General features: G+C 36.0%; 94 protein-coding genes, 3 tRNA genes, 1 pseudogene and 1 riboswitch (2 of these 99 running past the window's edge). Of the genes and pseudogenes, 41 read left to right on the forward strand and 57 right to left on the reverse strand.

The features are described from left to right. Nucleotides 1-500, forward strand: partial view of a magnesium chelatase gene (locus tag LOK78_RS11680; protein ID WP_232635024.1) — the 3' end only. It extends 967 nt beyond the left edge of the window; the window shows 500 of its 1467 coding nt (coding positions 968-1467); its start codon lies off the left edge, out of view; its stop codon occupies nucleotides 498-500. Here the strand turns inward: LOK78_RS11680 and LOK78_RS11685 are convergent. Genes LOK78_RS11685 through LOK78_RS11695 form a run of 3 tightly spaced genes read right to left on the reverse strand, consistent with a single transcriptional unit; the run spans nucleotide 497 to nucleotide 4944 of the window. After that, nucleotides 497-1075 (reverse strand): YdeI/OmpD-associated family protein, encoded by a 579-nt coding sequence (locus LOK78_RS11685; RefSeq protein ID WP_232635025.1) that lies wholly within the window; start codon nucleotides 1073-1075, stop codon nucleotides 497-499. The genes LOK78_RS11680 and LOK78_RS11685 overlap by 4 nt on opposite strands. 2 nt (nucleotides 1076-1077) lie before the next feature. Beyond that, nucleotides 1078-2712 (reverse strand): M1 family metallopeptidase, encoded by a 1635-nt coding sequence (locus LOK78_RS11690; RefSeq protein ID WP_232635026.1) that lies wholly within the window; start codon nucleotides 2710-2712, stop codon nucleotides 1078-1080. A gap of 21 nt (nucleotides 2713-2733) precedes the next feature. Then, complete coding sequence (locus tag LOK78_RS11695; protein WP_232635027.1) at nucleotides 2734-4944, reverse strand: bifunctional alpha,alpha-trehalose-phosphate synthase (UDP-forming)/trehalose-phosphatase; 2211 nt, start codon at nucleotides 4942-4944, stop codon at nucleotides 2734-2736. A gap of 80 nt (nucleotides 4945-5024) precedes the next feature. Between LOK78_RS11695 and LOK78_RS11700 the strand changes: the two genes are divergently transcribed. The 3 genes and pseudogenes from LOK78_RS11700 (at nucleotide 5025) to LOK78_RS16765 (ending at nucleotide 9345) form a co-directional block, all read left to right on the forward strand. Next, nucleotides 5025-6827: a glycoside hydrolase family 15 protein gene (locus LOK78_RS11700; protein WP_053971762.1), complete on the forward strand. Its 1803-nt coding sequence runs from the start codon at nucleotides 5025-5027 to the stop codon at nucleotides 6825-6827. An 88-nt stretch (nucleotides 6828-6915) separates the two neighbouring features. Beyond that, nucleotides 6916-8973, forward strand: a pseudogene (locus tag LOK78_RS16860) (glycoside hydrolase family 95 protein); the annotation flags it as partial. A gap of 6 nt (nucleotides 8974-8979) precedes the next feature. Further along, nucleotides 8980-9345, forward strand: coding sequence for a glycoside hydrolase family 95-like protein (locus LOK78_RS16765; protein WP_336246335.1), 366 nt, complete (start codon nucleotides 8980-8982; stop codon nucleotides 9343-9345). A 94-nt stretch (nucleotides 9346-9439) separates the two neighbouring features. Here LOK78_RS16765 and LOK78_RS11710 read toward each other — a convergent pair whose 3' ends face one another. The 6 genes from LOK78_RS11710 to LOK78_RS11735 form a co-directional block, all read right to left on the reverse strand. Next, on the reverse strand, nucleotides 9440-11242 hold the full coding sequence (locus LOK78_RS11710) for an acyl-CoA dehydrogenase FadE (protein WP_232635028.1): 1803 nt from the start codon (nucleotides 11240-11242) through the stop codon (nucleotides 9440-9442). Nucleotides 11243-11290: 48 nt separating this feature from the next. Continuing rightward, on the reverse strand, nucleotides 11291-11641 hold the full coding sequence (locus LOK78_RS11715) for a four helix bundle protein (RefSeq protein ID WP_232635029.1): 351 nt from the start codon (nucleotides 11639-11641) through the stop codon (nucleotides 11291-11293). Nucleotides 11642-11692: 51 nt separating this feature from the next. Next, complete coding sequence (locus tag LOK78_RS11720; protein ID WP_232635030.1) at nucleotides 11693-12883, reverse strand: acetyl-CoA C-acyltransferase; 1191 nt, start codon at nucleotides 12881-12883, stop codon at nucleotides 11693-11695. 85 nt (nucleotides 12884-12968) lie between these two features. Continuing rightward, nucleotides 12969-15377, reverse strand: coding sequence for a 3-hydroxyacyl-CoA dehydrogenase/enoyl-CoA hydratase family protein (locus LOK78_RS11725; protein WP_232635031.1), 2409 nt, complete (start codon nucleotides 15375-15377; stop codon nucleotides 12969-12971). Between the two features lie 10 nt (nucleotides 15378-15387). Next, the gene (locus tag LOK78_RS11730; protein WP_232635032.1) at nucleotides 15388-15831 is read right to left on the reverse strand and encodes a MarR family winged helix-turn-helix transcriptional regulator; all 444 of its coding nucleotides are present in this window, start codon (nucleotides 15829-15831) and stop codon (nucleotides 15388-15390) included. Between the two features lie 218 nt (nucleotides 15832-16049). Then, the gene (locus tag LOK78_RS11735) at nucleotides 16050-17102 is read right to left on the reverse strand and encodes a hypothetical protein (RefSeq protein ID WP_232635033.1); all 1053 of its coding nucleotides are present in this window, start codon (nucleotides 17100-17102) and stop codon (nucleotides 16050-16052) included. A 376-nt stretch (nucleotides 17103-17478) separates the two neighbouring features. On the opposite strand from LOK78_RS11735, the gene LOK78_RS11740 reads away from it, so the two are divergent. Both LOK78_RS11740 and LOK78_RS11745 read left to right on the forward strand, forming a co-directional pair. Beyond that, nucleotides 17479-21540 carry a RemA C-terminal-like gliding motility protein gene (locus LOK78_RS11740; protein WP_232635034.1) on the forward strand — a complete coding sequence of 1354 codons (4062 nt, stop codon included), beginning with the start codon at nucleotides 17479-17481 and terminating at the stop codon, nucleotides 21538-21540. A 322-nt stretch (nucleotides 21541-21862) separates the two neighbouring features. After that, complete coding sequence (locus tag LOK78_RS11745) at nucleotides 21863-24280, forward strand: T9SS type A sorting domain-containing protein (protein ID WP_232635035.1); 2418 nt, start codon at nucleotides 21863-21865, stop codon at nucleotides 24278-24280. Nucleotides 24281-24368: 88 nt separating this feature from the next. Here LOK78_RS11745 and LOK78_RS11750 read toward each other — a convergent pair whose 3' ends face one another. Continuing rightward, on the reverse strand, nucleotides 24369-26138 hold the full coding sequence (locus LOK78_RS11750) for an AMP-dependent synthetase/ligase (RefSeq protein ID WP_232394854.1): 1770 nt from the start codon (nucleotides 26136-26138) through the stop codon (nucleotides 24369-24371). 242 nt (nucleotides 26139-26380) lie between these two features. Between LOK78_RS11750 and LOK78_RS11755 the strand changes: the two genes are divergently transcribed. Further along, nucleotides 26381-26455, forward strand: a tRNA-Pro gene (locus LOK78_RS11755). Between the two features lie 207 nt (nucleotides 26456-26662). On the opposite strand, the gene LOK78_RS11760 is transcribed toward LOK78_RS11755, so the two are convergent. The 8 genes from LOK78_RS11760 to LOK78_RS11795 form a co-directional block, all read right to left on the reverse strand. Continuing rightward, nucleotides 26663-28444, reverse strand: a complete 1782-nt coding sequence (locus tag LOK78_RS11760) for a DUF8693 domain-containing protein (protein WP_232635036.1) — start codon at nucleotides 28442-28444, stop codon at nucleotides 26663-26665. Nucleotides 28445-28594: 150 nt separating this feature from the next. After that, the gene (locus LOK78_RS11765) at nucleotides 28595-31057 is read right to left on the reverse strand and encodes a phage tail-like protein (RefSeq protein WP_232635037.1); all 2463 of its coding nucleotides are present in this window, start codon (nucleotides 31055-31057) and stop codon (nucleotides 28595-28597) included. Nucleotides 31058-31209: 152 nt separating this feature from the next. Then, complete coding sequence (locus tag LOK78_RS16770) at nucleotides 31210-32883, reverse strand: helix-turn-helix transcriptional regulator (protein ID WP_232635038.1); 1674 nt, start codon at nucleotides 32881-32883, stop codon at nucleotides 31210-31212. A 184-nt stretch (nucleotides 32884-33067) separates the two neighbouring features. Further along, nucleotides 33068-36730, reverse strand: coding sequence for a phosphoribosylformylglycinamidine synthase (gene purL / locus LOK78_RS11775; RefSeq protein ID WP_232635039.1), 3663 nt, complete (start codon nucleotides 36728-36730; stop codon nucleotides 33068-33070). Nucleotides 36731-36832: 102 nt separating this feature from the next. Further along, nucleotides 36833-37693 carry a fructosamine kinase family protein gene (locus tag LOK78_RS11780; protein WP_232635040.1) on the reverse strand — a complete coding sequence of 287 codons (861 nt, stop codon included), beginning with the start codon at nucleotides 37691-37693 and terminating at the stop codon, nucleotides 36833-36835. Between the two features lie 66 nt (nucleotides 37694-37759). Then, nucleotides 37760-39646 carry an endonuclease gene (locus tag LOK78_RS11785; protein ID WP_232635041.1) on the reverse strand — a complete coding sequence of 629 codons (1887 nt, stop codon included), beginning with the start codon at nucleotides 39644-39646 and terminating at the stop codon, nucleotides 37760-37762. Nucleotides 39647-39651: 5 nt separating this feature from the next. Next, the gene (locus LOK78_RS11790; RefSeq protein ID WP_232635042.1) at nucleotides 39652-40866 is read right to left on the reverse strand and encodes an RsmB/NOP family class I SAM-dependent RNA methyltransferase; all 1215 of its coding nucleotides are present in this window, start codon (nucleotides 40864-40866) and stop codon (nucleotides 39652-39654) included. A 98-nt stretch (nucleotides 40867-40964) separates the two neighbouring features. Next, complete coding sequence (locus LOK78_RS11795) at nucleotides 40965-41102, reverse strand: hypothetical protein (protein WP_232635043.1); 138 nt, start codon at nucleotides 41100-41102, stop codon at nucleotides 40965-40967. A gap of 149 nt (nucleotides 41103-41251) precedes the next feature. Here LOK78_RS11795 and LOK78_RS11800 point away from each other — a divergent pair, with 149 nt between their 5' ends. Continuing rightward, a complete protein-coding gene (locus LOK78_RS11800) occupies nucleotides 41252-42301 on the forward strand; it encodes a WD40/YVTN/BNR-like repeat-containing protein (protein ID WP_232635044.1) in 1050 nt (349 codons plus the stop codon). 26 nt (nucleotides 42302-42327) lie between these two features. Here LOK78_RS11800 and LOK78_RS11805 read toward each other — a convergent pair whose 3' ends face one another. From LOK78_RS11805 to LOK78_RS11835, 7 genes are all read right to left on the reverse strand, one after another. Beyond that, on the reverse strand, nucleotides 42328-42765 hold the full coding sequence (locus LOK78_RS11805) for a hypothetical protein (protein WP_157492123.1): 438 nt from the start codon (nucleotides 42763-42765) through the stop codon (nucleotides 42328-42330). Nucleotide 42766: 1 nt separating this feature from the next. Beyond that, nucleotides 42767-43267, reverse strand: coding sequence for a hypothetical protein (locus tag LOK78_RS11810; protein ID WP_232394845.1), 501 nt, complete (start codon nucleotides 43265-43267; stop codon nucleotides 42767-42769). A 33-nt stretch (nucleotides 43268-43300) separates the two neighbouring features. After that, nucleotides 43301-43840, reverse strand: coding sequence for an RNA polymerase sigma factor (locus LOK78_RS11815; RefSeq protein WP_232394844.1), 540 nt, complete (start codon nucleotides 43838-43840; stop codon nucleotides 43301-43303). Between the two features lie 293 nt (nucleotides 43841-44133). Continuing rightward, nucleotides 44134-45960, reverse strand: coding sequence for an ABC transporter ATP-binding protein (locus LOK78_RS11820; RefSeq protein ID WP_232635045.1), 1827 nt, complete (start codon nucleotides 45958-45960; stop codon nucleotides 44134-44136). 4 nt (nucleotides 45961-45964) lie between these two features. Further along, on the reverse strand, nucleotides 45965-47692 hold the full coding sequence (locus tag LOK78_RS11825; protein ID WP_232635046.1) for a phospho-sugar mutase: 1728 nt from the start codon (nucleotides 47690-47692) through the stop codon (nucleotides 45965-45967). A gap of 68 nt (nucleotides 47693-47760) precedes the next feature. Next, on the reverse strand, nucleotides 47761-48711 hold the full coding sequence (locus LOK78_RS11830; RefSeq protein WP_232394841.1) for a glycosyltransferase family 2 protein: 951 nt from the start codon (nucleotides 48709-48711) through the stop codon (nucleotides 47761-47763). A gap of 41 nt (nucleotides 48712-48752) precedes the next feature. Next, a complete protein-coding gene (locus LOK78_RS11835) occupies nucleotides 48753-49283 on the reverse strand; it encodes a DUF4199 domain-containing protein (RefSeq protein ID WP_053971785.1) in 531 nt (176 codons plus the stop codon). 159 nt (nucleotides 49284-49442) lie between these two features. Between LOK78_RS11835 and LOK78_RS11840 the strand changes: the two genes are divergently transcribed. The 3 genes from LOK78_RS11840 (at nucleotide 49443) to LOK78_RS11850 (ending at nucleotide 52015) form a co-directional block, all read left to right on the forward strand. Then, nucleotides 49443-49694 (forward strand): type B 50S ribosomal protein L31, encoded by a 252-nt coding sequence (locus LOK78_RS11840; RefSeq protein WP_053971786.1) that lies wholly within the window; start codon nucleotides 49443-49445, stop codon nucleotides 49692-49694. Between the two features lie 77 nt (nucleotides 49695-49771). Beyond that, nucleotides 49772-50947 carry a GlmU family protein gene (locus LOK78_RS11845; RefSeq protein WP_232635047.1) on the forward strand — a complete coding sequence of 392 codons (1176 nt, stop codon included), beginning with the start codon at nucleotides 49772-49774 and terminating at the stop codon, nucleotides 50945-50947. A gap of 162 nt (nucleotides 50948-51109) precedes the next feature. Beyond that, nucleotides 51110-52015 (forward strand): TolB family protein, encoded by a 906-nt coding sequence (locus tag LOK78_RS11850; RefSeq protein ID WP_232635048.1) that lies wholly within the window; start codon nucleotides 51110-51112, stop codon nucleotides 52013-52015. On the opposite strand, the gene LOK78_RS11855 is transcribed toward LOK78_RS11850, so the two are convergent. After that, nucleotides 52005-53642, reverse strand: a complete 1638-nt coding sequence (locus LOK78_RS11855; RefSeq protein WP_232635049.1) for an ABC transporter substrate-binding protein — start codon at nucleotides 53640-53642, stop codon at nucleotides 52005-52007. The genes LOK78_RS11850 and LOK78_RS11855 overlap by 11 nt on opposite strands. Before the next feature lie 75 nt (nucleotides 53643-53717). Between LOK78_RS11855 and mtaB the strand changes: the two genes are divergently transcribed. Both mtaB and LOK78_RS11865 read left to right on the forward strand, forming a co-directional pair. Continuing rightward, nucleotides 53718-55046, forward strand: coding sequence for a tRNA (N(6)-L-threonylcarbamoyladenosine(37)-C(2))-methylthiotransferase MtaB (mtaB, locus tag LOK78_RS11860; RefSeq protein WP_232635050.1), 1329 nt, complete (start codon nucleotides 53718-53720; stop codon nucleotides 55044-55046). A gap of 97 nt (nucleotides 55047-55143) precedes the next feature. Then, on the forward strand, nucleotides 55144-55644 hold the full coding sequence (locus LOK78_RS11865) for a hypothetical protein (protein WP_232635051.1): 501 nt from the start codon (nucleotides 55144-55146) through the stop codon (nucleotides 55642-55644). 66 nt (nucleotides 55645-55710) lie between these two features. Here LOK78_RS11865 and LOK78_RS11870 read toward each other — a convergent pair whose 3' ends face one another. Continuing rightward, nucleotides 55711-56007: an N-acetyltransferase gene (locus LOK78_RS11870; protein WP_197276725.1), complete on the reverse strand. Its 297-nt coding sequence runs from the start codon at nucleotides 56005-56007 to the stop codon at nucleotides 55711-55713. A gap of 118 nt (nucleotides 56008-56125) precedes the next feature. On the opposite strand from LOK78_RS11870, the gene LOK78_RS11875 reads away from it, so the two are divergent. From LOK78_RS11875 to cls, 3 genes are read left to right on the forward strand one after another with little or no spacing between them, the layout of a single operon-like run. Next, nucleotides 56126-56788, forward strand: coding sequence for an alpha/beta hydrolase (locus tag LOK78_RS11875; protein ID WP_232394835.1), 663 nt, complete (start codon nucleotides 56126-56128; stop codon nucleotides 56786-56788). 53 nt (nucleotides 56789-56841) lie between these two features. After that, on the forward strand, nucleotides 56842-57765 hold the full coding sequence (locus LOK78_RS11880) for a lytic transglycosylase domain-containing protein (protein ID WP_232394834.1): 924 nt from the start codon (nucleotides 56842-56844) through the stop codon (nucleotides 57763-57765). Nucleotides 57766-57774: 9 nt separating this feature from the next. Continuing rightward, entirely contained in the window at nucleotides 57775-59235 is a 1461-nt protein-coding gene (cls, locus tag LOK78_RS11885) for a cardiolipin synthase (RefSeq protein ID WP_166960601.1), read from the forward strand. A 1-nt stretch (nucleotide 59236) separates the two neighbouring features. Here cls and LOK78_RS11890 read toward each other — a convergent pair whose 3' ends face one another. After that, entirely contained in the window at nucleotides 59237-59809 is a 573-nt protein-coding gene (locus tag LOK78_RS11890) for a hypothetical protein (protein WP_053971795.1), read from the reverse strand. 246 nt (nucleotides 59810-60055) lie between these two features. On the opposite strand from LOK78_RS11890, the gene rpmH reads away from it, so the two are divergent. Together rpmH and carB are read left to right on the forward strand one after the other, a co-directional pair. Beyond that, a complete protein-coding gene (gene rpmH / locus LOK78_RS11895; RefSeq protein ID WP_082316571.1) occupies nucleotides 60056-60214 on the forward strand; it encodes a 50S ribosomal protein L34 in 159 nt (52 codons plus the stop codon). Nucleotides 60215-60324: 110 nt separating this feature from the next. Beyond that, nucleotides 60325-63177 carry a carbamoyl-phosphate synthase large subunit gene (gene carB / locus LOK78_RS11900; protein WP_053971796.1) on the forward strand — a complete coding sequence of 951 codons (2853 nt, stop codon included), beginning with the start codon at nucleotides 60325-60327 and terminating at the stop codon, nucleotides 63175-63177. A 22-nt stretch (nucleotides 63178-63199) separates the two neighbouring features. Here carB and LOK78_RS11905 read toward each other — a convergent pair whose 3' ends face one another. From LOK78_RS11905 to LOK78_RS11950, 10 genes are all read right to left on the reverse strand, one after another. After that, nucleotides 63200-65083 (reverse strand): BamA/TamA family outer membrane protein, encoded by a 1884-nt coding sequence (locus tag LOK78_RS11905; protein WP_232635052.1) that lies wholly within the window; start codon nucleotides 65081-65083, stop codon nucleotides 63200-63202. 17 nt (nucleotides 65084-65100) lie between these two features. After that, on the reverse strand, nucleotides 65101-65829 hold the full coding sequence (locus tag LOK78_RS11910) for a DUF3307 domain-containing protein (protein ID WP_232635053.1): 729 nt from the start codon (nucleotides 65827-65829) through the stop codon (nucleotides 65101-65103). Further along, entirely contained in the window at nucleotides 65826-66443 is a 618-nt protein-coding gene (locus LOK78_RS11915) for a SatD family protein (RefSeq protein ID WP_232635054.1), read from the reverse strand. The genes LOK78_RS11910 and LOK78_RS11915 overlap by 4 nt, the downstream gene beginning before the upstream one ends. Nucleotides 66444-66535: 92 nt before the next feature. Further along, on the reverse strand, nucleotides 66536-67090 hold the full coding sequence (locus LOK78_RS11920) for an acyl-CoA thioesterase (protein WP_166960619.1): 555 nt from the start codon (nucleotides 67088-67090) through the stop codon (nucleotides 66536-66538). Then, nucleotides 67083-68402 (reverse strand): DNA recombination protein RmuC, encoded by a 1320-nt coding sequence (locus tag LOK78_RS11925; RefSeq protein ID WP_232635055.1) that lies wholly within the window; start codon nucleotides 68400-68402, stop codon nucleotides 67083-67085. The genes LOK78_RS11920 and LOK78_RS11925 overlap by 8 nt, the downstream gene beginning before the upstream one ends. A 76-nt stretch (nucleotides 68403-68478) precedes the next feature. Beyond that, on the reverse strand, nucleotides 68479-70206 hold the full coding sequence (locus tag LOK78_RS11930) for a tetratricopeptide repeat protein (protein ID WP_232635056.1): 1728 nt from the start codon (nucleotides 70204-70206) through the stop codon (nucleotides 68479-68481). Nucleotides 70207-70320: 114 nt separating this feature from the next. Further along, nucleotides 70321-71115, reverse strand: a complete 795-nt coding sequence (locus LOK78_RS11935) for an ABC transporter ATP-binding protein (protein WP_232635057.1) — start codon at nucleotides 71113-71115, stop codon at nucleotides 70321-70323. Beyond that, nucleotides 71112-71747 (reverse strand): hypothetical protein, encoded by a 636-nt coding sequence (locus LOK78_RS11940; protein WP_232635058.1) that lies wholly within the window; start codon nucleotides 71745-71747, stop codon nucleotides 71112-71114. Before LOK78_RS11940 ends, LOK78_RS11935 begins: the two co-directional genes overlap by 4 nt. 16 nt (nucleotides 71748-71763) lie before the next feature. Continuing rightward, a complete protein-coding gene (locus tag LOK78_RS11945) occupies nucleotides 71764-72792 on the reverse strand; it encodes a FecCD family ABC transporter permease (protein ID WP_232635059.1) in 1029 nt (342 codons plus the stop codon). Nucleotide 72793: 1 nt separating this feature from the next. Next, nucleotides 72794-73966 carry an ABC transporter substrate-binding protein gene (locus LOK78_RS11950; protein WP_232635060.1) on the reverse strand — a complete coding sequence of 391 codons (1173 nt, stop codon included), beginning with the start codon at nucleotides 73964-73966 and terminating at the stop codon, nucleotides 72794-72796. Between the two features lie 161 nt (nucleotides 73967-74127). Then, nucleotides 74128-74313: riboswitch (cobalamin riboswitch) on the forward strand. A gap of 32 nt (nucleotides 74314-74345) precedes the next feature. On the opposite strand from LOK78_RS11950, the gene LOK78_RS11955 reads away from it, so the two are divergent. Both LOK78_RS11955 and LOK78_RS11960 read left to right on the forward strand, forming a co-directional pair. Next, entirely contained in the window at nucleotides 74346-76181 is a 1836-nt protein-coding gene (locus LOK78_RS11955) for a TonB-dependent receptor plug domain-containing protein (protein WP_232635061.1), read from the forward strand. Between the two features lie 3 nt (nucleotides 76182-76184). Beyond that, nucleotides 76185-77261, forward strand: coding sequence for a YncE family protein (locus LOK78_RS11960; protein WP_232635062.1), 1077 nt, complete (start codon nucleotides 76185-76187; stop codon nucleotides 77259-77261). A gap of 49 nt (nucleotides 77262-77310) precedes the next feature. Here the strand turns inward: LOK78_RS11960 and LOK78_RS11965 are convergent, their stop codons facing one another. Next, complete coding sequence (locus LOK78_RS11965) at nucleotides 77311-78723, reverse strand: GFO_1087 family putative carboxy terminal peptidase (protein WP_232635063.1); 1413 nt, start codon at nucleotides 78721-78723, stop codon at nucleotides 77311-77313. 131 nt (nucleotides 78724-78854) lie between these two features. On the opposite strand from LOK78_RS11965, the gene LOK78_RS11970 reads away from it, so the two are divergent. From LOK78_RS11970 to LOK78_RS11985, 4 genes are read left to right on the forward strand one after another with little or no spacing between them, the layout of a single operon-like run. Beyond that, a complete protein-coding gene (locus LOK78_RS11970) occupies nucleotides 78855-79364 on the forward strand; it encodes a GFO_1088 family ECF-type sigma factor (RefSeq protein WP_053971809.1) in 510 nt (169 codons plus the stop codon). Then, on the forward strand, nucleotides 79351-79830 hold the full coding sequence (locus LOK78_RS11975; protein ID WP_232635064.1) for a PG0215 family putative anti-sigma factor: 480 nt from the start codon (nucleotides 79351-79353) through the stop codon (nucleotides 79828-79830). Before LOK78_RS11970 ends, LOK78_RS11975 begins: the two co-directional genes overlap by 14 nt. A gap of 42 nt (nucleotides 79831-79872) precedes the next feature. Next, nucleotides 79873-80442, forward strand: coding sequence for a GFO_1090 family protein (locus LOK78_RS11980; protein ID WP_166960649.1), 570 nt, complete (start codon nucleotides 79873-79875; stop codon nucleotides 80440-80442). A 5-nt stretch (nucleotides 80443-80447) separates the two neighbouring features. Continuing rightward, the gene (locus LOK78_RS11985) at nucleotides 80448-80990 is read left to right on the forward strand and encodes a GFO_1091 family lipoprotein (protein ID WP_232394819.1); all 543 of its coding nucleotides are present in this window, start codon (nucleotides 80448-80450) and stop codon (nucleotides 80988-80990) included. A gap of 257 nt (nucleotides 80991-81247) precedes the next feature. On the opposite strand, the gene purB is transcribed toward LOK78_RS11985, so the two are convergent. Beyond that, nucleotides 81248-82588, reverse strand: coding sequence for an adenylosuccinate lyase (gene purB / locus LOK78_RS11990; RefSeq protein WP_232635065.1), 1341 nt, complete (start codon nucleotides 82586-82588; stop codon nucleotides 81248-81250). Nucleotides 82589-82706: 118 nt separating this feature from the next. Here purB and LOK78_RS11995 point away from each other — a divergent pair, with 118 nt between their 5' ends. Next, nucleotides 82707-83687 (forward strand): DUF1028 domain-containing protein, encoded by a 981-nt coding sequence (locus LOK78_RS11995; RefSeq protein WP_232635066.1) that lies wholly within the window; start codon nucleotides 82707-82709, stop codon nucleotides 83685-83687. Here LOK78_RS11995 and LOK78_RS12000 read toward each other — a convergent pair. Next, a complete protein-coding gene (locus tag LOK78_RS12000; RefSeq protein ID WP_232635067.1) occupies nucleotides 83674-84240 on the reverse strand; it encodes a HEAT-like fold family protein in 567 nt (188 codons plus the stop codon). The genes LOK78_RS11995 and LOK78_RS12000 overlap by 14 nt on opposite strands. Nucleotides 84241-84276: 36 nt before the next feature. Between LOK78_RS12000 and LOK78_RS12005 the strand changes: the two genes are divergently transcribed. The 4 genes from LOK78_RS12005 to LOK78_RS12020 all read left to right on the forward strand — a co-directional run bounded on the left by LOK78_RS12005 (nucleotide 84277) and on the right by LOK78_RS12020 (nucleotide 89277). Continuing rightward, nucleotides 84277-84750: a heme-binding domain-containing protein gene (locus tag LOK78_RS12005; RefSeq protein ID WP_166960661.1), complete on the forward strand. Its 474-nt coding sequence runs from the start codon at nucleotides 84277-84279 to the stop codon at nucleotides 84748-84750. A gap of 7 nt (nucleotides 84751-84757) precedes the next feature. Continuing rightward, nucleotides 84758-85999 (forward strand): glycosyltransferase family 4 protein, encoded by a 1242-nt coding sequence (locus tag LOK78_RS12010; protein ID WP_232635068.1) that lies wholly within the window; start codon nucleotides 84758-84760, stop codon nucleotides 85997-85999. 64 nt (nucleotides 86000-86063) lie between these two features. After that, entirely contained in the window at nucleotides 86064-86687 is a 624-nt protein-coding gene (locus LOK78_RS12015) for a hypothetical protein (protein ID WP_232635069.1), read from the forward strand. A gap of 109 nt (nucleotides 86688-86796) precedes the next feature. Next, the gene (locus LOK78_RS12020; RefSeq protein WP_232635070.1) at nucleotides 86797-89277 is read left to right on the forward strand and encodes an FIDD domain-containing protein; all 2481 of its coding nucleotides are present in this window, start codon (nucleotides 86797-86799) and stop codon (nucleotides 89275-89277) included. Nucleotides 89278-89338: 61 nt separating this feature from the next. On the opposite strand, the gene LOK78_RS12025 is transcribed toward LOK78_RS12020, so the two are convergent. Then, nucleotides 89339-89575, reverse strand: a complete 237-nt coding sequence (locus LOK78_RS12025; RefSeq protein WP_232635071.1) for a hypothetical protein — start codon at nucleotides 89573-89575, stop codon at nucleotides 89339-89341. Next, nucleotides 89562-90023, reverse strand: a complete 462-nt coding sequence (locus tag LOK78_RS12030; RefSeq protein ID WP_232635072.1) for an SRPBCC family protein — start codon at nucleotides 90021-90023, stop codon at nucleotides 89562-89564. The genes LOK78_RS12025 and LOK78_RS12030 overlap by 14 nt, the downstream gene beginning before the upstream one ends. A gap of 211 nt (nucleotides 90024-90234) precedes the next feature. Between LOK78_RS12030 and LOK78_RS12035 the strand changes: the two genes are divergently transcribed. From LOK78_RS12035 to LOK78_RS12050, 4 genes are read left to right on the forward strand one after another with little or no spacing between them, the layout of a single operon-like run. Further along, nucleotides 90235-92178, forward strand: a complete 1944-nt coding sequence (locus LOK78_RS12035) for a peptidylprolyl isomerase (protein WP_232635073.1) — start codon at nucleotides 90235-90237, stop codon at nucleotides 92176-92178. Further along, complete coding sequence (locus tag LOK78_RS12040; protein WP_232635074.1) at nucleotides 92179-93033, forward strand: peptidyl-prolyl cis-trans isomerase; 855 nt, start codon at nucleotides 92179-92181, stop codon at nucleotides 93031-93033. Further along, nucleotides 92996-94444 carry a peptidylprolyl isomerase gene (locus LOK78_RS12045; RefSeq protein ID WP_232635075.1) on the forward strand — a complete coding sequence of 483 codons (1449 nt, stop codon included), beginning with the start codon at nucleotides 92996-92998 and terminating at the stop codon, nucleotides 94442-94444. The genes LOK78_RS12040 and LOK78_RS12045 overlap by 38 nt, the downstream gene beginning before the upstream one ends. A gap of 3 nt (nucleotides 94445-94447) precedes the next feature. Next, a complete protein-coding gene (locus LOK78_RS12050) occupies nucleotides 94448-95401 on the forward strand; it encodes an AAA family ATPase (RefSeq protein WP_232394809.1) in 954 nt (317 codons plus the stop codon). Here LOK78_RS12050 and LOK78_RS12055 read toward each other — a convergent pair. After that, the gene (locus tag LOK78_RS12055; RefSeq protein WP_232635076.1) at nucleotides 95398-96003 is read right to left on the reverse strand and encodes an SCO family protein; all 606 of its coding nucleotides are present in this window, start codon (nucleotides 96001-96003) and stop codon (nucleotides 95398-95400) included. The genes LOK78_RS12050 and LOK78_RS12055 overlap by 4 nt on opposite strands. Further along, nucleotides 95996-97153 carry a hypothetical protein gene (locus LOK78_RS12060; RefSeq protein WP_232635077.1) on the reverse strand — a complete coding sequence of 386 codons (1158 nt, stop codon included), beginning with the start codon at nucleotides 97151-97153 and terminating at the stop codon, nucleotides 95996-95998. Before LOK78_RS12060 ends, LOK78_RS12055 begins: the two co-directional genes overlap by 8 nt. Before the next feature lie 36 nt (nucleotides 97154-97189). Between LOK78_RS12060 and LOK78_RS12065 the strand changes: the two genes are divergently transcribed. The 6 genes from LOK78_RS12065 (at nucleotide 97190) to LOK78_RS12090 (ending at nucleotide 106239) form a co-directional block, all read left to right on the forward strand. Further along, nucleotides 97190-98332, forward strand: coding sequence for an acyltransferase family protein (locus LOK78_RS12065; RefSeq protein ID WP_232635078.1), 1143 nt, complete (start codon nucleotides 97190-97192; stop codon nucleotides 98330-98332). Between the two features lie 250 nt (nucleotides 98333-98582). After that, nucleotides 98583-101363 (forward strand): bifunctional aconitate hydratase 2/2-methylisocitrate dehydratase, encoded by a 2781-nt coding sequence (locus LOK78_RS12070; protein WP_232635079.1) that lies wholly within the window; start codon nucleotides 98583-98585, stop codon nucleotides 101361-101363. A gap of 174 nt (nucleotides 101364-101537) precedes the next feature. Further along, complete coding sequence (locus LOK78_RS12075; RefSeq protein ID WP_232635080.1) at nucleotides 101538-103802, forward strand: aconitate hydratase; 2265 nt, start codon at nucleotides 101538-101540, stop codon at nucleotides 103800-103802. Nucleotides 103803-103910: 108 nt separating this feature from the next. Beyond that, a complete protein-coding gene (locus LOK78_RS12080; RefSeq protein ID WP_232635081.1) occupies nucleotides 103911-104591 on the forward strand; it encodes a Crp/Fnr family transcriptional regulator in 681 nt (226 codons plus the stop codon). 62 nt (nucleotides 104592-104653) lie between these two features. Beyond that, the gene (locus LOK78_RS12085) at nucleotides 104654-105601 is read left to right on the forward strand and encodes a hypothetical protein (protein ID WP_232635082.1); all 948 of its coding nucleotides are present in this window, start codon (nucleotides 104654-104656) and stop codon (nucleotides 105599-105601) included. A 74-nt stretch (nucleotides 105602-105675) separates the two neighbouring features. Further along, a complete protein-coding gene (locus LOK78_RS12090; RefSeq protein WP_232635083.1) occupies nucleotides 105676-106239 on the forward strand; it encodes a TlpA family protein disulfide reductase in 564 nt (187 codons plus the stop codon). Here LOK78_RS12090 and LOK78_RS12095 read toward each other — a convergent pair. The 7 genes from LOK78_RS12095 to LOK78_RS12125 form a co-directional block, all read right to left on the reverse strand. Beyond that, nucleotides 106213-106914 (reverse strand): lycopene cyclase domain-containing protein, encoded by a 702-nt coding sequence (locus LOK78_RS12095; protein WP_232635084.1) that lies wholly within the window; start codon nucleotides 106912-106914, stop codon nucleotides 106213-106215. The two genes, LOK78_RS12090 and LOK78_RS12095, sit on opposite strands and share 27 nt — an antisense overlap. Next, a complete protein-coding gene (locus LOK78_RS12100; RefSeq protein ID WP_053971834.1) occupies nucleotides 106915-107367 on the reverse strand; it encodes a sterol desaturase family protein in 453 nt (150 codons plus the stop codon). A 1-nt stretch (nucleotide 107368) separates the two neighbouring features. Continuing rightward, nucleotides 107369-108208, reverse strand: coding sequence for a phytoene/squalene synthase family protein (locus tag LOK78_RS12105; RefSeq protein ID WP_232635085.1), 840 nt, complete (start codon nucleotides 108206-108208; stop codon nucleotides 107369-107371). Beyond that, a complete protein-coding gene (gene crtID / locus LOK78_RS12110; RefSeq protein ID WP_166960705.1) occupies nucleotides 108192-109673 on the reverse strand; it encodes a bifunctional phytoene desaturase/3,4-desaturase in 1482 nt (493 codons plus the stop codon). Before crtID ends, LOK78_RS12105 begins: the two co-directional genes overlap by 17 nt. Before the next feature lie 44 nt (nucleotides 109674-109717). Then, complete coding sequence (locus LOK78_RS12115) at nucleotides 109718-110614, reverse strand: MerR family transcriptional regulator (protein ID WP_232635086.1); 897 nt, start codon at nucleotides 110612-110614, stop codon at nucleotides 109718-109720. Nucleotides 110615-110682: 68 nt separating this feature from the next. Further along, nucleotides 110683-110767 (reverse strand) — tRNA-Leu (locus LOK78_RS12120). 52 nt (nucleotides 110768-110819) lie between these two features. Continuing rightward, nucleotides 110820-110892, reverse strand: a tRNA-Lys gene (locus tag LOK78_RS12125). A gap of 129 nt (nucleotides 110893-111021) precedes the next feature. Here LOK78_RS12125 and LOK78_RS12130 point away from each other — a divergent pair. Beyond that, complete coding sequence (locus tag LOK78_RS12130) at nucleotides 111022-111540, forward strand: shikimate kinase (RefSeq protein WP_232635087.1); 519 nt, start codon at nucleotides 111022-111024, stop codon at nucleotides 111538-111540. Here the strand turns inward: LOK78_RS12130 and LOK78_RS12135 are convergent. Next, a complete protein-coding gene (locus tag LOK78_RS12135; RefSeq protein ID WP_232635088.1) occupies nucleotides 111532-112035 on the reverse strand; it encodes a phosphoribosyltransferase domain-containing protein in 504 nt (167 codons plus the stop codon). The two genes, LOK78_RS12130 and LOK78_RS12135, sit on opposite strands and share 9 nt — an antisense overlap. Nucleotides 112036-112080: 45 nt before the next feature. After that, nucleotides 112081-112452, reverse strand: coding sequence for an RNA-binding S4 domain-containing protein (locus LOK78_RS12140; RefSeq protein WP_232635089.1), 372 nt, complete (start codon nucleotides 112450-112452; stop codon nucleotides 112081-112083). 77 nt (nucleotides 112453-112529) lie between these two features. Here LOK78_RS12140 and LOK78_RS12145 point away from each other — a divergent pair, with 77 nt between their 5' ends. Then, on the forward strand, nucleotides 112530-113567 hold the full coding sequence (locus LOK78_RS12145) for an FKBP-type peptidyl-prolyl cis-trans isomerase (RefSeq protein ID WP_232394798.1): 1038 nt from the start codon (nucleotides 112530-112532) through the stop codon (nucleotides 113565-113567). 55 nt (nucleotides 113568-113622) lie between these two features. Here LOK78_RS12145 and LOK78_RS12150 read toward each other — a convergent pair whose 3' ends face one another. The 3 genes in view from LOK78_RS12150 to LOK78_RS12160 are tightly spaced (at most 40 nt apart) and all read right to left on the reverse strand, a layout consistent with a single transcriptional unit that may run on beyond the window. After that, nucleotides 113623-114207, reverse strand: a complete 585-nt coding sequence (locus tag LOK78_RS12150; protein ID WP_166960720.1) for a porin family protein — start codon at nucleotides 114205-114207, stop codon at nucleotides 113623-113625. Between the two features lie 40 nt (nucleotides 114208-114247). Continuing rightward, nucleotides 114248-115201, reverse strand: a complete 954-nt coding sequence (locus LOK78_RS12155) for a transketolase family protein (RefSeq protein ID WP_053971842.1) — start codon at nucleotides 115199-115201, stop codon at nucleotides 114248-114250. 17 nt (nucleotides 115202-115218) lie between these two features. Next, a protein-coding gene (locus LOK78_RS12160; RefSeq protein WP_053971843.1) for a transketolase crosses the window boundary here: on the reverse strand, nucleotides 115219-115343 show its final stretch. It continues 721 nt past the right edge of the window; 125 of the gene's 846 nt are visible here — the last part of the coding sequence; its start codon lies off the right edge, out of view; its stop codon occupies nucleotides 115219-115221.

The following is a 115343-nucleotide window of genomic DNA, read 5'->3' on the forward strand; positions in this document are numbered from 1 at the left end:
AAAGGCGTGCTTTAAAAGCGGGTGACGAGCAAACCATGGTTAGGTTAAGTGACTTTGTTGGTATTATTCCATCAATAGTAGGAAAAGTGGAGTTGGTATATGAAGGCGAGCAGGAAGGTGCAGCCTTGGTGGCTTACAACCTGATAGGGGAAGCGATTAAAACTTTGTTCCCAACCTATTTTCCAAAGATTGAGAAACTTAAAAAACAAGATGAGGAAACCCCTTATGATGATGTGGTGTCCTGGTTTTTTAACCAAAAGGACGGGTTTGAAATCCTGGATGACTTTAGAGAGAAGGAATACCGACAGTTACTGGATTCCATATCACCTTTAGATGATTTGATAGGGAAGTACCAACCTGAATTGCCTAAGGAGGAAACTTACTTTGAGAAGGAGTTTATCTTGTGGGCCCTAGTGGAATTTAAGCAACTGAGTAAATTTAGGTTTACCGAAGGGACCCAATTTAAGGATCCGTATGGTAGTTTTATAAGCGGTATTTAATAACTGTCCCCGCGGGACTTTTGGTTGTCCGCACAATATTTGATGATTTCGAGGATGCGTTTTTGTCTGGTGGTGTCGCGTTTGGCGTCATTTAACCAGTACAGATAGCTCTTTCTGTAAGATGGCGCAAACTGATTGTAGTTATCAAAAGCCTGAGGATTTTGGTCGAAAGCTCGCTGTAAATCCTCAGGTATGATGCCATTTTCTACATCGTCTAGGGCTGTCCAACTGCCATTTTCCTTGGCAATTGCAATAGACTGGTGCCCCGATGTGTGAATCAAATCGGCGGCTGCCAATTCATCAATGTATTTTTTGTTCAGGGCGCTCCAAGCACTTTTGGGGTTTCTCCGGGTAAAGTACTGCCGGCGTTTGCCATCGCCCAAACTCTTTACGGTAGAATCGATCCAGCCATAGCAAAGGGCAACCTTTACGGCTTCTTCCCAGCGCATGCTGTCTTTGGGATGGTCTACCTTATAAAATATTAAATAAACACCTGTAAACTCCTCGTGGTTGTCATGCAACCAGTCCCTCCATGCATCATGTGTTTTGAAATAGAGTTCGAGGAGTTTGGACACGGTTATATCTTTTTAGGGATGATATAGAAATTAGGGTCAATGGTTACATCATCCGAAGCAATAAAAGCGGTGCGCCAATCTTGCTTGGGGTAGATCCATTGTTTCTTACCATCATAGGTAATGATTACTGGCATGTCAAAGTTTTCAACCACATTGGTCCATCTAAACTTGATTTGCTGACCTTCCACTTCATATTCTAAAACAGGAATGCGGGTGTCTCTTAAATATTGATTGAAAAACTCAGTAAGGTCATAACCAGTTTTCTCACTTAAATAGTCTTCTACCTGTTTGGTAGTTACCGTTTGGTGGTAGAAATCTTTGTTGAGACCTCTTAAAATTTGACGCCACTTTTCATCGTCTTCAATCAATTGGCGCAAGGTGTGCAACATGTTGGCACCTTTGTAGTACATGTCCCCAGAACCTTCTTTGTTCACATCGTAAAAACCAATGATGGGTTTGTCATTAGAAACAGCTCTACGCGTTCCGATGACATATTCTGAAGCGGCTTTTTTTCCGTAGAAATAATCTAGGAACAGGTTTTCAGAATAGGCTGTAAATCCTTCATGAATCCACATGTCTGCAATGTCTTTGTTGGTAATGTTGTTTGCGAACCACTCATGACCAGACTCGTGGATGATGATGAAGTCAAACTTCAACCCCCAGCCTGTTCCAGACAGGTCACTACCCAAGTAGCCATTTTGATAATGGTTACCATAGGTCACCGAGCTTTGGTGTTCCATTCCTAAATAAGGTACTTCTACCAACTTAAAGCTATCTTCATAGAACGGATAAGGACCGAACCAATGCTCAAACGCTTCCATCATTTGAGGCGCTTGCTTGAACTGTTCTTTGGCCTTGTCTAAGTTGTAGCTAAGTACCCAGTAGTCCATATCTAAAGGACCTTTTTCACCTTGGTATACTTCAGAAAAATGGGTGTAATCTCCTATGTTGACATTGACGCCGTAGTTGTTGATTGGGTTTTTAACTTCCCAATTAAAGGTGGTAGTTGTTGGGTTTTCTACTTTGCTTTTTAAGCGTCCATTCGATACATCTATCAACCCCTTTGGAACCGTAACCGAAATGTCCATGCTGTCTACCTCATCATACATGTGGTCCTTACATGGCCACCAGACGCTGGCGCCCAGACCTTGGCAAGAGGTAGCGATAAAGGGATTGCCGTTTTGGTCTTTTTTCCAAGAGAAACCACCGTCCCAAGGAGCTCTAACAGCTTCTCTTGGTTTTCCGGTGTAGTGAACCACAATTTCTTCGGTATTGCCAACCTTTTGATATCTTTTTAAGTAAACGAAATGGGCGTTGCCGTCATGCTTTACATACAACCTTTGTCCGTTTTGGGTGACTTTGGTTATTTGCATGGGCTCTTGCAAATCGATTTGCATCACGCCATTGCGCTCTAAAATCTTATACCTGATGGTATTGGTACCTTTGATGGTTTTGGTTTCTGGGAAAACCTCAATATCTAAATGGTAATAAGTTAAATCCCACCAAGCCCGTTCTGGGGTAATGGTACCCCTTAAGGTATCTTGGTGTGTAAAATTCTCCTTCTTTTCTAATAGGCCTTGGGAATAGCCACTTAGAACAGACAGGGTCATAAACGTCGTTAAAAGTAAGTGTTTCATTATGTAGTAAGTGTGGGTAATTTAGTTATCCACAAATCTAATTAATAATTCTCTAACACTTTCAGGGTCTTTGACGTAATATTTGGCCTTGGTTTTTTTGAAACCTACTTTAACTGAGTATGAGGACTTTGGAAGATCTTCAAACATGTATTCGTCGGTCCAATCATCACCTATGGCAAACACAAAATCATAAGGTGCTTTGTTAAGCCAGCGTGAAGAAGCACGTCCTTTGTTAACACTACTGCTTTTTATTTCCATAACTTTATTACCGTTTAATACCGCCAAATCCCTATTGGAAATTAAGCTTGTTAACACGGTATTTAGTTCCATAGTCCTGATCTGGGCCAATTCTGGATCGGCTTTTCGGTAGTGCCAAGCTAAGGAGTATTTTTTCTTTTCTATAAAGGTTCCTGGGGTTCTATCTACAAAGGATTCTAGTATGGGCATGATGTTTTCCATCCAGTTTATTTTGATGCGTTCCAGCATTTCCCAATCTTTATTTTTGTCTTTGAGCCACACCCCATGGTCTGTGATGAGGTTGTATGGTTTGTTGCCAAACCAATTTTCAAAAGTTTCTTTGTCACGACCACTAATGATAATGATATCGGTATCGGGTAACTGATTTAATTTGTCCAGTAATTTGATGAGTTGCTCGTCTGGTTTGGCATCTTGTGGGTCGTTCTGAAAACCAGCCAAGGTGCCATCATAATCCAAAAAGAAAGCTCTTTTATTGGCTTTTTTAAAGTCGGCAATCATGGCATCTTGATTGGGTGTATCCATTTTTTTGGCTACAATGACCTCGCCCAGACTTTTAGTGGCATTTAGAGATTTCATGAATTCGCTGGCCCATTTCTCTATACTATACCTTTGAAGTCGCTTTTGAAGAATTTTCATGCGTTTGTTTTGTTCTTCTAAGGGCATTTCAAGTGCAAATTTCAGGGTGTCTGCTATTTGTTCAAAATTATTGGGGTTGATCAATAAGGCTTCATTTAATTCTTTGGAAGCCCCAGCCATTTCACTTAATACCAAAACCCCGTCTTGATTCACTCTGGTAGCTATGTATTCTTTAGCTACGAGGTTCATACCATCACGAATGGGTGTAATAAGGGCCACATTAGATGAGGTATATAAATCGATTAAATTATCAAAAGGCATGGATCTATAGAAATACCAAATAGGTGTCCAACTTACCGTTGCAAATTTACCGTTGATGCGCCCGACCAATTCGTCTGTTTCCCGTTTTAACTTCTGGTATTGCGGCACATCAGACCGCGAAGGTACGGCGAGCATGATGAGTCGAACTTTTTCTTTGAACTGTGGGTATTTGTTGAGGAAATACTCAAAGGCACGGATGCGGTTTGGAATTCCTTTGGTGTAATCCATACGGTCTATGGATAGGATCATTTTTGTGTCTTCTCCTGCCTGGATGTGATCATCTAACCGCTTTTGGAGTTCTGATTTTTCATCCTCACTTTGATTGAGTTGTATGTTGGCCGCATCATAAAATTTGTTGTAATCTATTCCCATGGGGAAGGAGTCTACCTTCACAACCCGGTCATGATAAGATACCTCATTGAACTGGACATCCAAACGTAAAATTCGTTTGACCGAACTTAAAAAATGTCTTTCATAATCATAGGTATGGAATCCTAAGAGGTCTGAACCTAGCATACCGTGTAATAATTCTTCACGCCATGGGAAGGTTCTAAAGATTTCGTAAGAGGGATAGGGGATATGTAAGAAGAAGCCAATGGTTGAGTTTGGTTTCTTGTCTTTGATTAATTTGGGGAGCAATAGTAATTGGTAGTCGTGTACCCAAACATTGTCTCCGTCTTCAATGTGTTCGAGAACAACATCAGCAAACTTTTGATTCACTTTTTTGTAGGCTTCCCATTGCTCACTATCAAACTCTGTATATTCTAAAAAATAATGAAAAAGAGGCCAAAGGGTTTTGTTGCTGAAACCGAAATAAAATTTATCGATATCATCTTGATTTAACGGAACTCGGGCGCATTTGGCATTGGCCAGTTCCTTTTCAACTTCTTGCGTTAAGTCCTCTGTCAATTCTTCTTCTGTTAGGCCAGACCACCCAATCCAAATTCCGTCGCCCTCCTCATGAATTGATTTTAATCCTGTGGCCAAACCACCCACACTGGGCTTGACGTTCAATTGATTATCTTCTAGTTTGATTTGTAAAGGAAGTCGGTTGGAAATGATAATGGTTTTATTCATTGAATGTATATCTTGGTTTAAAGAATAGATTTTCGTTAATTTAAAGAAAAAATAGCTGTTAACCTCATAAAACATAAGAATTGACAAATAATTTAGATTATGGAATTATAGGAAATTGTAGAAGTGCCGCTTTAATTTCAAAAACAGGATCTATCGATTGGTGTTGTTTGCCTGAGTTTGATTCTTCTTCGGTTTTTGCCAAATTATTGGATGACCAGATTGGAGGAAGTTTTGAGCTGGAAGTAGATGATAGTTATAGTATTAGTCAGTACTATTTGGACGGAACCGCCATACTGGTAACTAAATTTAGCAATGGGATAGATGTTTTTGAAGTTCATGACTTCATGCCACGATATTATAAACACAATGGCACTTACAATGCCCCACCAGAAATAGTTAGATATTTTAATAGAGTATCGGGGAAACCCACTTTTAGGGTGAAATACCAACCTAAATTAGAGTATGCCAAGGGAGAAACCAAAACCTATGTCAAAGATGATTTTATAGTGAGTTTGACCTATGGTGAAAAATTTGACACCCTTTTCCTGTATACCAATTTCAACAAGGAGGAAGTTGTTAATGGTGATGAGATATCCTTGATGGAAGATGGTTATTTCTTGATGGGGTATAATGAAAAGATTTTTGAAACGTCTACTGAAAAGATGTTTTTGGAGCATCAAAGGACTAAAGTGTATTGGTTGAATTGGCTTGACGTTACTCCAAAATTTAACCTATATCAAAAAGAAATATTACGAAGTGCTATGACCTTAAAGCTTTTGACTTATGATAAGTCAGGGGCGGTTCTGGCAGCAGCCACCACTTCCTTGCCCGAAACCATAGGAGAAGTAAGGAATTGGGATTATCGATTTTGTTGGATACGAGATGCCTCCATGGTAATTAAGGTGGTTTCCCAATTGGGTCATAAAAATATAGCTAAAAGGTATTTGAAGTTTATTATTGATCTAATACCAGATAAAGATGAGAAGCTTCAAATCATGTACGGAATCAATAAAGAAAAGATTCTAACCGAATACAGTCTGGATCATTTAGATGGTTACCAAGGTTCTAAACCAGTAAGAGTCGGAAACGCTGCTTACAAACAGAAACAAAACGATATCTATGGTATTTTGATGGATGTCATTTACCAGCAATTTGTCAATTTCTCGATGGATATTGAGAACACCGAGGAGTTGTGGACCATCACTAAAGGCATTGTTTGGGTGGTTAATAAACACTGGCGTGAACCAGATAAAGGGATTTGGGAATTTAGAGCAGAAGACAGGCATTTTACTTTTTCAAAAATATTGTGCTGGACTGCAGTGGACAAAGCCATCAAGGTTGCTGAGATTTTAGGCAAATCCAGAAAAATAACGAAGTGGAAGTTGATTGAGTCTGAAATTCGAGAAGACATTATGGCCAATGCTTGGAACAATGAGGTGAAAGCCTTTACGCAATCTTATGGTTCTAAGGATTTGGACGCTTCAGTTTTATTGATGGAATCTTATGGGTTTATTGATGCTAGAGACCCTAAATATGTGAGTACGGTAAATGCTATAGAACGTGAATTAAGTAACGACGGACTTTTATACCGCTATAAAAACCAAGATGATTTTGGACTCCCTTCATCTTCCTTTACGATTTGTACCTTTTGGTTTATCAACAGTTTATTTAAAATAGGAGAGGTGCAGAAGGCTAAAAAGCTGTTTGATAAATTGTTGTCTTATAGCAATCATTTGGGCTTGTTTAGTGAGGATATCGATTTTAAAACTAAGCGCTTGTTGGGTAATTTCCCGCAGGCCTATTCCCATTTGGCACTCATAGAAACAGCCATCAATCTTTCTTCCACCACAGAGGAGGAGCGGATTAAGGAGACGATAGGGTAGTATTTAAAATTGTCCCCATTATTAATAGTTACTTATGAATTATTTAAAACAACTGACGGATAAGTTTCTTTTCATGTCAGTAATAGGGATGTCCTTTTTAGGATGCTCATCAAAAATTGAAGAGGTTAAACCTATTGAGAGCCCTTACAAATTATGGTATCAACAACCAGCAGAAATTTGGGAGGAAGCCCTTCCCATTGGTAATGGAAGACTTGGGGCCATGGTTTTTGGGGGAATTGGCACAGAAACCATACAATTTAATGAGGAAACCGTGTGGGCAGGAGAGCCTGGGAACAATGTGCTTCCAGAAATAAGAGAGTACTTGCCTGAAATACGTCAATTAATTTTTGAAGAGAGGTATGAAGAAGCGTAACAATTAGCAAATACTTATTTGCCAAGACGCGCTACTTCAGACATGAATTATGGGATGTGTTATCAACCTGTGGGGAATCTAAAAATGGTTTTTCCAGATAGTGTTCAAATAGATGATTATTACAGAGATTTGGACATCTCAAAGGCTGTTAGCCATGTTAGGTATAAAGCTGGGGATGTTACCTATACGAGGAAATACATAGCTTCTTTAGGAGATGATATTATGGCTGTGGAAATTTCAGCTGATAAGCCCTCTGCTATATCATGTACCTTGTCAATGAATAGTCCGCATGAGCACCAAGAAGTTGAAGTCAAGAATAAAGAAATTTGGTTGCAAGGAACGAGTAGTGATTATGAAAACAAAAAGGGAAAGGTCGCTTTTACCACCATTGTTAAACCCAAAGTTTATGGTGGTAATTTACAGGCAACGGATAGTTCCTTGGTGATTTCGGGAGCTGATCGACTCGTTGTTTTTTTATCGGTTGGAACGAACTTTAAATCCTATAATGAACTTTCCAATGATCCAGATAATATTGCGAGTACTAAATTAAATGCTGCCTATAAGAAACGGTTTGATGAGCTAGAACAATCCCATGTTAGTACCTATAAAAACTATTTTGATCGTGTAGCGATTGATTTAGGAGAAACCGATTCCATTAAAAACCCAACAGACGTCAGGTTAAAGGATTTTAGTAAGGGCGATGATCCCCAGATGGTAGCCTTATATTACCAATTCGGAAGATATCTTTTAATCTCTAGTTCCCAACCTGGTACACAAGCTGCCAATTTACAAGGAATTTGGAATCATTTGTTACGCCCTTCTTGGGATAGTAAATATACGGTGAACATTAACACAGAAATGAATTATTGGCTTGCTGAACCTACTCATTTGCCTGAGTTGCATGAACCACTGTTCGATTTAATCGAGGATGTTTCCAAAACGGGACAAGAATCTGCAAGGGATATCTATGGCGCTCGAGGTTGGAACATGCATCATAATACTGATTTATGGCGTATTACAGGTGTTGTAGATGGTGGGTATTACGGTTTATGGCCTATGGGTGGCGCTTGGTTGAGTCAGCATATTTGGTATCACTATTTATATAGCGGAGACGAAGCTTTTTTAAAGGAGAAGTATCCTATTTTAGAAGGAGCAGCTTTATTTCTTGAGGATATATTGGTAAAAGAACCAAAAAATGGTTGGCTAGTAGTGAGTCCTTCCATGTCTCCAGAAAATACGCATCACAGTGGCGTTACCATAGCTGGAGGAACCACTTTGGATAACCAATTGGTTTACGATGTATTTAGTAATGTCATTCAGGCTTCTGATGTTTTAGGGGTTGACAAAACCTATGCCGATAGCTTAAGAGAGAAGTTAAAACAATTGGCTCCTATGCAGGTTGGTAAATGGGGGCAATTGCAAGAATGGATGGAGGATTGGGATCGCCCAGGTGATAATCACCGCCATGTTTCACATTTGTATGGCCTGTATCCTTCCAACCAAATATCTGCTTATCACTCACCAGCCTTATTCACGGCTGCCAAGACTTCCTTGGAAGCTAGAGGAGATGAATCTACAGGATGGTCTATGGGGTGGAAAGTGAATCTTTGGGCGCGATTGTTGGATGGCAACCATGCTTATAAACTCATAAAGGACCAATTGACGCCTTCTATTCAAGCAGATGGGACTCAAAAAGGAGGTACTTACCCTAATTTATTTGATGCGCATCCACCTTTCCAAATTGATGGAAACTTTGGATGTACTTCTGGTATTACCGAAATGTTGTTGCAAAGCCATGACGATGCTATTCATTTGTTGCCTGCATTGCCTGATACTTGGGAGGAGGGGCATATTTCTGGTTTAAGAACCCGAGGTGGTTTTGAAGTTGACTTGAAATGGAAGCATGGGAAACTAAACCAAGCCACTATTAAGTCAACCATAGGGGGAACCTGTAGAATCCGATCCTATGTGGCTTTAAAAGGCCAGGGTTTGAAACCAGCAGAAGGAAGTCATCCTAACACCTTGTTACATAGTAGAGCCAATTCATTTCCAGAAGATGTTTTGGTGGAGAATTTGAAAAAGGTCTATGAGTATGATGTACAGACTGAAGAAGGAGATGTTTTAATTCTGGAGGTTATTCAATAAATTTTCAGAAAGTAACTTTTTCAGTGCCACATAAAATAACAAAAGCCAACTCAAAGGAGTTGGCTTTTTACTTGGATTCATCATAAGACTCTTGTTAAAAACAATACTGGTTTTCGCTTTTAACTTTTTCAGCAATCCTATTTCTTAAATCAACCACATTAGGCATGTTGGTGTATTTGGTAAAACGTTTTAAGCCCATAAGCATCATGCGTTGTTCGTCACCTTCTGCAAAGGACACAATACCTTCCTTGGCATTTTTGATGGTAATTTCCACAGCATTATATAGGTATAGTTGTGCCATGGCAATTTGTTCTTTTTGGGAGTCTGCTCCAAATCGTTTGGCATTCTTTTCAGCACGCAAAATACCAGATTCTGCCATATAGATTTCGATAAGAATGTTTGATGCAGCCATCATCAATTGTTGGTGTTGCTCTAAATCGGGTCCGAATTTTTGAACCGCCGCTCCAGCAACCATTAGGAAGACTTTCTTTAAGTTGGCCAATACGGCTTTTTCTTCTGAAAATAATTCAGAGTAATCAGGTGTGTCAAATGACGGAATACCCATCAACTCTTCCTGAACTTTCATGGCTGGACCCAATAAATCTACATGACCTTTCATGGCCTTTTTAACTAACATCCCTACAGAAAGCATGCGGTTAATTTCATTGGTTCCTTCATAAATCCGGGCAATTCTAGCATCTCTCCAAGCGGCTTCCATAGGGGTATCTTCAGAGAATCCCATACCTCCAAAAATTTGGATGCCTTCATCGGCGCAATTTTGAACATCCTCAGAAACGGCCACTTTTAAAATGGAACATTCAATGGCGTATTCTTCAACACCTTTCAATTCGGCTTCCTGATGGGAGTTACCAGCTTGTAAACGTAAGCCAATGCGGTCTTCAATATTTTTAGCAGCTCTGTATGAGGCAGCTTCCCCAACATAGGCATTGGTTGCCATTTCGGCTATTTTGGCTTTGATAGCACCAAAATCTGAAATTGGTGTTTTAAATTGTTTACGCTCGTTAGCATATTGTACCCCAGTTGTAGTGATCCGTCTTTGCGAATCTAAACATGCTGCGGCCAATTTAATACGACCAATGTTCAAAGCATTCATGGCAATTTTAAAGCCTTCACCGCGACCAGCCAACATGTTTTCAACTGGTACTTTAGTATCATTGAAAAAGACCTGTCTGGTAGATGATGCACGTATACCCAGTTTGTGTTCCTCTTCTCCCAAGGTAATACCATTTTCAGGATTGTTTTCTACTATAAACCCGGTGATGTACTTGTCGTCTTCAATTCTTGCAAAGACTATGAACATGTTACAAAAGCCAGCATTGGAGATCCACATTTTTTGTCCGTTAATCAGGTAATGTTTCCCATCCTCGGACAATGTAGCGGTCGTTTTACCAGAATTAGCATCACTTCCGGCACCTGGTTCTGTAAGGCAATAGGCACCAAACCATTCCCCAGTAGCTAATTTGGGTACGTATTTTTGTTTTTGTTCTTCAGTACCATACAAGGTAATCGGCATGGTTCCAATTCCTGTATGGGCTCCAAAGGCCGTACTAAAGGAACCGGTTCCACTAGAGATGTAGTCACAGACTAACATGGTAGATACAAAGCCCATACCCATTCCGCCATATTCCTCTGGGACAGCAACACTTAAAAAGCCCATTTCTCCAGCTTTTTTCATGCATTGCTCAGTAAACGCATAGTCTTTGTTTTCAAAACGGTCTCTGTTTGCAATAATTTCGCGGTCATTGAATTCCTTTACGGATTCTTTCATCATTTGTTGCTCCTCGGTAAAATCTTCAGGAGTGAATACAACTTCACAAAGGGTTTCTTTGACCAAAAATTGGCCGCCTCTTAAAATATCTTTTTCTGTAGTTTCCATAATGTTTTAATTTGAGAGAAGAGAGTATAGAATATAGAGAATAGACTACTAGTTAAGACCATTTTGGAAACCCATGGTCATTCTTTGAAATTCTTCTATTTTCTCTTCAAGTGTGGTTAATGTTTTTTTATTAATATAATTTCTATGGTGAGCAATTAATAGTTGGGTGCTAAGTTCGAAGGACGAACCGAGTGCTATATCCAAATAATTACTAAATGACTTATTACTTTTTGCCGAACCTTCTGCTATATTACTGGGCATAGAAACCGAACTTCGGCTTATTTGAGATGCTAGGGCATAACGCTCGTGCTTAGGAAAATCAACTAAAATATTAGAAATGGTATTTGCAATTTCTAATCCCATCTGCCAAATCTTAAGATTTTTATAGTTGTGTCTCATAAGGTTTAAGAGTCAAGTCTATTTTCTCTATTCTTTTTTCTCTACTCCTCCTTAGGATAGAAATTCAAAAATCCCACAAGCTCCTTGACCTGTTCCCACACACATGGTTACAGCGCCATATTGGCCTTTCATATTTCGTTTTCTCATTTCATCAAGTAATTGAACAGTCAATTTAGCACCAGTACATCCCAATGGATGTCCCAAAGCAATGGCTCCACCATTTACGTTGACGATATCGCTATTTAAGTCAAGTTCTCTTATGACTGCCAACGATTGGGACGCAAAAGCTTCATTTAACTCTATCAAACCTAAATCATCTTGTTTTAGACCTGCTTGTTTTAAGGCTTTTGGAATGGCCTTAACTGGACCAATCCCCATAATTCTAGGTTCCACACCAGCTGCAGCATAATTGACCAAACGAGCAATAGGTTCTAGATTGAGTTCTTTAACCAGTTCTTCGCTCATAATCATCACAAAAGCAGCGCCATCACTCATTTGTGATGAGTTTCCTGCCGTCACACTTCCATTGGCCGCAAATACTGGACGTAATTTTCCTAAAACGTCTAAACTGGTATCGGCTCTTGGGCCTTCATCTTTTGTAACCGTATAATTTTTTGTAGCTTTCTTGCCATTGTCATCTAGGAATACATGTTCCACGTCTATGGGAACAATTTGATCCTGAAACCGGTTCTCAGCCTGTGCTTTTAAAGCTTTTTGGTGTGAATGGTAAGCGAATTCATCCTGGTCTTCACGCGAAACCTTAAATTCATTGGCAACGGCTTCGGCTGTCAGTCCCATTCCCCAATAGTAATCTTCATGGCCAGCTTTAGCGGCTTTATAATCGGGTACGGGTTTGTAACCTCCCATAGGGATGTAACTCATGCTTTCAACACCACCGGCAATAATACAATCGGCCATTCCTGCCTGAATCTTAGCAGTTGCGATTCCAATGGTTTCAATTCCAGATGCGCAGTATCTATTTACGGTCACCCCTGGAACGTCTTCAATTTGTAAGCCCATGAGCGAAATCAAACGTCCCATATTAAGACCCTGTTCTGCTTCTGGCATCGCATTACCAACAATGACATCATCAATGCGGGTTTTATCAAAATTAGGAAGCTTGTCCATCATAAATTGAATGGTTTCTGCCGCCAATTCATCTGGCCTTTTGAATCGGAAAACCCCTCGAGGAGCTTTACCTACGGCCGTTCTATATCCTTTTACTATATATGCTGTTTTCATGTTTTATTTTTTGAGAGAAGAGAGAATAGAAAAGAGAAAATAGACGTCCTCAAAAATCTCTATTCTATGTTCTTTATTCTATTTTCTAATTACGTAAGGGTTTTCCTGTTTTTAACATATGCTGAATACGTTCCAGTGTTTTTCTTTCTGTGCATAAACTCAAGAAGGCTTCACGTTCTATATCCAACAGGTACTGTTCGCTTACAAGTGTCGCTTCAGATAGGTCTCCACCTGCCATAACATAGGCCAATTTGTTGGCTATTTTTTTGTCATGTTCACTGATGTAGTGACCTGCTTCCATAGAATCTGTACCTACTAAAAACATTCCTAAGGCTTGTTTACCCAATACTTTGACATCTGTTCTTTGAATGGGTTTGGTATAGCCTTGGTCAGCCATCAACCTAGCATAAGCCTTGGCTGTGGCAATCTGTCTGTCTTTATTCACAACCACCACATCTTTTCCTTTTTGAAGAACGCCTAAATCAAAGGCTTCATAAGCGGATGTTGATACTTTTGCCATACCAATGGTTAAGAAATATTCTTGGAGCACATTTAATTCCACATCATTCTTTCTAAAGGTATCAGAGGCTCTCAAGGTCATTTCTTTAGAACCACCGCCTCCAGGAATCACTCCGACTCCAAACTCTACCAAACCAATATAAGTTTCGGCTGCTGCTACCACCTTGTCTGCGTGCATAGAAAGCTCACAACCCCCACCTAGAGTCATACCATGTGGTGCTGAAATGGTAGGGATAGAGGAGTAACGCATACGCATCATGGTATCTTGGAAGTACTTGATGGCCATGTTCAACTCATCATATTCTTGTTCTACCGCCATCATGAATATCATACCAATATTGGCACCTACAGAAAAATTAGCTCCTTGGTTTCCAACAACCAATCCATCAAACTCTTTTTCTGCTAGATCAATAGCCTTGTTGATTCCTGCTAGAACATCACCACCAATGGTGTTCATTTTAGATTGGAATTCACAATTAAGGATGCCATCTCCCAAATCTTCAATGACCACACCTGAGTTTTTAAAGACTTCTTTAGATTTTCTGATGTTATCTAAAATGATAAAGGCATCTTGTCCAGGGATTTTGGTTTGTTTTTTGGAAGGGATATCATAATAATAGGTAGCCCCGTTTTGGACACTGTAAAACGATTTGCTACCAGATTCAAGCATCTCATACACCCAAGCATTTGGTTCATAGCCCTCTGCTTTCATAATTTCGATACCTTTTTCTACGCCAATGGCATCCCAGATTTGAAAGGGACCATGTTCCCAACCAAATCCTGCTTTCATGGCATCGTCTATTTTATATAGGTCATCAGATATTTCAGGAATGCGGTTTGATACATACGCAAACATAGCCGCAAAGTTCTTTCTGTAAAACTCCCCAGCTTTATCCTTTCCGCTAACCAATATGGGGAAGCGATTGATAACCTTGTCAACGGTTTTGGTAAGCTCTAAAGTGGCAAACTTAGCCGTTTTTTTAGCTCGGTATTCTAAGGTGTCTAAGTCTAAAGACAAGATGTCGCTGCTTCCGTCTTTGTTTTTTACTTTTTTATAAAAACCCTGACCTGTTTTGCTTCCCAACCAATTGTTGTCCATCATGGTTTGAATAAACCCTGGGAGTTTAAAAAGGTCGTGTGCTTCATCGTTAGGACAGTTTTCATACAACCCATTGGCTACATGCACCAAGGTGTCCAACCCGACTACGTCTACGGTTCTAAAGGTAGCAGACTTAGGACGACCAATGACAGGACCAGTTAATTTATCAACTTCTTCAATAGTGAGTCCCATGTCCTTTACTTGATGGAAAAGACTCATAATTCCAAAAATTCCAATACGATTACCAATAAAAGCTGGTGTATCTTTGGCAATAACTGAGGTTTTTCCTAAGTATTGCTCACCATAACTGTTAAGGAAATCCAATACATCTTGAGATGTTTTTGGTCCAGGAATAATTTCAAATAATTTCAAATATCTCGCTGGATTGAAAAAGTGAGTTCCACAAAAATGCTTTTGGAAATCTTCACTTCGTCCTTCGCTCATGAATTGAATCGGAATCCCAGAGGTGTTAGAAGTTATAAGTGTTCCCTCTTTTCTGTGTTTATCTAGATTTTCAAAGACCTTCTTTTTTATATCCAATCGTTCAACAACCACCTCAATGATCCAGTCTGCTTCAGAAACTTTGGCGATATCATCTTCTAAATTCCCAGTGGTAATTCTACTGGCAAATTTTTGATGGTAAATAGGAGATGGTTTGGATTTCAAGGCTGCTTTTAAGGAGTCATTTACCAAACGGTTTCTTACCATTTTGTGCTCTAAGGTTAAGCCTTTGGCTTTTTCGGCCTCTGTTAACTCTCGAGGCACAATATCTAAAAGTAATACCTCGACCCCAATATTTGCAAAATGACAGGCAATGCCACTTCCCATAATTCCAGAGCCGATTACAGCTACTTTATTAATAATTCGTTTGCTCATTATTTGATTGTTATTTGTCTTGGTTATATATTTTTTTGTTTGAAATCATCTCGTTGATTAATTCGGCCACTTCATAAAAGTGATTTAATTTTTCCTCTAATATGTTGGCCCTTATAGCGTCATTGAATGTGATTACTTTTTCTTTTGAATAGGCTCTTTTTTTTCGGCCAAACTCCGTAAGGTGAATTAATACGCCTCGGCCATCTTCAGGATTTGGTTTTCTTTCTATCAATCCTCGGGTTTCCATTGTTTTTAAAATTCTGGAAAGGCTAGTGGCTTCCATTCCCATTTTGGGACCCAAGGCCGTTGAAGGTGTTCCTTTTTCGGGATCAATGCTCAGTAAAGTGAACCCCGTAGCCATTGTACTTTCAAATTTGGCAGCTTCTTCATTATACATTTTATTGACGGCTAACCAGGTGGTTCTTAGAACATAGTCAATTGTTTTATCTTTCATGGTTGATTTTTAGTCTTCCAAATATAAAAAAATATGCTATGCATGCATAATAAAAAATAATAATTTAACATAAAATAGGCAGATTGATTAGAGGCTTCGCAATTTTATGGGGTGTTAATTGTTAAAACTGCCGTAAAAGATCTTAATGAATACGTAGGGTGAGGGCTCAGTTTTACTAAGAATAACTCAATTGAGGAGTTACCTGTTTTCATTGAATTTTAGTCTTTGTTTTGTTGGTAGGGATAGTCTTCGGAATAGCCTTCTTTTCGAAGTTTTACTCTCAACCTGTAGAAATTGGTCTCGATAGTCCTTAACGAAACACTCAATAAATCAGCTAATTCCTTATGTGCCAAATTGAAAGGTTGTAATGCCGCGTAAAGTTTTTCGGTTTTCGTTAAAAATTCTAAGGATTCCACATTAGTAATGAGCTCCTCATGTTCGTTAACTTGATTTTGTTTGAAATTATTCCAATTGAGAATTTTATCTCCATGATTGGAGAGTATGAAGGGTTTATTTTCAAGTATTAAGATGTTTTCATTCTTGTTATAATCTTTTTGCCATTTGCGCTTGAACCTTGTAATTAAAAATAACCAGTTGGTATAGATGGCTAATGTTATAATTAACAAGGTCATGATAAAATTTGACACCAGTGTTATATAATACATTTGTTTAAACACCTGCAAATTGTTGAAATAAACCAAGATGGCTACAAAAAAGAAGTTGTCTAGAATGTAGTACACAATGAATAGAATACTAAATACCTTTTTGTAAACCCCATCAAAGAGCTCAGGCCCTTTATTGACGTTTATCTTTCTTAAATAGTATAAAAAAAGCAAGAACAGTGTGATATTATAGGTCAACTGCACTGCAGCATTAATGCGCATGTTCTTGTTAGTAGGATAAAAAATGAGATGTTCGGTTTCATCTTGAGCGATTAAAAGATGTAGAATGGCAAAACCGACACCAATCAAAATGAGAAGTCCGAAATACTGAAGTATTTTAATCTTGGGTACCGACTTTCCAAAAAGCGCCGCACAAAACACGGGAGCTAATAGTGCAAAATTTTCATTGATGATCCCATAAAAATCTAAAACTCTTAAAGATTGGTCTGAGAAGTAATAGTCTAAATACAACCACACACCAAGAGAGGAAAAAAATAGAAAAGAAAAGAACGTTAGGAACAACTCAAACGGCTCTTGTTTATTACTTCTTACAATGAAAAGTATAAACCCAATCGCACTTAGAAAAAACGCCAAATGGCTTAAAAACATGATTATAGTAGTTTTGTAGTAGTCTTACAGATCTCCTAAAGTCCCTAAAAATTTACATTTACTTATTGATTTTTTTATCAGCAGGTTTTTGATCCATTTTTAAATAGCAACCAACTGTTAAGAGAAATCAAAACTAAAAAATACGACCGGTTTTCCAAATCCATTCCGATAGACTTTTTATAGTATGAATATCGTGTTTTTTTTCTGATGTCAGTAGAAAAAATAGAAATAAGCACCAAGGAGGAACGGTATCGTGTTGATTAAAAGCCTAATGATTGATAGTAAATTTAAAGCAGTGAAATACCCTTCTTTTTCAACTCTCTCAAATGCAAATTGTGGCAAAAGTCGCAATTTCAAATTCCTTTTTATTTTAGGAATGTTATTTTTTACCAATTTGGGATTTTCCCAAACAACATTGATTGATCCTCTGGGTGATGGAGGTTTTGAAACGGATGTATCCTTTGAACTTAATGGTTGGGTGAACAATAGTTCTCAAACCAATCAGTGGGTTTGTAATGCTGGTGCTAATTTGGGTTTTAGTGGTGTTAGAGCTGCTTACGTATCCAATAATCCTTTAAATGCCACCCCGTCTCACACCTATACAAATAATACTTCAAGTGTTTCTCATATATACCGAGATGTTTCGATACCTGCAGGGGAAACTTTTATTCAGTTGCAATTTGATTGGATCTGTAGGGGGGAGACTGGTTTTGATTATATGCGAGTCTGGTTGGTTCCAGTATCCTTTACTCCTAATAGTGGCACGCAAATAACAGTTGGAAATAGTGGCGGAATAAGTATTGGTCAAACCAATTATGGAGGTCAATCTACATGGAATAGTGAAGCCGTAACCATTCCATCCTCATATGCTGGCACTACCTTTAGGATGGTTTTTGAATGGCGAAATGATAGTTCTATAGGAACCAATCCGCCTGCGGGACTTGATAATATCTCGTTAACTTCAACGGCACCCACACCCCCAGAAAATGATGATTGTGCTAGTGCTGTAGCCGTAAGTGTCAATCCAGATAATTCCTGTGACCTCACAACATCAGGAACGTTAACATTTGCTACAGCATCTGGGGTAAGTAATTGTGCTACAGGAAATCCAAATGACGATGTGTGGTTTAGTTTTGTTGCTACCTCTACTTCACACACCATAAGTCTTATGAATGTTTCTGGTACTTATATGGATTTAGTTCATGCCGTTTATAGCAACTCCTGTGGTTCTTTAAATATGGTTTCTGGAAGTTGCTCCAATCCTAATAATAGTATGGTTACAGGGCTTTCCGTTGGTCAAACATATTTTGTGCAAGTCTATTCTTGGGCAGATTCCAACACCTTAAGTCAACAACCTACCATTATTGATTTTGATATTTGTGTTGGGACACTTCCTTTAAATGATGATCCTTGTAATGCCATAGCATTGGATATTTCTGGTGATTGCATAAGTGCTTATGGTAATACGCTTTTTGCAACAGATTCCAATATCAATAACACTAATTGTAATACATCGGGAGATGATGATGATATCTGGTTTAGTTTTGTAGCTCAAGACACATCCCATTCTATTAATATTGAAAATGTCTCTGGAAATACAAACAGCTTGTTCCATGCCATATACGAAGGTAGTTGTGGTAACCTGACCAGTATGCCACTGTGCTCATTTCCTAACAATAGTACGGCCACCGGATTAACGCCAGGGAACACTTATTATGTTCAAGTGATGACTTCTAGTGCAGGTGATTACCATGCGAGTTTTGAGATATGTACCATTCCATTGGTATCACCTTGCTCAAATACCTCCAATCTTCCAGAATTGTCATGTGGCACTATTGAAACAGTTTCTATAACTGGAGGGACTGGATTTTTTGATAATAATCCTTGTGGGTCTTGGGATCTTGAAGGGCAGGAAGCACTCTACACTTTTACACCTACGGTCACTGCGGAATATAGTATCACCCAGATTTCAACTTCGGGGTCGGGTAGTGATTCCCATATTAACTATTTATTCAAAGAAGCTAGTGATGGGTGTCATGCTAACAATTGGACTTGTTTGGCTCATTTGGATGGTAATGACCAAGGCAGTAATACATTCACACTTACCGAGGGCATAACCTATTACGTACTATTGGACACTGAAACAACTACAAGTAATGATGTCACCTTTCAATTAAGTTGTCCTCCTCAATGTGGTGATAGTTTTTATGATTCTGGTGGGGTTTCAGGAAATTATTCCAACAATGAAAGCCGAAGTGTTACTATTTGCCCAGAAACTGAAGGCTCTAATGTAACGGTTACTTTTACGAGTTTTCAAGTAGAGGGGGCAGGGGCTAATTTTTGTTTCGATAATTTGAGAATTTATGATGGACCTGATGATTCGTTTCCTCAAATAACTCCTGCAAGTTTAGGATTGGGGACAGGAACAGATGGGTTTTGTTATCAATCCCCTACCGATGGGACTGCTAATCTTGTAGGGGAGTCCATTACTGCAACAAATGCTGATGGCTGTCTTACCTTTGTGTTTACTTCCGATATTTCTACAGCATTAAGTGGCTGGGAAGCAGAGGTGAGTTGCTGTGCTGTTTGGAATGGTTCTGTAAGCACCGATTGGAACTTAGCACAGAATTGGTCTCTCAATGAAGTTCCTACTTTGGAAGATTGTATTGTTATCCCTGACCATACAACCACTCCAAATAACCCCATTTTAGAATATCCTTCAAACTCTACTGCATCTCAACCAGGTTATGGACTTAGTCTAACGCTAAAGGATAATGCTTATCTAGAGCTTTATAATTCGGAGTTGATTATCGATAAATGGATCGATGTTCAAGGAAGCGCTGTTTTTAATATTAGAAACAACGCGAGCCTTATTCAAATTGATGACAACAATGAGAATACAGGCAATATATTTGTGCAACGGGCTCCAAATTCCAACTTTACAAGTGTTAATAGTTTGGAATATGTTTATTGGTCAAGTCCTGTTAATGATTTTAATGTGGGAGATGTTTCTCCTGGGACAAGTTCAGCCTTAATTTTTGAATGGAATCCTACCGTACCCGGGTATGGAGTGGGTAATCATGGCTATTGGGAAAATGCCTCAGGTATGATGACTACAGGAAAAGGGTATATCATAAGAGGCCTTTCTGGTACTCCTGAAATAGTTTCCAATAATCTAACTCCGGCTACCGAAATTCCTGTAACTCCCTATACTGTTTTGTTTTCTGGTGAAGCAAATAATGGCGTTATTACAATGCCTATTCAACAGGGAGGCTACCAGGAGTCCGAAGACCCAGGTTATCAAGGAAATAGTTCTTTGGGGACCTTAGCCTATAATGATGATGATAATTGGAATTTAATTGGGAATCCTTATCCTTCGGCTATTTCTTCTGATGCCTTTATGGCTTATAACACTGATATTAATGGTACAGTATACCTTTGGCAGCATGAGTCGTTACCTAGCGCGGATACTGCAGATCCTTTTTATGAAGATTATGCCTATAATTACTCGGAGGACAATTATATAGAATATAATAGTTCAGGTTCCAACCCACCTGGATATGATGATTTGCATATTGCTTCTGGTCAAGGTTTTTTTGTTTTGATGAATCATAGTTCGACTGTTTTAAATTCTACAGTGACGTTCAACAATAGTATGCGGACCTATTCATCAGAATATACAAACAGTACCTTTTTTAAACAGAACCAAACAAATAACAACTATCAAAACCCATACAATACAGAGGAAACCACAACGATGGAACGCCATAGGATTTGGTTGAATCTTTCTAATTCAAATAATGTTGCAGTTTCTTTATTGTTAGGGTATATACAAGGAGCCACAAATGAATTTGACCGTTTGTATGATGGCCTAGAAGTAACCTCTACCGATTTAAGTTTCTACTCTATCAATAACGATGATAAATTGTCAATTCAAGGGCGTTTATTTCCTTTTAATCCTGACGATACCATTCCTCTTGGTATGTATTTACCACAGAACGACATTTATAGTATTGCAATTAACTCTTTAGATGGTCTGTTTATTGAAGAAGATCAAAGCATTTATTTAGAGGACACTTACTTAAATACCATTCACGATTTAAAACAGGCTCCATATAGTTTTTCTGGTAACTCGGGCTTGCTCAATGATAGATTCATTTTAAGATTTACCGAGTACACTTTAACCAACCCAGAATTTAATTTGGAAAGCATAGCAATCATTGCTCCGCAGGGAGAATACATCAAAATAAGTTCAGACCATGAGGTAATTTCAAAAGTGACTGTTTATGATGTTTTAGGTAAGGTAATAATGAATAAAAATAATGTTAATGTAAACCAGCTTATCTTAAATAGAACTGCTGTGACTTCTGGAGTTTATTTTGTGAAAGTTGTTTTGGTAAATGGCTTAGAAAGAAGAAAAAAAGTAAAACTCAAATAAGGTGCAAATTTTACCCTAAGTCATTATAACTGGAAAATATGCAAGTCATCTGATGAAATTTTTAAATGCAGTAAGAAATCCTCTGAATTCCCGCTGTGGCGTGCAGTTTTAGTAGTTTTGCAGTAGTGCTTTTCTTGTCTTTTTCAGCCTCCCAAGGCTATTTTTACTTCAGTGATTGAGACATGCGATTGCCTTATTTGAGAAAATCCTTAATTCCCATATGACGGAGTTTCAAAATGGCATATCACTTTTTCAATTCACAACAAAGACCTTTTAACACAGATCAAAAGAGGTCTATTTTATTAACACTAACATTTTTTTTATGAAAAGATTTACTTTGTTATGTCTGGCTGTACTTGGCTTGACATTTTCTTATTCAATTTATGCCCAAAATCAATGTGAATTTAAACTGGTAATGATAGATTCCTATGGTGATGGATGGAATGGTAATACCATTGATGTTTTGGTTGATGGAGCTGTAGTTTTGGATCATGTTCAGCTTTACGGAAATCAAGGAGGGGGGTATTCCTACGCGGTGTACTTTCCAGTAACTGATGGCTCCCAAATTACAACCGTTTGGAATGGTGGAGGGTATTGGCCAGGAGAAGTATCCTATAAAATCTATGACAATAATAACACGTTGTTGGGGTCTGGTGATTCTGCACATCAAATTAATATTGAGAATTCCTTATGCTATGTGCCGTTAAGTGTTAGTATGGAAGAGTCTTGCTATACAGTTTATAAGGGGTATGTTCCTACGGAATGTGTGGATCTTTCGGTAAATGTTGGAGGAGGTTCGAGTAACTATAATATACTCTGGAGTACAGGAGAGACGACCCAAACCATTTCAGTATGTCCTTCAGAAGCAACAGCTTATTCCGTATCGGTAACTGATGGCAATGAAACCATAAATGAAACAGCCACGGTATTAGTTGTTGATGTGGTTTGTAGCAATAATGTTAACAATGGCAAAGTGCTTGTTTGCCATGTAGACGAAGAAGGTAATTATTCTACTTTATGTGTGTCTGCTAATGCTGTAGAAAATCATTTGGCCCATGGCGATTTACTTGGAGGATGTGATAGCATTACTTGTAACACACCCCCAGCATGTGATATTACTCTTGTTTCACCTTTAAATGAGGCAGTAGATACTTCCATAAACCAAGAAATTTCTTGGACAGCTGCTTCAGGAATAGTTGATGGTTATTATGTATCCATTGGTACCACTTCTGGAGGAACAGATGTTTTGGATGGCTTTGATGTGGGGAATATCCTAAATTATGATGGAGGTAGTTTTGAGTATAACACAACCTATTTTATTACGATCACTCCTTATAATGTTAACGGTACTGCTAACGATTGTATGACATATAGTTTTACCACTATGGAAAATCCATGCTACAGTGCACTGCCAATAGGGTGTGAGGAGACTATCTTGGGAAGTACAGTAGGAGCTCCTATAAATGAAGGGTTGTATTGTGATTATAATGATTTAGGACAATCAGGTGGGGTTTGGTATACTTATCAAACTAACGACCCAAATATCAAAGTAACGGTAGATACTGATGGTTCTGGGTATGACACTCGCCTAGGGCTTTTTAAAGGTAACTGTGATGCCTTGGAGTGTGTGGATGCAGATAATGATGCTGGAGAAGGATTGAACTCGAAAATAAGTTTTGATGCCGAAGTAGGTGTCCTATATTACATTTATGTCACTGGAGATAATTCGGAGGGCGATTACAATCTTAACGTTTCATGTTTAGATACTTCTCCAGTTATGGTATCGTGTGGGACTACTTTAAATAATGAATATTGTTATTCTGACAATGATACAACCATATTTACTTATACTAGTTCAGAAGGGCTTCCCTTGGAATTAGTTGTTAACACTGGATATGTTGAAAACAATTGGGATGAGTTCATAGTCTTGGATTCAGATGGTGTTACTCAATTGTATAATGGCTATGGAAATTATGGGTCTTTGGCTGGATTAACTTTTGTAAGTACCGGTGATACCATATCTGTAATGATTCAATCAGACTCGAGTACAAGTTGTAGTACTCGCGGTTATGTGTCCCTCAATTATGATATTAAATGTTTTGTTCCTTGTGGGTACGAATCTGTAGAAACTTACTGCTATGGAAATAATGAGAACAATCAGTTCTCCTATACAAGTACAGATGGTTCACCTGTGCATGTAGCGTTTATGGCGGGAAGTATTGAAACTTACTACGATGAACTCAGAATTTTAGATTCTGATGGCACTACCGTTCTGTTCAATAGCAATAGTCCATATACAATAAACCTTTCAGAGGTAAGTGTTGAAAGTACAGGGGATACCATATTTTTTGATGTTTCTTCAGATGTTAGTGTGTCTTGTGGAAGTGGATCCCGCACCCAATGGGAATACCTTGTGTCTTGGGGCTGTCCAAACGATCAAATTGCAAGCTCTAGATTTGCAACTCCATTGAAAACTGAATTATTAAATCAGGAGGATTGGTCCTTATACCCTAATCCAACCAACAATGGACAGGTTACCTTACGTTTAGATAAATATATTAATCAATCTTTAGAGATTAAAGTATTGGACGTTACAGGAAAGGTAGTGTATGTCAAAGACATAAATGCTTTGGGAGCTTCAAAATTTGAACTACCGTTAAGTCATATACCCTCAGGAATGTATTTTGTAACTATTACTCATATAGGAGAGGTCTCAACAAAGAAGTTGATAGTTAAATAGACATCTATATTGATGAATTGGTTAAATGAAAAGGGTTCCATTAAATATGGAACCCTTTGTTATTTTATGTAATGGTTTTGATCAAGAATTAATTATAAATCTTATCATAAAGGTCTTTATATAAATTTAAGATAATATCTCTTTTCATTTTCATGGTAGGTGTCAAATGCCCTCCTTTAATGGACCACTCATCTGGGGTAAGTTCAAAGCGTTTAATTTGCTCCCACTTTCCAAATTTGGAATTGCATTTATCTACTTCTTGTTGGATCCTGTCAATGACTTCTTTAGAGGTATAAATGGCATCATTGGTTGGGTCAATGGCTTTCCCTTTGAATTTGATCCATTCTTTGATAAATTCAAAATTAGGTTGAATCAAGGCTGCTGGCATTTTTTGGCCTTCACCTATCACCATGACTTGTTCGATGAATCGAGATTGTTTTAACTCATTTTCCAATAGGGTAGGGATAACATACTTTCCGCCCGAGGTTTTGAACATTTCTTTTTTACGTCCCGTGATTTTCAAGAAACCTTCAGAATCAATTTCTCCTTTGTCTCCCGTATGGAAATACGCACCTGTCATGACAGAAGCTGTTTTTTCAGGATCTTTATAATAGCCTTTCATCACATTAGGACCTTTTATAAGGATTTCACCATCTTCTGCTATTTTGACTTCTACATTACGAATAGGAATTCCCACTGTTCCAACTTTAAACATATGGTCAGCATATTTTCCAACGGCTACTACAGGTGACGTTTCTGTAAGCCCGTAACCTTCCATAACCTGCATACCTGCTGCACAAAATATGCGTATGAGCCTAGGTTGCAAAGGCGCACTACCAGAGACCATAGTGCTTAATTCACCACCTAAAGCCTCTTGCCATTTGCTGAAAACGAGTTTTCGAGCTAAATTAAGTTTGAAGTGATACCAAGATCCGTTCTTTTGATAAGGTTCCCATTGTTCACCAAGACCTACCGCCCAGAAAAATATTTTTTGTTTTAAAGGGGATAATTCTTCAGCCTTGTGAACAATTTTATCGTACACTTTTTCCAGTAGACGCGGCACCACACTCATTAAATGAGGTTTGATCTCTTTTGCATTATCTCCAATTTTATCCAAACCTTCAGCAAAATAAATGGTGGCACCCATATATTGATAAATGTAAATTAAGACACGCTCAAAAATGTGACAAATAGGTAAAAAGCTGAGAACTCTGGTACCTGAACCCGATATAGGTAACCTAGGAACACTATCTAAAGCATTACTTACAATGTTTTTATGGGTTAGCATAACTCCTTTGGGTCTTCCGGTTGTGCCTGATGTATAAATGATGGTTGCCAAGTCATCTTCATGAACTTGATTTTTTCGTTCCTCTACTTCCGGTTGATTAATTGGGTCTTTCCCTAACTCTAGTAGTTCTGAAAAATGTTTGCATCCTTCAATGTGATTGAAAGAGTATACGTCTTTCAGCTTGGTGTTACCTTTTACTTGATTTAATTTGGCTAAAACATCTGCATCAGAAACAAAACAATAGATTGATTCACTATGGTTGAGTACATACTCATAATCTTCAGCTGAAATGGTTGGATAAATAGGTATGTTCTGTGCACCAACTTGCAAAATACCAATATCCATGATGTTCCACTCTGTTCGGTTTGTCGAAGAAATAACAGCTATTTTATCATCTTTTTGAATTCCCAGCTTGAGAAGTGCTCTACTTATTGCATTTGCCTGATCAATATAGGCTTGTGTTGAGGTAGGAGTCCAGACCTCATCATACTTGGTTACAAGCGCCTCTTTTAGGTTGTAAGTCTCTAACTGATAATAAGGAAAATCGAAAAGTCTGGTTATATCTGTCATTTGTTCTATAGAAAAATTGAAGTTCTGCAAATTATGAAATTAATGCATATTTACAAATGTGTTTTATTTTGGCGAATAAATTCTAAAATTAATAATAATGGGAGTGTAAAATTTTTAAGTTAACAAAAGGTTAGTATAAAGGCAGTTAAAACAATTTTTTAAATCAGGATTTTTTTTCGAAAAAAACTTGATAAAAACCATAAAAATGTGACATGAAACTTTATTTTTGTACCCCTATAATTCGGGATGTGGCGCAGTCCGGTTAGCGTACACGGCTGGGGGCCGTGTGGTCGCAGGTTCAAATCCTGTCATCCCGACACTTTAAAGCAAAGGTTAATGTAGAAAGTTTACTTTCTTAAATTAGCCTTTTTGCTTTATATGAAATTAAAGCAACGCTTTAATTTGCAACATAAGCGATGACAAATCGATTCTGTAAATCCTGTCATCCCGACGAAATGAAGTCCAACATGTATAGTGTTGGACTTTTTTTATAAATATTAATTTCTTTGAAAGCATTGGTTTTGCTAATGCCCAACAATAATTTTTTTAGAGACAACGTGTTCAGTATCTAGTACTATGTGTACAATATAGGCTCCAGAACTCAGATCTTTTGTTGAATAATGATATTCTTGGTTTTGTGATAAATCAACGTCATTCAAAATTTCTTTTCCTGTAATATCATATAGAGATACCTGCTGAAGGTTCAAATAATTTGGGTTTTTAATGATGATTTCAGATTTTGATTGATTATGAAAAACTATAATTGAATTTGAAATGGGTTCATCCATGCTCAGTGCTTCTTGAGTGAAAGTAATTTCAAAACGATCGTTATAATTTTCTGCGTTTATCATTAATTCAAGGTTTTGCTCCCTTAAGTTTACATAAGAATCTGTCAACATATCATGTAAATAAATGGGCTGTACCTCATCAAAATTCTGTACATCAAAAATTCGAAAGCGAATGAGTTGTTGGCTATTTGATTTTACTATTAAGGGAATACATAATTCCTGATCAAAATTATATGCTTGAATGCAGTAGGGATCATTATCCCAAGTCCAATAAGCATCTGAACTAAGGACTTCAGGACTTTTTGCTTCCAATCCATAGTCAAATCCATTGCTTGCACTTTCATGGAAATTCATCAATAGTTGTCTTGTATGGGTGTCGTTGAAATCAACATTAATTCGGAATCTTTGATAGTCCTCTGGTACAATAGTCAAACCATTTTCATCATAACTTATTGGGGTGCTATTGGTCAGGTTGGTGTCAGACTCTTGATTTCTAAAAAAGAAACTGATGCCATCAGATTCTTTAACAAAATCCCTGTGGGCATTTTTAAAATAAGCTGCTCCGGTGGTGCCTGTTTTGCCTTCTACCATAAATCCTTGTCCTATGGGGATGTACCTTTTAGCAATTTTGTTGCCTGATCCTGCTGGAAAATTAGTTGGTATGCCATTGCTTAAATAGGTGGTGAAAGCTGCCGGCGTGAAGGAATCTACAAGACCATCAGAAGAAATAGTATAAGAAGCATAGCCACCCACATAATCGCTTAAAAAATGGGAGGTAGCCCCGGGAGCTTGTTCCCAATAGTACAGATATCCTGTTATGGCATTTTGATTGTCAGTATCCCAAATAAAATCTCTTGCGTCTAATGCAGATGGATATGGATTGCCTACCAGTGTTTGTTGTTCAGCTAAAACACTAGTGGAAATTGTTCCGGAATTAGGTTTTCCTCTGAAGTCATACATTTGGTTGTTTCCAGACCCGTTAGTTCCTTTCATTGTAAAACCATAGGCTGTAGCAACATCCCCACTATCACCAACATAATCCCATTCACTGTATGCCGTTCCTGGGTCAAATTTCCATATCCAGTAATTTGAAATTACTAAAGGACTGGAAGTACCATTATAACCAGAGGTAAAGGATGCTGGTGCACTTGTTATAGGAGCGCTCATCACCTCATAAATATTATTATTGGGCCTAAATGGTCTATTACCAACGGAATTAGCTAAAGTATTACCTACAGGTGGACACCAATAGTTATAAGCATATTCATTGACAGTTCCCCATTGGTAGACACTTAAAAGTCCTGTGCCAGAATTGCCAACTGTCCCTGTTCCTTGAAGAAGTTGTGCTTCATCTCTTAGGTAAAAACGTGCCGTTGATTCCTGAATATTTACTTGGTCATTTACAAAAACCACCACGTCTGAGGCATATACATAGGCATTATTTCTTATAGTAAGCTGAGCATACCCGCCAAAATTTAGTAAAACAAAGAGAAAGAGTATGAAGTAGTTGCTTCTCATAAACATGATGTTTTCAATTCATCAATATAATTAGATAGGAAAAGAGGATACATAAGAGAATTTCCTTGGCCTAAGATAAAGACCATTATACTTATGTATCCTTCAATCCCAGTTGGCAGTGTGGTTATTCTGCCATGATTAAAATTGCTATTAATCGGTTTTGGTTGGCTCATTAGAAGCGCTGGTGTTAGTTGTGTTTTGCAATTGTAATTGAACTAGAATGTTTTGAATGCTTTCTTCCATGTTTAGGACCTGAGCTTGTAATTGATCATTTTTCTCCAAAATGAGTGTTTGCGACTCTTTGAGTTTTTTGATCTCTTCTTGTTGAGTGGCAATTTGCTGTTGCTGTTCCTTAATGGCCTGAGTTAATAGAGGAATAAAATCATTATATCGTAAACTTATTCTACCTTGATCATCTTTTGTGAGAAACCCTTGATCATCATATCCTAAATCAAGGAGTACGCGTTCTACTTCTTGAGCAATAAAGCCCATTTCTCGGGTTTGCTTCTCATCATTTTTCCTGATGTAGTCTACAGGTCTTAATTTAGTAATCATATCCAAACCATAGGGTAGATCTCGCACATTTGACTTCCATATGTTATCTGAAGTAATAGACCATGCTACTTGTATACCAGCGTAAGTAATGCTGGTGTTTCCTATACGAACTTGATGAATGCCTGTTGCATTGGGAACTTGTGCATAGCTTCCTATGCCTATATTATTGTTTCCACTGGTTAATTGAGATAACGCTTGCAATCCAATGGCAACATTATTGTTTCCTGCTTGGGCATTATTTAAAGCTTCATGGCCAATAGCCGTATTTCTATTGCCTTCTGTATTAGCATTTAAAGCACTATGACCTACAGCCACATTATTTATGGAGCCTACATTACTTTCTAGAGCAAGGGCTCCTATGGCAACATTGAAATCTCCTGTGGTATTAGAGTTGAGAGCGAGATAACCTAAAGCCGTGTTTTGGTATCCTACTGTATTGTAGCGTAAAGAATTATGTCCTACAGCTGTATTCTCATTTCCACTCGTGTTAGCATTTAAGGCATTTGTTCCAACAGATGTGTTATTATTCCCTATTGAATTGTTTAGCAAACCACCTCTACCTAAACTGGTGTTGTAGCTACCTGTTGTGTTGCTCTCTAAGGTACGAGCACCAACTCCCGTGTTTTGAGTTCCTGTCGTATTATTTTGCAATGCATGAGCACCGGTGGCAGTATTAGCTCCACCAGTTGTGTTCATAAGGGCTTGGTATCCTGTAGCTGTATTATTATTTCCGATTGTATTTAATAGAAGTGCAGATGTACCAACAGCTGTGTTATTAGTTCCTGTAGTATTGGCGTTTAAAGAACTATAGCCTACAGCTACATTGCCATCAACTGTATTATTTTCTAACGAACCAGAACCTACAGCTGTGTTGTTATTATCTGTAATGTTTGAATTTAGCGCATTGTAACCTAAAGCGGTATTATCATTTCCACTCGTGTTAGCATTCAAGGCATTTGTCCCAACCGACGTGTTGTTGCTTCCATCTGAGTTGTTTTGCAAACCACCTCTACCTAAACTGGTGTTGTAACTACCCGATGTGTTGCTCTCTAAGGTACGAGCACCAACTCCAGTGTTCTGGGTACCCGTGGTATTATTCTGTAGTACAAGAGCACCGTTGGCAGTATTAGCTCCACCAGTTGTGTTCATAAGGGCTTGATATCCTGTAGCTGTATTGTTATCTCCGGTTGTATTTAAGAGCAGTGCATTGGTTCCAATAGCAGTGTTTCTTTCGCCACTCGTATTGGCATTTAAGGCACTATAGCCAACAGCTACATTAGCATCTGCTGTGTTGTTTTGTAACGCTTGTGAACCAACAGCTACATTAGTTGTCCCACTTATATTTAGTTGCAAGGTCTGATGGCCCACCGCAACATTATCAATGCCATCCATATTATTATTTAAGGCACCCCTTCCAATAGCTGTATTATAAGAACCTGTAGTATTTTCATATAAAGATATATTACCGACTGCAGTATTGTGAGTACCGGTAGTATTAGCAAATAATGAGAAACGGCCTATGGCTGTATTAGCAATACCCGTCGTGTTGAATTTTAAGGTCCCCACACCTATGGCTGTATTGCTGCTCCCATCAGTATTGGCTTGCAAGGAGTTGTAACCAATCGCTGTATTTTGATTTCCTGTGGTGTTTGCGGCCAAAGAATTAAATCCTATTCCAATATTGCGATTATCTGTACCATCATCAATGGCTCCAGCATTGATTCCTAAAAATATGGAAGATCCATTATTAGTGCCATCACTATCGGATTTACCGTCCAGTAGGTCATTAATTTGTTTGGCTCCGTTAACAGATATCCAATTAGTTGCTGCATTATCCCAATAGTAAAGACCTTTAGAAGGTGACCCGTTTCCTGTGGCAAATACTAACATCCCATCTTGATCTGCTGTAGGATTGGAGGATGGAAAGTTATCAACTCGAGGAATAAGAATACCATCGGTATTTGATGGAGTTGCCGTATTGGATGAGGAAATGTGCAAGGAAGCTTTGGGATCGGTATTTCCTATACCTACCTGGGCAACTATAAAAGAAGAATACATTAGGGTTATAATTGTTACTATATAACCCCTTTTTAATGCATGTAAAACCATCATAATAGTTATGTTTTTTAATGACTTAGAAGGAGATGTATAAAATTGCCAAAATCATCAATGCATATCAATAGACAATGAATAGACAATTGCCGTAAAAGCTATATATTCTTAAGATAATCGGTCAAGTTGTCGCCCTTTGATAGTTCTAGTTTTTTTCGAATTCTATACCTGCTTGTGTTAACCGAGGAGGGTGAGATATTTAAAATAGTAGCAATATCTTTACTTTCAAGATTGATGCGAATCAAGGTGCATAGTTTAATGTCATAATCAGTGAGATCGGGATGACTAATTTTTAGTTTCGAATAGAATTCGGAATTAATGGTTGCAATTTTTTCGTGTAGGTTTTCGGTAAACGTGTTGGCTCTTTTTTTGTCCTCTATGGAGTCCAATAATTCTTTTATAAATAATTCCTTAGAAAAATGACCTTGCCTTTTGTATTTGGTTATGGTGTCGTTAAGGCCTTCTAACCAGCTTACATTTTGTTGTGTGCTTAGAGCAATGTTGGTGAGGTCTTGCTTTTGATTTTCTAAATCTTTGGTGAGTAATTGGTTTCTATAGGAATGTGCAATGGCTTTTTGTTCAGCAATTTCTTTATTTTTTCTAGCCAAAGCCAAATGTTGTTTGTACCGAGAAAATAGAAAGATAAAAATACCAAGTAAAATGAGTAGGGTGCTAATTGTGATCCAAAAGCGTGTGCGATTTATTTGTTCTAGGTTAGCTGTTTTTAAACGTTCATTTTCAATAAGTGTTTGATATTTATTAATAGTTTCTTCTTCTAATATGGTACTCCCGAGTAGTTTGTTCTGATTTTCTTCATGATGTAGGGAGTCTTTTTTAGCATCTAATTTTTTGGATAAATCCAGGGCGAACTGATAATTTTTTTCTTTTTCTGCCAGTTCTCTAGAAGTTTCTAACCAAGCCATTTCGATTTCATTACCAAATCGAAAGTTTTGTATGGTATCTAAAGAAATGGCGATGTTGTTTAAAACCTTTTTGGTTTCAGAAACCTGATTTAACTTTAAATAGGTATTAGACAAGTAGATTCCGGAAAGTAAATGATTTCTTTTCAATCGGTCATTACCCGTCAAGGTAAATACGTTTGCATAGTTGTTCTGGTAATATTCTTTAGCAATAGTATAGTTTCCTTGGTCATATTCAATATGTGCTATGTTCTCATTGAGAACTCCAAAAAATGGATGGTTTGATATGGAAGATGTTACCATGATCTCCTTGGCTTTTTGGAAATACCATAAAGCAGAATCCTTGTTGCTTTCATAATCTAAATACTGCATCCCTAAATTATTAAGGGCAGAAGCAAGTCTTAAAGGTTTCTCATGATTAGAAATTTTTTTTACTAAAACAATCGCCTCTAAATACGTTTGCTTTGCTTTTTGGTATTCTTTTAAAGCATTTTGTGATTTGGCTAATATCACATAGCTTAGACTAGTAAAAGTCGCATTAATGATATGATCAAAGTCACTGTCTAAGGCTATTTCTTTTAAAGCTAATTCTTTCGATTGCTGGTATAAGCCTAAATTAAAAAAACGTTCTGTATGTTGATAAAGAGATCTTACCTTAAATTTTGAATCCTTGGAGGAATCTAGGTTATTTTCATATTGGATAAAATATTTAAAGTAGTTTTCAAAATCCTTATTGTTAAAAGCAATAATTGCTAAAGAATCACTTAACACAGGATTTTTTTCAATACTATTTTGACCTGAAAGGGTTGCTAAATACATGAAAAGGGAGCAGGTGAAAATACATCTTTTCACAAATTGATAGTTTTGAAATGAAAAAAAGTGGTTCAAGGACATACAATATAAAGGCCCTAAATATATTTAAATTCTTACAAATTATTCATGTAATGATCAATAACTTAGGTGATAAATTATGCGGATAAAAAGAAACCCCGATATAAATTTATATCGGGGTTTTTATGATTGTATCTAAATCAATTTAAATTTTCTCAATCCACTCTCTAGCATTCACAAAAGCTTCAACCCAAGGCGAAACCTCGTCTTGTCTGTTGCTAGGGTAGTGTGCCCAGTTCCATTGGAATGTAGAACGCTCAATGTGAGGCATCGTTACTAAGTGACGCCCTGTTGAATCACACATCATAGCAGTGTTGTAATCCGATCCGTTTGGATTGTGTGGATATTCCGCATAAGCGTATTTACCAACAATATTGTATTGGTCTTCAGATTTAGGTAAGTTAAATTTACCTTCACCATGAGAAATCCAAACTCCTAAAGTACTTCCAGCTAAACTTGAAAGCATAACCGAGTTATTTTCCTGAATAGTTACTGAAGTAAATGAACTTTCATGTTTATGAGAATCGTTATGAACCATTTTACCATGAACATCGTGCTCAGGGTTAATCAATTCTAATTCCATCCATAACTGACAACCGTTACAAATACCAACTGAAAGCGTATCTTCACGCTTGAAGAAGTTTTTAATCACTTCATTCGCTTTATCGTTGTATTTAATAGCTCCGGCCCAACCTTTAGCAGAACCTAAAACGTCTGAGTTAGAGAATCCACCAACAGCACCTAAAAACTGAATGTCTTCAAGGGTTTCACGACCAGAAATTAAATCGGTCATGTGTACGTCTTTTACATCAAATCCAGCTAAGTACATCGCATTGGCCATTTCACGCTCGGAGTTACTTCCTTTTTCACGTAAAATCGCTGCTTTTGGTCTCGGCTTACTTGCATCGATTACAGGAAGTTTCCCTGTAAAGTGACTTGGGAAGGTGTACTGTAATGGTTGATTTTTATAGTTGTCGTAACGGTCTTGTGCCAAACCGTTAGCTGTTTGTTTTTGATCTAATAAGAATGATGTTTTGTACCACATATCACGTAAACGAGATACCGTCATGGTGAATACATCTGTTCCGTTGATGATGCTTAACACATCACTTTCTGTTACTTTACCAATGTTGAAGAAGTCAATTTTAGCAGCAGATAAAACAGTTTCGATTGAAGCGTCTTTAGACTGAATTACTAAACCAGCATTTTCAGCAAATAACACTTTAAATGAATCGTTTTCAGCTAAAGCTGTGATATCTAATTCAGCACCTAAATTGTTGTCAGCAAAACATAACTCTAACAACGTCGTGATTAAACCACCAGAAGCCACATCGTGTCCTGCAACAATTTGTCCGTCAAGAATTAATTGTTGAATGGTGTTAAATACGTTTTTAACGTAAGCAGCAGATTGAACATTTGGTGTGTCGTTACCAATTTTGTTAACCACCTGAGCAAATGAACTTCCACCTAATTTAAAGTTATCTTGCGATAAGTTGATGTAATACACATCGCCAGCACCTTTTTGGAATACGGGCTCAACCACCTTATTGATGTCGATACAATTGGCAGCCGCCGAAATAATTACCGTACCAGGAGCAATAACCTCTTCGTTAGGGTATTTTTGCTTCATTGATAAGGAATCTTTTCCAGTAGGCACGTTGATACCTAAATCAATTGCGAATTCTGAAACGGCTTCAACAGCTTCATATAAACGAGCGTCTTCACCTTCATTTTTACAAGGCCACATCCAGTTTGCTGATAAAGACACATTTTGTAATCCGTCTTTTAATGGTGCCCAAATAATGTTTGTTAAAGCTTCAGTAATCGAGTTTCTACTTCCTGCTACCGGATTGATTAATCCAGAAATAGGCGAGTGCCCGATAGAGGTTGCGATACCTTCTTTACCTTTGTAATCTAAGGCCATCACACCAACATTGTTTAATGGAATTTGTAATGGTCCAACACATTGTTGTTTGGCTACTTTTCCACCAACACAACGGTCTACTTTATTGGTTAACCAGTCTTTAGAGGCTACAGCTTCCAATTGTAATAACTGGTCTAAATAATCGTAGAAGTTTTCTTTGTTATAAGCAACATCGGCATAATTGCGAGCTACTTTTTTATCATGCATGTATGTTTTTGGTGAGCTACCAAACATATCATCCATGGCTAAATCCATTGGTTTGTGTCCGTTGGTCTTAGACTCGAAAGTGAAACGGTGATTACCAGTCACGTCTCCAACGGTGTACATTGGTGAACGCTCACGATCGGCAATTTTTTGTAATGTTTCAATATGTTTTTCGGCAATCACTAATCCCATACGTTCCTGAGATTCATTACCGATAATTTCTTTATCAGATAAAGTAGGATCACCTACAGGTAATTTATCTAAATCGATGTGTCCACCGGTTTCTTCAACTAATTCAGATAAACAGTTTAAGTGTCCTCCAGCACCATGATCGTGAATAGAAACAATGTAGTTTTCATCGCTTTCCACCATACCACGAACCGCGTTAGCAGCACGTTTTTGCATTTCAGGATTCGAACGTTGTACGGCGTTTAATTCGATACCTGAAGCGAATTCTCCAGTATCAGCCGATGATACCGCAGCACCACCCATACCAATACGGTAGTTTTCACCACCAAGGATAACTACTTTGTCACCAACTGCAGGTGTTGCTTTTAAGGCTTGGTCGGCTTTACCGTAACCAATACCTCCAGCTTGCATTATCACTTTATCGAAGCCTAATTTTCTGGCATCTTCTTCGTGCTCAAACGTTAAGACCGAACCACAGATTAACGGCTGACCGAATTTGTTACCAAAATCAGATGCTCCGTTAGAAGCCTTAATTAAGATATCCATTGGTGTTTGGTATAACCATTTACGCTCATCCATAGCTTGTTCCCAAGGACGGTTTTCTTCCAAACGCGAATAAGACGTCATATAAACCGCTGTTCCTGCTAAAGGTAATGATCCTTTTCCACCAGCCAAACGGTCACGAATTTCTCCTCCCGATCCTGTAGCAGCTCCGTTAAAAGGCTCTACAGTAGTAGGGAAGTTATGCGTTTCCGCTTTTAATGAAATAACAGATTCGAATTCTTTAGTTTCGTAAAAATCGGGCTTGTCAGCTGTTTTAGGAGCGAACTGCTCAACAACAGGTCCCTTTACAAAAGCCACATTGTCTTTATAAGCGGAAACAATATCGTTAGGATTCGTTTCAGACGTTTTACGAATCATTTTAAATAATGAAGTCGGTTTTTCTTCACCATCAATAACAAATGTTCCGTTGAAAATTTTGTGACGACAGTGCTCACTGTTTACTTGAGAGAAACCGAATACTTCAGAATCGGTTAACGGGCGACCAATTTTTTCAGAAACACCTTCTAAGTAAGCTACTTCTTCATCACTTAAAGAAAGCCCTTCCTGAATGTTGTAAGCCGCAATATCTTCAATATCCAGAATAGGTTCTGGCTTGATATCTATTGTGAATGATTCTTGGTTTAATCCGTTGAATTTTTCTGAAATCATTGGATCATAACCTTTGAAGTCTTCAGAAACAGCTTCGAATTCCTCAATTCGAATGATGTCTGAAATCCCCATGTTTTGAGTGATTTCAACAGCATTGGTACTCCAAGGCGTAATCATGGCCGCACGCGGTCCAACAAAAAAAGCATCCAAAGATGCTTGTTCTATTTTAGGTTGGTTGCCAAATAACCAAACCAACTTGGAGATGGTTTCTGTAGATAATTCTTTTGTTGTTTGAACAGCAAAAACGGTGCTGTTTGCGTTTCCAAAGAAATGAATCATTATATGTCGATTATAGGTGTGTTTTAAAAGGGCAAAAATACGCTTTTATTTTAGATTGATAATGCTCCTTTTTTAAATTTTAATTGGATTATTAACAGCTTTTCAAAAGTATTTTTTGAGAATGGAAACTACCGATCCATGATAGGAGCGACCAAAAAGATTTAAATGAACCAGTAAATAATACAATTGATAAATCTCTATTTTTAATTCTGATTTTGAGGATGCTGCATCACTTTCATAGTAAGCTTCGTAAAAATGTTCTCCAAAACCTCCAAATAATTTGGTCATAGCAATATCTACTTCTTTGTCTCCATAATAAACGGCAGGATCAATAAGGTAGGGAGTGCCATTTTCTGAAATTAAAAAATTACCACTCCATAAGTCGCCATGAAGTAGGGATGGGGTTACATCTTTTAATAAGGGCTCCAGAGTTATACTTATTTGGTTTTCGGGAGGACAGTCACTATTTGTTAATAACCCTTTATTCTTAGCTAATCGTAATTGCGGTAACAACCTTTCTTGAAGATAAAAGTCTTTCCAGTTATGATGCTCTTGATTAGATTGAGGTAAGCTACCGATGAAATTATCAGAATTTAATCCAAATGTCTTTGATGTTGTTTGGTGTAATGCAGCTAATTGTTTTCCCAAGGAGGACATGTCTTTACGAGTGGGTGCTTTTGTTTCAATAAATTCCATGAGTAGAAATGAACGATGTTCAAATTGATCGCAAGCAATAATTCTTGGGGTGGCTATGGTGTTGGTTTTATGAATTGATTCCAAACCTAGTTTTTCGGCTTGAAACATGTACAAAGCTTGAGGGGATTGGTGGCTTTTTAAAAAATAATTATCAGAATCGGTTTCAATTTTAAATGCTTGAGAAATATCACCGCCAGATAAGGCTAGGAATTGTTTTATATCTTTCTGGAGAATGTTTTCAATAAAGAATTTAAAATTTGAATTCATAGTGTAAACGATTAAACAAAAAAGGCTATCAAACAATGATAGCCTTTTTTAATTTATATAAGAGCTTTATTTTTTTACTAATTTTTTGGTAACACTTTGCCCTTCAATGTTGAGTTTTAAAATATAAATACCTTGAGGTAGATTTTGTACCATGATGGTTCCTGTTTTACTAATTCCTTTCAAAACCTGTTTTCCTAGTATGTTATAGATACTATAATCAAAGGTTTTGTTGGTATCGATATTTAGGGTGTTGCCAGAAACAGGATTGGGGTAAATTTTGATGGTGTTTGAAGTAAACTCTGTAGTTCCCAAAGTTTGGGTATGACTTCCTAAATCATCACAAGTATCTTGTGCGTAAGAATCCCATTCATTCAGGTCAAAAGTTGTTGAAGGACCACTTACTGTAGATTTTCTAACCAAAGTGGTATTTTGTGCAAATGTGGAATCGTCTCCCAACGTACCGATGATATCTATCAACACATCATTTTTAAACAAACCAATAGCATCATTCCCATTAAACCCGGTGATTGTGTTATTCAAATCATCATATTCTGAAGAGCATATAGTTGCGCTTCCGTTGGCAATAACATAAACATCTCCTTGGTTTATTTGGGCATTGGCAGGAAAACTATAAGTTGCCGTCCAGCCACTGTTACCATTACTGCTTAATTTCAAGGTGTACATAGAAAGGTCGTCGATAGTGACGCCTGTGAAATTAGCTATTTCAAGGGCTTTATTATTGCCTCCTCCTTCAATATATTCTGAGAAGAATAAATCTTCGCCTCCAGAAGATCCATTATTGGTTGTGGTTTCACAAACTTCATTGCTTCCTACCGATTCATTACCAGCAGCATCTTTGGCTTTTACCGTAAAGCAATAGGTGGTGTTTGGGCTCAAAGAAGTGGCAGTAGCATTTGTTGTGGCATTTGAAAAGGCATAGACGCCATCTATGTAAATATCGTAAACCGTCACAGCAACATTGTCTGTTGACGCGTTCCAGTTTAAATCAACACTGTTGTCAGTAGGATTGCTTGCGGCCAAATTGGATGGGGCAGAAGGAGCTTCTGTATCTGTAGTGTTGTTCCAAATTTGTGCTACAAATTCTGGATGATCGATAAAGGGATTTCGGTTGTTTTGATAGGTAAAAAGCGCATTATTTCTATCAATCTCTTTTTGGGAAACAGGATCGTTGTTATGCCAATTCAATAAAATGGCTAAAAACGGTTCAGCAAAAACATTGTTGTTGCTTCCATCAAACATATCAAAAGCTCCCCAGGCATCTATTTGATCTTCATATCGTGTGGCAAAGTAGAAATAAATACGGGCTATATCCCCTTTAAATTCATCAATAGGTTCAAAAACAGTTCCAGTATATCCAGCAGAAATACCACTGTTTAGATTTCCTCCCAATTTTGACCCGTTCATGGTCGGATTCGATATGCCACTTTGGGACACCAATTGATTGTCGTCAACTACTCCAAAAGGGTAGTTACTTCTGAAACCGTTAACACGACCATCCGTAGGTAATAAATTGTGGCCATCGCTATACATGGGCATTGCGTCGTCAAAAACCGATTTGGGGATGACGTGCTCCTTGTTGTAGCAATCACCTTCAGAAGAATAATTGCCACACTCATTGGTAACAGGAGTAAAATTGTATGGATCTGTTCCAGAAGGGTTTTCAGAATAGACATCTAAAATGGAATTATCATTTTCATAGCTATCATAAACATCCAGGTCATTGTCAGCAATAAAGGCATCCATGGCGCTATAGTCTTGGGCATTATGAAGATATTCAGTATCAAGTCCATCATTCGTATTATTTATGATGGCCTTTAATTGTGATTTCAATTCAAATCCGGTTCCTGTTGCCGAATCATAATATCCAGCCGGTTCTTGGGAGAAACCAAAAAGTGAGATAAGTAAAAATGTAAAAAGGTAAATATGTTTCATTCAAATTATTTTTTTCTTTCTAATAAAGCCATGTAAAACCCATCATAACCAGAGGTGTGAGATAAAATTTTATGGTCTTCAACAAAGGTAAAGTCTTTTCCCAATTCCGATGTTAAGAATCTGTCAACTTGCACTTGATTTTCAGATGGAAGGATAGAACAGGTAGCATAAACCATTTTACCACCTTTTTTGACCAATTTGGAATAATTCTGAAGGATTTCTTGTTGGGTATTTTTAATACGATCCAAAAACTCTGGTTCCAATTTCCACTTGGCATCAGGGTTTCTTCTCAAAACACCTAAACCGGAACACGGTGCATCAATCAAAACGCGATCTGCCTTATCATATAATTTTTTAATGGTTTTGGTAGATTCAATGACTCGGGTTTCAATATTATGGGCGCCATTGCGTTTGGCTCGACGTTTAAGTTCAGCCAATTTGTTACCATAAATATCCATTGAAATGATTTGTCCCTTGTTCTCCATTAAGCTGGCTAAATGTAAACTTTTACCTCCAGCTCCTGCACAAGTATCGACAACGCGCATGCCTGGTTGTGCATCCAATAAATCAGCAACTAGTTGTGAGGAAGCATCTTGTACTTCAAACCAACCATTTTTAAAAGCCTCGGTAGCAAAAACATTGGCTCGTTCTTTTAGTTTTAATGCTAAAGGAAAGCCGGAAATAGTTTCAGTTTCTATGCCTTCGGTCTGAAGTTTAAGTTGTAGGTCTTTGATGTTGGTTTTAAGTGTGTTGACTCTTAAAATCACATCAGCCTGTTCGTTTAAAGCAGCCAATTCTTTGTTCCATGAAGCTTCTCCTAATTCTTTTTCACCTAGAGCATCCAACCAATCGGGAATGGATTCCCTAAATTTTCTAATCTTAGAAAGCTCATCAAATTTACCTTTAATTTTTCGGCTCGGTGTGCCTTCAAAATACTTCCAATCTGGAAGCTTGATACCTCTTAAAGTAGCCCAAACCGCAAACATGCGCCAAAGGTTATCACGATCAAAAGGCTCTTTAACTTCGGCTATTTCAGCATACAAGCGTTTCCATCTCACTATATCATAAGTCGTTTCTGCAATAAAAGAACGATCCCGACTTCCCCAGCGTTTGTCACGCTTTAAGAGTTCTTGTATCACCTTATCGGCATATTCTCCTTCATTAAAAATTTTGGTAAGGCCATCTATAACGGCAAAGCAAAGATTTCGATGTAATCGCATGATAAAAAATTAGGGAGCAAAGGTAATGTTTTTATTGGTTGATATATAATGGAATGCTTATCGAGTTGTATCTAGAAATATTAAGAAAATGCTGAGGATTAAAACAAATAGATGCTCAATTCTTTTTGGGATAAAAAATAAGGTCTCTCTTGGGTTACGGTATGGCTTCGGTATGGATAGAGTATGGATAGAGTATGGATAATGTATGGAAGATGTTTTTTGGTGATTTGTATCATAACCAGCAAAATTGACCGAAAAAAGCAACATGTAACAAAATCCATACTGATGAAGAGAACCGACCTAAGCGATATTTTTAGTTGTTTTTAAGTCTTTTGGGGTATCTTAGGTTCTTGGAAGTTTTCTATTTTTAGACAAAATTTTGAATATGAAAGTTATTGTGTTTATTGGTATACTGTTTGTTTTTGCTGTTGGTTGTCAAGAAAAAAAGAAACCAATCCAGCCTAGGAGTTTCACATCAGTAATTATACAGCCTGTTTTAGAAGATTCCACATTGAGTATTAGATCCATAGATATTATGGACGTAAATAGTGTTGCGTTTGCAGCGAACAATAATACTTATGGTTTGTACAACATCAGTAAAGATAAAGTATTAAGATCTCAGGTAAATCAGGATTCATTATCATTGGAATTCAGAAGTATGGCAAATAATGGTGTTGATGTTTTTATTATGAGTGTGGGAAGTCCGGGATTGCTATTTAAAACGGGAGATGCGGGTAAGATGGAGCTGGTTTATAAAGAAGACGATCCAAAAACCTTTTATGATTCCATGGAGTTCTGGAACACAAATGAAGGGATCGCTATTGGTGATGCCACCGATGATTGTCTAAGTATCATTATCACCAGAGACGGAGGTAACACTTGGACTAAAATACCGTGTGATCTTCTACCGAACGGAATGGCAAATGAAGGCGCCTTTGCGGCAAGTAACACAAACATTGCTATTGTGGGAGACCAAACTTGGGTGGCTACGACTATGGGACGTGTCTATTACTCACCAGATAAAGGACATACTTGGGAGGTTTATGATACTCCTATTGTCAAGGAAAAGGAAACGGAAGGCATTTATTCTATGGATTTTTATGACGCCTTAAACGGTTTGGCCATAGGTGGCGATTATACCCAGCCCGATCAAAATACAGCCAATAAAATACGAACTAAAGATGGTGGTAAAACTTGGGAATTGATTGGTGCAAATGAAGGCCCAGGTTATAGAAGCTGTGTGCAGTATGTACCTAATAGGGAGGGGAAGGAATTAGTGGCCATAGGTTTTAAGGGTATTGATTTCTCCAATGATGGTGGTAGTAGTTGGAATCACTTAAGTGATGAAGGCTTTTATACGATACGTTTTTTAAATGACTCTATAGCCTATGCTGCTGGTAGAGGTAGGATAAGTAAACTGACTTTTAAGGAATAAAAAAAGCAGCTTAAAAGCTGCTTTTTTTAGTTTTGTCCTTGGTGTCTACGTTTCTTGAATTCGTTGAACATTTTATGTCTAAATTCATCTTCGGCCTTTTTAAGTAATAATATTTTATTGGCCGATAAAACACTCTGCAGGTCGTTTACATAAGTTTCAAGAGCGTCATGTTTCTCTTTTTCTAGGGCAATTATTTCCCTGAGACGTTTTTTAGATTCACTTTCTGATAGGGTCTCTATTCCTTCAAAATTACGGGAATCAGACATTTTTTTTCTGAGGGTGTTGAACTTTTCTTCAAAGTCATTATAAATAGGCCAAAACTTTTCAGCTTCTGCCTTAGATAAATTCAACTTCTCGGTGAGGAATGCCACCTTAAGGGTTTTAATTTTTTCCCAATCCATTTTTTGCGCTTGAGTGTAAGCGACTGTCATTAGAAAGAAAATAAAAATTATTAGTCGTTTCATGTTATTGTTCTTCTTGAATAAGGTCTTCAATATCTGTTGCATTTAATAAATAATCCTCCAATTGGTCATCATTGACAACTTGCTCTAAAATAGAGGATGAAAGTTCATCATAATCAGATACCATTGTTTCCCACTGTAATTTATCTTCTTGATTTAAGAGATAGGTTTCCAAGGTTAGGGTATCAATATCCCCGAAAGTAACAGCATTTTTTTGAAAAATGGAAAGGTTCATTAAAATCAATACACTGGCAGCAATACTGATGGTACTAATAATAACTTTTCTATTGAGAAGCGAAATAACTTTAGGGGCTTGTTTGTTTTTATGGGTAGGGACTTGAACTTCAAAATGTTCCAAGTAATTTTCAGGGATTTGAAAACCAGAATCTGAAATCTTTGATTTCAGTTTGGCCAAGTCCATGACTTGCTCTTCAAGTTCTTCAAAATAATTTTGAGGAACTTTAAAAGGACCATTTTGAGTTTTATGTAATTTATTTAATTCCATACCTTATTTTTGACTTCAAATCTTTTTAAAGGTTTAATCTTGAGTTAAATATTCTTCTATTTTTTTAACGGCTATATGGTAAGAGGCTTTTAATGCGCCCTCACTAGTATCTAAAATTTCGGCCATATCCTTGTACTTAATATCCTGAAAATATTTCATGTTAAAAACCAATTGTTGTTTTTCTGGTAATTTGGCTATGGCTTCCTGCAATTGCAGTTGAATGGCATCTCCTTCAAAATACACATCCGACTTCATATTTTGGATGGCCAGAGCAGTTACTTCTTCATTGCTCATTTGAAGTTTTTTTGCTTTTTGATTGATAAATGTAATCGATTCATTTGTCGCAATACGGTACATCCATGAATAAAGCTTACTATCTCCTTTAAAGTTTTTAATATTTTGAAATACTTTGATAAAGGTGTTTTGAAGGACATCATCAGCATCGTCATGTGATTTTACGATATGTCTAATATGCCAGTAGAGACGCTCCTTGTAAAGGGTAACTAATTCCTTAAAGGCAGCATCATTTTGGGATTGCAATGACTTAACTAATTTGATCTCTTCGGTCTCCAAAAAATTCTTTTTAATAAGACCATGGAATGTATCAAAAGTTTAATGAACTAATGCTAAATATTTATTAAAAGTCAATAGGTTGTTAAACAGGTGTTTGCACGAGTAAAAACCGATAAAACGCAAAAAAAATCGATTAAATGTAAATTTTTCTTGGTTATAACGAAATATTGCCTTATGTTTGTTTCACCAACCTACTTAAATGACCGTTAGGCAGCCCCAAGTCTAACTGTTACCATATAAAAAAAAGGATCAGAATTAACTGATCCTTTTTTTATATCATTATAAATTTTCTATTAATCAAAGCTTTGCATGTCCACTAATTTCTTGTAAACACCATTTTTAAGCATCAATTCGGAGTGATTCCCTTGTTCTACAATTTGACCTTTTTCCATGACTACAATAGTATCAGCATTTTGAATAGTTGAAAGCCTATGGGCTATGACAATAGAAGTTCTATTAAGCATCATTTTCTCTAGAGCATCTTGCACCAATCTTTCGCTTTCTGTGTCTAACGCAGAAGTAGCTTCGTCCAAAATCATTATCGGAGGATTTTTAAGTACGGCGCGAGCAATACTTAATCGCTGTCTTTGACCACCAGATAATTTAGCTCCAGAATCCCCAATATTGGTATCGAGTCCCAGAGGAAGGTCTTTAACAAATTCCCAGGCATTGGCAATCTTTAAAGCTTCAATGACTTCTTCATCGGTAGCATCTTCCTTGCCTAAAAGTATATTGTTTTTTACAGAGTCATTGAATAAAATCGAATCCTGTGTGACAAGCCCCATTAAACCTCTCAAAGAATGTTTAGTGATATCTTTAATGTTTTGGTTATCAATTGAAATATTACCTTCCTGAACATCATAAAATCTGGTTACTAAATTGGCAATGGTGCTTTTCCCACTTCCAGATTGACCAACCAAAGCAACACTTTTCCCTTTTTGTACGGTTAAATTAAAATTTTTGAGAACCGCTTCCTTCTCATATTTAAAAGTGATGTTGTTTAAGGATATATTGTCTGTGAATTCTTTCTTAATGGTAGCATTAGGGCTATCCTCCATTGGGTTTTTTGTTTCCAAAATTTCCAAAACCCTTTCGGCCGCGGCATTCCCTCTTTTTACTCCATAACTTGCCTTACTAATGGCTTTAGCGGGTGTAAGTATGTTGTAGGCAAGACCCATAAAGGCAATAAATGTTGAGCCATCCAAAGTTTTGTTGAATACCATATTTCCCCCATACCAAAGTAGCGTAGCAATTGTAACGATACCTAAAAACTCACTAGTAGGTGAAGCTAAATTTTGTCTATGTGCTAACCTGTTGTTATATTTAAAATAGCGGTATGTGGAATCTGTGAATTTTTTAAAGAAATTACTTTCTCCATTGAATCCTTTAATCACTTTGAGGCCTCCCAAAGTTTCATCGATTATAGATAAAAATACACCTTGTTCTTTTTGAACCAAATTGGAGTGTTTTTTCAATTGCTTTCCAATGGCCGAAATAATAATTCCAGATATAGGAATGAAAATGAATACAAATAGAGAAAGCTTGAGACTTAGCATCATCATGAATCCTATCGTAAAAACAATGGTCATAGGTTCTTTTATGATGAGCTCAAGAACAGCTAAAAGAGAATTTTGTACCTCTCCCACATCATTTGTGATTCTCGCCATGATATCTCCTTTTCTTCGATCTGAAAAGAAGGAAATGGGGAGAGCCATGGTTTTTTCATACATTTCATTTCGTATGTCTTTCAAAACACCGTTTCTAAGATATGTTACAAAATAAAGTCCGAGATAATTAAATAAATTTTTTAAAAGGAATAAGGAAATAACAAGGATTATAACTATTAAAAGTGCTTTGGAATTGTCTGAGCCAACCAAATCACTTATTTTGTAGTTCATGTAATCCGTGAAATAATCTTTAATATTCCCTATGCCTGTATATACAGGTTTGACATGTTCCTGTTTAGTTACCTCGGGATTGAAAAGAATATCCAGCATGGGGATTAAGGCCACAAAGGACAATCCGCTGAATAAAGCGTAAAAAATATTACATATGATGTTTAAAAATGCGTATTTTTTGTAAGGTATCGCAAACCGGAGTATTTTCTTAAGGTAATCCATTCACTTAATTCAGGTTCATATCTTTTAGAATAGCGTCGATTTTCGCTTCCAATTTTTGTTCCGCTTTATCAAAATTTGACACTTTGTCCAGTTTTCCGTTGACACTAATATAAAATTTGATCTTTGGTTCTGTCCCACTTGGTCTTAATGCGATTTTACTTCCATCTTCAGTATAATAAATCAATACATTGGATTTTGGAATATCAATAGATGTTTCTTTTCCCGTAGCCATGTCTTTGGAAACCGATAGCTGGTAGTCCTCCACTTTAGTAACAGGGCTGTCATTAACTTCTTTAAGTGGGTTTTCTCGAGCATCTATCATCATTTGTTTGATTTCCTGGGCGCCTTCAATTCCCTTTTTGGTCATGGAAATCAAGCGTTCTTTATAAAATCCATGATCGACATAAAGGGAAAGTAATTTTTCATAGAATGAACCACCCTCAGCCTTAGCTTGAGTAGCTATTTCACAGGCAAGTAGCGTTGAAGTCACAGCATCTTTATCTCTAACAAAATCACCAACCATAAATCCGAAACTTTCTTCACCGCCTCCTACAAAACTTTGGTTAGGGAAATCTTTTATCATTTTGGCAATCCATTTAAAGCCAGTCAATCCTACTTTTAGCTCAACACCATATGCATCTGCGAGCTCTTGCATCATAGGAGTTGAAACAATAGTAGAGCCAATAAATTCTTTGCCAGACAACTTGTCTTGTTCTTTCCATTGGTTTAATAAAAAGTCTGTCATGACAACCATAGTCTGGTTACCATTAAGCAAAACCAATTCATTATTTAAATTTCTCACGGCAACTCCTAAGCGGTCACTGTCTGGATCTGTACCAATAACTATGTCAGCATTGACTTTTTGGGCCAATTCCAAAGCCATTTTTAAGGCAGCAGGCTCCTCGGGGTTTGGCGATGCTACCGTTGGAAAGTCGCCATCAGGGACTTTCTGTTCCTCCACAATATGAACATTTTTATATCCGGCTTGTTTTAAGGTTTCAGGAATGGTTGTGATGGATGTCCCATGCAAGGAAGTGAAAACAATGGTTAAATTGTCTTTAGCCTTTTCTGTTGTGAAATTGGCATTTTCAACAGATGCTTTGATAAAGGCATCGTCCACACCTTTTCCTATATATTGTATTAAATCAGAATTAGATCCAAACCTAATTTCCGAATAATCCAAAGCGTTGATTTCTTCTATAATTTCACCATCTTGGGGAGGGACTAATTGTCCGCCGTCCTGCCAGTAAACCTTGTAACCATTATATTCTGGTGGGTTGTGGGAAGCTGTAAGTACGATACCGCATTGACAGTCTAAATATTTAACTGCAAATGAAAGTTCGGGAGTTGGTCTTAAATCTTCAAATAAAAAAACCTTGATTCCATTAGCAGAAAACACGTCAGCTACTACCTTGGCTAAAGTTTTGCTATTATGTCTGCAATCATAAGCAATAGCTACTTTGATTCCTCCTTGAGGGAATGATTTATGTAGATAATTACTTAAACCTTGTGTGTTTTTACCCAAGGTATATTTGTTGATTCTGTTAGTTCCTAATCCCATGACACCTCGCATGCCACCTGTACCAAATTCCAAATCTTTATAGAAACTTTCTTCCAGCTCCTTAGGATTTGAAGCCATTAAATCTTTGATTTCTTTTTGGGTTTCCTTGTCAAATGATGGGGTTAACCATGTGTTTATTCTGTCAAGTAATTCAGGTTCAAAGTGTGTCATGATTGATTCAATTTATTTTTGTAAAAATAAGAAATTACCTTGGCTTATGGAGTTATAGGATATAAAACCTAAAGTACATTTAATTTTTCCTTAATGAGGTAGCGTTTTTTATCTGGTCGGTTTCTTAAAATGAGTTCTCCTAAAAACCCGGCAACAAAAAACTGAGTCCCAATGACCATTGTGGCCAGTGCCAAATAGAATTGAGGTCTTTGGGTGATGAGTCTTCCCTGCGGATGAAGAAATAATTTATCAATTCCTAAATACAATGAAAACCCAAATCCTATAGCAAACATCAACACCCCTAAAGCACCAAAAAGATGCATGGGACGTCTACCAAATCGAGATAAAAACCAAATAGTGATTAAATCTAAAAAACCATTTATAAATCGATCCATACCAAATTTGGTCTGACCATATTTTCTAGCTTGATGCTGTACTATCTTTTCGCCGATGTTTGAAAAGCCCGCCGTCTTTGCTAAAACGGGAATGTAGCGGTGCATTTCACCACTGACATCAATATTTTTTACAACCGTTTTCTTGTAAGCTTTCAGTCCGCAGTTAAAATCGTGTAATTTTACTCCTGATGTTTTTCTGGCTGCCCAATTGAAAAGCTTGGAAGGAAGGTTTTTTGAAATGACGGAATCATATCTTTTTTTCTTCCATCCCGAAACCATATCATAATGTTGGTTTTGAACCATATCATACAACTCAGGGATTTCTTCTGGATTGTCTTGTAAATCAGCATCCATGGTAATGATGACATCGCCTTGTGCTAATTCAAAACCGGCATGTAAAGCTTGCGATTTTCCAAAATTCTTAAGGAATTGAATGCCTTTAACCTGTGGATTATTGTTAGAAAGCTGATTGATTATGTCCCACGATCTATCAGTACTGCCGTCATCAATAAAAAGGATTTCGTATGAAAAGCGATTGGATTGCATAACGCCTGCAATCCAATCATATAATTCAATTAAAGATTCTTCTTCATTTAAAAGAGGTATGACTACCGATATGTTCATTAAATTTCCTTGATTTTGGAATCCGATTCAAAAATAGAAAATTATTCTTCGTTAGGATTGTTTTTTTTGACGATTAAGGCCACTATGACCCCTATAACACCATAGAATAAAATTCTCCATACATAGGCTTGTAATTGTGCAACCAAGGAGAAATTGTCCTTTTTCTCAGCTTCTACCAAGGCTTCTTGAATGACATCTTGTGGAGCTCCAAATCGTTCCATGGTTTGTTTGGTGAGTAGTAATATTTGCTCATTTAAATATTTGGCCGCATCTGGATCAACAAAGGTGAAAATGACGATGCCCACAATTGAGGAAATGGCTGTTCCAATAGCTATGGTTATAAAATAGGAGCTAAATGCTTCCTTAAAAGTTAGATAGCCACCAGACTTTCTTTTGACTTGAATAGCAGAGAAAGTACTATAGCCTACCGCTAATAAAAAGAGAAGAATACCTAGCCACCATTCTGTAAAAAGATCTAAATTTACAGCGTAAATTAATACGGTTATTACAGACAAAATAAGCCCTAAAACAAGGCCATTATTTATTGAAATAGATTTAAGTGATTTTTCCATTTTATTAGGGATTTAGTTGATTAACGCTAGTTAGTAAACAAAGATAGCAAAACGTTACAGAAAAATTTAAAAATAAAATTTGTAAAAATTATTGCAGATAATATAAAAATACTTAAATTTGCACCTCGAATTTTTGAATAGAAACAAAAGCAGTTAGCGATGAAAAAAGATATACATCCAGAAAATTATAGAGTAGTAGCTTTTAAAGACATGTCTAATGAGGACGTTTTCCTTACGAAATCTACGGCTAGAACAAATGAGACTATTGAAGTTGATGGTGTTGAATATCCTTTAGTTAAAATGGAGATTTCTAGAACATCTCATCCTTACTACACTGGTAAATCTAAATTGGTAGATACTGCAGGACGTATCGATAAATTTAAAAACAAATACGCTAAATTCAAGAAGTAATTTAGTCATACAATATTATCTTAAAAGCCTTTCCATTTGTGAAAGGCTTTTTTTATTTTTACAGAAAGTACTTAGCCATGAACTACATCCTTTTTGACGGGCCGTCACGCAATAAATTATTACCTTTTACTTATACTAGGCCCGTGGCGGATATCCGCGTAGGGATAATGACCATTAGGGAAAAATGGGAGTCTTATTTAGAATGTACTACTACCACGGTTACCGAGGACTACCTTTCAGAAAAATTCCCAATGGTAGAAATGGAAAATAACGTTATGATTAATGCGTCATTTCTTCCAACTCAGGAATTGGTTGAAATGATCAAGAATCTTGAAGAAAACCAAGCGATTTTTAATGATGAAGATGTGATTGCTTTTTTCGCCAAAGAATCACAAGAAGAAATTGATTTTGACACCTACGAAGCTTTTGAATATCAGGAGAATGTTGTAAAGATTGATAATACTTGGGATATCTTTTCAAAAAATGGTTTAGCCATAGTTAATGATTTTGAAATTTTGACTAAGAATAGAAGGTCGCAACCTATTCCTTCTACGGTAAATACTATTGCAGCAGAGAATATTTTTATAGAAGAGGGAGCCAAATTGGAATTCGTGACTTTAAATGCCTCATCTGGGCCTATTTATATAGGAAGAGATGCAGAAATCATGGAAGGCAGCATTATAAGAGGTCCTTTCGCATTATGTACTGGATCTACTGTTAAATTGGGCGCTAAGATTTATGGTCCAACCACGGTTGGGCCTTTCAGTAAAGTAGGCGGAGAGGTGAATAATTCTGTTTTATTTGGATATTCAAATAAGGGGCATGATGGATTTTTGGGTAATTCAGTACTAGGAGAATGGTGTAATTTGGGTGCTGACACTAATAATTCCAATCTTAAAAACAATTATGCAGAAGTTAGGTTATGGGATTATGAAACTGAAAGATTTGCCAAAACAGGACTTCAATTTTGTGGTTTAATGATGGGGGATCATAGCAAATGTGGTATTAATACCATGTTTAATACCGGAACCGTTGTGGGTGTGAGCTCCAATATATTCGGTAGTGGTTTTCCAAGGAATTTTGTTCCTAGTTTTTCATGGGGAGGAAGTAATGGATTTACTTCCTATATGACATCAAAAGCCTTTGAAGTGGCCAAAGTGGTTATGGCAAGGAGGGATGTTGAGTTTACTGATCAAGATGCCGATATTCTTACTCATGTTTTTGAAGAATCTAAAAAGTATCGCAGGGATTAAGTGTTAACATAAATGTTAAAATTCTTATTTTGAACGATGAAAGTTTCTATTTTGTAGATGAATTACAATAATAGAAATCCCTAAAAGCTATTTTTAAAAAATTCCAGAAGTTTAATCGATCCATTTACTTAACATGGTATGCTTTTTGAAAACACTTAACCTATGAAAAAATACATTTCTTTTTTAACACTGTTTCTATTTGTTTTTTCTTATGCACAAAAGGAAACTTATCATATTAAAAATATTAAACTCAATGATGAAAAAAGCCATTATGGAGTAAGTTATTTTAAAGATGGCAAAGTCTTTTTTACTTCTTTTCTTTTAGATGATAAAAACAAAATACGGCTAACCAAGGAGAAGATACCGGTGTTTTCACTTTTTTCTGGAGATATGGATGCAGAAGGAGAAATATCCAATGTAGAACCTTTTAAGTCTTCTGAAATCTATGAGTTTAATTGCTCAAGCGCTTCTTTTAGTCCTGATAAGAAATATATTTATATCACTACCAATTATGTCAATAAAGGGGATGATTATAAAAAAAATAATAAAATTAGAAATTTGCGATTAGAGCGTGGAGAGTATGTGCCTGGTCGCGGTTGGGTTAATTTTAAAACCTTGCCTTTTTGTGATGACGGGTATTCCTATGGTCATCCGGCTGTAAGTCCCGATGGGTCTTATTTGTACTTCACTGCAAACATTCCTGAGGCACGTGGTCCGACAGATGTGTTCCGTGTGAGAATCCTCGGAGGAAATGAATATTCTGAAATAGAAAATATTGGCAGGGAAATCAATTCCAATAGAAAGGATATGTTTCCCTTTGTTAGCAAAGACAACATTCTATACTTTTCCTCAGATAGAGCTGGAGGATACAAAGGTTTAGATGTATATTATTGCCAAATTTTAGAGGATGGCACTTTTTCAAAGCCCAAATTAATGCCTAAGCCCATTAACAGTGCGGAAGATGATTTTGGGTTTATGCTTTTGGATGATGAAAAATCTGGATATTTCTCATCTACTAGGTATGGCGGACAGGGAGAAGATGACATCTACTATTTTACTAAGGATTAACATCCTTTTTAACGGACTTTAAGGTTAATAGATTAATGGGGTTTATTCCTAAGCCATGAATTCCCTTTCTTGAAAAGCGAACTACTTCGTCATAGAAGAGGACAACAACAGGAATATGTTCCATAACGATTTGATCCATTTCAGAATATAGTTGTTGTCTTTTCAAAGGGTCGGACTCTAAATATGCTGCTTCAAATAGGTTATCAAATTCCGTATTTGAATAATGTGCATAGTTGGGGCCATTCGGGGCAAAGTTAGGGCTGTAAAATAGAGATAGATAATTTTCAGCATCAGGATAATCGGCGACCCAACTTGCTCTAAAAAAGTCCAATTTACCATTGGCTTTTGAATCCTTGAGGGTAGAAGGAGGAACTACATCAATAACTATATTTAATCCTGCCTTTTGCACCTCTCTTTGGATATACTCACAGAAACTTAAGTAATTACTTGTGGTGGTTAAGGTAATAGACGGATTTGAAATTCCAGACTGTAATTTAAATTGATCAATCAAGTCTTTAGCCTTTTTGGGATTGTATTCAAAACCAATTTGGTTATTGTAACCGGGTAGACCTCTGGGGATAAAACCTCCATCTGCTGGAATTCCTATTCCATTTCTAAGATAAGTGATCATTTTTTCTCTGTCAAACCCATAATTAATGGCTTTTCGCAACAATTCTGATTGAATTTCAGGAATGTCTGAATCCATGTAGAAAGCGAGATATTCTGTATTTAAATAGGGGCCTTTAATCATGCTTACCCTATCTTGATACGACCTTCTTAGTTTTCCTTCAGTCGTTAAAATCTCATCCTTGTAAGATGCGTCTAAACCAGAAATATAATCTAGGTTACCTTGAGCAAATTGCAAAAATTCACTTTGTTTATCGGGTAAGAAGGTAATCGCAACAGCTTCTAAATATGGAAGTGACCTGCCTCTTGAATCTTTTTCAAAGTAATGAGGGTTTTTCCTAAAGACTAATTTTATATTCTCTTCCCATCTCTTAAATTTAAATGGACCTGTTCCAATTGGATGAGATCTAAATTCAGAACCATAATGTTCTACGATTTCTCTGGGGACGACACTACAATATTTCATGGTTAACAAGCCAAGAAATGCAGGAAACGGTTGGTTCAGTTTAATATGTAAGGTAGAATCATTTAAAGCTTCAAAATAATCTACCTTATTCAAGACCCAACTGCCAGGAGAGGCTAGTTGCTTGTCTAAAAGCCTATTGAAACTATAAACAAAATCTTGAGCCTGTACTAGCCTTGTAGAATCTGTACCAAACAAATCGCTTTTGTGGAAATAAACGTCTTTTCTTAAATGAAATTGGTAACTTTTTCCACTATCGGTAACGATCCAATTTTTGGCTATACAGGGTAGCACTTGTAAACTGTCATTCATTTGTACCAGACCATTAAAGAGTTGGTTCGTGGCCCATATATCAGCCAAATCTTTCGAGAATGCAGGATCTAGGGAGCTGATATTTTTATGTTCATTATATCTAAAAACATCAGAATCCTGGTATGTGTTTTCTTTGCTTTCACAGGAAAGAATGAATAACCAAACGCAACCGACTGATAGATAGAAAACTAAGTTTGTTAAGTTTATTGAAAGGGGTTTTACCATTCTTTATTTTAGTTGTAAATTTGCAGCCATCAAAAATGTAAAGATAAATTTTATTGACCCCATAACAAAAGGGAAATGGAGCAAAAGAAAGTCGCATTTTATACATTGGGTTGTAAGCTGAATTTTTCAGAAACCTCTACTATCGCCAGAAACTTTACTAATGAAGGGTTTGAGCGTGTAGATTTTTCTGAGAAAGCAGATATATATGTTATTAATACCTGCTCTGTTACCGAGAATGCAGATAAACGATTCAAAACGATCGTGAAACAAGCGCAAAAGGCAAATCCCGATGCTTTTGTTGCTGCAGTAGGTTGTTATGCTCAATTAAAACCGCAGGAATTAGCAGATGTGGATGGGGTTGATTTGGTTTTGGGGGCTACCGAGAAATTTAAAATTACGGACTATTTGAATGACCTTTCCAAAAATGATATGGGTGAAGTTCATTCTTGTGAAATTGAGGAAGCCGATTTTTATGTAGGCAGTTATTCCATAGGAGATAGAACAAGAGCTTTTTTAAAGGTTCAAGACGGATGTGATTACAAATGCACCTATTGCACCATTCCATTGGCCAGAGGGATTTCTAGAAGTGACACCATGGACAATGTATTGAAAAATGCTAAAGAGATTTCTGAAAAAGGGATTAAAGAAATTGTCTTGACTGGTGTGAACATTGGAGATTATGGAAAAGGCGAATTTGGAAATAAACGTCATGAGCATACATTTCTAGATTTAGTAACCCAACTGGATCAGGTTGAGGGAATAGAAAGATTGCGTATATCTTCCATTGAACCAAATCTTTTAAAAAATGAAACCATTGACCTTGTTTCTCGATCAAGAGCCTTTGTGCCTCATTTTCACATTCCTTTGCAAAGTGGTAGCAACGATATATTGAAAAAAATGAAGCGCAGGTATTTGCGTGAACTTTATGTAGATAGAGTAGCTAAAGTAAGAGAAGTAATGCCACACGCATGTATTGGGGTGGATGTTATAGTTGGGTTCCCTGGGGAAACGGATGAACACTTTTTAGAAACCTACCATTTCCTAAACGAATTGGATATCTCTTATTTACATGTTTTTACCTATTCGGAGCGGGATAATACAGAGGCCGCAGAAATGGTGGGTGTGGTGCCCAAAAAGGCCAGAAATAAACGAAGTAAAATGCTTCGGGGTCTTTCCGTTAAAAAGAGGAGAGCATTTTATGAAAGTCAATTGGGAACGCAGCGGACAGTTTTGTTTGAAGGCGAGAACAAAGAAGGTTATATACATGGCTTTACTGAAAATTACGTTAAGGTAAAGGCGCCCTGGAACCCAGAATTAGTCAATACATTACATCCGGTGTCACTTACCGAAATTGATGAAGACGGATTGGTAAGGTTTGATTTTGTGAAAGTTGCGGTGTCTTAAGAACGTAATTTCACAGATAATCTAAGAAATTATCCGTTTATCTAATTTTAAAATTGAAAGAGTTTAATTACACTACTTTGGCGGAAATTTCGCCCCAATGAAACACTTTATTGTACTTTTTTTAAGCACATTCCTGGTTTTTAATTGTTCAGAGGATCAATCTTCGGAAGAAGAGAAGGTTAACTATGTCTGGAAATTAACAGAATGGAGTTTAAAGGAGTCTATAGATTTAAACAATGATGGAGAGGCGACAAGCAGCTTTGTTCCAGGCTGTTTAAATGGTTCAAGGATATATTTTTCAGATTCTGAAAACGCTTCGGTTTTTATTTCATCGGATGTTACTTTTTATCAAGATCACGAAAGTCTTGATTATGCTATGTCATGCTCTACCTCTTCAGATAGACCTGCTGTGGAAATTACATATAGTAAAAATGGAGATGAAATAATATTGAATACACCTGATGGTATTTTTAATGGTTATTTTGAAGGCAATGATTTATTGGTAGAGATTCCAGAAGGCTTTGAAGTTTTGGATAATGTTACTTTTGAAACTGTTTTGACGATGGATTTAACATTGAAATTTTCCAAAGAGGAATAAATATGAGTTTTGTATATAAAAAAGGCCAAGATTAATTCTTGGCCTTTTCATTTTCTATTGACAGCGTTATATTCGCACACCAACGGGTAGCATGCTTTTGTACTGTCTATTTCTTCTTATAAATTTGGCTATCTCTGGGCTCGTTGGAACCACACTTAAGTTTCTTTCTTCTATATCTTGTAATACTACTTTAATAAAGTCATTCTGAAACTCATCAGATTCTATATCACTTGGAATTATCAATTTCGTTAAAAAGATTTTCCTTTCCTGTAGAGAATATTCAATTTTCGCTAAGCTATTATCGACTTTTAGCTCATATTGGCGCAAAAAGTCATTATCAATTAGTTCTGCTGCATCAATCATAATCATTAAGTTTTATTCAATGGAATTTGTAAGAAGTGAACACTATTTTCAATAGTTTTGTAACGCAAAGGTACGAAAAAATATTGTTAATAAGAAAAGTGTAAGTGGTTAAAGCCTTATGGATCAAGAGCTAATTCATGTTTATTTTATGCCCGGAATGGCTGCGAAATCTACTATTTTCGAAAAAATAGAACTCCCTAAAGACCAATTTGAAATGCACTTTTTAGAATGGATCATTCCATTAAAAAATGAATCCATTCAAAGTTATGCCAAGAGATTGTGTGAAAATATTGAACATGATAATATTGTTCTGGTGGGTGTTTCCTTTGGTGGGATTATGGTTCAGGAAATGTCAAAAATCATAAAGACCAGAAAGATTATTGTCGTTTCAAGTGTCAAGACTAAATATGAATTGCCAAGACGTATGAGAGCCATGAGAGCACTTAAGGCGTATTGTTTAATTCCCAAAGAATTTCAAGCAAATGTGGATAAGTTGGCCAAATTTGCCTTTGGTAAAACTGCTACCGAACGTATTGATTTATATAGGAAATTTCTATATATAAATGATCCGTCTTATTTAAAATGGGCTATTAAACAAGTGGTATGTTGGGATCAAAATAAACCACTGCCCAATACCATTCACATTCATGGTGATAAGGATTTGGTATTTCCTAAACGATATATTAAGGATTGCGAATGTGTAAAGGGAGGTACGCACATCATGGTTGTCAACAGGTTTAAATGGTTTAATGAACATTTACCAAATCTTATTTTAAGTTAAAGTCCCTCAAAACATTATACTTTTTTTATACTTTTATAAAAAACTGAATTAGCATGAAATGGATTAAGAATTTGTTAGCTTTTGTTGGCTTATTCGCAGTAGTGAGCTTATTTGTTTACGCAATGCAAGATGCCCCTACCGATGAGAATTTTGAGAAGAAATTGGTGAATGATTATAATGTGTATGCGCTTCAAATTCCTGATGATTTGGATTTCGCCAAAGAAGCGATGCCCTTAGAGAATCCAGATATCTATGAAAGGATGGATCGTGAACTTTTAGTCAATACCTATTGGCAATCCAATGGCTTACTGATGTTTAAAAGGGCTAGAAAATATTTCCCCGTGATCGAACCTATTTTGAAAAAACACGGAATTCCAGAAGATTTTAAATATCTAGCTGTTATTGAAAGTGGATTGACCAATGCTGTTTCTCCTGCGGGTGCGCGAGGATTTTGGCAAATTATGAAGGATACAGGTAGAGAGTTAGGGCTTGAGATAAATGATAATGTAGATGAGCGTTATAACCTCGAGTTAGCAACAGAGGCAGCTTGTCAATACCTCAAAAATTCTAAAGAAAGATTAGGAAGTTGGACTTTGGCTGCTGCGGCATACAATGCTGGCGAATTTGGTATAAAGAAGGAGTTGGAAAGACAAAATGTAAAAGATTACTATGATTTATTACTAGGAGAGGAAACAGGAAGGTATGTTTTTAGAATCGTTGCTTTAAAAGAAATCTTAAACCATCCAGATAAGTATGGCTTTAATTTTAGGGAGAAAGACTTGTATAAACCTATACCTACTTACAAGGTGGAGGTAGATACTGCCGTAACCGATTTTACCAAATTTGCAGACGATTATGGTATCAATTATAAAATACTTAAAATCCACAATCCTTGGTTAAGGGAAAAGCACCTTAATAATAAGTCGAATAAACAGTATTTCATTGAGATTCCGAAAACAGGATCTTATGTGAACTAATTCCCATATATGATAGAATATTTTAAGGAGAATCCCTGGCGCATTTTAATACTAATAAACTATATATTAGCTATTTCTGCAGCGTTTTTTATTATTCTTAAAAATATTAATCCAACCAAAACATTATCTTATGTTTTGGTTTTGGTTTTTTTTCCCTTTTTTGGATTATTGGTGTATTATTTCTTTGGTCAAGAATACCGGAAAAGTAAAATTTTTAACCGAAAGAATGTCCTCAATCAGAGTATAGTTAGAAGAATTCAGGATGAATTAAAATTAAATAATCGTGAAAAGCGCGAGTTGAAGGCAATCTTGGAGGATAAGGTTCGGTTGGTGAAGTTGATGTACAAAAATGAACATTCTCCTCTAACCTTGGAGAATAAGGTTCAATTATTAATTAACGGTGAGGCAAAGTTTGAATCTGTTTTAAACGATTTAAAAGAAGCAAAAGATCACATCCATTTAGAGTATTATATCTTTCATGATGATGAAGCTGGAAATCCTGTCATTGATATATTATGTGAAAAGGCAAAACAGGGTATTGAGGTTAGGGTAAGTGTTGATGATGTTGGAAGTAAGTTTAGCAGAAATACAAAAAGGAGATTCAAGGAGTCTGGGGTTCAAGTCAATTATTTTATGCCTGTTTTTTTTCCATCCTTTACTGGGAAAATGAACTATAGAAACCATAGAAAGATTATAATTATTGATGGGAAAATAGGGTATTTGGGAGGAATCAATATCTCAAAGGAATATTTAAATCCCGAGAATAAACCAACCCCATTTTGGAGAGATAGTCACTTGAGGATTGAAGGAGAGGCTGTTAAGCCATTACAAATTCAGTTTTTTATGACTTGGAATTTTGTTTCTTCAGAAAAGGTGAAGTTAGCCGATCGGTATTTTCCTGAAATTTTGGAAGATTATGATGATGTCCCCGTACAAATTGCTGGAAGCGGCCCCGATACAGATTGGGCTAATATTATGGAAGTCATATTCATGGCAATTGTTTCTGCAAGTAAATATGTTTACATCACGACGCCTTATTTCATTCCCAATGATGAAATAATTAAAGCTATTCAAATTGCCTCTAAAAGTGGAGTGAAGGTAAAGCTGTTAATTCCCAAAAATTCCGATTCTTGGACTGCCAAATATGCCTCCAATTCTTATCTGGAGCCGCTTTTGGAATCAGGCGTTGAGATTTACAGGTACTGTAAAGGAATCATTCATGCTAAAACCATTGTGGTTGACGATATTTTTTGCAGTGTAGGGACAGCCAATATGGACTATAGGAGCTTCAATATCAATTTTGAAATCAATGCTTTGATTTATCATGAAGATCAGACCATTATCTTAAAAAATCAATTTATGGAAGATTTAAAAGATAGTGAAGCGGTTGATTATGAAAGATGGTTACAACGACCTAAAATAAACAAACTGAAAGAATCTTTCTGTCGCCTTTTGGCACCTTTACTTTAATTTACCGACGTTTCCCTGGGCGTTGTTGTCTATGTCCTCCAAAATGTTGATTAGGCATTTGGGCACGTTTCATGTTTTCCTTCATCATTTTGATTTGTTCATTCAACATGTTGTGCTTGTCTAGCTTTTGAGCTTCATTCAAAAGAGCTTGAGCTTCTGTTTTTCTTCTTTTAGCAAAAGCAATACCCGCCAAATTTAATTTAGCCATAGCCAAATCATGATCCATTGCGAGACCTAGTGAGATGGCTTTCTTAAAGTATTTTTCAGCATCATTCATATTGCTTTGAGAAACCATAATTCCATGAAGATAATTGTAGTATCCTTGCTGCTTTTTAACTAAAGCGCCCTCTGGGTTCTTTATTTTGTCTAACCATTTTTTGGCACCTTCAAAGTCTTGTTTTCGCAATCTTAAAAATGCTAAAAGAATCATTTCATTCTTAAAATAGAGGAAAATAAAAATCCCAGCTAATAAGATGAACATGATGCCATTACCAATATTTCCTTCAATGAATTGATAAACGGCATAAGCTAATACTAGGACTGCAATAACGAGTTTGAATATTTTATTGAACATAAACTGCTATGAATGATCTTTAAATAATTAATTTTGCTGCAAATTTAATATGTTTAAATTTGAAATCACACCTCAAAAATGGGTTTTTCAAATTTTGTTTGCAAACAAGCAAATATTAAAATTAAAATATTTTTTAAATAAGGTTTGCTAAATAAAAAAGCCTTTGTATATTTGCACGCACTTTTGGATACCCCAAAGGTTTTGATAGTTAATTAGGAATTATTCAGATAATAAAGATACAAGGAAATGAAAAGAACGTTTCAACCATCAAAGAGAAAGAGGAGAAATAAACATGGCTTTAGAGAGCGTATGGCTTCAGCCAATGGTAGAAAAGTACTTGCTCGTAGAAGAGCCAAGGGTAGAAAGAAATTAACTGTATCTTCTGAATCAAGACATAAGAGATAAATGATTAACAATGGTTAATATAAAAAAGGTGTTACTAAGAGTAGCGCCTTTTTTTATGTCTCGTATTCATTCACTATTTTTGCAAAAACAAATAAACTTCATTATAAAAGATGCCTAAAGATTCAAGTATCAAGTCAATTTTAATTATTGGTTCAGGTCCCATCATTATTGGTCAAGCTTGTGAATTTGATTATTCTGGAAGTCAAGCCTTGAGATCTTTGAGAGAGGACGGAATTGAAACCATTCTTATTAATTCAAACCCAGCAACCATCATGACAGACCCATCAATGGCTGATCATGTTTATTTGTTGCCATTGACTACCAAATCCATAGTTCAAATATTAAAGGATCACCCTCAGATTGATGCTGTTTTACCTACAATGGGTGGGCAGACCGCTTTGAATTTATGTATTGAAGCAGACGAAAAGGGTATTTGGAAGGATTTTGGAGTAAAAATCATTGGTGTTGATATCGATGCTATCAACATTACAGAAGACCGTGAGAAATTCCGTGAATTGATGTTGGAAATAGGTGTTGGTATGGCACCTCAAGCAACTGCGACTTCATTTTTAAAAGGTAAAGAAATAGCACAGGAATTTGGATTCCCGTTGTGTATTAGAGCATCTTTTACCCTCGGTGGAGCAGGGGCTTCTATTGTCTATAATGAAGAAGAGTTTGATGAATCATTAACCAGAGGACTGGAAATTTCCCCCATCCACGAAGTTATGATAGATAAGGCCATGATGGGCTGGAAAGAGTATGAGTTAGAGCTACTTCGTGATAAAAATGACAATGTTGTTATTATTTGTACCATAGAAAATATGGATCCTATGGGAATCCATACAGGTGACTCAATTACAGTTGCACCTGCTATGACATTGTCTGACAAGACCTTCCAAAAAATGCGTGATATGGCCATCCTTATGATGCGTAGTATCGGTGATTTTGCAGGAGGATGTAACGTTCAGTTTGCAGTAAGCCCAGATGAGAATGAAGAAATTATTGCTATTGAAATTAATCCTCGGGTTTCTCGTTCATCTGCTTTAGCCAGTAAAGCTACAGGTTATCCAATTGCTAAGATAGCATCTAAGTTGGCTTTGGGTTATACTCTAGATGAGTTAAACAATCAAATTACACAATCGACCTCTGCTTTATTTGAGCCTACATTAGATTATGTTATCGTTAAAATTCCTAGATGGAACTTCGATAAGTTTGAAGGTAGTGACAGAACTCTTGGTCTTCAAATGAAATCTGTGGGAGAAGTGATGGGAATTGGAAGATCCTTCCAAGAAGCACTTCATAAGGCCACACAATCATTAGAAATTAAGAGAAATGGTTTGGGAGCCGATGGTAAGGGGTATAAAAATTATGATCAAATCATCAGTAAATTAACCCATGCTAGTTGGGATCGCGTCTTTGTGATTTATGATGCTATTCAAATGGGTATACCATTGAGTAGAATTCATGAAATCACTAAAATAGACATGTGGTTCTTGAAGCAATATGAGGAATTATATTTCCTAGAAAAGGAAATTTCGCAATATACTATTGAAACTTTAGACAAGGATTTACTTTTAGAGGCAAAACAAAAAGGCTATGGTGACCGTCAGATTGCACATATGCTGAATTGTTTAGAAAGCGAAGTCTACAAGAAGCGTGAGGAACTAGGAATTAATAGGGTTTACAAGTTAGTTGATACTTGTGCTGCAGAGTTTCAAGCGCAGACACCATATTACTACTCTACCTTTGAAAATGAGGTAAAAACTAAAGATGGCAATGTTTTTACAGAAAATGAAAGTGTTGTTACTGATAAGAAGAAAATCATTGTATTAGGTTCTGGGCCGAACAGAATTGGTCAAGGTATCGAGTTTGATTACTGTTGTGTTCATGGGGTGTTAGCCGCAGCTGAGTGTGGTTATGAAACCATTATGATCAACTGTAATCCAGAGACGGTTTCTACAGATTTTGATACCGCCGATAAATTATACTTTGAGCCCGTTTTCTGGGAGCATATTTATGATATTATTAAGCACGAAAAACCAGAAGGTGTTATTGTTCAATTAGGAGGTCAAACAGCTCTCAAATTGGCTGAAAAACTGGATCGTTATGGTGTGAAAATTATTGGAACCAGTTATCAATCATTAGATTTGGCTGAAGATAGAGGAAGCTTCTCAACGTTACTGAAAGAAAATAACATTCCTTATCCAGAATTTGACACGGCGGAAACTGCTGAAGAAGCCTTAAAAGTAGCTGATAAATTGGATTTCCCAATTTTGGTTCGTCCTTCTTATGTATTAGGAGGGCAAGGAATGAAAATTGTCATCAATAAAAAGGAATTGGAAGAGCATGTCGTTGATTTATTGAGAAGTATTCCTAATAATAAACTGCTTTTAGATCACTACTTGGATGGTGCTATTGAGGCTGAGGCTGATGCCATTTGTGATGGTGAAAATGTATATATAATAGGTATCATGGAGCATATTGAGCCATGTGGAATACATTCAGGGGATAGTAATGCAACGCTTCCTCCATTCAACTTAGGAGATCTGGTTTTACAACAAATTAAAGATCATACAAAGAAAATTGCCTTGGCGTTGAATACAGTAGGGTTGATTAATATTCAGTTTGCTATTAAGGATGATATGGTTTATATAATAGAAGCTAATCCTAGAGCATCTAGAACAGTGCCATTTATTGCAAAGGCATATGGAGAGCCTTACGTAAACTTTGCAACCAAAGTAATGCTTGGAGAGAAAAAAGTAACTGATTTTGATTTCAAGCCACACTTAGAAGGATATGCGATAAAACAGCCCGTATTCTCTTTCAACAAGTTCCCTAAGGTTAATAAGAAATTAGGACCAGAAATGAAGAGTACAGGTGAAAGTATCTTATTTATTGATAGTTTAAAGGATGATGAATTCTACAACCTTTACGCTAGAAGAAAAATGTACTTGAGCAAATAAGAAGTAAGTATTCTAAAATAAATCAATTATAATCTACGAGTTTGGGCTTACCAAACTCGTAGTCTATATATTGGAATTCCTGATTGTCAATTGAATTCATCTTGAAGCGATTGTTTCCTGTTCCAGGAATTTGATTGTACCAAGCTAATGACAAATGGAAATTACTAAATATCAAATAATCATTTGTAAATAGGATACCTAATCCAACTTTAGCAAACCCTTTTCCGTTAAATAATTTTTTATCATCCCCATTTATAAGTCCAAAGGAGGCATTCAAAAATGGAGATAATCTAAAGCCTAAAAAAGAATAGGGAGAATAGGACTGTATTTGAATATTGGTAAGCCATTTTTTGGTTCCTCTCACTTCTAAACTATAAAACCCCTCAATACCTACCGGGCTATTGCCATCTAGACCTATTTTATCACCGTAAGCATCTAATCGGTTGTTTCCAAGTATTAGGTCAGACCATATAAAATGTCTGAATTTCCAATCAGACCAGCTCATCAGTTTGGTGTAGTAATGAGCTTTAATAGACAAGGCTGTTTGTTCACTTTTACCATTACTTAGAAATCCACCATATTGCAGGTCTGTTCCCAGATAGCCAAATGAAAAGTAATTACCTGCTGCAATCCGGCCACCCAAATACATGCGGTTTCTGTTATTTTTATTTTGAACGCCAGTTGTAATCCCATAAGATGCCCCGATAGGAACATCTTCAATAATATCATAGTTTTTAATAAATCTATCCTGCACAAAGGACCGCTGTGAAAACCCAACTCCCATGAGCCAAAATTTTTCATCGCTATAGTAATTTAATGGATCTAATTCAGGACCCGGGCTATCTAAGTATTGATTATTATAATATCTTGATGAAACAATAAACTTATTTAATCGGGGATCAAATGGAGTTAGGTTCTTAAATAAATCAAACGCTACTGCTCCCCAATAGTCTTGAAGGTTGTACTTGAATCTTTGGGATGGAATTTCTAGATCATTTGGAATAGAGTCTTGGTAAGTTTTTTGTCCAATATAAACACCTCCAGCCCAACGAGCTAATGGGGAAAAGAAATTTCTTTCCAACGAAATGCTTTTATCATAATGATCATATTCATTGATGTAATACTCAAGATTGAAACTTACAAAGCTTCTTTGGATGTTATAAATGCGATATCTAGTTTGAAACGTATTCCTGTTATTGTCAAAATTTTGTTCATATCGATTATCAAATTCATGTCCCCACCCCATAAAATTTCGCTCCCTTAACCGAACCTCTACTTTAGAATTTGAATAAGAACCACTTGGAATTAAACTCCAAGAATCTAAAGAATATATATACACATCAACACTGTCTGGTGAGGTTTCAATTGGTTGCAGGTCAATTCTAACTCGCCTTATGAATCTTTGGCTTCTCATAAGACGCTCAGATTCCACTATTTTTAGTGAATCTATGGCATCTCCTTCTTTTTGAAGCATGTAATTTTTAAGGACAAATTCCTTGGTTTTTACATGGAGAGCATTTCCTGCTTTTTCCAAAAACTTCTGTGGTTGTACAGTCGTATCTCTTATAGAATGCCCAAATGGATCTTGGCTTATGATATGAATTTTTCTGATGTATTTGCCCTCCATGCTTTTGATTGAAGATTGGTGATCTAACATCATTTTCACTGTTTCTTTGTCTTTTTGAGTTTCTGGATTTCTAACTAAATACTTGTATAAAAGTTTATTGAATTTATTGTCGTCCTTCTTTTCCTCTACAAATTCAATAAGGTTGTCCTTTTTTACTTTGATGGTATCCGTAGTGATTATGGAATCTTTTTTTTGGTTGGGGTTCTGGGAATACAGAAGTGAAACTGAAAGCAGAGTAAGGCAAAGCAGTCCCTTTTTTATGTAGGTAAAAAGATTCATTTCAAAACATATGTTAGTTATGAAAGCACAAAAGGCAACATAAATTTGAAAAAGAGGCCAATTAAGATGGCAATCCCAAAACTAATAAGAGTGCCTATTAAAATATACTCCGTAAGTTTCCTTTCCTTACTTTCTTTGAGATCACCAAACCTAAATACCGATTTGGCGGTAATCAAAAAACCTACAGCCTCCCAATGGTCAGTAATAATAAATACAAAAACCAAAAGCCGTTCTAAAATACCAATGTATTTTCCAGCATCTTGTAAAGATTCATTGCCTTTGGTCAATTTGGGAATGTCCCATTTGCTGAAAATAACCTGCATGATTATGGAAACAGGTTGTGTAAGGAATATTAAACAAGTTAAAATTAAAAGTGAAGAACTACCAATAACTTCTGTGAGTAGGGAACTTTTTAAAATTTCAGGTTTAACTATTATAAATCCAACAACTATAACTGCTATATGAAGAAGCTGATCCATGAAGAACCATTTCCTTTTGTTCTTTTTCTTTTGAAAAGAGAGTTTTAAGGCATCAATGATGCCATGAGAGAATGCGATGGAGAGTAACAAAAGCCAAAGAGTTAAATCCCAGGTAATAAGGAATAAAAGTATAAGATGAATGGCAATATGAAGATATAAATATCTGGATTTGAGCTTATGTTTCTCTTTGTCTTTTACCCATTTTTTAGGCTGTAAAATAAAATCACCTATGATATGAGCTAACAGTAGTTTTATTAACAGAATCATGAGTTTAATTTACTTATTTTTTTCCGATACATTTGATCGATTTCTAAAACTTCTTCCAAATTGGCGCGTTTCATGCGTTTGCTTACGGCATCTTGGCTAATGCCAATGATTTCTGCTAGTTCTTTTTGAATTTTATTCTTGTTTTCCAAATAGAGTTTGACAATTTCCGCAGAATTGGGTGTCCAATGATCCATCGTCAATGAAATCAATTTAAAGTATAAGTTGAGTTCTTGATCCAATTCTAAATCTGAGGTCTTGATTTTTAGGTTTAATTTATCACGTTTAAGAGTTTCTAATGTTTCGCCTGAAAATTGAAATGCTTCACCATTAGATTCCGTTACGGTTTGACCTTCAAATGACTTTTCTCCTATGCCAATAGACAATCTTACATCTAAATCCTTAATAGACTTGATGCATGCCTTTATATAAACAGCATGCTCAAAGCATTGGAAATAATCCTTGATTTCGAGTTGAAAACTATCTCCTCTATAAACTTCCCAGGTAGCCTCATTCAAAGTTATTTGCTGTAAAGCAGCTCGCAGGGGGGATAACCAAATACTAGGGTCTTGCAGTTTGGTTGAATTGACGATATCTCCTGTTATGACTCCAATCATCCTACATTCCTTTTTTGTGGAATAATCAAATATATTCCTTTTTTATGGAATAATCAAATATATTCCTTTATTTAGGAATGTGGTTCGGGAGTTTAGCCCTTCAAATCGATCTTAATATTATAGCCTTTAAGATGATCTAAGTAATTGTTTAAAGAGAAAGATTCGCTGTTAAATTCTTCAGTACGATGTTTTTTCGTTTCTTTTCTTTTTATGGCTTTTAAGAATCTTTTGATTTCATTTTCATCATTCAATATGAGTCCTGGAACCTTTATGGTGTTGCCGTGATCATCTTTAGCTACCATGGTAAAGTAGGAGGAGTTGCAATGTTTCACCTCCCCAGTTCTAATATTTTCAGACTCTACCCTAATTCCTACAACCATAGAAGTCTTCCCAACAAAATTTAAAGAAGCTTTCATGGTCACCAATTCACCTATTTCAATCGGATTTAAGAAATCTACAGTATCTACGGAAGCAGTTACACAATAAGTTTCAGAATGCTTGGAGGCGCAAGCAAATGCAATTTGGTCCATTAAATTTAAAATGTATCCACCATGAATTTTTCCTCCAAAATTGGAATGAGATGGTTGCATCAGCTCAGAAATGGAAATTTTTGAGGAATCTACTGTCTTAAAATCGTGTTTACTCATCGTCTTCTTCGGCTCTTTTTAGTAAGTTTTCGTTTAAATTTTTACTGGCCTTGGCTCCTAATTTTTTCAATTTTTCTACACGCCTAATCAAATTTCCTCTTCCAGTTAATTTTTTCATGGCACCTTCATACGAAGTTTGCACTGTACCTATTTGCTTACCAACCTTAATCAATTCATCGGTTAAATTAGTGAAGCTATCATAGAGGTTTCCTGCTTCGGTTGCTATTTCCAGAGCGTTCTGTCTTTGTCTATCATTTTGCCATAGGTTGTCAACCAAGCGCAATGCAGCCAAAAGGGTAGCAGGCGTCACTATGATGACTTGACGATCAAATGCTTGTTCATACAAATTGGGTTCATGGGCAGAAGCAATGGCAAAAGCAGGTTCAATAGGGATGAACATAAATACCGTATCGGGGCTTTCCTCAATTAAATATTGATAGTTTTTGGCGCTTAACTGTTCTACGTGCCTTTTTATGGAAGCTATATGTTGTTTTAAATGCACTTGTTTTTGCTCTTCATCTTCTTCAGAAACAAAGCGTTCAAAATGAACTAGTGATACTTTACTATCAATAATCATTTTCTTGCCATCGGGTAGGTGAATCAAGACATCGGTTTGTAGACGTTTGCCATCTTCTGTATTGTGGCTATCTTGAACCGTATATTCCCGGTCTTTCTCAAGACCTGATTTTTCAAGAATTCGTGTTAGAATTAATTCGCCCCAATTCCCTTGCATTTTGCTGTCGCCTTTAAGAGCCTTTGTCAAATTATCAGCGTCCTTGCTCATTTGTTGATTTAATTCGGCCAAGGTTTTTATTTGCTCCTTTAATTCGCTATGGCGCCCAATACTTTCCTTGTTTGTATCCTCAACTCGTTTTTCAAATCCCTTTATTTTTTCTTGTAATGGATTAAGAAGTACTTCTAGATGTTCTTTATTTTGTTTGGTGAATTTTGAAGATTTTTCATCCAATATTTTATTGGCTAAATTCTCAAACTCTTTGGTGAATTTCTCTTGTAACTTTTCAACCTCTTGTTTTTGCTCTTGGTTTTTTTGTTGCAGATTTTCAAATTCTGTTTGTTTTCTAGTCAATTCAGAATTGAGATGATCCTTTTCAGCTCTTATCGATTCACGGTCTTCTTCTATACGTTGAATGGTTTCTTTGAGGTCTAAGATATTCTGCTGAAGTAAATTTTGACGTTCTTCAAGCGTACTAATATCTCCTTTGGATTTTAGTTTGCTGATTGTAATTCCGAGGTAAGTTCCAATTCCGCCGCCTATTAGAATGGAAATAATAGCAATAATGACTTCGTTCATTTATTTTTTGGAGTTTATTCAAAGATAAATGATAAGTAGTAAATGAGGAAATCTATCAATCTACTGATTTAACTTTTTAATAGATGGAACTTTGAACATCGATATCTGCATATTTCCAAGCTAAATCATACTCGGTTTTTACTTTTTGAGCTTCGTTGGTCTTTCCTTGAGCAACCAAACTTTGATGCAAACCCATCAAGGACCATCCGTTTTGACGAAGATTTTCTAAATCTTTTTTGTAAACGGCTTCCGCTTCAGCATATTTTTGAGCCTTAAGTAGAACAGCTCCTAAATTTTGTCTTGGAGGAATGTGCCAGGCAGAAGGTTCGTTATAAATAAGATGATCTTCAATATCTACAGCCTTTTCCAAATGGGAAATAGCTTTTTCAATATCATTTCTTTTTGCAGCCATCTCTCCTGCAACAATTTCATAGGCTAATCTAGCCAAGGTATTACCATTGTCAAATCCTGTAGCCATATTGGTTTCCATATCAGGATCTGTGGTGTAAAATTTAATGGCATCCAATTCTTCTTGAGCTTCTTTTAAATTGCTTTTTCTGGTAAAGGCAATACCGCGTGCATAATGCCAAATAAGTTTTAAATGTTTCAAATCATCATTGGGCTTGGGATAGGTAAGGATGTCATTCCATTTGCCAAATCGGGTATAGGCCAAAAGTGGTGTAGAAGCAAAGTTTTGTAAAAAATGAAGGTCTTTCATTTCTCCCATAGGTACCTTTTCGGCTGTTTTTTTGGCTGCTTCTATAGCGGTTTTACTGTCGCCCAATAAACTGGAAGCAGACCATAAAAAATGAATGTTATGGGGGTAATAACCTAAAGGGTACATGCCTTGAGAATAACATTGGGATATATAATCCTCATCAGCTAGGATGGCTTTTTGATTAGCCTCAACAGCATCTTTATACCTTCCAACCCTAATGAAAATGTGTGAAGGCATATGCACAATATGACCAGCGGCGGGCATGAGGGTAGCCAATTTTTCAGCACTTGGAACTGCCAAATCTGGATTGGGAAGTTCAACCATATGAATATAATAATGGTGGGCACCAGGATTATTTACATCCATTTCTATTGCTTTTTCAAGTGCTTTTTTAGCTTCTGGGATATTGGGAGATGGGTTTCCATCTTTATCCCAATAATTCCAAGGAACTGTGTTCATAACGGAAGCGGCATATAAGGTTAACACATCGGGGTCCTTGTCATATTTTTTAGCCACTTTTGTCATAGCCTCCATATAACTTAAGTTCAATTCGGGGGTTTCCCTTGATAAATCCTCAGAATATCTGTGTGCTAAAGCTTGAATTAAATCGGTTTCTTTTTTTGAAGTCCCTTCCAAATGAGACAGTGCTTTTTGGATGGCTTCGTTGTAAGATTTTTTTCTTTCATCATCCGGTGCGGGGTCATTAATGTTAGGCCCTAAAACATAGGCTTGCCCCCAATAAGCCATGGCTAAATTGGGATCTAATCTAGACGCTTCCATAAATGACCTATGAGCTTCTGCATGGTTGAATCCATAAGTTAGTCTTAGTCCTTGATCAAAGAACTTTTGAGCTAATGGATTTTTGGTACTTACTTTAAAACTATGGGAGCCAATATTATCGAAAAGAGGAGCAATTTGTTTGGTTGTATCCACATCGGCCAATAGAAATTTTGTTGATGTACAACTAATGGGATTCATTCCAGCTTTTTTGGAGTAATCAAATTCAGATACCTTTTTTTCCAATGGAAAAATGAACAATGTGATTGTAAAAAGGGAAAAGATTAAAAAGTCTAACTTGGTTTTCATGATTCTAGGTTTTGTTAGTTATAACCAATCAAAAAGCACTAGTTCATGGTGTTGAAGGTAAGGAGCTGTTTATTAGACTCTTAAATATAATGAATTTTTATTCCTGTAGCAATTTTATTTATTAACCCTAAAGCTGCCTGTTTGGTTGTCAAATTTAATAAGGTCCTCAGGGAAAAGACTTTCAAAAATTCCTTTCGTAATTAAATTGCAAGGGGAATCAGAGTAAACACTGTCTTTGATCATTACGATTAATTTATCACATAATTGAATGGCCAAATCAATTTCATGGGAGGAAAATAGAATGGTTTTTCCTGTTTCCTTGGTCAGGTTTTGAAGTAATTTTAAAATGTACGCCTTGTGGTACATGTCCAGATGAGTAGTTGGTTCATCCAAAACGATGAGGTCGGTATCTTGAGCCAAGGCTCTTGAGATCATGGCCTTTTGAAGTTGACCATCGCTCAATTCATAACACTTCTTGTCTTTTAAGGAAACAATGTTGGTGGAAGCCATGGCTTGATGGATGATGTCTAGATCTTGAGTAGATAGGCTTCCAATCCAGTTGGTATAGGGTTGTCTTCCTAGCGCGATTAATTCAAAAACCGATAAGTTTTTGGACGCCATTTTTTCAGTCAATACTAGACTCAAGGTTTGTGCTAATTGAAGGTTGGTAAAAGATTCAATATGCTTTCCATTCAATAGAATATGTCCTTCTATAGGATTTTGTACCTGAGTTAGTGTTCGTAACAAGGTTGATTTTCCAATGCCATTTGCTCCAACCAATCCAACCAATTGTCCCTTTTCTAACGAGATATTAATATTGGAAGCAATAACATTGGTCCCCTTTTTGGATTCATATCCAATAGAAAGATTTTCTGTCTTTAAAATGATATCTTTTTTAGCCTTAATCATTCCAATAAAAATTGTTCTTTAATCTTTCTTTGCCTTTCTAATATTTTCTTTCTGAGATTTTCATCTCTTAAATTATCATCAACCAGAGAAATATAATACAAGGAAATTATCACTTGATTGTTGAAGTCTTGATAGTTTATAGCTTCAAAATTTTTTGCAACGTAGTTTGCAAAATAAAAATCATAAAATTCTCCACTCAACTCAAAACGGGGGAACAAAACTTTAGCAAATTTATTATTCAAACTAAGATCTTGAAAGTAGGCATAAAAACTGCTTGGAATTCTTGGAGCCATCAATTCGTAAGGGTTGTCTTTACTCACAAAATGAACCATCCAAATGTCTTTAAAAGTTTTTGGGATGTTTTGATATAGTTGTTTTTGTTTTTGATAATCAATTTGATTAATTAAGGTATCAATACCATTCAAATATACTAGTTTAAACATATCCTTGAAAGATGTTTCAAAATTTTCAGGATTGCTTTTCAGGTATTCTTTAGTGAAAAAACTAGTTAGCTTATTTAAATCCTTAATCTGTCTGTTGCTAAAATGATTTTCAAGTTCAATTGTACTTCTGTTCCTAGTACACGAAACCAAAAATATGGAAAATATTAAAGTAGCAAGATAGGTTTTCATAGCATTAATATAGAACTTAAAAAACCATTTTACGTTTTCTTACTAGTAACCAAATAACCACCGGGGCCCCAATAATTGAGGTAATGGCATTGATAGGTAAGGTGTAATCACTATTGGGTAGTTGGGCAATACTATCGCAAATAAGCATCAATATTCCACCAAAAAGAAAAACGGCAGGAAGTAAGACTTTATGATTTGCTGTTGTAAAAATCTGTCTTGTTAAATGTGGAATAGCTAATCCGATAAAAGCAATCGGTCCGGCAAATGCTGTTATAGTTCCAGCCAAAAAGCTGGTTGCGAGAATGATAATCAATCGACTTCTTTTCATATTGAGTCCTAGACTCTTGGCGTAGTTTTCTCCTAAAAGAAGTGTGTTTAAAGCTTTTATGGACAGAATACTTAGGAAGATTCCAAAAATGTAAATGATAAAGAAAATGGCTAATTCTCTCCAAGATAGATTTCCAAGACTTCCAAATCCCCAAAAAATATACTGCTGCAGTTTTTGGGCCGAACTAAAATAGGAAAGGACACTTACAACCGCAGAGGTAATACTTCCAAACATCAACCCGATAATAAGTATGGCCATAGTATCCCTAACTTTGGAGGAAACAGCCAATACGGCCAATAAAACCAAAAAACTCCCCAAACTTGCCGCAACAACCAAACTCCACTTTGAGATGAGCATCCCTGTTAAGAAACCTCCAGAGACTCCTGCTCCCAAGATAATGATAGCAACTCCCAAACTTGCTCCTGAACTGATTCCCAGTACAAAAGGACCAGCTAACGGATTTCTAAATAGTGTTTGCATGAGAAGACCAGAAATTCCCAGTCCAGATCCAACTAATATGGCAGTTAAGGCTTTTGGAAGTCTATAATTTAAAATGATATAAGACCAAGATTCATTAGCAATACTTCCAAACAGGCCTTTAAAAACATCTGGTATAGGAATGTAAACAGATCCTAGACTGATGTTTCCCAAAAAACAGACTATCAGCAGAAAGGATAGCAGTACAAAAGGAAGTTTATATGACTTTGAATCTGACAAATTATTTCAATTTTTTAAAAAAATGAGGTTGGTAATCTATCAACATATCTGGATGGCAAATTTTTATAATATCCTTTAATACCAAATCAGGTCTGGCAAATCCTTCTTCGTAATAGGTGACGCCCCCTGTTGGTCCCAATGTATTGGCAAAGGAGTAAATGGTATTATTCTGAAAAGCCTTGAACTGGGTGTAGTGCTCATTGGCATTTTTTAGAGCTTCCATAGAATTGTAATATGATGGACTTAACCAGATGTCTGCATTCTGAGCTTTTGAGAAAACAGCCTCAAAGCTTAAGGCCAAACTTCCTGCACTGGAAACTTCACTCCAAAGATAATCCACATTGGCATCCTTCATAAGTTGAGCTTCGGGGCTAGTGCCACTTGGTAGGTACCACACATCTTTTTCCAAAGCGCCACTTAAAATAGTGGGTCTGTTTTTAATATTGGATGCTAAGGTTTTAGCCTTATAATACTCCGATTTTATTTTGTTAAAAATCGAGTCTGCCATGGCTTCCTTTTGATATAAAGCTCCAAAAAACTTGATCCATTCTGCTTTTGCCAAAGGGGAGGTTTCTATCCAATCACCATTGTAAATAACCGGAATCCCTGATTTTTTTATCGTTTCAAATGTGCGATTATTGCCATCAATTCCAAATCCTACAACCACTTCAGGCCTTAGCTCCAATAGGACTTCGGTATTGATGCCTTCATTTTTGCCCAATTCTCTAATCATTCCTTCATCAATTCGTTTTCTGGTATTTATTGATGAAATATAGGTAGATCCAGGAAAACCAACTAAAGACTCAACTTCATCCAATAATTCTAGAGAAGGAATATGGGTCGTGGAGGTAACCACTATTTTTTTTATGGGAGTGGTCAGGATGGCATCATATTCATCCTTGTTTAAGGTAATGGTAGCAAGGTTTTCTTCAGGGATTAAGGCATATTTATAGGACTGCTCAGCCTTGGGCCACGGATTGTATATTTCCAACACTTTATATTGCTCATAATTTTTGATTTGAAACCCTATAGCAAAACTTAAGCTGTCTACTGTTTCATTTTTAAGAGGTTCTATTTTTTCTGCTTTCTTGTCTTCCTTGCAACTCCAAAAAATGGAAATAAATAGTAAAAGGATAGGTAACCTAAGTGACAGATAAATTCTTGATCTTATCATAAGTTTGTTTAAACTTTAAGTTATGAGAGACGGTTCAAATGTAACAATATATCTAGTAGCGGGAATTATTATACTGCATTTTTTGGTTGGATTAATTTATTTGCTCATCAAAATGAATAAGAAAAATTAGTTTTCTGTATTGCTATAGAAAGTTAATAAGTATCTTTGCATCGAATTTTGGTTCCCATTAGGGGATTAATAGGGAATCTGGTGTAAATCCAGGACTGTTCCCGCAACTGTAAGCTATCAAGCTTTGTACAACACTTCAAAATGTCACTGTCTGTAAAGACGGGAAGGCGATGCACAAAGACGCAAGTCAGGAGACCTGCCAATTTCAAAACTAAATAATTTAAGCTTTCGGGTAAAAAGCTTAGGGGAAATGAAGCAGGTTTATATTGTCTTTTGTTGTTTGTTTTTTTCAGGTTTGGTCTCATCACAAACCCTAACTGATTCTATCCAAAATTTGGATGAGGTTATTGTTTTGGCCGACAAAAATCTAAAGGAATTTTCCAATTCCCAAACTCTAGTAACCCTTGCAGATAGTTCCATAACAAGAAGTGGAGCTTCCTTGACAGAATTATTAAGTCTTAATTCCGCCATCCATTTTAAGGAAAATGGATTGGGAATGGTATCATCTCCTTCTTTTAGGGGTTCTACAGCGCAACAAACGGCTGTGGTTTGGAATGGAATCAATATTAATTCTCAGTTCAATGGGCAAACTGATTTCAATACGGTCAATATTAGAAATTTTGATGAAGTTGGAATTAGGAGTGGTGGTGGAAGTGTGCTCTACGGCAGTGGAGCGATAGGAGGTAGCATCCATTTGAATAATTCCGTTCAGTTTGATGCCGGATTTGAAAATAGCTTTTTCACTCGCCTTGGAAGTTATGATACCCAAGATGTAAACTATACAGGGAGGTTTTCAAACGACAAGTTAAGTGTAAACATATCAACATCATATTCCCATTCTGAAAATGATTATGAGGTGCCTACTAGACTAGGGAGGAACCAAAATGGTAGCTTTTATAATCTGGGAATGTCGGCCAATATTGGATATAAAATAAATGCCAATAACCTCATTAAGTATTATGGGTATTCCTATGATGGAGAGCGTCACTTCTCTTTAATTTCTCCTACTGAGACGCCTACCAAATATCAAGATATTAATACCAGACAATTGCTTGAATGGGAGGGAACCTATGGCAAGGTTTCTTCTAATTTAAAATTGGCTTACTTAACCGAGAGGTATAAATATTTTTCTAATACAGGACTTGATAATTATACTTTTGGAGAAGCCAACACAGTTGTTGGTAAATACCAATTGGGATATCGCATCTTTGCTGGAGCCTACCTTCAGGGAATGGCAGATATCACTCATACCGCGGGGGAAGGGTCTAGCATCAATGAAACCAAACGTACCATTTCAGGATTCAGCCTATTGTTTAAACAGCAACTTAAAAAGTTAATTTATGAAGCTAGCCTTAGACAGGAAATAACCGAGAATTATGAAAGTCCGTTGTTATATAATTTGGGGTTAAGGTATAAATTCAACTCTTGGTACACCTTAAAATTAAATGGCTCTAAAAATTTTAGAATTCCTACTTATAATGATTTGTATTGGGCAGGAAGCGGTAATGTGACTTTGAAACCTGAAATGGCCTACCAATTTGAATTGGGAAATGAATTTCAGTTTGGAGATGTTAAAGTCTCCTTGTTAGGATTCTATAATGATATTACTGACATGATTCGGTGGCTGCCTTCTGGTTCATTATGGAATCCGGTTAACACAGATCATGTCCTAACCTATGGTTTGGAAACGCAACTTCAATTTTCAAAACAAATTGGTGATCATCATATTGGACTGAATGCTTCTTATTCTTATACCAAGTCAGAAAATCAAGAAACTGAAAAACAACTTACCTATGTCCCTTATCATAAAGGAGCAGGAATCGTAAGTTATCAATTCCGTCAATGGTCTATGTATTGGCAAAGTATGTATACGGGAGAGGTTTTTATTTTCTCGGATAACAATCCAAGATACATATTGGAGGATTATTTTATAAATAATTTAGGGGTAGAATATCAATTTCACAAGCCATTTCCAATTCAATTGGGAGTACAGGTAAAGAATATCTTAAACGAGACATACCAGAGTGTGGCAAACCGCTACATGCCTGGAATAAATTATAACTTTTATTTAAATTTTAATTTTTAAACTATGAAAAACTATTTCAAATCTATCATGTTACTCCTTTCATTAGGATTGTTTGTTTTCTCCTGTAGCGATGACGACAACATTACGCCTATAGAGAATCCATCCGGGACTTATGAAAATGGAATGCTAGTCTTGGCAGAAGGCGGTTCCATTTCTGGATCGGTGTCTTATATTTCATCTGATTTCACGGAAGTTGAAAACAACATTTTCTTCAATATTAATAGTGATGAATTAGGAACTTATGTGCAATCAATGGCTTTTCTGGGTGGAAAAGGATATATTGTAACAGATAATAATACGATTAATGTGGTTGACAGGTATTCTTTTGAAAGAGAAGCTACGATTACTAATGGTTTGAGTTTGCCAAGATATATGGCTGTTTCCAATGGAAAAGGGTATGTAACCAATTGGGGAGATGGATTTGTTGCTGATGATGATTTTGTCGCAGTTATTGATTTATCAAGTAATACAGTTCAAGAAAGTATTCCTGTAGGTGAAGGTCCTGAACAAATTTTGGCCATTGGGGATAAATTGTTTGTGTCCCACAAGGGAGGTTATAGCACCAACAATATTATTTCGGTAATCAATACCACGGACAATTCTATAGAGACTATTGAAGTAGCAGACAATCCAGATGAAATGTTTGTTAATGGATCTGGGCAATTGGTTGTTTTGTCTGAGGGCGCTACTATTTATGATGCTAATTGGACTCCTATTGGGGATACTCCTGGAGCTATCACTACAATTGACCCATCAAACAATAGTGTTGTATCAGAAATAGCATTTGCTGAAGGCTTTCACCCAAATTTAATGGCATACAGCCAAGGTTATATTTATTACCAATTAAACAATCAAGTTTTTGAAATGTCTGAAGCATCAACGTCATTACCAACTTCAGCTATCATTAACTTATCTGGGACAACACCTTATGGATTGAATGTCAATGGAACCCATTTATTTGTTACAGATGCTAAGGATTTTGCTTCTTTAAGTGATTTATTGGTTTTTGATTTGACTGATAATTCATTAGCCAACACTATTGAGGTAGGACTGATTGCATCAAAGGTTTACTTTAATTAATACCATTGAACTTAGTTAAAATAAAAAAGCCGCTCAAAGCGGCTTTTTTTTAATCAGCAATCATTATTTGGGAATTCGGTTCTAAATCATGATTATCACCAATAATCTCATGACCTTTACTTGTTAATGCGGCTTGTCGCCCGCCATTTTCTATAACTTGGAGAGCGGCTGCCAATAACGGTTCTGTTGGGTTTCCGATACTTCCTAAATCATTTACTTTTTCACCAATTTCCACATCTGGTACAAGACCACTGTTAGGTACTGCCAATCCCTCAGCATTTCTTGTAATGGCGATTAAAGGCAATAATGCATAGGTGTGGGTTGGATTAACATTTTGACGCCCATAATCTGGTGAGTCATAAATTATGCTGGAAGCCTGCGATTTTCCTACGGTATTTTTTCCAATATGCACAACTTCAATATAGGAGCTTAAACTATTAATAACCATTTCACTAGCAGAAGCGCTACTTCCTGTAGCAATAACATAGACTTTATTCAGATTCAAACTATTGATAGATGTTCCATTAAAACTACTCGTGAAATTGTAGGTAGAATTAAAATTTTGTTTTTGATCATTATAATTTAAGCTTGAAAAAGCAGCCCCATTGAACTGGCCGGTAATCATGCTTCCCAAAAGTCTGGCAGAATTTACAGAACCACCTGGGTTATACCTTAAATCTAAAACTAGTTTTTGAACACCGTTTGACGAAAAATAACCAAATACGTCATTCAATTGGTTGTTGAAGTCTCCCGTAAATCCGTTATACATGAGATAGCCTACCTGTTCACCTCCAATATTAAAAACGTCAAAGTCATAAACAGGATTTTCGGTGTAGGGTACTTTGGTTAGCTGAATTTGCTGATTTATATCTGATATAAAATCATCAGTTACGTCATTTGGTGTGCCATTGTCATCATAAGAGCCAAGAGCAATAGTATAAGAATTAGTGCCCAATAAGGTTCTATAATTGTTAATGGTGAGTTGTGTACCATTAACTGAATGAAATATATCGCCTCTAACCAATCCTTTATTTTCAGCATCGGTGCTAGGTAAAATATAACGTACGTAACCATACACATCAGTATCTGTAGATGAAAACCTAAAAAGGCCATACTCCATACCATTGTGATAGGAGGTACCATTAAGCTGTTGTTCTAAGGCAAAATAATCATCTGTTATCGCACTAAACCTATCAATAGTTTGCCTTTCATAAATCAAACTTTCAAAAAGGTTGTCAGGAGAACTAAAACTATTTAAATAAGAGTCATAGTCACTAGACTCAGCTCGGTTGGTTTGTAATTGTGGCATTTCATCTTTATAAATATACCACTCGAACATGGCTCGGTACACAAAATCTTTGATATCTTGATCGGTTGCTGGGTTGTCATCCAAATCCTCAAAGCAGGAGTTTAGAGTGCATAAAACCAACAGGTTGAGTATAATAAATCGTAGGGGTTTCATAGCTTTTATAACTTTTATATTCCTTAAAAATAGCTACTTTGTATTGGGATTAAAAATTTTTGTAACAAAAAGAATCCTTGTTCGTCGTAAAGATGAATAGCAATAAAAAAGCTATTTAAACCAACCACAAAATGAACCAAAAAGAATTTTTAAATACGGTGATGCCTTTCAAGGATAAGGTATTTCGACTTGCGAAGAGATTGTTGGTCTCTACGGAAGAGGCAGAAGATGCCACACAGGAGGTTCTTTTGAAATTATGGAATAACAAATCGAAAATTGCTGAATACAATAATGTGGAAGCCTTTTCGATGACTATGACCAAGAATTTTTGTTTGGATAAATTGAAATCAAAACAAGCTCAAAATTTAAAGCTTGTTCATAGTAACTATAAAGACGAACATGCTTCATTACAAAAGCAAATAGAACTTAATGATAGTTTAGGTTGGGTGGGGAAAATAATTCAAGAGTTGCCAGAGCAGCAACGAATGATCATCCAACTACGGGATATAGAGCAGTATGATTATGACGAAATAGCAGAAATGCTTGACATGAATCAGACAGCAATAAGAGTAGCGCTCTCAAGAGCTAGAAAAACAATACGAGAAAAATTAACTAATACTCATAATTATGGTATTAAATAAGATAGAAAAGTTACTTGAAAAGTACGAGAACGGAGAGACAACACTTCAAGAAGAACAGCAGCTTAAACACTATTTTTCACAGGAGAATGTTGCACCTCATCTAGAAGTTTACAAACCTTTGTTTACGTATTTTACGGTAAGTGAAAAAGAACAGTTTACCAAAGACGTTCCATTAAACACCAAGACGAAACGATCCTATTATTTTCAATGGATTTCTGTCGCAGCTGTAGCGGTTCTTTTAATTGGGTTTTATTTTAAGACAGACGTCAACCAACAGGAAGACTATGGAACTTATGATGACCCAGAGATGGCTTACAATGAGGTAGTGAAATCATTGGAAATGATATCATCAAGCTTCAATAAAGGCGCCCAAAAAATCAACTACTTAAACGGTTATGAAACCGGTATTGAAAAAGTGGGGTACCTAAATGAAATTGAAAATACCAGAAGCCTAATTTTTAAATAATTGAATGAAAAAACCTTTTTGAAAAATTTAAAATTGAAAACAATGAAAACCAAAATGATCCTTTTTTTAATGGCAATTATGTTATTACCATTAACATCCAACGCCCAAGATATTTTTGATAAATACAGCAATAGTACTGATGTGACCTATGTGTCCATAAAACCAAAAATGTTCCAAATGTTGGCTAAAATGAATATTAATACAGACGATCCAGAAGCGCAATCCTATTTGGATATGGTCAATAGCATCACAAGCTTTAAGACTATTGTTACCGCCAATCAAACCATTTCATCAGACATTACTAAATGGGTGAAAGGAAAGTTAGGTTCCCTAGAAGAGCTAATGGTAGTAAAAGATGATGGTGTAGAAATGAAGTTTTTTGTCAAGGAAGGCAAAGACGAAGACCATGTTAGTGAATTGCTCATGTTTGTTGATGGTTTGAATGGAATTACTAAAGATGCTGATATCAATATCAATGGGAAAAAGCGTGAGATAGAAACCGTAGTCATTTCTTTAACTGGAAATATTGACTTGAACCAAATCTCTAAATTGACCCAACAAATGAACATCCCTGGAGGAGAACATTTGGAAGATAACAACAAGAAAAAATAATTGCTATGAGCCAATCAATAAAACTATTAGCAATGATATTCACCCTGGTGCTGCTGGTTGGCTGCAACCAGGGTGAAACCTTGCAAACTTACTTTGTGGATAACCAGGAAACACCCAATTTTACCTCAGTAGATATTCCAACAAGTATTGTAGATTTCAAAAAAACTGAATTGACTCCAGAGCAAAAGGAAGCCTTCGAGTCCATTAATAGGTTGAATTTTTTAGGCTATAAAATTAAGGATAGCATTGATTTAACTGATTATAACACACAGCTTTCTAAGGTGAGTTCTATCCTTAATGACCCAAAATATAATGATTTAGTGGAGTTTAATGATAAAGGAGGGAAAGTTGTTTTTAAATATTTGGGAGACGATGATGAAGCCGATGAATTTATCCTTTTTGGAAGTTCGCCAGATTTAGGATTTGGAGTCTTACGTGTTTTAGGAGATGATATGAGTCCGCAAAAAATGGTGGCTTTGGTAGATGCTCTGAGACAAGCAGATGTAGACCAAGGACAAATGCAAGGAGTTATGGATTTTTTCAAATAGGAAATATTTGAAGTTTATATGTTAATAAAAAAGCCCATCCAATTGGATGGGCTTTTGTTATTTTAAAGAGAAGTATCTTCTTCCTCCTCATTTGGTTTTTTCAGTGTGATATAGAAATTAATTAGAAATATTATAATCAGGATAATGAGCGTAATGATTATCGCATAATTATCCAAGATTCCAAATATTCCAGTAACCGAAAAACCTAAAGCAATAATAGCTGTAAGTATTAAGGTTTGTTTGTCAGTTAGCATCAATTATATCCCAGTATAGTTAGAAGGTGAAATGGATTTTAGTTCCGTTTTAATTTCACTTGAGACTTCTAAGGTATCAATAAATTCTGAAATGGAATTTTTGGTGATTTTTTCGTTGGTTCTTGTAAGGCCTTTCAAGGCTTCATATGGGTTAGGATAGCCTTCTCTTCTCAAAATGGTTTGAATAGCTTCCGCAACTACCGCCCAGTTGTTTTCTAAATCATCAGCAAATTTTTCAGCATTGAGCAATAATTTACTAAGTCCTTTTAAGGTACTTTTGAATCCAATGATGGTATGTGAAAAAGGAACGCCCACATTTCTTAAGACGGTACTATCAGTTAAATCTCTTTGTAAACGTGAAATAGGTAATTTAGCTGCCAAATGCTCAAAAACAGCATTGGCAATACCTAAGTTTCCTTCTGAGTTTTCAAAATCAATCGGGTTTACTTTGTGTGGCATTGCACTACTTCCTACTTCACCTTTTTTAATCTGTTGTTTGAAGTAATCCATAGAAATGTAGGTCCAAATATCACGATTTAAATCAATGATAATGGTGTTGATACGTTTCAAACAATCAAACAAGGCCGCCATGTGATCATAATGCTCAATTTGTGTGGTTGGAAACGAATGCTGTAACCCTAAGCGTTGTACAAAGTCTGCACCAAAGCTTTTCCAGTCGATACTTGGGTAGGCCACTTGGTGTGCATTAAAGTTACCTGTGGCACCTCCAAATTTAGCAGCACTTGGTATGTCATTTAATAAATTAATTTGTTCTTGCAGTCTCACTACAAATACCTCAATTTCCTTTCCTAAGCGAGTAGGGGAAGCTGGTTGTCCGTGGGTTCTGGCAAGCATGGGGATATTAGCCCACTCAGTAGCCAAATCTTTTAATTTATTAATCAGAATATGTAACTCAGGTACATATACGTCATTCATTGCCTCGAGGATACTGGCTGGAATGGCCGTATTGTTAATATCCTGAGATGTCAATCCGAAGTGGATGAATTCCTTGAATTTTGAAATGTTTAAAGCATCAAATTGCTCCTTAATAAAATATTCAACGGCCTTAACATCGTGATTGGTAACGCTTTCAATGTCCTTGATTTTCTTGGCATCATCCTCAGAAAAATCCCTATAGATATCACGTAATTTATCAAATAAGGAGTTATCGAAATCTTTTAATTGTGGCAAAGGCAACTCACAAAGAGCGATAAAATACTCTATCTCAACATAGACGCGGTATTTAATAAGGGCTTCTTCAGAGAAATAAGAGGCTAATGCTTCAATTTTGTTTCTGTATCTACCATCAATTGGAGAGATGGCATTCAAGGATGATAATGACATGTTTTTAAGCTGTTTTTTTGAAGCCACAAAGATAATCTTTTTGATTTGAAGGTGGAAGCCTCAAGGGGAAGTTTTTGGTTTGCGTGAAATAACTTATATTCAAAAAAAATATGAGATTATGAAGCCTGTTTTTCTTTTTTATTTCTACCTATTTTCAATGATGACTTTTGCTCAATCATTTGATAAGTCTGAGCCTTATATCCATACCTATTCTATTGTTGCTAGGGATTCTGTAACGGGGGATATTGGTGTTGCTGTTCAGAGCCATTGGTTCAGTGTTGGTAGTTTAGCCATTTATGGTGAAGCTGGAGTTGGAGTGGTTGCTACCCAATCGCTTGTCAATCCCAGTTATGGGCCAAAAGGCTTGACCTTAATGAGTCAAGGTTTGAGTCCCAAACAGGCTTTGGATGCTTTGTTGGCAAACGATTCTGGTGAAATGTATAGGCAAGTAGCCTTTTTGGACACCGAAGGGCGCGTTGCCACACACACAGGATCTTTATGTATTGCTGAAGCGGGACATGCCAATGGAAAGAATTTTTCAGTTCAGGCCAATATGATGTTGAAACCTACTGTTTGGGGAGCTATGAAAGAGGCTTTTGCCACAACCAAAGGAGATTTGAGTACAAGAATATTGGCTGCCTTGAAAGCAGCGGAGGGAGAAAAGGGCGATATCAGGGGAAGTCAATCGGTGGCTATTATGATTTTTAAAGGAAAAGCCTCTGGAAATTCTTGGGAAGATAAAATTATGGATTTAAGGGTAGAGGATCACCCAGACCCCATTTCGGAGTTGGACAGATTAATGAAACTGCAAAAAGCATATCATTTTATGGAGTTAGGAGATTTAGCCATGGAAAAAGGGAATTCCCAAGCTGCAGAAGAACATTATAAGGCGGCTCAAAACATGTATCCAGAAAATTTAGAAATGAAATATTGGTATGCTATCAATTTGATCAATAATAACAGGGAAGATGAGGCCTATCCCATTTTGAAGTCTATTTTTCAAGAAAATTCCCAATGGAAAGAGTTAACCCAAAGATTGGTAAAAAGTCAACTATTAGTTACAAGTGATGAGGTGCTTACTCAAATTAAGAAGCTTTGATTTTTTTTAATATTTTTTTACCGCGTGCTTTATATCCGGCACTTTGACCGTAAATATCCTTCTGAATGATGGAGGCCAATTCAGGATGTATCCAGTCGTATTCCAATCCAAAAAGGTAAAGCGTGTTCATGGAATAGGCTTTGGGGGCAATCTTTTCGTCATTGATCATATAATCAAAACACACCTCGATAATACGTTCTTTATGACTGGCAGTTAGAACTTTTTGAATTTTATTTGGTTCTTTTGAGAAATAGGCAGATGCCAAAAATTCACATATTTTTGCTATAGGCCTTACAGCAGAATCTTGATGAACCAAATGCATGCTTTCAGTAAAGGTGTCTAGAAAGGGAATCAGGGCTTCCAAATTTTCAGAGCACAGAAATTCGAGAACCCAAGCAGCGCGACAAGAAACCTTGTCGTTTACATCAAACAGAATTTCTAATAAAGTAGGAACTAATTCAGGTTGGGCAATGACCATTTGGGCATAATAGATACGCTTTTCCCGAGAATGATTGACATAATTTAATTCCTTGTAAAATTCTTCCTTAGTCACAAGTTTTTTCTATTTTTAGATATTAAAACTACAGAAATGAAAATTGTAAAGAAAATCCTTTTAGTGTTATTGGTCATTTTTATTGTGGCTCAATTTTTTGGTCCAGAAAAGAACGATGGAGACTTGGCTTCCATTGAGCCTTTTTTGAAAGAGACCATGCCTCCTGAAGATGTTAAAGTCATTCTAAAAGAAACTTGTTATGATTGTCACAGTAGTTTTACCCAATACCCTTGGTATAATAATATAACACCAGTTAATTATTGGATGGCAGAACATGTAGAGGACGGAAAAAAGCATCTAGACTTTTCTAAGTGGGCAGATTATTCTGTAAAGAAAAAAGATCATAAGCTAGAAGAGTTGATTGAAATGGTTGAGGAAAAAGAAATGCCATTGGAATCCTACACGTGGATACATTCCGAAGCTAGATTAACGGATGAACAAATAGAATCTGTGAATAATTGGGCTAAGCAAGTAAGAATGGGTTATAGCTTGGAGCCTAGGCCGGAATAAGATCTTCATGAGAACATTATTGATTATTGGATTTGTATGGCCCGAGCCTAAGAGTTCTGCCGCCGGTAGTCGAATGATGCAATTAATTCAATTTTTCTTAGACCAGAATTACAAAATCATTTTTGCTACAACCACTTCAAAAACATCCAATGCCTTTGATTTAAATAGTTTGGGGATTGAAGAAAAACGTATAGAACTTAACGATTCTTCTTTTGATAGGTATGTAGGCGAACTTATGCCAAAGGTGGTGTTGTTTGATCGCTTTTTGACCGAAGAACAATTTGGATGGCGGGTTGCTGAAGCTTGTCCAACGGCTATCCGGATTTTGGATACTGAAGATCTCCATTTTTTACGAAAAGGTAGGCAACAGGCTTATAAAGAAGGGAGAACTTTTAAAGAAAGTGATTTATATAATGATACAGCAAAAAGGGAAATAGCTAGTATTTTTAGGTGTGACTTGAGCTTGATTATTTCTGAATATGAGATGGAACTTTTGCAAGAAAAGTTCAAAATAACACCAGCCATTTTACATTATTTACCTTTTTTATTGGAAGGAAATTTTACTAATGGAATTCTTCCTACCTACGAAGAAAGAAAACATTTTGTTACTGTTGGGACGTTTTTACATGAACCCAATTACCAAGCGGTATTATTATTGAAAAATCAAATTTGGCCTTTAATCAGAAAAAAATTACCGCAAACAGAACTTCATATTTACGGGGCGTATTCCTCTCAAAAAGTAGAGCAATTGAATAAGGAGAAGGAGGGTTTTATAATTAAAGGGTATGTTGATGATTTGCCATCTGTTATGCAAACTTATAGGGTGTGTTTGGCGTATTTACCATTTGGAGCTGGCCTCAAAGGTAAATTGATTGATGCCATGATTAACGGAGTGCCATGTGCTATGAATGATATAGCAGCCGAAGGGATGTTTGGTGATTTAGAACCTAATGGGAATGTAGAAAATGATCCTTTCATTTTTTCAGAGCAAGCCATCAGTTTATATGAAACAAAAGAAATTTGGGAGTCGAACCAACAAAAAGGATTTGATATTTTGAGAGAGAGATTTCAAAAAGATGCTCATGAAAAGGAATTATTGAATCACCTGAATAAATTGGAACAAGCCTTAGGCGTGCATCGTCAGAAAAATTTCCTTGGAGCTTTATTGCAACACCATACTTTACAAAGTTCAAAATATATGGGTAAGTGGATTGAAGAGAAAAACAAAATAACTAAAGAAAATAGCTGATTTTATGGTTGGTCGATTTTTAACAATACTATTGATTCTATTTTTTGGGACCGTAAATGCACAAATGACCTTTGAACTTGATTATATTTTGGAGTATGAAAGTTTTGAAATAGGAAAAGAAGAAACTAAGCTAAAAGAAAGCTTTTTTATTGCAACAAATTCAAAGAAAAATAACTATTACTTGGAAGTAAAGAATCTTGACACCTTAAAATTTAAACTGAATTTTATGGCTCATGATAGTATGAGATTTAATTTTGTTCTCAGAAAAAATGACTTCTTTAATTCAGATTCAATTGAAATTGTCTTACCAGACAAAGCAAAGATTTCAAATACAGTTAAGTTCCGAATTCAAAATCATGATTTTATTAATTTGAGGGATACTTTCATTCAAGAATCACCATATAAACAGTATATTTTTAAAAACATAGATCCTAAAAAAGCAAAGAAAGCAAAGAGCTACACGTATAAGTATATTATAGAACAGGGTACTGAATTTCATCTTCCTGTTTTGGTCCACCCTACAGCCTATGAAGACTGGAAAGTAAATCGTAATATTCCAAATGGTATTTTTAGAGAAAAATTATTTTATGATTATTACGGTATACTGGATACAAAATATAAACTGAAAAAAATACACAAAATTAAGAAGCTCATTTATGTTCTGGACCAAACGATTTTAGATGATTAGAAGTAGACCAGTAAAAGTTTTAAAGTAGTTGTGATTTAATTAGTAATATATCCTCATATTACTCAACTTATCAGTAAATTTGTTTTTACAAATTCTCCAAAAGAACGTCTTGAATATTATTAAACATATTTTTTTTGCGGTAATTTTTGTCAATTTTTCTATTTGGGCTCAAAATGTACCTCCGGTATTAGAAGCTAGTGGAAATATAGTTTACTGCCCTTCAGAGTCCGTAAACATAGTTGACAGTTTTAGTATAATAGATCCTGATGACAGCGAAATTGAAGCGTTGTATATTCAGATTTCAACGAATTATGCTTCTAGTCAAGATGTCCTATCCTTAGAAGGAAGTCATCCAAACATTGTAAGCTCATGGGATGTTGTTCAGGGTAAATTAACGCTCACAGGAGTGGGTGGTCAGGAAGTTGCTATTTCTGAAATGATTGCCGCTGTTTTTGATGTTCATTTTGAAACAACAAATATTACAGTTGCTACGACACGAACTTTTTCATTTACTCTAGGGAATGCCAATTATTTACCATCTACAGGGCACTATTATCAATTTATTTCAGCGCCTGGAATTTCTTGGTCACAGGCTAAAATTGAGGCAGAAAATAGTACTTATTATGGTCTTCAGGGGTATTTGGTAACTATTATGGCTGAGGATGAGGCTCAGTTGTCGGGTGAGCAGGCGGCAGGGAATGGATGGATAGGAGGAACCGATGAGGAATCTGAAGGTGTGTGGAAATGGGTGACTGGTCCCGAGGCAGGAACTATTTTTTGGAATGGTGGGCCTAATGGTTCTACACCTAATTATGCCAATTGGAATACTGGAGAGCCCAATGATTTAGAAGGAGAAGATTATGCTCACGTTACGGCCCCAGGTATTGGTATTCCAGGTTCATGGAATGATTTGGCTGTAGGTGGTGGTGGCGGTGATTATGTTTCTCAAGGTTATATAGTTGAATATGGCGGTATGCCTGGTGACCCCGATTTAGATCTTTCAGCTAGTACCGAGCTTTCAATACCCTATATCATTAGCACTGAAAGTAGCGATGGTTGTGGCCAATCAAGTGTTGTTTTATCGGCTGAAGCTTCGGAAGGAGATGTTTTGTGGTTTGATGAAAATGATAATTTAATAGGGTCGGGTGAAACTTTTAATACTCCTGTTTTAAATCAAACAACCACATTTTATGCCATGGCTTCATATGACGGTTGTATGGATGGTGAAAAAGAACCCGTGACAGCAACTATTTACCCTTTCCCTGTTATCACCTCCCCGGTAACGTTTAAAAACTGTGATGAAGACTCTAGTCCTGATGGGTTTACAGATTTTAATTTGGAAGAAACCGTAGGTCAAGTTACTGACGGTCAATCGGGGATTTCTACAAGCTTTTTCTTGACTTATAGTGATGCAGAGAATTCTGAAAATGAAATAGCTCCCTATCCTTTTAATAATACAACAGCAAGTCAGGTCTTTATTCGAGTCGAAAACGCTAATGGTTGTTTTGATATAGCAACAGTCAATTTGGAAGTTTCAACGACTGCCTTTCCTTCAGGTTTTTCTGTGGAAATAGAACAATGTAATGCTGAAGGTGGAGATGGCTTTGAAACGTTTGATTTGACATCGGTTACGCAGCAGTTTTTAGATCAATTTCCAACCGGACAAAATTTAAGTGTCCATTATTATGAGACTGCTCAAGATGCCCAATTAGAATTGAATGAGATATTTGGTAGTTCCAATTATACCAATATTGAGCCTTTTTATCAAGAGCTTTACGTGAGGGTAGAAAGCGAAGATAATGGAGACTGTTTTGGTATTAGTCCTAATTTAATTTTAAGAGTTAGAGCGCAACCCCAATTTGAAGTTGATTCTGAAGTGATACTTTGCGATTATGAAGAATCAGTTACATTAAATATTCAAAACCCACAGGGGAACTATATGTATGTTTGGATGGACCAGTCTGGAAATATACTTTCAGATCAACCCAACTTAACCGTCAATAACTCGGGAGCCTTCACGGTAATGGCAACTTCCTTTTCAGGATGTGAATCACTACCCCAAGTTGTTAATGTAATAGAATCTTCAGTGGCCACTATTACTAGTGCCGATTTATTAATTACAGATGAAACGACGAATAACAGTTTGACTATTAACACTAATAATTTAGGCTCTGGTAGTTATCAATATTCGATTTCTGGAGAGAATGGGCCTTTCCAAAACGAACCATTTTTTGGTGACTTAAGTTATGGTGATTATACACTTTGGGTTAGGGACATCAATGGTTGTGGTGTCACATCTATTGATTTTTCGGTTATTGGTTTTCCTAAATTCATGACACCGAATGGAGATGGTGATAATGATTTTTGGAATGTTCAGGGATTGTCGTCACAATATGCCTCAAATTCTGAGGTGCAGATTTTTGATAGATATGGCAAGCTTATCAAGTCGTTCCTTATTTTTTCTCAAGGTTGGGATGGAACTATAGACAGCGAGTTACTTCCTCAAACTGATTATTGGTACCGAGTTAAATTGGTTAAAAAATCTGGGGAAGAACGAACCTATTTGGGGCATTTTAGTTTAGTTAGATAAAGTAATTTAGACTCTATTTATTTGCCATTATGTCTAAGTAGAGAGAGATTCCATTTGCAAATTAATCTTCATACAATTGGCCGCGATGAGGTTTCAAGCTTTGTCGGAGATGAGGTACTAAGTCTTCGGTGACAACCATAAATGCAATGGTGTGATTGTCATGAATATTTTGTACGTCTATGGCAATCACTTCTAAATTATTGTTCTGTGCAAACTCTTTTAAATGAATCACGTGGTGTTGCGCTGTTTTTTCTGAATGTGGACCTCTAAAATCCCAAATCATTTTAATTTTTCTCATTGGAAACTGAGATGTTTTTTTCTGCAAAATTTTTAAAATCTAACATGTATTTTTTGGTTTGTTTCTTAAATGCTCCTGGCATAATCAGGGTCATTAATCTAAGAGCAAATCCTGTAGGAATAAATTCATTTTTTGATACCCATTTAGTTTGATTGACACCTGTAGATTCAAAATAGTTTTTTTGAATATTACTCATCCCGTTGGTATCATAAGATGAATACATGGAATGTGGTAGGTTATTTTCAATGATTGTTTCTGTGAGTTCCATTTTCCTTCGCCCAAAATCATAAATCAAAATCATTTTTGATCCAACTTCACCAGGAATTCCAGAAATGTGGTCATAGCTAACCAAGCCTCTTTGCCAATGTTTCAAATTGTGGGGGTCATTGAATTTTTTGATAAATTCATTCAGAGGCAACTCCACATAAATTTCGGTAGTGTATTTCATAACTACTTTTTAATCTTTTCCGAAGATATAAAATTTCATTTATAGTTTTGTTTTGCCAAAGGGGTTCAGGGTCCTGTAGTTAAATATTTTTGTGTTCAAAATGATTTGAGTTCCATACCAAACGCTTATTTCAAACGTTTGTTAAGCAACTTGCATTCTAGCTTAATATTGCTACTTTTGCATCTACATTTTTAAAACTTCCTTTTATCAGATGATGAAGTATTTTTTATCTTTTTTGATGATGATGGTTTCTTTAGTAAATCATGCTCAAAGTACCAACGATCATATTTTGTTTACTGTTGATGGACAACCCGTTTATACTTCTGAATTTGAAAGGGTTTTCAAAAAGAATTTAGATCTAGTAAAGGATGAATCACAAAAGGATATAGATGAGTATTTAAAGCTCTTCATCAATTACAAATTAAAGTTAAGAGAAGCCAAGGCGTTAGGGCTTGATGAAAAGGAGTCCTATAAAAAGGAGTTGGAAAGTTATAAAAACCAATTGGCATCGGGATATTTAACTGATAATAAGGTGACCAATGAATTGGTGGAAGAAGCTTATGATAGAACCCAGTATGAAATAGAAGCTAGGCATGTTTTGATTCGTTTGGATGGAAATGCATCACCTACTGATACTTTAAAGGTATATGAAAAGCTTTTAAACATAAAAGACCGCATAAAGAATGAAGGATTTGAGAAAATTCAAAAGGAACTTCATGATGGTAGAACGATTTTTGCTGAAGATTTAGGTTATTTCTCGGCGTTTAAAATGGTATACAATTTTGAAACGGCGGCTTATAATACTACGGTAGGAGAAATTTCCCAACCTTTCAAAACAAGATTTGGTTATCATATTGTAGAGGTTCTTAATAAAAGAAAGGCGAGAGGATCTAGACAAGTTGGGCATATTATGATTTTATCCAATCAAAAGGAAGAAGCTCAAGGTACTCCAGAGGAGCGTATTAATGATATTTATCAAAAAATCCAGCAGGGTGAAGAGTTTGAAACTTTAGCTAAACAATTCTCAGACGATAAAAGTTCGGCTAATAATGGAGGTAAATTAGCGCCTTTTCAAAGTGGTGAATTGAGTTCTCCAGAGTTTGAGGAACAAGCTTTTTCACTTACGGAAATAGGGCAAATTTCAAAACCATTTAAAAGCCAATTTGGATGGCACATTGTCAAGTTATATGAGATTCATCCAGTAGAAACTTTTGACGTCATGAGGCCCGAATTGGAAGCCAAAGTGAAAAAAGATTCTCGGTCACAGTTAATCAATGAAAAGGTTATTGAAAATCTTAAAAAGCAATATGGAGTTATTGATCCTAGCTTGGAGGAATTTAGCGGTATGATTAATGATGATTTTTATAAGGGAAGATGGACATTGCCAGGTGATTTTGATGCTTCAAAGCCTTTGGTGAAAATTGGTAAAGAACAATTGACCTATGGTGATTTTGGATCTTACTTGATAGGAGTTCAAAAAAGAAGAGTGCCAAAAATGGAAGCTTCCAAATTGGTCGAAATGAGTTATGATCAATTTATCTCACAAGAATTGATGACCTATAAAAAGGAACATTTGGAAGAGGAAAATCAAGAATACGCCAATATCGTTTCAGAATATAGAGATGGTTTATTGCTTTTTGATTTAATGGAATCCTATATTTGGAATGTTTCAAAGTCTGACACTACAGAATTGAAAAATTATTTTGATTTAAACAAATCAAAATATATGTGGGAAGAAAGAGTGGATGCTGTGGTTGCATCCTCAGCGGATAAAAGCATTATCAAAGAAGTGTCCAAGCTTTTAAAAAATGGTAAATCTCCCTCAGAAATTAAGGAAACTTTAAATAAAGATGGGCAAGTGAATGTTATCTTTACAAGTGGAATTATGGAAAAGAACCATCAATCCTTACCCGTCGATTTTAAATTTGAAACAGGGGTGTCTAAAATATACAGTTTTAATGATAGCTATATAGTGGCTTTAGTTAAAGAAGTTATGCCAAAGGCTTCTAAAAGCTATAAAGAAGCTAAAGGGGCGGTGATTAGTGATTTCCAATCATATAAAGAGGAAATGTGGATCAAGGAACTGGAACAGAAATATAAAGTAGTTATAAATCAGGAGGCCTTAGATCAAGTAAAAAAAGAATTAAAGGGATAATTGAAATACAAGGTTTTTATATTAATAACGGGATTCGTTTTTTTTACTTCATGTAATTTTTTTAAAGAAGTAGATGACAGAACTCCTATTGCTAGAGTTGAAGAGTCCTTTCTTTATTTAGAGGATTTAAAACCTTTGGTTAAAGAGGGCATGTCTGCAGAAGACAGCACTGTTATTGTCAATAACTTCATTAATAATTGGGCAACAGAACAGTTATTAGTGAATGGAGCCAAAAGGAACTTGAAACAAGTTGACCAAGAGAACTTTGATAAATTAGCTCAGGATTACAAAAATGATTTGTATTCTAAAGCTTATTTAGAAGCTTTGGTAAGAAAAAATATCGACACTTCAGTCACTTCCCGAGAATTGGAATCCTACTATGAGGAAAACAAGGAGATTTTCAAATTAAAAGAAGATCTCGTTAAGCTTCGATATGTTCATTTAAATGAAAATAGAACTGATTTAAAAGATATTGAAAGGAAGTTTAAGGAATTTAATGAAGATGATAAGCGATATTTAGATTCTATTTCCATCCAATTTAAATCCTATTCCTTAAAAGATTCGGTTTGGGTAAAGGTAGAACAGGTGATTGAGAAAATTCCAGTAATCACATCTGAAAACCGCAATGAATTGTTAAAAAAATCTAATTTTTTACACCTTAAAGATTCAATAGATTTATATTTGATTTTCATTAATGATGTTCAACTTAGAAACAGTATAGCTCCTATTGAATATGTTAAACCAACTATCGATAAGATTGTTATAAACAAAAGAAAATTAGAACTTATTAAAGAGCTTAAAAAGGATATTTCACAGGATGCTATTAAAAACAATAAATTTGAAGTCTATAACTAAAATTAGCAAATACTTACTTATAGCAATGTTATTTATTTCCCACATTGCAAAATCACAAGAGATTATTGAAGATGAAGTAAAAGAAGAGCCTAAAATTGATTCTGTAAAAACCAGTTTTCAGGCTAAAAAAGTGGATGGTGTTGCTGCCGTAGTGGGAGATTACATTATTTTGGATTCGGATATTGACAGAACCATTGAGCAACTTAAAGTTCAAGGAGCTTCTTTGGAAGGTGTTTCAAGATGCCAACTTTTTGGAAAATTATTGGAAGATAAACTTTATGCTCACCATGCTATTCAGGATAGTATAGTGGTATCTGATGCAGAAATCCGGGCTAACGTAGATTATCAATTGGATCAATTTTTGGCTCAGTCAGGTAAGACAATGGATGAAATTGTTAAGCTTTACAACAAAGAAGACGAAAGAAGCTTGCGTGACGAAATGTTTGAAATAAACAAAAGCAATAAGTTGGCAAGCGAGATGCAGCAAAAGGTAATTGCAGAGGTGGATATTACTCCTGAGGAAGTGAGGGAATTTTTTAATAAAATACCAAAGGAAGAAAGACCTTCATTTGGAACAGAATTGAAAGTGTCTCAAATTGTTATTGAACCAAAGGTTTCTGAGGAAAACAAACAAAAGGTGATAGATCGTTTGAACGAATTCAAAGCAGATGTTTTAGAACATGGCGCTAGTTTCAGATCAAAAGTGGTTTTATATACCGATGATAAAGCTTCAGTTCCTACTGGAGGGAAATATACACTAAATCGTAACAAACCAAGATTTGTAAAGGAGTTTAGAGATGTTGCCTTTTCATTAGAGGAAGGTGAAATTTCCGATCCTTTTGAAACGGAGTTTGGTTTTCATATCATTTTGTTGGAGAAAATTAGGGGACAAGAATATGATGTGAGACACATTCTTTTAATTCCTGAAGCCTCTCAGGATGCTATCACCGAAGCAAAAGAGAAAATAGAAAAAATTAGAAAGGATGTTGTAAATCATGACATCTCTTTTGAAGAAGCTGCTAGATTATATAGTGATGAAACTGAAACCAGGAGTGAGGGAGGATATCTAATTAATCCAGCCACCCAAGATTATAACTTTGAACTAACCAAAATGGATCCTGAATTATATGGGCAAATTCAAAGTTTAAAAGAAGGTGAGGTGAGTTTGGTGTTGACGGAGCAAGGTAGAACAGGAAATATCAAGTACAAAATTATGCGTGTGTCAGACCGTGTTGAAGACCACGAAGCAGATTTCGCCAAAGATTACTTAAAAATAAAAGAGTTAGCTTTAAGCGAGAAAAAATTAAAGGCCATTGAAAAATGGCAAGATGAAAAAATCATAGATACGTACATCAAAGTCAACGGTGATTACAGAGATTGTGATTTTTCAAGTAATTGGTTAAAAAAATAATACATGTCAGACGTAGCCAAGGTAGAGCAACTTGTAAATAAATATAAAACTTTAAGATCTGAAATCGCTAAAGTGATTGTGGGTCAAGAAGAAGTAGTCAATCAAATATTAATTTCTATTTTTTCAGGAGGACACGCTCTTTTGATAGGAGTTCCTGGATTGGCAAAGACCTTAATGGTCAATACGATTGCTCAAGCACTTGGTTTGGATTTTAAACGAATTCAATTTACTCCAGACTTGATGCCTAGTGATATTCTAGGAAGTGAAATTTTGGATGAAGACCGTCATTTTAAATTTATTAAAGGTCCCATCTTTGCCAATATTATTCTAGCAGACGAGATTAACAGAACACCACCTAAGACTCAAGCTGCTTTGCTTGAGGCAATGCAAGAAAGGGCAGTCACGGTTGCGGGACATCATTATAAGTTAAGTTTACCTTATTTCGTTCTGGCAACACAAAACCCCATTGAGCAGGAGGGAACTTATCCACTACCAGAAGCTCAATTGGACAGGTTCATGTTTGCTATTAATTTAGATTATCCGAGCTTTCAAGAAGAAGTTGAAGTGGTTAAAGCTACAACTTCAGATAAAAAGGCTAGTGTAAATCCCTTGTTTACTGCTGAAGAAATTATTGATATTCAACATTTAATAAGACGTATTCCTGTAGCTGACAATGTTATAGAATATGCAGTTAAAATGGTGGGTAAAACGAGACCTAATACACCAACTGCTGCTGAAATGATTAAAGATTATGTAGATTGGGGTGCTGGTCCAAGAGCATCTCAAAATTTAATTTTAGCAGCCAAAACACATGCTGCGATTCATGGTAAGTTTTCTCCAGATATTGAAAATGTGCAGGCTGTTGCATATAGTATTCTGAGGCATCGTATTATCAAAAACTATAAAGCAGAGGCCGAAGGTATTTCTGAAGAACAAATTATTAAGAGTTTGTTTTAGTTTTCCTTTAAGAGTAATTCTATATCTTTTTTTAATCTTATTAACTCCTCTTCAATCAAGGAATTGTAGAAACCTCTAATTCTTTGGTTTTGATCTATAAGAGTTAGGTAGCTACTATGATAAAAATCCTCAATTTGATTATTGGTTTTGAAACTTGTCATTAAGGATTTAGCATGTGATTCAAGATTATCCCTATCAGAATTTAGAAATACCCATTGGTTTTTTTCTGTGTTTGTGTTTTTCCAATAGTCCAATAGCACTTTCGGTGTGTCATATTCAGGGTCGATAGTGTGAGAGATAATTATAAAGTCTGGATTTCCTTCAAATAGGTGGGCAAGGTCCATTAAATTTAATCTCATTGGAGGACAAATACTTGGGCATCTTGTGAAGAAGAAATTTTCAACTATCACTTTGTTTTCAACAGAACTATTTAAAAAAGGATTTCCGAATTGGTCAACAAAATTTTCATGGGATACTTGATAAAATTCCTTTTTTCCTTCCGAATTTATATTATAGCTTAAAACTGGCGGGTTTTGTGTATTTCTTGAATTACATGAGAAAAGAAGAAATACCAACAATACCAAAAGAAACGATTTAATCATTAGTCTGCATGGAGTTTGGGATTTTTATGGCCATATCTTTATCATACATAAAGGCAAAAACGCTAGCCATCATATCTTGAATTTTATTGCTGGTGTTATTGATATAAACTACAAGCTCATATTCGTGCTCTGGACTTAGCATATAACCTTCTTCACTTGTATAATAGGATACTTTATTAAGACCAATTTTGTCGATATGATTTTTGGCTAAAGAAGTGAAAATAGTCGAATCATTGGTTATATCCCTAAACTCTAACTTTTCAGCAAATGGATGTAAATGTGGAATCATGAAATGAAGTGTAGTACTGTCTTTAAGGTTTAGTTGATGAGTCACTTTGGATCTATAGATTCTCCTTCCGGTTGGTATAAACCAATGACCTGAAACGCTCTTTCCCTCATGATTCAAATAAACATGATTCTTTGTATCGACAGGTAAGCAAGAGTTTGAATTATACGAAATGGAATTGTAATCGATTTTGTTTGGCTCATTTTCATAAGGTAAAGCAATGAAAAGACTTTTACTAATCAATGGCTTCATACCTGATGAATGTTTAAGAAAGCCTAAATCTATTTTGTGCTTTAAGGAAAAAGTGGAGTTCTTTAAATTATGATTTAAGGTTTGGGTTGAAAGAAAAATGTTTTCGTCTGTAAATATAGGAAACCCGAATCCTTCAGGGAATTTATATTCTTCAATGCCACTACTCATCGAGGTTAGTCTAGGGTAGTATTTTCCAATACGGTCAAACAGCTCCCATTTTCCATAATGTTCACCATCATAATAATCTACATTGCTATGGCAAATATAGTCTCTAGGCAGCGAGTCTAATTCATTAATCCCAATCGCTGATATTTTGAATGAATTTAGCCAAACCAACTCACTTTTGTTTGGGTCTATTTGAAATGTTCCTAAAGCTTGAGGTCCTTCCATGGACTTATAAATATTATCAACTACAAAAGTTGGAGAAATAAAGGTCGTGGAAGAATCTGTATATCCAATATTCCAAGTATTATCCACTAGTTTAAGTTTGTGTAGAAGGGTTGTTTTTATAATAGCCCTATGCCTATTTGGTAGGTTCAAATAGTACAAACCAATGGCAATAATTCCTAAGGTTAAGAAAAGAATTAAATATTTTTTTAATTTGGTCTTCATGGTATCTAGTAACAAATTTAGAATAATTTAGTGCAATTGGATTATAGCAAAAGAATTTTCGGATTGGACCTTATGCGAGCTTTAGCTATTCTCTTGGTAGTTGTTGCTCATTTATTATGGATTTTTCCAAATAACAACGGTTTGATAGGAGATCTTATGAGACTTGGGGGAGTTCTTGGCGTTGAAATGTTTTTTGTTTTAAGTGGTTTTTTAATTGGTAGGATAGTCTATAAGTTGTATAAAAATGCCGATTTTAGTTTTAATGACCTTTTTTATTTCTGGATTAGAAGGTGGTTTAGAACCTTACCAAATTATTATTTAGCTCTTATCATTAATATTGGAGTTGTAATTTATTTGGGTAGATCATTACCCAATAAATTATGGTATTATTTCATTTTTATTCAGAATTTGGCTTGGGAGATGCCTTTGTTTTTTACTGAATCTTGGAGTTTGCCAATCGAAGAATTTGCATATATTTTAGGTCCATTTTTAATGTATGCGGTGCTATTATTTAAGATTGGTTTTGATAGAACAAAATGGTTTGCGATAATTACTGTGTTTATTTTAAGTTTTTTCTTGGTTACGAAAATTTGGTTCAATCAATTTGAGGCAATTTCGGATATGAATTTTTGGAATACCAATTTAAAGTCAGTTGTAATTTATCGTATGGATGCCATTTATTATGGTGTTTTAGGAGCATTAATGTCTAAAATTTATTCGGAGCAATGGTACAGATATCGTTTTCATTTAGCCGGTGTAGGCATATTAATTTTTCTTTCCATCAATGCTTTGATTCCTTTTGCTCACTTTTATATTGATAAAGAGCCCTTTTTCTGGAACGTACTCTACCTTCCAATCAATTCCATCATATTAAGCTTCATGCTACCCTTACTTAGTTCTTTGAACACAGCGCCCAAATTTATACGGAATCCCATAACCTTTCTAAGTGTTACTTCATACTCGATTTATTTGCTTCATTATTCTATTATTCTGCAGTTGATGAAGTATTTTATTCCAACAGATGAATTATCTACGTTTGATTTAGTTATTTATTCTATTGTGTATTTAAATATTACGTTTTTCTGTGCATTTTTTCTCTATAAATTTTTTGAAAAGCCCTTCATGGATCTAAGGGATAAAATTTATTTCAAGAAGTTTTTTAATCAATTTTCAAATTGACATAATCCACTCATTTTTTTAAATTTACTTAAACGTTTTCGTTGATTTTTTAAATTATCAATTTTATTGATAGAACTATGTGTTTTATATCATCTTCGTAGTAAAAAAAATGTTTTTTAATTCCTATTTTTGCCTGACTCAAAAACTAAATTAAAGGCTTTTTGCTAAGATTTATTAGAATCTGTAATCGTTTAACGAATTCAACATCTTTTATGTCTTAAAAAGCCAATAAATTATAATTTCTTTAAATATGAATATATACAGCGATTACATCAAGGAAATTGAACAAAGAAAGGTCCAAGGCCTTCACCCAAAACCAATTGATGGAGCCGATTTGTTAAGTGAGATTATTGATCAAATAAAAGATGTCAATAATCCAAACAGAGAAGATTCTCTAAACTTTTTTATTTATAATACGTTACCAGGTACGACAAGTGCAGCCGGTGTTAAGGCTAAATTTTTAAAGGAAATTATCCTAGGTGAATCGATTGTTGCAGAAATTACTCCTGCTTTTGCCTTCGAACAATTATCACACATGAAAGGTGGACCTTCAATTGAGGTTCTTTTGGACTTGGCATTAGGAGAAGATGAAACGATTGCAGAAGAAGCGGCTAAGGTGCTGAAAACACAAGTTTTCCTTTACGAAGCTGATACAGCTCGTCTAGAAGAAGCTTTTAAAGCAGGTAACAAAATTGCCAAAGATATATTAGAGAGCTATTCTCAAGCTGAGTTTTTCACAAAGCTTCCTGAAGTCGCTGAAGAAATCAAAGTTGTGACTTTTATCGCGGGTGTAGGAGATATTTCAACAGACCTGTTGTCTCCAGGAGCTGATGCCCATTCTAGATCAGATCGTGAGTTACACGGTCAATCCATTTTTGAGCACAACAAAGACATGCAAAAAGCGCTTTTAGATCTTAAAGCGCAACACCCAGATAAACGTGTCATGCTGATCGCAGAAAAAGGAACCATGGGTGTAGGATCTTCTAGAATGTCAGGTGTCAATAATGTAGCGTTATGGACCGGTATTGAATCTAGTCCTTATGTGCCTTTTATCAATATTGCTCCGGTAATTGCTGGTACAAATGGTATTTCACCAATATTCTTGACTACTGTTGGTGTAACAGGAGGTATAGGAATCGACCTTAAAAACTGGGTGAAACAAAAAGATGCTGAAGGAAATACGGTTGTTGACGACAATGGTGATCCAGTTTTAGAGCAAACCTATTCGGTCGAAACAGGAACAGTCCTTACTATTAATACCAAAGAGAAAAAATTGTACAACGGAGATCAGGAATTAATTGATATTTCTGCTTCTTTGACTCCACAAAAAGTTGAGTTTATCAAAGCTGGTGGATCCTATGCTGTGGTCTTTGGAAAGAAATTACAAACATTTGCAGCCAAGGTTTTAGGTGTTGATGTACCACAAGTGTATGCACCTTCCAAAGAAATTTCTGTTGAAGGACAAGGTTTAACAGCCGTAGAGAAAATCTTTAATAAAAATGCCGTTGGAACTACACCAGGTAAAACATTGCACGCTGGTTCTGATGTTCGTGTGGAAGTGAACATTGTAGGTTCTCAGGATACCACGGGATTGATGACTTCTCAAGAATTAGAGGCGATGGCGGCAACCACCATTTCTCCAATCGTTGATGGAGCTTATCAGTCTGGGTGTCACACAGCCTCTGTTTGGGACGATAAATCCAAAGCAAACATTCCTAAGTTGATGAAGTTCATGAATGACTTCGGATTAATTACTGGGCGTGATCCTAAAGGACACTACCATGCCATGACCGATGTGATTCATAAAGTACTAAACGATATTACAGTAAGTGATTGGGATATTATCATTGGTGGTGATTCTCATACACGTATGTCTAAGGGAGTTGCATTTGGTGCCGATTCCGGTACGGTTGCATTGGCTTTAGCTACAGGAGAGGCTACCATGCCAATTCCACAATCTGTAAAGGTGACCTTTAAAGGAAACATGAGAAGCTTTATGGATTTTCGCGATGTGGTACATGCTACGCAGCAACAAATGTTGAAGCAATTTGATGGTGAAAATGTATTCCAAGGTCGTGTTATTGAAGTACACATTGGAACGTTGACATCAGATCAAGCCTTCACATTTACCGACTGGACAGCAGAAATGAAGGCGAAAGCCTCTATCTGTATTTCAGAGGATGAAACCTTGATTGAATCTTTAGAAATTGCTAGAGACCGTATCCAAATCATGATTGAAAAAGGTATGGATAATGAAGGTCAAGTGCTTCAAGGTTTAGTTGACAAAGCAAATACAAGAATTCAAGAAGTTAAAACAGGAATCAAACGAGCTTTAAGACCTGATGCCAATGCGAATTATTATGCAGAGGTTGTTATTGACTTAGATGAAATTGCTGAACCAATGATTGCTGACCCAGATGTTAACAATGAGGATGTTTCTAAGCGTTATACACATGATACCATTCGTCCGTTATCTTATTACGGCGGAACTAAAAAAGTCGATTTAGGATTCGTAGGATCTTGTATGGTTCACAAAGGAGATATGAAGATTTTAGCACAAATGCTAAAAAACATCGAAGCGCAACAAGGTAAAGTAGAATTCCAAGCACCTTTAGTAGTAGCACCTCCAACCTATAATATTGTTGATGAGTTAAAAGCAGAAGGAGATTGGGAAGTATTACAAAAATACTCTGGATTTGAGTTTGATGATAATGCTCCAAAAGGTTTGGCTCGTACCAAGTATGAAAACATGCTTTACTTGGAGCGTCCTGGATGTAACTTGTGTATGGGTAACCAAGAGAAGGCGGAGCCGGGAGATACCGTTATGGCGACATCAACACGTTTATTCCAAGGAAGAGTTGTTAAAGATTCTGGTGAGAAAAAAGGTGAATCATTGTTGTCTTCAACGCCTGTGGTTGTATTGTCTACTATTTTGGGTAGAACGCCAACCATGGAAGAGTATGAAAAAGCTGTGGATGGCATAGTTTTAACCAAGTTTAAGCCATCTCAAAAGAAATTGGTTTTAGCATAACTTATTTCAATTACCATATTTAAAGCCTGAGTTTGTACTCAGGCTTTTTTTTGTGACTCATTTTAGGCTTTTTTTAAGAAAACCCAGTTCATTAATGTTTTACAATGCCTCACTTATTTTGTATCTTGTGGAAACTTAAAAATGAACTAAATTTTCAACCTTTAAACAAGATTTATGGCTTTTGATATTGATATGATCAAAAAGGTTTATGAAAACTTTCCAAAGCGTGTGGATAAAGCACGTGAGGTAGTGGGTAAACCGTTAACACTTTCCGAAAAGATTTTATATGCCCACCTTTGGGATGGGGAACCAAATACTGCTTTTAAAAGAGGTAAGGACTACGTTGATTTTGCGCCTGACAGGATTGCTTGTCAAGATGCAACAGCACAAATGGCTTTATTGCAATTTATGCAAGCAGGAAAAGACAAAGTTGCAGTTCCAACTACGGTTCACTGTGACCACTTGATCCAAGCGAAGCAAGGGGCAGCGGTAGATTTGAAGCGTGCTAATGAAACAAGTAGCGAAGTGTTTGATTTTTTGGCTTCGGTATCGAATAAGTACGGAATTGGGTTTTGGAAGCCAGGAGCAGGAATTATCCATCAGGTTGTATTAGAAAATTACGCTTTTCCAGGAGGAATGATGATTGGAACAGATTCACATACTGTAAATGCTGGAGGATTAGGAATGGTTGCAATTGGTGTTGGTGGGGCCGATGCTGTAGATGTGATGGCTGGAATGGCTTGGGAGCTTAAGTTTCCAAAGCTTATTGGAGTGAAGTTGACTGGAAATATTTCAGGATGGACAGCACCAAAGGATGTCATTTTAAAAGTGGCAGAAATCCTTACAGTTAAAGGTGGTACTGGAGCTATAGTGGAATACTTTGGTCCAGGAGCTAAAAATCTTTCTTGTACAGGTAAAGGAACCATTTGTAATATGGGTGCTGAAATAGGGGCAACTACTTCTACTTTTGGGTATGATGAATCCATGGAGCGTTATTTACGCGCCACAGACCGTTCTGATGTTGCTGATGAAGCCAATAAAATAAAGGAATATTTAACTGCTGATGATGAAGTTTATGAAAATCCAGAGCAGTACTTCGATCAATTGATTGAAATAGACTTGTCAACATTAATGCCTCATCTTAATGGCCCTTTTACTCCAGATTTAGCTACGGAAGTTGGTACGATGACCGAAAAGGCAAAATCTAATGATTGGCCACTGGCAGTAGAGTGGGGATTAATAGGATCTTGTACAAATTCTTCTTACGAAGACTTATCAAGAGCCTCTTCGATTGCGCAACAAGCCTTGGATAAAAAATTGAAAACAAAAGCTGAATTCGGAATTAATCCAGGTTCAGAACAAGTAAGATATACTACCGAACGAGATGGCATTCTTGATATATTTGAGAAATTAGATGCTACAATATTTACCAATGCTTGTGGACCTTGTATTGGTCAATGGGCTCGTTATGAAGACCCTAAAAATGCCCCTAAAAATAGTATTGTCCATTCTTTTAATAGAAACTTTGCAAAAAGAGCAGATGGAAATCCAAATACCCATGCTTTTGTTGCTTCTCCCGAAATGACGGCGGCTATAGCTATTGCAGGTCGCTTGGATTTTAATCCAATGACTGATAAATTAATTAATGAAGATGGGGAAGAAGTTATGTTGGATGAACCAACTGGATGGGAATTACCTCCAAAAGGTTTTGAGGTTAAAGAAAATGGTTATGTGGACCCCGTTGAAGATGGAAGTGATGTGGAAGTCATCGTTGCTCCAGATTCCGAAAGGTTGGAATTGTTAACGCCGTTTGAACCTATTGGAGACGAAATTAAAGGAGCTAAACTTTTGATTAAGGCATTTGGAAAATGTACTACGGACCATATATCAATGGCTGGCCCATGGTTGCGTTTTAGAGGTCATTTGGATAACATTTCAAACAACTGTTTAATTGGAGCTGTTAATGCTTACAACAAGCAAACCAACATGGTGAAAAATCAATTGACAGGAGAATTTGGAGGTGTTCCTGATACACAAAGAGATTATAAAGCCAAGGGAATAAAAACGATAGTAGTTGGAGACCATAATTACGGTGAAGGATCTTCCCGTGAACATGCAGCCATGGAACCTAGACATCTAGGTGTAGCCGCAGTTTTAGTGAAATCTTTTGCTCGTATTCATGAGACTAATTTGAAAAAACAAGGTATGTTGGCTTTAACCTTTGATAATGAAGCCGATTATGATTTAATTCAAGAGGATGATACCTTCAACTTTTTGGATTTGAATGAATTTGCACCTGACAAACCATTAAATATCGAAGTGGTTCATACTGATGGTAGTAAAGATGTTATTAAAACAAATCATTCTTATAATGATGCGCAAATTGCTTGGTATAAAGCAGGATCAGCATTGAATTTGATAGCGAAACAAAACGCTTAACCTTTTTTAAAGAAAGATGAAAACTCCTGATAGCCTCAGGAGTTTTTTATTTTATGAGTAAGCTTTTATTATAGAATTCGACAGAATTTTAAACTAACATTTTAACTCATGAATTCGATTTGGTGCTTCGAAGATGTCAATCTTTTCAAATTGTTATGCCCTCATAAATACAAAAACTTCAAAAAGGACCATCAAATTAATCATTATAATAAAAGGGATTTTATTTATTTCGAAGAAGATCATTCCAATAAAGTATATCTCATTGAAAAAGGAAAGGTTAAAATTGGTTACTATACTGAGGATGGCCAAGAAATAACCAAAGCTATTTTAAGCACGGGGGAGTTATTTGGAGAGAAAGCCATTTTGGGTGAAGATAAAAGGAATGAATTTGCCCAGTCCATTGAAAATGACACAACGCTTTGCCCAGTGGGTGTAGATACCATGTATGGATTGATGAGGGATAATAAAACCTTTAGTTTTAGGGTGTATAAATTAATTGGCCTTCGGTTTAAAAAGGTAGAACGTAGACTGCAATTGTTATTGTTTAAAGATGCAAGAACCAGATTGCTGGAGTTTTTGGAAGAATTGTGTGATGAATTTGGTTATGATTGTAAGGGAACTGGAAATCGAATTATAAAGCACCCTTACACCCAAAAAGATATGGCTTCATTAATTGGAATTTCAAGGCCAACTCTCAATATTCTAATGAATGAATTAAAAGAGGAACATCTTATCGATTTTAATAGAAAGGAAATAAGAATGTATAAAAAAATCACGAGTGTTAGATAGCTAACATTTTTTTTCTTTTTCATTGAATAGCTTTGATTAATTATTAAAAAAATCTAGTTATCATGAGAAAGAGAATATTTTTTTTAGCACTATTGTTTGTTTCATTTTTAGCTTGTAACAACGATGATGACAACATGAGCGTGGTGCCTTCAGTTGAAACACCTTTAGATCCTGCTACAGCTCCTAGAGTAAGTATTGATAGGTTTAGTATGGATGCGGGAACTTTAATGGTTAGGACTGCTAGTAATGGTCTTCCAGAGGCTAATGAGCCCATTAATTTTGACATGGGCGAACCTTTTTTAACCCAGGGATTGGCACCAAATGGAAACTTGGTAAGGTATTATAATTTTGATGTACAAAGTACTGTTTCAGCACCCATTTATTTGTTTTTTGATTCCGAAGGAAATCCAGTAGAAGGTCAGATTAATATAATTGATGTAGTACCAGGTGATCCAGGATATAATGACTTTTGGCAAGTAAATAGGGTGACCGTTTCAGATTCCTATGTTGCCAATACCATTACCAATGAGGCAGACCTATTGGCTTCAGATTTTAATATTGAAATGACTTCAATCATTGTTAATTGTCCCGTGGTTCCAGAGGGATCAACTGCTACTATGCGGGTTAATAGCGAGGATGACTCCCTTCATATGGGATGGTATAAAGACCAAGTTGTTTTTTACTTTTCGTTTTTTGAAAAAATATTGGATGGAGGAACGTCTAATATGGTTCCTTTGTCGCCTATTTTTGTCAGCTTTAATGTTAATCCAGATCCTAATAATTCAGAAAGCGGTCCTGCCTCAGGATTCTTGACAGAAATGGGGACCAGCCAAACTCACAATGTGATTGCCTCTGTACCGCAAGACGATTTTTATTCACCACTATGGAGTGTCAATGTTTATGATAACGCCGATTTTGAAAATGTAGGTGATCTAGCTTCAGCAGGAATGGCTACTATTTTGGCTACCGGTGTGGCTACCGTGAATTGTCCTGTTGTTTTCATGGAATAAAACTCCAAAAAATGGGTTTTTGTTAGTTGAAAAGCATATTTTCATAGAATGGAAATATGCTTTTTTTGATTGCCATGAACAAAAAGAAATTAGGAAATATTTTATTCTGGGTATTTTTAGTGTTACTGATAATCCCTCAGTCCCGAAAAACAATTCAAATAGGTTTAAATAAGGCGTTGGGTATTTTTTCTCCAAGCCAGATTAATGAAAAGGACCAAGTTATAATCAATGATTTTAATTGGAAGTTAATCGATGAAAACCGAGTAACGGTTAATTTGGAAGCTTTTAAGGGAAAAGTGATAATCATGAACTTTTGGGCTACTTGGTGTCCGCCTTGTATAGCCGAAATGTCAGATTTGCAAGAGTTGTTTGATACTTTTGATGCCGAAAAAGAAATCAGCTTTTTATTTGTGACTTCTGATCCGTTTACGAAAACTACAGCATTCAAGGAAAAAGAGGGTTTTACCTTCCCAGTTTTTAGGCCATTGGAAACTTATCCAAAGGAATTAGAGCATACAACCATTCCTCAAACTTTTATAATTGATAAATCGGGTAAAATTGTTGTAGATAAAAACGGAGTTGCTAATTGGAGTAGCGAAAAAACAATCCAATTAATCAATGACCTGCTTTCCAAATAAACGCTTGTAAACTTCCATAAAAAAAAGATTGCTCAAAATAAGACTGAATGCATAGATGCTATCCTCGATAGGGATCGTCCATAGTCTGACACCTAGATTTTCGAGATTGTTGTACCAAACCACCTCGTCTTCTATTAAACTACCAGTCAAAATACCATTGATTATAAAAAATGGGATCAACATCACCATAAACGTCCAAAAATAGGTGTTAAGGATCTTAGGAAACCATTTAATTGTAACCAAAAGAAGAAGAATGGCAAAAACATTATTGACAAGTGTGTACCATTTGTCATAATACATGAAACAAAGAATAATTAAAAAGGTCAAAAGAAATCCCGTTATCACTTTTACTTGTTTAGTTTCCAATTTTAGTTTTGGAAATAAGATCATCAAAGAGTGATGCATGAAAACACAGGCATAGGGAATACAAATAAAAAATAACCATTCTTCTATAGGAATGGAGAGTAAAGGTACATTTAAGAAGTAGGAAGAATTGAACCCCCAGATTTCATTTTGGGTAAATAGGATATCCCACGGAATATAAAGTACCATGGAGCAAAAAATACCAAAAAATAGGGGTTTCCATTGTTTTGTAAAAGCAAGCCTTGGATGAAAACTAAACAAAAAAGGAATAGAGAGGGATCCTAAATCCAGAAGAAGATATAGGTAATTCATCTATTTGACTTTGAAGTATTTTAAAGGTACGAAGAGCATGCCAAAGCATTCGCCATCGTTTTTACCTAAATGTTTGTGGTGCATTTTATGGGCTCGCCTGATGCCTTTAGCATACCTGTTGTTGGCATTTCTAAAAATCTTAAATCGCTGATGAATAAAAATATCATGCACTAAAAAATAGGTACATCCATAACAAAAAATTCCTAATGCTATGGGCAAGCAAAACCAAATGTCTTCATATTTCCATAGGCAGAAGCATACTATACTGACTAAGGCATAAAAAATAAAAAAGGCATCATTTCTTTCAAACCAACTGTCGTGATCTTTTCTGTGGTGGTCTTTATGAAGATGCCACAAGAACCCATGCATAATGTACTTATGTGTAAACCATGCCATAAATTCCATGAAGCAAAAACTTCCTACAAAGACTAAAATCCAATATACTATTTCCATGTTACATTAAATTTAGTTGATATTTAACATAACTACGAGTAAGTAACTCGATTTTTTTGTGGTTTGGAACACGAATTCTAGCAGATTTAATTTGAAGTGCAGGTGTTTTCTTTAGTTTTTTAAGTAATTGGCTGTAATATCTATAGGCCATAAAAACACCAAATCGAGCCTCCATAGGTAGTTGTTTAATACCAATAAGCGCTTTTCTAAAGTCTTCTTCAATGTCCTCAATGATTTCCTTTTTATCAGTTTCAGAAAGGTTGTTGAAATCGGCATTTGGAAAATAGGATCTTTCAAGATCTTCAAAATCGGCTTTTAGATCCCTCAGGAAGTTGACTTTTTGAAATGCAGATCCTAGACTCATGGCACTATCTTTTAAAGAATCATACTTTTCTTGATTCCCTTTAACAAACACTTTTAGGCACATGAGACCTACTACATCTGCAGAACCGTAAATGTAATTTTTAAACTCTTCAGGAGTTTCATAATTCGATTTGTGCAAATCTAGTTTCATGCTATGCATAAACGCATCAACCAAATGTCGGTCCAAACCATATTTATGATAGGTCTCTTGAAATGCATTTAAGATAGGATTTAAGCTAATCCTATTTTGAAGGGCTAAATCCAAATCTTTTTCAAACCAATGAAATAGAAAATGTTTGTTGTAATCATGAAATGAATCTACAATTTCATCAGCGAATCTTACAAATCCATAGATGTTGTAAATGTCTTGTCTAATAGATTTGGACAATAGCTTAGTAGCCATTGAAAAAGACGTGCTGTAAGTAAGTGTTGTAATTTTACTGCATTGATGTGAAACTTGATCAAATAGTGCTTTCATAATTAATAGGATGGTATTTATTGATAAGGTTTGCTACCAGTTTCCCAGAGATTAAAGAGGGTGGAACCCCTGGTCCAGGAACTGTAAGTTGTCCAGTAAAATAGAGATTACTTATTTTTTTACTTTTCAATTTAGGTCTTAAGAAAGCTGTTTGGAGAAGGGTATTGGCCAGCCCGTAAGCATTTCCTTTATATGAATTGTAGTCTTCTATAAAATCTTTTACACAGTAAGATTTTTTGAATAAAATATGCTTTTTGATATTTTGATCGGTCAAGCTTTCAAATCGCTCTACTATTTTCTCGAAATATTCATTTCTGAGTTCCGGAGTGTCTTCTAAACCTGGAGCTAGTGGTATTAAAAATATGCCAGCTTCTTGACCTTCTGGAGCTAATAAACTATCGGTTTGTGATGGGAAACTAGCATAAAATAGAGGCTTTTCAGGCCATTGAGGTTCATCATAAATGGCTTTGGCGTGAATATCAAAATCAGTGTCAAAGAAAAGCGTATGGTGATTAACGTTTTTTAATTTTTTATCAAACCCGACATAGAATAAAAGGGAGGAGGGAGCAAACGTTTTTTGGTCCCAGTATGATTCCGAATATTGTCTGTGGGATTTACTCAGAAGGTTTTCTGTATGGTGATAATCTGCGCCACTGACCACGATATCACTTTTATAGAAGGTTTGCCCACTTTTAACTCCCGTGGTCTTTCCATTTTGAACCGTAATTTCAGCCACTGGAGAATTGGTGATGATCTGTACACCTAATTCTTCAGCTAACCTTTTGATGGCATTAACAACTTCAAACATGCCTCCTTTCGGGTGAAAGGTCCCAAGGCCAAAATCAGCATAATTCATAAAACTGTAAAAGGAAGGTGTTTTACTGGGTTTGGCTCCAAGAAATAATACCGGAAACTCTAGTACCTGAATCAATTTTTTATTTTTGAATGTCTTACGCACATCCATAGAAATGGTGCTAAAAAATTGATTGAGTTTTTTGAATGTATCCCAAGTAATTAATTCGGAAGGAGATTCCCCAGGCCTGTAAACTAAATCTTTGATTGCTATATTGTAATTGTCCTTGGCTTGATGGATAAACTGTTTTAGTTTAATCGAACTTCCTGATTCTATTTCTTCAAATGCGATGCAGATATCATCCAAGTTATCTCCAATGGTTATTAGGTCATTATTACCAAAATAGACCGAATAGGCGGGATTCAATTTTTCCAATTGGTAGTAATCTGATGGAGATTTACCGAAATCCTTAAAGAATCTTTCAAAAACATCGGGCATCCAGTACCAAGTGGGGCCCATATCAAAAGTGAACCCTTGATGTTTATATTGTCTGGCCCTTCCTCCAATAGAGGAATTTTTTTCAAGGATGGTCACTTTATCACCCCGCTTTGCCAAGTAGCACGCAGCAGCTAAAGAAGAAAATCCGGACCCTATGATAGTTATAGTATTCATTCTGTTTAACAAATATAGTAAAAAGCTAAACAATAATACTAATACTACATAGCTTTAACTAAATTTTGGATGGATTCATAGGTTTTAATGGTCTTGGGAAGCGTTTTTAGATCGATACAATCGGTTTGCCTACCCAATATGTGTAAATGATGATTTGAATTGTCTAGCAACTCTGTATGAAATTCGGCCAAATAGCTATCTATATTCTCACAGGTAGGATTAACCGTGAAATATGTTATGAATTCGATATAATCATAGTTTTTCACCAAATCTTTTAAACTGTTAAGTGGCACACTGCCTCCTAAATAAATGGTTTGAAATCCTTCCTTTGTTAATTGGTAGTTTACATACTGAAGACCTAGTTCATGAATTTCATAATCTGGTAGGAATAGTGCGTATACTTTTTCATTTTTTGAAACATCAGCCGATTGATATTTCTCAGTATTGACCAAAATTTTCTGTTTAATCAATTCTGAGATAAAATGCTCTTGGGCGGGTGTAATGGTTTTTGTTTGCCATAAAAACCCAATTTCTTCTAAAAGAGGCATAAAAACCTCATGGAATATTTCTGAAAAGGACTTTTCTGTTTCTAATTTTTTATATGTATTTATAAAAAGAGCTTTATCAAAATTGATGGTTGCTATTTTAAAAATGTTCAGAATATGGTCTTCATTTGAAGATATAGTGAGCAATTTAGCTTTATCTAGGATTTCTTGATTGCTTAGTTGAGATATTTTAGAAATCTTATAGCCATTATTATATAAAGCCGTCACATTTAATAGTTTCTGAAGGCTGTCAATACTATATGTTCTAATATTAGTCTCAGTGCGGTTTGGTTCAAAAAGGTTATAGCGTTTTTCCCAAATTCTTATGGTGTGCGCTTTGATCCCAGAAAGGTGCTCTAGGTCCTTAATACTGAACTCATTTTTAATATTGTTCATTTTTTCAAATAAAATATTAAACAAAAATAAACAAAAAGATGGATAAAATGAAGTAGCTTGGGAAAAAGTGCGCACGAGAAGACTCGAACTTCCACGATCTAAGCGATCATTAGGCCCTCAACCTAACGCGTCTACCAATTCCGCCACGTGCGCATGAAGTATTCAAAAATAAAAAAAGTTAAGCATATGCTTAACTTTTTTTTTGTGACCTGGCTGGGGCTCGAACCCAGGACCCTAACATTAAAAGTGTTATGCTCTACCAGCTGAGCTACCAGGTCAAACGTTTCCTTGTTTGCGGGTGCAAATATAAAAGCTTTAATTGATTTTACAAACCCTTTTCAAGATATTTTTTTCTTTTTTTCTTTTGTTTCTTTGTGACGGAATTTGAAATACAGAGAAGGAACTTCATGAAGATTATTTTAATGGGCTATATGGCCTCTGGAAAATCATTAATTGGCAGACAGTTAGCAAAAGATTTGTCTGTGGCTTTTATAGATCTTGATCATTACATCGAGCAAAAAGAAGCGAAAAGTATAGGTGAAATTTTTTCTGAAAAAGGTGAAATTTATTTTAGAAAAAGGGAGCATTTCTATTTAAAAGAGCTTTTAGAGGGGTCAGAAAAGTTTGTTCTTTCCTTAGGGGGAGGTACTCCCTGTTTCTCAAATAATGCAGAATTATTATTTGATAAAGACCATTTAAATTCCTTTTTTCTCAATGTTCCGCTATCGGAATTACTTCAAAGGTTGATGAAAGAAAAATCCCAACGACCTTTAATTTCTCATATTCATGGCGAAGAGGAGATGGCTGAATTTATAGGAAAGCATTTATTTGAGCGTTTGCCTTTTTATAATAGGGCAGACCACAAAATAAATGCAAATCAAAATGTAGATAAGGTGATAGAAGATATCGTTGTCAAGTTATTCTAAATAAGCTTCTGCTTTTCCCGTAGTCAAATTAACATGGATGTGTTCATGTAAGGAAGTAGAAAGGGAAATTCCTTTGAAATCTGCCTTAACAGGATATTTTTTATGATTTCTATTGACCAATACAGCGGTCTTAAACTGTTTTAAAGGTACATCAAGAAAATGTTTCACCCCATAAATTAAAGTAGTTCCTGAATTAAGGACATCATCTATCAAGACAATCGATTTGTTTTTGTAGTCTTCTGACTTGATGGAAGTCTCTATGGGATTTAAGGGGTTCTTTTTATCTATAATTACTCTACAGAGAACTGGCTTAATATCTGAAATATTTTCAAGAATGGTTTTAAGCTCATTCGCTAATTGATACCCATTTTGGTCTATACCGGCAAGGATAACTTCCGTTTCATTCACATTGCTCTCATAGATTTGATAAGCAATGCGTCTTATTTTATTTGTGATTTCTTGATGGTTAAGTATGATATTTTTCTCTGTGGTCATCCTTTCAAAAAGTTTTATCAAATATAAGCATTGGTTGTTCAAGTTTTATTCAGTTTCATCATAAAAATCATCGATATCTCTTCGGTCTTTTTTAGTCGGTCTCCCAGTACCTTTTTTTCTGTAATAATCCTGCGAATATTTGAGGAGTTCTTGAGCTTCAAATTCAGATTTTGGAGTCGTGTCTGTACGGTAAATGTCAACCAATTTAGCTCCTACTCGGTTTGGAGGAATATCATTTATGGTTAAACTGTAATTAATCTGCTCTTTTCTAAGTAGAATTTTATCTGTAGGAAATACATCTCTACTGGGTTTGGCAACATCCCCGTTAATCTTTACATGGCCTTTTTTACAGGCAGTCGTGGCTAAACTTCTTGTTTTGTAATATCTCACACACCATAGATACTTGTCAATCCGCATAAAACTTATAAATCTACGTTAATATTTTAAGACAAAATTATTAATAAATTGTATCTTGCGCTTAAAAATTTATGAATATGAAGTTAAGAAAAATCAGTCTTACCTCTATCTGTTTATTATTGGTTCTTGCTGCCTGTAAAAAAGATGATGAATCCTATACGACTATTCCAGATCGTGATAGGCAAGAGGTTTATGATGAAGATTTAATTAAAATAGAAGAGTTTCTTGCCACACATTTTTATAATTATGATGAGTTTGATTTTGACAATCCTTACAGTGAGGCAAATGATAATTTTCAAATTGTTTTTGATACCATAGAAGGTGATAATGCTGATAAAATTCCATTAATTGATCAGGTAGATTTTAAAATAGCCTATTCCTATGCAGATGATATTGAGTATAAGTTATATTATCTTAAGGTGAGAGAAGGGAATGGTAAAGTTCTTCACGGAACAGATGAAGCCTATTTGAACTACCAAGGTTTAAATATGGCCAATTTAGAACAATTTGATGGGACTGTAAATCCTACTTTATTAAATTTAACTACGGTTAGTACAACAATAACTGGAGTAATTGATGGATTTAGACAAGGATTAACGGAGTTTAAAACGGCTTCCAATATAACAGCAAATACAGGACCAAATGGTGAGCCAGATAACACCTATACATACCACGGTCATGGTATTGGAGCTATTTTTATTCCTTCCGGATTAGGATACTTTTCTTCGCCTTTAACAACAGTGCCAGCTTATTCCTCTCTAATATTTAATGTTAGATTATATAACTTAAACCATACAGATTTTGACCTGGATAATATCCCTTCTTATATGGAAGATTTGAGTGGAGATGGGGATCCTTATACGGATGATACGGATGGGGATTTGGTTGCTGATTTTATGGATAATGATGACGATGGTGATGGAACGCTTACAAGAGATGAAATTGATTATGGAGAATACACGATTTCTGTAGGAGATCCTGATCCTGAATTTGCAGAGAATGAATATGAGGTAAGTAGAGAGCAATTGGACAATACCATAACAATTAGTACTATTATTTTAACTGATACAGACGGTGATGGCACTCCAGATTATTTGGACAGTAGCATTAATTAACAATTTTAGTTATAAGGAATAAAAAAAAGCGGCCATTTTGAAGCCGCTTTTTTATTTATAAAACAAGAGATAAACTTAATATCAATTGATCGGGTCTAGTGTCTATTCTTCCCATTGAAACACCATTGTTGTTTAGAAATACGGCTTCATTGTGACCGAACCCTCTTTCATATCTAACATCAATTCCTAATCGATTTAAATTAAAACCTAAACCAACATTTAGGCCTACTGTAAAATCACTTTCAATATCATCAATATTGATGCCTTCAAATTCGGTATCCAAAATATATTGAAAAGCGGGTCCAGCAAAAATACTAATGGGGCCAAACCTTAATCCGGCCAATAAAGGGGCATCTAATTTTTGCATTTGAAAGCTACCACTGTTGTAGTCACTTTTCGTTTGGGTAAATATTAATTCTGGCTTTAGGAAATGTCTATTCCCAAGTTTACCAAAAATCCCAAAGTGATATCCAATGTTTCGATCAGGTTTTTCAGCAACAGCGCCAATGGTTTCTATATAGTCCCCATTGGCGCTGTAATTGACTCCGGCTTTAAAACCAAAGCCAGATCTATTTTGAGCTTGTATTGTAGTCGTGACCAGCATTAATATCAGGCCACAGACAAGAAAATGTTTTGCCATATTCCGTTTTGTTTTAAACTAAAACGAAAGATAAGACGGTTTATTTTCTTTTTATAACAGCTTCTGCAGCTTCTGCCACAGATTTACTATCCAAGCCATATTTTACCATTAATTGTGCTGGTGTACCAGATTCACCAAAGGTATCCTTGGTAGCAACAAATTCTTGTGGAGTAGGCAATTTGGAAGCTAAAACTCTAGCAACACTTTCTCCTAAACCACCAAGATAGTTATGTTCTTCAGCAGTTACAATACATTTGGTTTTTGAAACAGAATTTAAGATGGCTTCTTCGTCTAAAGGTTTAATAGTATGGATATTGATGACTTCAGCAGAAATTCCTTTTTCATTCAAAATTTTAGAGGCTTCAAGCGCTTCCCAAACTAAGTGACCGGTAGCTACAATCGTTACATCTGTTCCCTCTGTTAATTGAATAGCTTTACCAATTTCAAATTTTTGGTCGGCAGGAGTGAAAATAGGTACTGAAGGTCTTCCGAATCTTAAATAAACAGGACCTTCGTGCTCTGCAATAGCAATGGTAGCTGCTTTGGTTTGATTATAATCACAAGGGTTAATAACAGTCATGCCTGGAAGCATTTTCATCAATCCGATATCTTCTAAAATTTGGTGGGTTGCCCCATCTTCTCCCAAAGTCAAACCAGCGTGAGAAGCACAAATCTTCACGTTTTTACCAGAATATGCAATAGATTGACGTATTTGATCATAAACCCTACCTGTGGAGAAGTTGGCAAACGTTCCTGTAAAAGGAATTTTTCCTCCAATGGTTAATCCGGCAGCAATACCCATCATATTGGCTTCGGCTATTCCGATTTGAAAAAATCTGTCTGGGTTTTCTTTGATAAATTCTCCCATTTTTAATGAAGGAGTTAAATCAGCACATAAGGCCACAACATCAGGATTGGTTCTACCTAACTCAGCCAAACCATCACCAAAACCACTTCTTGTATCTTTTTTCTCTGTATATGTGTATGTTTTCATGTTTTTCTTATTGCGGATTAATAATCTCCTAAAGTTTCAGGGTTTTGACTTAAAGCGTTTTCTAATTGCTCGTCATTAGGAGCTTTTCCATGCCATTCATGGGTATGCATCATAAAGTCCACACCATGACCCATTTCAGTTC

It is taken from the genome of Mangrovimonas futianensis (assembly GCF_021245805.1).
GTDB lineage: Bacteria > Bacteroidota > Bacteroidia > Flavobacteriales > Flavobacteriaceae > Mangrovimonas > Mangrovimonas futianensis.

Coding starts and splice junctions, on each gene's coding strand:
- LOK78_RS11905 (WP_232635052.1), bottom strand. CDS start 65,083: ATGAATCTTTTTACCTACATAAAAAAGGGACTGCTTTGCCTTACTCTG.
- LOK78_RS11690 (WP_232635026.1), bottom strand. CDS start 2,712: ATGAAACACTTACTTTTAACGACGTTTATGACCCTGTCTGTTCTAAGT.
- LOK78_RS11865 (WP_232635051.1), top strand. CDS start 55,144: ATGAAACACTTTATTGTACTTTTTTTAAGCACATTCCTGGTTTTTAAT.
- carB (WP_053971796.1), top strand. CDS start 60,325: ATGCCTAAAGATTCAAGTATCAAGTCAATTTTAATTATTGGTTCAGGT.
- LOK78_RS11965 (WP_232635063.1), bottom strand. CDS start 78,723: ATGAAACCCCTACGATTTATTATACTCAACCTGTTGGTTTTATGCACT.
- LOK78_RS11745 (WP_232635035.1), top strand. CDS start 21,863: ATGAAAAGATTTACTTTGTTATGTCTGGCTGTACTTGGCTTGACATTT.
- LOK78_RS11950 (WP_232635060.1), bottom strand. CDS start 73,966: ATGATAAGATCAAGAATTTATCTGTCACTTAGGTTACCTATCCTTTTA.
- LOK78_RS11875 (WP_232394835.1), top strand. CDS start 56,126: ATGGATCAAGAGCTAATTCATGTTTATTTTATGCCCGGAATGGCTGCG.
- LOK78_RS11970 (WP_053971809.1), top strand. CDS start 78,855: ATGAACCAAAAAGAATTTTTAAATACGGTGATGCCTTTCAAGGATAAG.
- LOK78_RS11790 (WP_232635042.1), bottom strand. CDS start 40,866: ATGCGATTACATCGAAATCTTTGCTTTGCCGTTATAGATGGCCTTACC.
- LOK78_RS11940 (WP_232635058.1), bottom strand. CDS start 71,747: ATGAAAACCTATCTTGCTACTTTAATATTTTCCATATTTTTGGTTTCG.
- LOK78_RS11735 (WP_232635033.1), bottom strand. CDS start 17,102: ATGTTTTTAAGCCATTTGGCGTTTTTTCTAAGTGCGATTGGGTTTATA.
- LOK78_RS11800 (WP_232635044.1), top strand. CDS start 41,252: ATGAAAGTTATTGTGTTTATTGGTATACTGTTTGTTTTTGCTGTTGGT.
- LOK78_RS12085 (WP_232635082.1), top strand. CDS start 104,654: ATGAGAAAGAGAATATTTTTTTTAGCACTATTGTTTGTTTCATTTTTA.
- LOK78_RS11695 (WP_232635027.1), bottom strand. CDS start 4,944: ATGAATAAAACCATTATCATTTCCAACCGACTTCCTTTACAAATCAAA.
- LOK78_RS12050 (WP_232394809.1), top strand. CDS start 94,448: ATGTCAGACGTAGCCAAGGTAGAGCAACTTGTAAATAAATATAAAACT.
- LOK78_RS11810 (WP_232394845.1), bottom strand. CDS start 43,267: ATGGAATTAAATAAATTACATAAAACTCAAAATGGTCCTTTTAAAGTT.
- LOK78_RS12075 (WP_232635080.1), top strand. CDS start 101,538: ATGGCTTTTGATATTGATATGATCAAAAAGGTTTATGAAAACTTTCCA.
- LOK78_RS11780 (WP_232635040.1), bottom strand. CDS start 37,693: ATGAATTCAAATTTTAAATTCTTTATTGAAAACATTCTCCAGAAAGAT.
- LOK78_RS12005 (WP_166960661.1), top strand. CDS start 84,277: ATGAAAATTGTAAAGAAAATCCTTTTAGTGTTATTGGTCATTTTTATT.
- LOK78_RS11835 (WP_053971785.1), bottom strand. CDS start 49,283: ATGGAAAAATCACTTAAATCTATTTCAATAAATAATGGCCTTGTTTTA.
- LOK78_RS11955 (WP_232635061.1), top strand. CDS start 74,346: ATGAAGCAGGTTTATATTGTCTTTTGTTGTTTGTTTTTTTCAGGTTTG.
- LOK78_RS11960 (WP_232635062.1), top strand. CDS start 76,185: ATGAAAAACTATTTCAAATCTATCATGTTACTCCTTTCATTAGGATTG.
- purB (WP_232635065.1), bottom strand. CDS start 82,588: ATGTCATTATCATCCTTGAATGCCATCTCTCCAATTGATGGTAGATAC.
- LOK78_RS12030 (WP_232635072.1), bottom strand. CDS start 90,023: ATGAAATACACTACCGAAATTTATGTGGAGTTGCCTCTGAATGAATTT.
- LOK78_RS11715 (WP_232635029.1), bottom strand. CDS start 11,641: ATGAGACACAACTATAAAAATCTTAAGATTTGGCAGATGGGATTAGAA.
- LOK78_RS12015 (WP_232635069.1), top strand. CDS start 86,064: ATGACCTTTGAACTTGATTATATTTTGGAGTATGAAAGTTTTGAAATA.
- LOK78_RS11725 (WP_232635031.1), bottom strand. CDS start 15,377: ATGAGCAAACGAATTATTAATAAAGTAGCTGTAATCGGCTCTGGAATT.
- LOK78_RS12060 (WP_232635077.1), bottom strand. CDS start 97,153: ATGAAGACCAAATTAAAAAAATATTTAATTCTTTTCTTAACCTTAGGA.
- LOK78_RS12150 (WP_166960720.1), bottom strand. CDS start 114,207: ATGGCAAAACATTTTCTTGTCTGTGGCCTGATATTAATGCTGGTCACG.
- LOK78_RS11920 (WP_166960619.1), bottom strand. CDS start 67,090: ATGAGTAAACACGATTTTAAGACAGTAGATTCCTCAAAAATTTCCATT.
- LOK78_RS11910 (WP_232635053.1), bottom strand. CDS start 65,829: ATGATTCTGTTAATAAAACTACTGTTAGCTCATATCATAGGTGATTTT.
- LOK78_RS11710 (WP_232635028.1), bottom strand. CDS start 11,242: ATGGAAACTACAGAAAAAGATATTTTAAGAGGCGGCCAATTTTTGGTC.
- rpmH (WP_082316571.1), top strand. CDS start 60,056: ATGAAAAGAACGTTTCAACCATCAAAGAGAAAGAGGAGAAATAAACAT.
- LOK78_RS12155 (WP_053971842.1), bottom strand. CDS start 115,201: ATGAAAACATACACATATACAGAGAAAAAAGATACAAGAAGTGGTTTT.
- LOK78_RS11880 (WP_232394834.1), top strand. CDS start 56,842: ATGAAATGGATTAAGAATTTGTTAGCTTTTGTTGGCTTATTCGCAGTA.
- LOK78_RS12045 (WP_232635075.1), top strand. CDS start 92,996: ATGCTATTAAAAACAATAAATTTGAAGTCTATAACTAAAATTAGCAAA.
- LOK78_RS12010 (WP_232635068.1), top strand. CDS start 84,758: ATGAGAACATTATTGATTATTGGATTTGTATGGCCCGAGCCTAAGAGT.
- LOK78_RS12055 (WP_232635076.1), bottom strand. CDS start 96,003: ATGATTAAATCGTTTCTTTTGGTATTGTTGGTATTTCTTCTTTTCTCA.
- mtaB (WP_232635050.1), top strand. CDS start 53,718: ATGGAGCAAAAGAAAGTCGCATTTTATACATTGGGTTGTAAGCTGAAT.
- cls (WP_166960601.1), top strand. CDS start 57,775: ATGATAGAATATTTTAAGGAGAATCCCTGGCGCATTTTAATACTAATA.
- LOK78_RS11760 (WP_232635036.1), bottom strand. CDS start 28,444: ATGAGAAGCAACTACTTCATACTCTTTCTCTTTGTTTTACTAAATTTT.
- LOK78_RS11795 (WP_232635043.1), bottom strand. CDS start 41,102: ATGATACAAATCACCAAAAAACATCTTCCATACATTATCCATACTCTA.
- LOK78_RS12070 (WP_232635079.1), top strand. CDS start 98,583: ATGAATATATACAGCGATTACATCAAGGAAATTGAACAAAGAAAGGTC.
- LOK78_RS12080 (WP_232635081.1), top strand. CDS start 103,911: ATGAATTCGATTTGGTGCTTCGAAGATGTCAATCTTTTCAAATTGTTA.
- LOK78_RS11740 (WP_232635034.1), top strand. CDS start 17,479: ATGTTATTTTTTACCAATTTGGGATTTTCCCAAACAACATTGATTGAT.
- LOK78_RS11845 (WP_232635047.1), top strand. CDS start 49,772: ATGAACTACATCCTTTTTGACGGGCCGTCACGCAATAAATTATTACCT.
- LOK78_RS11915 (WP_232635054.1), bottom strand. CDS start 66,443: ATGATTGGAGTCATAACAGGAGATATCGTCAATTCAACCAAACTGCAA.
- LOK78_RS11995 (WP_232635066.1), top strand. CDS start 82,707: ATGAAGCCTGTTTTTCTTTTTTATTTCTACCTATTTTCAATGATGACT.
- LOK78_RS11975 (WP_232635064.1), top strand. CDS start 79,351: ATGGTATTAAATAAGATAGAAAAGTTACTTGAAAAGTACGAGAACGGA.
- LOK78_RS11890 (WP_053971795.1), bottom strand. CDS start 59,809: ATGTTCAATAAAATATTCAAACTCGTTATTGCAGTCCTAGTATTAGCT.
- LOK78_RS11730 (WP_232635032.1), bottom strand. CDS start 15,831: ATGAAAGATAAAACAATTGACTATGTTCTAAGAACCACCTGGTTAGCC.
- LOK78_RS11980 (WP_166960649.1), top strand. CDS start 79,873: ATGAAAACCAAAATGATCCTTTTTTTAATGGCAATTATGTTATTACCA.
- LOK78_RS12145 (WP_232394798.1), top strand. CDS start 112,530: ATGAAGTTAAGAAAAATCAGTCTTACCTCTATCTGTTTATTATTGGTT.
- LOK78_RS12115 (WP_232635086.1), bottom strand. CDS start 110,614: ATGAACAATATTAAAAATGAGTTCAGTATTAAGGACCTAGAGCACCTT.
- LOK78_RS12140 (WP_232635089.1), bottom strand. CDS start 112,452: ATGCGGATTGACAAGTATCTATGGTGTGTGAGATATTACAAAACAAGA.
- LOK78_RS11750 (WP_232394854.1), bottom strand. CDS start 26,138: ATGACAGATATAACCAGACTTTTCGATTTTCCTTATTATCAGTTAGAG.
- LOK78_RS12105 (WP_232635085.1), bottom strand. CDS start 108,208: ATGAAAGCACTATTTGATCAAGTTTCACATCAATGCAGTAAAATTACA.
- LOK78_RS11870 (WP_197276725.1), bottom strand. CDS start 56,007: ATGATTGATGCAGCAGAACTAATTGATAATGACTTTTTGCGCCAATAT.
- crtID (WP_166960705.1), bottom strand. CDS start 109,673: ATGAATACTATAACTATCATAGGGTCCGGATTTTCTTCTTTAGCTGCT.
- LOK78_RS11925 (WP_232635055.1), bottom strand. CDS start 68,402: ATGAACGAAGTCATTATTGCTATTATTTCCATTCTAATAGGCGGCGGA.
- LOK78_RS12025 (WP_232635071.1), bottom strand. CDS start 89,575: ATGAGAAAAATTAAAATGATTTGGGATTTTAGAGGTCCACATTCAGAA.
- LOK78_RS12090 (WP_232635083.1), top strand. CDS start 105,676: ATGAACAAAAAGAAATTAGGAAATATTTTATTCTGGGTATTTTTAGTG.
- purL (WP_232635039.1), bottom strand. CDS start 36,730: ATGATTCATTTCTTTGGAAACGCAAACAGCACCGTTTTTGCTGTTCAA.
- LOK78_RS11855 (WP_232635049.1), bottom strand. CDS start 53,642: ATGGTAAAACCCCTTTCAATAAACTTAACAAACTTAGTTTTCTATCTA.
- LOK78_RS11840 (WP_053971786.1), top strand. CDS start 49,443: ATGAAAAAAGATATACATCCAGAAAATTATAGAGTAGTAGCTTTTAAA.
- LOK78_RS11935 (WP_232635057.1), bottom strand. CDS start 71,115: ATGATTAAGGCTAAAAAAGATATCATTTTAAAGACAGAAAATCTTTCT.
- LOK78_RS12035 (WP_232635073.1), top strand. CDS start 90,235: ATGATGAAGTATTTTTTATCTTTTTTGATGATGATGGTTTCTTTAGTA.
- LOK78_RS11805 (WP_157492123.1), bottom strand. CDS start 42,765: ATGAAACGACTAATAATTTTTATTTTCTTTCTAATGACAGTCGCTTAC.
- LOK78_RS11830 (WP_232394841.1), bottom strand. CDS start 48,711: ATGAACATATCGGTAGTCATACCTCTTTTAAATGAAGAAGAATCTTTA.
- LOK78_RS11785 (WP_232635041.1), bottom strand. CDS start 39,646: ATGAAACATATTTACCTTTTTACATTTTTACTTATCTCACTTTTTGGT.
- LOK78_RS11825 (WP_232635046.1), bottom strand. CDS start 47,692: ATGACACACTTTGAACCTGAATTACTTGACAGAATAAACACATGGTTA.
- LOK78_RS11720 (WP_232635030.1), bottom strand. CDS start 12,883: ATGAAAACAGCATATATAGTAAAAGGATATAGAACGGCCGTAGGTAAA.
- LOK78_RS11930 (WP_232635056.1), bottom strand. CDS start 70,206: ATGAAAACCAAGTTAGACTTTTTAATCTTTTCCCTTTTTACAATCACA.
- LOK78_RS11820 (WP_232635045.1), bottom strand. CDS start 45,960: ATGGATTACCTTAAGAAAATACTCCGGTTTGCGATACCTTACAAAAAA.
- LOK78_RS12130 (WP_232635087.1), top strand. CDS start 111,022: ATGAAGATTATTTTAATGGGCTATATGGCCTCTGGAAAATCATTAATT.
- LOK78_RS12135 (WP_232635088.1), bottom strand. CDS start 112,035: ATGACCACAGAGAAAAATATCATACTTAACCATCAAGAAATCACAAAT.
- LOK78_RS16765 (WP_336246335.1), top strand. CDS start 8,980: ATGTTGTTGCAAAGCCATGACGATGCTATTCATTTGTTGCCTGCATTG.
- LOK78_RS11985 (WP_232394819.1), top strand. CDS start 80,448: ATGAGCCAATCAATAAAACTATTAGCAATGATATTCACCCTGGTGCTG.
- LOK78_RS11765 (WP_232635037.1), bottom strand. CDS start 31,057: ATGTATTCTTCTTTTATAGTTGCCCAGGTAGGTATAGGAAATACCGAT.
- LOK78_RS12095 (WP_232635084.1), bottom strand. CDS start 106,914: ATGAATTACCTATATCTTCTTCTGGATTTAGGATCCCTCTCTATTCCT.
- LOK78_RS12100 (WP_053971834.1), bottom strand. CDS start 107,367: ATGGAAATAGTATATTGGATTTTAGTCTTTGTAGGAAGTTTTTGCTTC.
- LOK78_RS11850 (WP_232635048.1), top strand. CDS start 51,110: ATGAAAAAATACATTTCTTTTTTAACACTGTTTCTATTTGTTTTTTCT.